The 115,343-nt window shown below is 44.8% G+C and carries 116 protein-coding genes, 1 other RNA gene, 1 pseudogene and 3 other annotated features (1 of these 121 running past the window's edge); of the genes and pseudogenes, 18 read left to right on the top strand and 100 right to left on the bottom strand.

The features are described from left to right. The 22 genes and pseudogenes from ACFQ4A_RS15165 to gpr form a co-directional block, all read right to left on the bottom strand. A protein-coding gene (locus ACFQ4A_RS15165; protein ID WP_382402135.1) for an HD family phosphohydrolase crosses the window boundary here: on the bottom strand, positions 1–2,013 show its 5' portion. The gene continues 135 nt to the left of window position 1, outside the view; the window shows 2,013 of its 2,148 coding nt (coding positions 1–2,013); it begins with the start codon at positions 2,011–2,013; its stop codon lies beyond the left edge, outside the window. Positions 2,014–2,085: 72 nt separating this feature from the next. Beyond that, positions 2,086–3,048, bottom strand: coding sequence for a PhoH family protein (locus ACFQ4A_RS15160; RefSeq protein WP_382402134.1), 963 nt, complete (start codon positions 3,046–3,048; stop codon positions 2,086–2,088). 2 nt (positions 3,049–3,050) lie between these two features. Continuing rightward, complete coding sequence (gene yqfD, locus ACFQ4A_RS15155) at positions 3,051–4,280, bottom strand: sporulation protein YqfD (protein WP_382402133.1); 1,230 nt, start codon at positions 4,278–4,280, stop codon at positions 3,051–3,053. A gap of 22 nt (positions 4,281–4,302) precedes the next feature. Continuing rightward, positions 4,303–4,584 carry a sporulation protein YqfC gene (yqfC, locus tag ACFQ4A_RS15150; protein WP_382402132.1) on the bottom strand — a complete coding sequence of 94 codons (282 nt, stop codon included), beginning with the start codon at positions 4,582–4,584 and terminating at the stop codon, positions 4,303–4,305. Positions 4,585–4,700: 116 nt separating this feature from the next. Beyond that, positions 4,701–5,180, bottom strand: a complete 480-nt coding sequence (locus tag ACFQ4A_RS15145; protein WP_382402131.1) for a hypothetical protein — start codon at positions 5,178–5,180, stop codon at positions 4,701–4,703. Between the two features lie 30 nt (positions 5,181–5,210). After that, positions 5,211–6,212, bottom strand: a complete 1,002-nt coding sequence (floA, locus tag ACFQ4A_RS15140) for a flotillin-like protein FloA (RefSeq protein WP_382402130.1) — start codon at positions 6,210–6,212, stop codon at positions 5,211–5,213. A gap of 27 nt (positions 6,213–6,239) precedes the next feature. Next, a complete protein-coding gene (locus ACFQ4A_RS15135; RefSeq protein ID WP_382402485.1) occupies positions 6,240–7,535 on the bottom strand; it encodes an NfeD family protein in 1,296 nt (431 codons plus the stop codon). A gap of 224 nt (positions 7,536–7,759) precedes the next feature. Further along, positions 7,760–8,205: pseudogene (locus ACFQ4A_RS15130) on the bottom strand (GatB/YqeY domain-containing protein). Between the two features lie 18 nt (positions 8,206–8,223). Continuing rightward, positions 8,224–8,397, bottom strand: coding sequence for a 30S ribosomal protein S21 (rpsU, locus tag ACFQ4A_RS15125; protein ID WP_382402128.1), 174 nt, complete (start codon positions 8,395–8,397; stop codon positions 8,224–8,226). A gap of 145 nt (positions 8,398–8,542) precedes the next feature. Continuing rightward, positions 8,543–9,214 (bottom strand): deoxyribose-phosphate aldolase, encoded by a 672-nt coding sequence (gene deoC / locus ACFQ4A_RS15120; RefSeq protein WP_382402126.1) that lies wholly within the window; start codon positions 9,212–9,214, stop codon positions 8,543–8,545. 108 nt (positions 9,215–9,322) lie between these two features. Next, entirely contained in the window at positions 9,323–10,675 is a 1,353-nt protein-coding gene (mtaB, locus tag ACFQ4A_RS15115) for a tRNA (N(6)-L-threonylcarbamoyladenosine(37)-C(2))-methylthiotransferase MtaB (RefSeq protein ID WP_382402124.1), read from the bottom strand. A gap of 5 nt (positions 10,676–10,680) precedes the next feature. Beyond that, a complete protein-coding gene (locus tag ACFQ4A_RS15110; protein ID WP_382402122.1) occupies positions 10,681–11,442 on the bottom strand; it encodes a 16S rRNA (uracil(1498)-N(3))-methyltransferase in 762 nt (253 codons plus the stop codon). Continuing rightward, positions 11,435–12,391, bottom strand: a complete 957-nt coding sequence (prmA, locus tag ACFQ4A_RS15105) for a 50S ribosomal protein L11 methyltransferase (protein WP_382402120.1) — start codon at positions 12,389–12,391, stop codon at positions 11,435–11,437. The genes ACFQ4A_RS15110 and prmA overlap by 8 nt, the downstream gene beginning before the upstream one ends. A 193-nt stretch (positions 12,392–12,584) precedes the next feature. Then, positions 12,585–13,703: a molecular chaperone DnaJ gene (dnaJ, locus tag ACFQ4A_RS15100; RefSeq protein ID WP_382402118.1), complete on the bottom strand. Its 1,119-nt coding sequence runs from the start codon at positions 13,701–13,703 to the stop codon at positions 12,585–12,587. Positions 13,704–13,921: 218 nt separating this feature from the next. After that, entirely contained in the window at positions 13,922–15,763 is a 1,842-nt protein-coding gene (gene dnaK, locus ACFQ4A_RS15095; RefSeq protein ID WP_382402116.1) for a molecular chaperone DnaK, read from the bottom strand. Positions 15,764–15,793: 30 nt separating this feature from the next. After that, positions 15,794–16,381, bottom strand: a complete 588-nt coding sequence (gene grpE, locus ACFQ4A_RS15090) for a nucleotide exchange factor GrpE (RefSeq protein ID WP_382402114.1) — start codon at positions 16,379–16,381, stop codon at positions 15,794–15,796. Positions 16,382–16,512: 131 nt separating this feature from the next. Then, on the bottom strand, positions 16,513–17,544 hold the full coding sequence (gene hrcA, locus ACFQ4A_RS15085; protein ID WP_382402112.1) for a heat-inducible transcriptional repressor HrcA: 1,032 nt from the start codon (positions 17,542–17,544) through the stop codon (positions 16,513–16,515). A gap of 76 nt (positions 17,545–17,620) precedes the next feature. Further along, complete coding sequence (hemW, locus tag ACFQ4A_RS15080) at positions 17,621–18,781, bottom strand: radical SAM family heme chaperone HemW (RefSeq protein ID WP_382402109.1); 1,161 nt, start codon at positions 18,779–18,781, stop codon at positions 17,621–17,623. Between the two features lie 72 nt (positions 18,782–18,853). After that, complete coding sequence (gene lepA, locus ACFQ4A_RS15075) at positions 18,854–20,662, bottom strand: translation elongation factor 4 (protein ID WP_382402107.1); 1,809 nt, start codon at positions 20,660–20,662, stop codon at positions 18,854–18,856. A 151-nt stretch (positions 20,663–20,813) separates the two neighbouring features. Next, on the bottom strand, positions 20,814–21,110 hold the full coding sequence (locus ACFQ4A_RS15070; protein WP_382402106.1) for a hypothetical protein: 297 nt from the start codon (positions 21,108–21,110) through the stop codon (positions 20,814–20,816). Between the two features lie 12 nt (positions 21,111–21,122). Beyond that, positions 21,123–22,298, bottom strand: coding sequence for a stage II sporulation protein P (gene spoIIP / locus ACFQ4A_RS15065; RefSeq protein ID WP_382402104.1), 1,176 nt, complete (start codon positions 22,296–22,298; stop codon positions 21,123–21,125). A 113-nt stretch (positions 22,299–22,411) separates the two neighbouring features. Beyond that, on the bottom strand, positions 22,412–23,509 hold the full coding sequence (gpr, locus tag ACFQ4A_RS15060) for a GPR endopeptidase (protein ID WP_382402102.1): 1,098 nt from the start codon (positions 23,507–23,509) through the stop codon (positions 22,412–22,414). Positions 23,510–23,702: 193 nt separating this feature from the next. Here gpr and rpsT point away from each other — a divergent pair, with 193 nt between their 5' ends. Continuing rightward, positions 23,703–23,969: a 30S ribosomal protein S20 gene (gene rpsT, locus ACFQ4A_RS15055; protein WP_382402100.1), complete on the top strand. Its 267-nt coding sequence runs from the start codon at positions 23,703–23,705 to the stop codon at positions 23,967–23,969. Between the two features lie 108 nt (positions 23,970–24,077). On the opposite strand, the gene holA is transcribed toward rpsT, so the two are convergent. Next, on the bottom strand, positions 24,078–25,091 hold the full coding sequence (holA, locus tag ACFQ4A_RS15050) for a DNA polymerase III subunit delta (protein WP_382402098.1): 1,014 nt from the start codon (positions 25,089–25,091) through the stop codon (positions 24,078–24,080). Between the two features lie 333 nt (positions 25,092–25,424). Here holA and ACFQ4A_RS15045 point away from each other — a divergent pair, with 333 nt between their 5' ends. Continuing rightward, positions 25,425–25,559, top strand: coding sequence for a YqzM family protein (locus tag ACFQ4A_RS15045; protein WP_382402096.1), 135 nt, complete (start codon positions 25,425–25,427; stop codon positions 25,557–25,559). Between the two features lie 76 nt (positions 25,560–25,635). On the opposite strand, the gene ACFQ4A_RS15040 is transcribed toward ACFQ4A_RS15045, so the two are convergent. The 11 genes from ACFQ4A_RS15040 to ACFQ4A_RS14990 all read right to left on the bottom strand — a co-directional run bounded on the left by ACFQ4A_RS15040 (position 25,636) and on the right by ACFQ4A_RS14990 (position 34,325). Then, a complete protein-coding gene (locus ACFQ4A_RS15040) occupies positions 25,636–27,912 on the bottom strand; it encodes a DNA internalization-related competence protein ComEC/Rec2 (protein WP_382402094.1) in 2,277 nt (758 codons plus the stop codon). Positions 27,913–27,925: 13 nt separating this feature from the next. Then, positions 27,926–28,486, bottom strand: a complete 561-nt coding sequence (locus ACFQ4A_RS15035) for a ComE operon protein 2 (RefSeq protein ID WP_382402092.1) — start codon at positions 28,484–28,486, stop codon at positions 27,926–27,928. A gap of 55 nt (positions 28,487–28,541) precedes the next feature. Continuing rightward, entirely contained in the window at positions 28,542–29,054 is a 513-nt protein-coding gene (locus ACFQ4A_RS15030) for a helix-hairpin-helix domain-containing protein (protein WP_382402090.1), read from the bottom strand. 225 nt (positions 29,055–29,279) lie between these two features. Next, positions 29,280–30,032 carry a class I SAM-dependent DNA methyltransferase gene (locus ACFQ4A_RS15025; protein ID WP_382402088.1) on the bottom strand — a complete coding sequence of 251 codons (753 nt, stop codon included), beginning with the start codon at positions 30,030–30,032 and terminating at the stop codon, positions 29,280–29,282. A 9-nt stretch (positions 30,033–30,041) separates the two neighbouring features. Beyond that, positions 30,042–30,398 (bottom strand): ribosome silencing factor, encoded by a 357-nt coding sequence (gene rsfS / locus ACFQ4A_RS15020; protein ID WP_382402086.1) that lies wholly within the window; start codon positions 30,396–30,398, stop codon positions 30,042–30,044. Then, complete coding sequence (gene yqeK / locus ACFQ4A_RS15015) at positions 30,388–30,975, bottom strand: bis(5'-nucleosyl)-tetraphosphatase (symmetrical) YqeK (RefSeq protein WP_382402085.1); 588 nt, start codon at positions 30,973–30,975, stop codon at positions 30,388–30,390. The genes rsfS and yqeK overlap by 11 nt, the downstream gene beginning before the upstream one ends. Further along, complete coding sequence (locus ACFQ4A_RS15010) at positions 30,962–31,531, bottom strand: nicotinate-nucleotide adenylyltransferase (protein WP_382402083.1); 570 nt, start codon at positions 31,529–31,531, stop codon at positions 30,962–30,964. The genes yqeK and ACFQ4A_RS15010 overlap by 14 nt, the downstream gene beginning before the upstream one ends. A 23-nt stretch (positions 31,532–31,554) precedes the next feature. After that, positions 31,555–31,845: a ribosome assembly RNA-binding protein YhbY gene (gene yhbY / locus ACFQ4A_RS15005; protein WP_382402081.1), complete on the bottom strand. Its 291-nt coding sequence runs from the start codon at positions 31,843–31,845 to the stop codon at positions 31,555–31,557. A gap of 2 nt (positions 31,846–31,847) precedes the next feature. Next, positions 31,848–32,693 (bottom strand): shikimate dehydrogenase, encoded by an 846-nt coding sequence (gene aroE / locus ACFQ4A_RS15000; RefSeq protein ID WP_382402079.1) that lies wholly within the window; start codon positions 32,691–32,693, stop codon positions 31,848–31,850. A 13-nt stretch (positions 32,694–32,706) separates the two neighbouring features. Further along, complete coding sequence (yqeH, locus tag ACFQ4A_RS14995; protein WP_382402077.1) at positions 32,707–33,807, bottom strand: ribosome biogenesis GTPase YqeH; 1,101 nt, start codon at positions 33,805–33,807, stop codon at positions 32,707–32,709. A gap of 2 nt (positions 33,808–33,809) precedes the next feature. Continuing rightward, positions 33,810–34,325 carry a YqeG family HAD IIIA-type phosphatase gene (locus ACFQ4A_RS14990; protein WP_382402075.1) on the bottom strand — a complete coding sequence of 172 codons (516 nt, stop codon included), beginning with the start codon at positions 34,323–34,325 and terminating at the stop codon, positions 33,810–33,812. A 405-nt stretch (positions 34,326–34,730) separates the two neighbouring features. On the opposite strand from ACFQ4A_RS14990, the gene ACFQ4A_RS14985 reads away from it, so the two are divergent. The 8 genes from ACFQ4A_RS14985 (at position 34,731) to sigK (ending at position 41,248) form a co-directional block, all read left to right on the top strand. After that, entirely contained in the window at positions 34,731–34,871 is a 141-nt protein-coding gene (locus tag ACFQ4A_RS14985) for a sporulation histidine kinase inhibitor Sda (RefSeq protein WP_382402073.1), read from the top strand. A 215-nt stretch (positions 34,872–35,086) separates the two neighbouring features. Further along, positions 35,087–37,420 (top strand): Na+/H+ antiporter subunit A, encoded by a 2,334-nt coding sequence (locus ACFQ4A_RS14980; RefSeq protein WP_382402071.1) that lies wholly within the window; start codon positions 35,087–35,089, stop codon positions 37,418–37,420. After that, the gene (locus tag ACFQ4A_RS14975) at positions 37,421–37,759 is read left to right on the top strand and encodes a Na(+)/H(+) antiporter subunit C (RefSeq protein WP_382402069.1); all 339 of its coding nucleotides are present in this window, start codon (positions 37,421–37,423) and stop codon (positions 37,757–37,759) included. Then, positions 37,752–39,227 carry a Na+/H+ antiporter subunit D gene (locus tag ACFQ4A_RS14970; protein WP_382402067.1) on the top strand — a complete coding sequence of 492 codons (1,476 nt, stop codon included), beginning with the start codon at positions 37,752–37,754 and terminating at the stop codon, positions 39,225–39,227. Before ACFQ4A_RS14975 ends, ACFQ4A_RS14970 begins: the two co-directional genes overlap by 8 nt. 6 nt (positions 39,228–39,233) lie before the next feature. After that, the gene (locus ACFQ4A_RS14965; RefSeq protein WP_382402065.1) at positions 39,234–39,710 is read left to right on the top strand and encodes a Na+/H+ antiporter subunit E; all 477 of its coding nucleotides are present in this window, start codon (positions 39,234–39,236) and stop codon (positions 39,708–39,710) included. Continuing rightward, the gene (locus ACFQ4A_RS14960) at positions 39,707–40,018 is read left to right on the top strand and encodes a Na(+)/H(+) antiporter subunit F1 (protein ID WP_382402063.1); all 312 of its coding nucleotides are present in this window, start codon (positions 39,707–39,709) and stop codon (positions 40,016–40,018) included. The genes ACFQ4A_RS14965 and ACFQ4A_RS14960 overlap by 4 nt, the downstream gene beginning before the upstream one ends. Next, positions 39,999–40,376, top strand: a complete 378-nt coding sequence (gene mnhG, locus ACFQ4A_RS14955; RefSeq protein WP_382402061.1) for a monovalent cation/H(+) antiporter subunit G — start codon at positions 39,999–40,001, stop codon at positions 40,374–40,376. Before ACFQ4A_RS14960 ends, mnhG begins: the two co-directional genes overlap by 20 nt. 164 nt (positions 40,377–40,540) lie before the next feature. Next, entirely contained in the window at positions 40,541–41,248 is a 708-nt protein-coding gene (gene sigK / locus ACFQ4A_RS14950; RefSeq protein ID WP_382402059.1) for an RNA polymerase sporulation sigma factor SigK, read from the top strand. A gap of 24 nt (positions 41,249–41,272) precedes the next feature. Here sigK and ACFQ4A_RS14945 read toward each other — a convergent pair whose 3' ends face one another. From ACFQ4A_RS14945 to cymR, 18 genes are all read right to left on the bottom strand, one after another. Beyond that, on the bottom strand, positions 41,273–41,500 hold the full coding sequence (locus ACFQ4A_RS14945) for a YrhC family protein (RefSeq protein WP_382402057.1): 228 nt from the start codon (positions 41,498–41,500) through the stop codon (positions 41,273–41,275). Positions 41,501–41,582: 82 nt separating this feature from the next. Then, complete coding sequence (locus tag ACFQ4A_RS14940) at positions 41,583–42,272, bottom strand: 5'-methylthioadenosine/adenosylhomocysteine nucleosidase (protein ID WP_382402055.1); 690 nt, start codon at positions 42,270–42,272, stop codon at positions 41,583–41,585. A gap of 24 nt (positions 42,273–42,296) precedes the next feature. Beyond that, the gene (locus ACFQ4A_RS14935) at positions 42,297–42,959 is read right to left on the bottom strand and encodes a YrrS family protein (protein WP_382402053.1); all 663 of its coding nucleotides are present in this window, start codon (positions 42,957–42,959) and stop codon (positions 42,297–42,299) included. A 174-nt stretch (positions 42,960–43,133) separates the two neighbouring features. Beyond that, positions 43,134–43,610 carry a transcription elongation factor GreA gene (greA, locus tag ACFQ4A_RS14930; protein WP_382402051.1) on the bottom strand — a complete coding sequence of 159 codons (477 nt, stop codon included), beginning with the start codon at positions 43,608–43,610 and terminating at the stop codon, positions 43,134–43,136. 107 nt (positions 43,611–43,717) lie between these two features. Then, positions 43,718–44,353 carry a uridine kinase gene (udk, locus tag ACFQ4A_RS14925; RefSeq protein WP_382402049.1) on the bottom strand — a complete coding sequence of 212 codons (636 nt, stop codon included), beginning with the start codon at positions 44,351–44,353 and terminating at the stop codon, positions 43,718–43,720. Between the two features lie 20 nt (positions 44,354–44,373). Next, entirely contained in the window at positions 44,374–45,006 is a 633-nt protein-coding gene (locus ACFQ4A_RS14920) for an O-methyltransferase (RefSeq protein ID WP_382402047.1), read from the bottom strand. A gap of 224 nt (positions 45,007–45,230) precedes the next feature. Continuing rightward, the gene (gene mltG, locus ACFQ4A_RS14915; protein ID WP_382402045.1) at positions 45,231–46,349 is read right to left on the bottom strand and encodes an endolytic transglycosylase MltG; all 1,119 of its coding nucleotides are present in this window, start codon (positions 46,347–46,349) and stop codon (positions 45,231–45,233) included. 211 nt (positions 46,350–46,560) lie between these two features. Next, the gene (locus ACFQ4A_RS14910; RefSeq protein WP_382402043.1) at positions 46,561–46,848 is read right to left on the bottom strand and encodes a DUF1292 domain-containing protein; all 288 of its coding nucleotides are present in this window, start codon (positions 46,846–46,848) and stop codon (positions 46,561–46,563) included. Positions 46,849–46,850: 2 nt separating this feature from the next. Continuing rightward, positions 46,851–47,279, bottom strand: coding sequence for a Holliday junction resolvase RuvX (gene ruvX, locus ACFQ4A_RS14905; RefSeq protein ID WP_382402041.1), 429 nt, complete (start codon positions 47,277–47,279; stop codon positions 46,851–46,853). Continuing rightward, complete coding sequence (locus ACFQ4A_RS14900; RefSeq protein ID WP_382402039.1) at positions 47,280–47,549, bottom strand: IreB family regulatory phosphoprotein; 270 nt, start codon at positions 47,547–47,549, stop codon at positions 47,280–47,282. It abuts the gene before it with no gap. A 97-nt stretch (positions 47,550–47,646) separates the two neighbouring features. Beyond that, the gene (gene alaS, locus ACFQ4A_RS14895) at positions 47,647–50,289 is read right to left on the bottom strand and encodes an alanine--tRNA ligase (RefSeq protein ID WP_382402037.1); all 2,643 of its coding nucleotides are present in this window, start codon (positions 50,287–50,289) and stop codon (positions 47,647–47,649) included. A gap of 396 nt (positions 50,290–50,685) precedes the next feature. Then, a complete protein-coding gene (locus tag ACFQ4A_RS14890; protein WP_382402035.1) occupies positions 50,686–51,753 on the bottom strand; it encodes an AI-2E family transporter in 1,068 nt (355 codons plus the stop codon). Between the two features lie 45 nt (positions 51,754–51,798). After that, positions 51,799–51,990 carry a hypothetical protein gene (locus ACFQ4A_RS14885; protein WP_382402033.1) on the bottom strand — a complete coding sequence of 64 codons (192 nt, stop codon included), beginning with the start codon at positions 51,988–51,990 and terminating at the stop codon, positions 51,799–51,801. A gap of 60 nt (positions 51,991–52,050) precedes the next feature. After that, positions 52,051–54,375, bottom strand: a complete 2,325-nt coding sequence (recD2, locus tag ACFQ4A_RS14880) for an SF1B family DNA helicase RecD2 (RefSeq protein ID WP_382402031.1) — start codon at positions 54,373–54,375, stop codon at positions 52,051–52,053. Between the two features lie 18 nt (positions 54,376–54,393). After that, entirely contained in the window at positions 54,394–55,062 is a 669-nt protein-coding gene (locus tag ACFQ4A_RS14875) for a tetratricopeptide repeat protein (protein WP_382402029.1), read from the bottom strand. Between the two features lie 41 nt (positions 55,063–55,103). Then, the gene (gene mnmA / locus ACFQ4A_RS14870) at positions 55,104–56,210 is read right to left on the bottom strand and encodes a tRNA 2-thiouridine(34) synthase MnmA (protein WP_382402027.1); all 1,107 of its coding nucleotides are present in this window, start codon (positions 56,208–56,210) and stop codon (positions 55,104–55,106) included. A 14-nt stretch (positions 56,211–56,224) separates the two neighbouring features. Next, positions 56,225–57,367, bottom strand: coding sequence for a cysteine desulfurase family protein (locus tag ACFQ4A_RS14865; RefSeq protein ID WP_382402025.1), 1,143 nt, complete (start codon positions 57,365–57,367; stop codon positions 56,225–56,227). Positions 57,368–57,394: 27 nt separating this feature from the next. Then, a complete protein-coding gene (gene cymR / locus ACFQ4A_RS14860) occupies positions 57,395–57,814 on the bottom strand; it encodes a cysteine metabolism transcriptional regulator CymR (RefSeq protein WP_382402023.1) in 420 nt (139 codons plus the stop codon). Between the two features lie 151 nt (positions 57,815–57,965). Between cymR and ACFQ4A_RS14855 the strand changes: the two genes are divergently transcribed. Beyond that, positions 57,966–59,240, top strand: coding sequence for a replication-associated recombination protein A (locus ACFQ4A_RS14855; protein ID WP_382402021.1), 1,275 nt, complete (start codon positions 57,966–57,968; stop codon positions 59,238–59,240). 114 nt (positions 59,241–59,354) lie between these two features. Continuing rightward, positions 59,355–60,017: an RsfA family transcriptional regulator gene (locus ACFQ4A_RS14850; protein ID WP_382402019.1), complete on the top strand. Its 663-nt coding sequence runs from the start codon at positions 59,355–59,357 to the stop codon at positions 60,015–60,017. Between the two features lie 85 nt (positions 60,018–60,102). Here the strand turns inward: ACFQ4A_RS14850 and ssrS are convergent. The 11 genes from ssrS to ACFQ4A_RS14795 form a co-directional block, all read right to left on the bottom strand. After that, a non-coding RNA gene (ssrS, locus tag ACFQ4A_RS14845) (6S RNA) lies at positions 60,103–60,286 on the bottom strand. 117 nt (positions 60,287–60,403) lie between these two features. Then, positions 60,404–62,170, bottom strand: coding sequence for an aspartate--tRNA ligase (aspS, locus tag ACFQ4A_RS14840; RefSeq protein WP_382402017.1), 1,767 nt, complete (start codon positions 62,168–62,170; stop codon positions 60,404–60,406). Beyond that, the gene (hisS, locus tag ACFQ4A_RS14835; protein ID WP_382402015.1) at positions 62,163–63,452 is read right to left on the bottom strand and encodes a histidine--tRNA ligase; all 1,290 of its coding nucleotides are present in this window, start codon (positions 63,450–63,452) and stop codon (positions 62,163–62,165) included. The genes aspS and hisS overlap by 8 nt, the downstream gene beginning before the upstream one ends. Positions 63,453–63,505: 53 nt before the next feature. Continuing rightward, positions 63,506–63,809: a binding site (T-box leader), on the bottom strand. A gap of 49 nt (positions 63,810–63,858) precedes the next feature. Next, entirely contained in the window at positions 63,859–64,032 is a 174-nt protein-coding gene (locus ACFQ4A_RS14830) for a hypothetical protein (RefSeq protein ID WP_382402013.1), read from the bottom strand. A 360-nt stretch (positions 64,033–64,392) separates the two neighbouring features. Beyond that, on the bottom strand, positions 64,393–64,839 hold the full coding sequence (gene dtd, locus ACFQ4A_RS14825) for a D-aminoacyl-tRNA deacylase (RefSeq protein WP_382402011.1): 447 nt from the start codon (positions 64,837–64,839) through the stop codon (positions 64,393–64,395). 31 nt (positions 64,840–64,870) lie between these two features. After that, on the bottom strand, positions 64,871–67,072 hold the full coding sequence (locus tag ACFQ4A_RS14820; RefSeq protein ID WP_382402009.1) for a RelA/SpoT family protein: 2,202 nt from the start codon (positions 67,070–67,072) through the stop codon (positions 64,871–64,873). A 195-nt stretch (positions 67,073–67,267) separates the two neighbouring features. Further along, complete coding sequence (locus ACFQ4A_RS14815; protein WP_382402007.1) at positions 67,268–67,780, bottom strand: adenine phosphoribosyltransferase; 513 nt, start codon at positions 67,778–67,780, stop codon at positions 67,268–67,270. After that, positions 67,770–70,097, bottom strand: a complete 2,328-nt coding sequence (recJ, locus tag ACFQ4A_RS14810) for a single-stranded-DNA-specific exonuclease RecJ (protein ID WP_382402005.1) — start codon at positions 70,095–70,097, stop codon at positions 67,770–67,772. Before recJ ends, ACFQ4A_RS14815 begins: the two co-directional genes overlap by 11 nt. Before the next feature lie 56 nt (positions 70,098–70,153). After that, entirely contained in the window at positions 70,154–70,489 is a 336-nt protein-coding gene (locus ACFQ4A_RS14805) for a LapA family protein (protein WP_382402003.1), read from the bottom strand. Positions 70,490–70,638: 149 nt separating this feature from the next. Further along, entirely contained in the window at positions 70,639–72,912 is a 2,274-nt protein-coding gene (gene secDF / locus ACFQ4A_RS14800; protein WP_382402001.1) for a protein translocase subunit SecDF, read from the bottom strand. A 49-nt stretch (positions 72,913–72,961) separates the two neighbouring features. After that, complete coding sequence (locus ACFQ4A_RS14795; protein ID WP_382401999.1) at positions 72,962–73,258, bottom strand: post-transcriptional regulator; 297 nt, start codon at positions 73,256–73,258, stop codon at positions 72,962–72,964. A 113-nt stretch (positions 73,259–73,371) separates the two neighbouring features. On the opposite strand from ACFQ4A_RS14795, the gene spoVB reads away from it, so the two are divergent. Further along, the gene (spoVB, locus tag ACFQ4A_RS14790; RefSeq protein WP_382401996.1) at positions 73,372–74,925 is read left to right on the top strand and encodes a stage V sporulation protein B; all 1,554 of its coding nucleotides are present in this window, start codon (positions 73,372–73,374) and stop codon (positions 74,923–74,925) included. Between the two features lie 184 nt (positions 74,926–75,109). Here the strand turns inward: spoVB and ACFQ4A_RS14785 are convergent, their stop codons facing one another. Further along, positions 75,110–76,402, bottom strand: a complete 1,293-nt coding sequence (locus ACFQ4A_RS14785; RefSeq protein ID WP_382401994.1) for an ArsB/NhaD family transporter — start codon at positions 76,400–76,402, stop codon at positions 75,110–75,112. Positions 76,403–76,544: 142 nt separating this feature from the next. On the opposite strand from ACFQ4A_RS14785, the gene ACFQ4A_RS14780 reads away from it, so the two are divergent. Further along, a complete protein-coding gene (locus ACFQ4A_RS14780) occupies positions 76,545–76,922 on the top strand; it encodes a TIGR04086 family membrane protein (protein WP_382401992.1) in 378 nt (125 codons plus the stop codon). 78 nt (positions 76,923–77,000) lie between these two features. Here the strand turns inward: ACFQ4A_RS14780 and yajC are convergent, their stop codons facing one another. The 27 genes from yajC to ACFQ4A_RS14645 form a co-directional block, all read right to left on the bottom strand. After that, positions 77,001–77,270: a preprotein translocase subunit YajC gene (gene yajC, locus ACFQ4A_RS14775; RefSeq protein WP_382401991.1), complete on the bottom strand. Its 270-nt coding sequence runs from the start codon at positions 77,268–77,270 to the stop codon at positions 77,001–77,003. Positions 77,271–77,292: 22 nt separating this feature from the next. Further along, entirely contained in the window at positions 77,293–78,432 is a 1,140-nt protein-coding gene (gene tgt / locus ACFQ4A_RS14770) for a tRNA guanosine(34) transglycosylase Tgt (RefSeq protein WP_382401989.1), read from the bottom strand. Between the two features lie 27 nt (positions 78,433–78,459). After that, complete coding sequence (queA, locus tag ACFQ4A_RS14765) at positions 78,460–79,488, bottom strand: tRNA preQ1(34) S-adenosylmethionine ribosyltransferase-isomerase QueA (RefSeq protein WP_382401987.1); 1,029 nt, start codon at positions 79,486–79,488, stop codon at positions 78,460–78,462. A gap of 67 nt (positions 79,489–79,555) precedes the next feature. After that, a complete protein-coding gene (locus ACFQ4A_RS14760; protein ID WP_382401985.1) occupies positions 79,556–79,753 on the bottom strand; it encodes a DUF2905 domain-containing protein in 198 nt (65 codons plus the stop codon). Next, complete coding sequence (gene ruvB / locus ACFQ4A_RS14755; RefSeq protein ID WP_382401983.1) at positions 79,750–80,754, bottom strand: Holliday junction branch migration DNA helicase RuvB; 1,005 nt, start codon at positions 80,752–80,754, stop codon at positions 79,750–79,752. Before ruvB ends, ACFQ4A_RS14760 begins: the two co-directional genes overlap by 4 nt. A 12-nt stretch (positions 80,755–80,766) precedes the next feature. Further along, positions 80,767–81,372, bottom strand: a complete 606-nt coding sequence (gene ruvA, locus ACFQ4A_RS14750) for a Holliday junction branch migration protein RuvA (protein ID WP_382401981.1) — start codon at positions 81,370–81,372, stop codon at positions 80,767–80,769. A 104-nt stretch (positions 81,373–81,476) separates the two neighbouring features. Next, a complete protein-coding gene (locus ACFQ4A_RS14745; protein ID WP_382401979.1) occupies positions 81,477–82,205 on the bottom strand; it encodes a YebC/PmpR family DNA-binding transcriptional regulator in 729 nt (242 codons plus the stop codon). 319 nt (positions 82,206–82,524) lie between these two features. Beyond that, the gene (locus ACFQ4A_RS14740) at positions 82,525–83,082 is read right to left on the bottom strand and encodes a YhcN/YlaJ family sporulation lipoprotein (RefSeq protein WP_382401977.1); all 558 of its coding nucleotides are present in this window, start codon (positions 83,080–83,082) and stop codon (positions 82,525–82,527) included. Positions 83,083–83,146: 64 nt separating this feature from the next. After that, the gene (nadE, locus tag ACFQ4A_RS14735; protein WP_382401975.1) at positions 83,147–83,893 is read right to left on the bottom strand and encodes an NAD(+) synthase; all 747 of its coding nucleotides are present in this window, start codon (positions 83,891–83,893) and stop codon (positions 83,147–83,149) included. Positions 83,894–83,927: 34 nt separating this feature from the next. Beyond that, positions 83,928–84,884 (bottom strand): phosphotransferase, encoded by a 957-nt coding sequence (locus ACFQ4A_RS14730; protein WP_382401974.1) that lies wholly within the window; start codon positions 84,882–84,884, stop codon positions 83,928–83,930. Continuing rightward, complete coding sequence (safA, locus tag ACFQ4A_RS14725) at positions 84,877–86,124, bottom strand: SafA/ExsA family spore coat assembly protein (RefSeq protein WP_382401972.1); 1,248 nt, start codon at positions 86,122–86,124, stop codon at positions 84,877–84,879. Before safA ends, ACFQ4A_RS14730 begins: the two co-directional genes overlap by 8 nt. Before the next feature lie 245 nt (positions 86,125–86,369). Next, complete coding sequence (gene pheA / locus ACFQ4A_RS14720) at positions 86,370–87,221, bottom strand: prephenate dehydratase (protein ID WP_382401970.1); 852 nt, start codon at positions 87,219–87,221, stop codon at positions 86,370–86,372. Between the two features lie 42 nt (positions 87,222–87,263). Then, entirely contained in the window at positions 87,264–88,544 is a 1,281-nt protein-coding gene (gene obgE / locus ACFQ4A_RS14715) for a GTPase ObgE (protein WP_382401968.1), read from the bottom strand. A gap of 1 nt (position 88,545) precedes the next feature. Beyond that, entirely contained in the window at positions 88,546–89,082 is a 537-nt protein-coding gene (locus ACFQ4A_RS14710) for a Spo0B domain-containing protein (protein WP_382401967.1), read from the bottom strand. Positions 89,083–89,191: 109 nt separating this feature from the next. After that, positions 89,192–89,482, bottom strand: coding sequence for a 50S ribosomal protein L27 (gene rpmA, locus ACFQ4A_RS14705; protein WP_382401965.1), 291 nt, complete (start codon positions 89,480–89,482; stop codon positions 89,192–89,194). 14 nt (positions 89,483–89,496) lie between these two features. Then, positions 89,497–89,826 carry a ribosomal-processing cysteine protease Prp gene (locus ACFQ4A_RS14700; RefSeq protein ID WP_382401964.1) on the bottom strand — a complete coding sequence of 110 codons (330 nt, stop codon included), beginning with the start codon at positions 89,824–89,826 and terminating at the stop codon, positions 89,497–89,499. A gap of 9 nt (positions 89,827–89,835) precedes the next feature. Continuing rightward, positions 89,836–90,144, bottom strand: coding sequence for a 50S ribosomal protein L21 (rplU, locus tag ACFQ4A_RS14695; protein WP_382401963.1), 309 nt, complete (start codon positions 90,142–90,144; stop codon positions 89,836–89,838). Positions 90,145–90,156: 12 nt separating this feature from the next. After that, positions 90,157–90,232 (bottom strand) — a sequence feature (ribosomal protein L21 leader region). A gap of 173 nt (positions 90,233–90,405) precedes the next feature. Continuing rightward, on the bottom strand, positions 90,406–91,269 hold the full coding sequence (locus ACFQ4A_RS14690) for a site-2 protease family protein (RefSeq protein ID WP_382401961.1): 864 nt from the start codon (positions 91,267–91,269) through the stop codon (positions 90,406–90,408). Then, complete coding sequence (locus ACFQ4A_RS14685) at positions 91,256–92,017, bottom strand: peptidoglycan DD-metalloendopeptidase family protein (protein WP_382401959.1); 762 nt, start codon at positions 92,015–92,017, stop codon at positions 91,256–91,258. Before ACFQ4A_RS14685 ends, ACFQ4A_RS14690 begins: the two co-directional genes overlap by 14 nt. Positions 92,018–92,147: 130 nt before the next feature. After that, positions 92,148–92,945, bottom strand: a complete 798-nt coding sequence (minD, locus tag ACFQ4A_RS14680; protein ID WP_382401957.1) for a septum site-determining protein MinD — start codon at positions 92,943–92,945, stop codon at positions 92,148–92,150. Next, positions 92,938–93,624, bottom strand: a complete 687-nt coding sequence (gene minC / locus ACFQ4A_RS14675; protein ID WP_382401955.1) for a septum site-determining protein MinC — start codon at positions 93,622–93,624, stop codon at positions 92,938–92,940. Before minC ends, minD begins: the two co-directional genes overlap by 8 nt. A 40-nt stretch (positions 93,625–93,664) precedes the next feature. Then, entirely contained in the window at positions 93,665–94,201 is a 537-nt protein-coding gene (gene mreD, locus ACFQ4A_RS14670) for a rod shape-determining protein MreD (protein WP_382401953.1), read from the bottom strand. Then, the gene (gene mreC / locus ACFQ4A_RS14665) at positions 94,198–95,082 is read right to left on the bottom strand and encodes a rod shape-determining protein MreC (protein ID WP_382401951.1); all 885 of its coding nucleotides are present in this window, start codon (positions 95,080–95,082) and stop codon (positions 94,198–94,200) included. Before mreC ends, mreD begins: the two co-directional genes overlap by 4 nt. 15 nt (positions 95,083–95,097) lie before the next feature. Beyond that, positions 95,098–96,135 (bottom strand): rod shape-determining protein, encoded by a 1,038-nt coding sequence (locus tag ACFQ4A_RS14660; RefSeq protein WP_382401949.1) that lies wholly within the window; start codon positions 96,133–96,135, stop codon positions 95,098–95,100. 237 nt (positions 96,136–96,372) lie between these two features. After that, complete coding sequence (radC, locus tag ACFQ4A_RS14655; RefSeq protein WP_382401947.1) at positions 96,373–97,062, bottom strand: RadC family protein; 690 nt, start codon at positions 97,060–97,062, stop codon at positions 96,373–96,375. A gap of 200 nt (positions 97,063–97,262) precedes the next feature. After that, the gene (locus ACFQ4A_RS14650) at positions 97,263–98,207 is read right to left on the bottom strand and encodes an SPOR domain-containing protein (RefSeq protein WP_382401945.1); all 945 of its coding nucleotides are present in this window, start codon (positions 98,205–98,207) and stop codon (positions 97,263–97,265) included. A 282-nt stretch (positions 98,208–98,489) separates the two neighbouring features. After that, on the bottom strand, positions 98,490–99,782 hold the full coding sequence (locus ACFQ4A_RS14645) for a bifunctional folylpolyglutamate synthase/dihydrofolate synthase (RefSeq protein WP_382401943.1): 1,293 nt from the start codon (positions 99,780–99,782) through the stop codon (positions 98,490–98,492). 101 nt (positions 99,783–99,883) lie between these two features. Here ACFQ4A_RS14645 and ACFQ4A_RS14640 point away from each other — a divergent pair, with 101 nt between their 5' ends. After that, positions 99,884–100,825 carry an ATP-grasp domain-containing protein gene (locus ACFQ4A_RS14640; RefSeq protein WP_382401941.1) on the top strand — a complete coding sequence of 314 codons (942 nt, stop codon included), beginning with the start codon at positions 99,884–99,886 and terminating at the stop codon, positions 100,823–100,825. Continuing rightward, positions 100,779–101,639 (top strand): ATP-grasp domain-containing protein, encoded by an 861-nt coding sequence (locus ACFQ4A_RS14635; protein WP_382401939.1) that lies wholly within the window; start codon positions 100,779–100,781, stop codon positions 101,637–101,639. Before ACFQ4A_RS14640 ends, ACFQ4A_RS14635 begins: the two co-directional genes overlap by 47 nt. Positions 101,640–101,662: 23 nt before the next feature. On the opposite strand, the gene ACFQ4A_RS14630 is transcribed toward ACFQ4A_RS14635, so the two are convergent. Further along, positions 101,663–104,308 carry a valine--tRNA ligase gene (locus ACFQ4A_RS14630; protein WP_382401937.1) on the bottom strand — a complete coding sequence of 882 codons (2,646 nt, stop codon included), beginning with the start codon at positions 104,306–104,308 and terminating at the stop codon, positions 101,663–101,665. Positions 104,309–104,364: 56 nt separating this feature from the next. After that, positions 104,365–104,591: a binding site (T-box leader), on the bottom strand. A gap of 118 nt (positions 104,592–104,709) precedes the next feature. Here ACFQ4A_RS14630 and ACFQ4A_RS14625 point away from each other — a divergent pair. Next, complete coding sequence (locus ACFQ4A_RS14625) at positions 104,710–104,898, top strand: hypothetical protein (protein WP_382401935.1); 189 nt, start codon at positions 104,710–104,712, stop codon at positions 104,896–104,898. Here the strand turns inward: ACFQ4A_RS14625 and ACFQ4A_RS14620 are convergent. The 8 genes from ACFQ4A_RS14620 to hemA form a co-directional block, all read right to left on the bottom strand. Continuing rightward, the gene (locus ACFQ4A_RS14620) at positions 104,895–105,908 is read right to left on the bottom strand and encodes a phosphotransferase (protein ID WP_382401933.1); all 1,014 of its coding nucleotides are present in this window, start codon (positions 105,906–105,908) and stop codon (positions 104,895–104,897) included. The genes ACFQ4A_RS14625 and ACFQ4A_RS14620 overlap by 4 nt on opposite strands. A 135-nt stretch (positions 105,909–106,043) precedes the next feature. Continuing rightward, the gene (gene spoVID / locus ACFQ4A_RS14615) at positions 106,044–107,108 is read right to left on the bottom strand and encodes a stage VI sporulation protein D (protein ID WP_382401931.1); all 1,065 of its coding nucleotides are present in this window, start codon (positions 107,106–107,108) and stop codon (positions 106,044–106,046) included. Between the two features lie 527 nt (positions 107,109–107,635). Then, on the bottom strand, positions 107,636–108,925 hold the full coding sequence (gene hemL, locus ACFQ4A_RS14610) for a glutamate-1-semialdehyde 2,1-aminomutase (RefSeq protein WP_382401929.1): 1,290 nt from the start codon (positions 108,923–108,925) through the stop codon (positions 107,636–107,638). 234 nt (positions 108,926–109,159) lie between these two features. Then, positions 109,160–110,140 carry a porphobilinogen synthase gene (gene hemB, locus ACFQ4A_RS14605; protein ID WP_382401928.1) on the bottom strand — a complete coding sequence of 327 codons (981 nt, stop codon included), beginning with the start codon at positions 110,138–110,140 and terminating at the stop codon, positions 109,160–109,162. A gap of 5 nt (positions 110,141–110,145) precedes the next feature. Then, positions 110,146–110,919 carry a uroporphyrinogen-III synthase gene (locus tag ACFQ4A_RS14600; RefSeq protein ID WP_382401927.1) on the bottom strand — a complete coding sequence of 258 codons (774 nt, stop codon included), beginning with the start codon at positions 110,917–110,919 and terminating at the stop codon, positions 110,146–110,148. Next, positions 110,919–111,848: a hydroxymethylbilane synthase gene (gene hemC, locus ACFQ4A_RS14595; protein WP_382401925.1), complete on the bottom strand. Its 930-nt coding sequence runs from the start codon at positions 111,846–111,848 to the stop codon at positions 110,919–110,921. Before hemC ends, ACFQ4A_RS14600 begins: the two co-directional genes overlap by 1 nt. 19 nt (positions 111,849–111,867) lie before the next feature. Continuing rightward, complete coding sequence (locus ACFQ4A_RS14590) at positions 111,868–112,689, bottom strand: cytochrome C assembly family protein (protein WP_382401923.1); 822 nt, start codon at positions 112,687–112,689, stop codon at positions 111,868–111,870. 18 nt (positions 112,690–112,707) lie between these two features. Next, positions 112,708–114,078: a glutamyl-tRNA reductase gene (hemA, locus tag ACFQ4A_RS14585; RefSeq protein ID WP_382401921.1), complete on the bottom strand. Its 1,371-nt coding sequence runs from the start codon at positions 114,076–114,078 to the stop codon at positions 112,708–112,710. 234 nt (positions 114,079–114,312) lie between these two features. Here hemA and ACFQ4A_RS14580 point away from each other — a divergent pair, with 234 nt between their 5' ends. Then, positions 114,313–114,804 carry a LiaI-LiaF-like domain-containing protein gene (locus tag ACFQ4A_RS14580; protein WP_382401919.1) on the top strand — a complete coding sequence of 164 codons (492 nt, stop codon included), beginning with the start codon at positions 114,313–114,315 and terminating at the stop codon, positions 114,802–114,804. The last annotated feature ends 539 nt before the right edge of the window (positions 114,805–115,343 follow it).

The following is a 115,343-nucleotide window of genomic DNA, read 5'->3' as shown; positions in this document are numbered from 1 at the left end:
ATCATTCACAATCGATGCCACAATGTCGTCGATTTTTTCCTCTGTCGGATCCTTAAGCGAGCGGACAGCAGCTTCGACCGCATCACATATACAAATAACCGCCGCTTCCTTTGATTGCGGTTTCGGACCGGGATACCTGAATTCAGCTTCCCGGGCATGCTTATTTCTTTCCCGCTCTTTATAATAGAAGTATTTCAATAATGTTGTTCCGTGATGCTGCATGGCAATATCAACAACCGGTTTAGGTAATTTGTGTTCTTTTAGAATACGGCCTCCGTCATACGGATGGCTGATGATGATGTCGGCACTTTGCTGCGGTTCGATGACATCATGCGGATTATTAATCGCCATTTGATTCTCAATAAAATAATGTGGCATGACGGTTTTGCCAATATCGTGATAATAGGCTCCGACCCTTGCCAAGAGGCCGTTCGCACCAATGGCTTCACATGCTGTTTCACTGAGGTTTGCGACCATAACCGAGTGATGGTACGTGCCTGGCGCTTCGGTCAGGATTTTCCTGAGCAGTGGCTGATTCGGCTTCGCAAGTGACAATAACTTATAATCAGATAATATCCCGAGTCCGGTTTCGAAAAGCGGGAGTAAACCGACTGTCAGTACGGCAGATAAAAATGCAGCCATGACACCGTACCCCGACTGCAGAAATATGTCGGTGGGGGAATACTTTTCAATTGAAAGGAATAAAAATAATAATACAGTCAGCACGTTAACGATCGTCATGCCAAATCCTGATTTAAGAATAGCCAACCGATCTTTGACATTTGTGAGAAACATAATAGCCGCCATTTGTGAGAAAAAGAAATAGATACCTGCTTCCACATTAAGTGATCCGGGAATCTGGCTGTTAAAAATAATGCTTCCGATAATGGCATAAAGCATTGACAAGACAATTGCCAGCCGCTCATTCAACAGTAGCTTGACCAATAAAACGCCTGTGGCCAGTGGGACAGCAAAAAACAGCTGATTGACAGATGTCGTATATAGACTGACAATTTTCATGAGTGCAACGACGATCAAACTGACAAAAAATACAGCTGCCAGTCGCCCTTTATCCGATTCATCAGTTTTCGCAAAGTTATTCAGTTCGTGCACCATGACCATCATCATGAGAACGATCAATAACCCCAGGCCGATAACAGGAAACATTTTTTGGTCGTTATCCAAAACGCCGACAAGTTTCAATTCTTCATAAATCGCATTGGTGATCGTCTGACCTTCCCTGACAATCACCTCACCTGCACGGATGATGACAGGGTCTACCTCACTGGCGGCTGTTTTACGGACCTCCGCTGTTTTTTCGGCATCAAAAAAGGCGTTTTCGGTGACGGCAAATTGACTTATGTCGATTAAGGGTGGCTTGGTTGCATCATCCAATTCAGAATGTTGGATGATCTGTTCAACGTCAGAGCGGGCACGCTGAATGTTTTCTGCCCGAATGCCTTCTTTCATGACGTCATTAACCGATTGAACAAGCAGTTCTTTGGCATCATCACGATCCCCAGGTTCAGTTCGAAGCAAGGCGTCAAAAACGTCATGATCAATAGATTCAGTAATTTCCGGTGACAGCAGCTCTTTTAATTCGTTCAGTTTCGTTTGCGTTGTTGCGGGGTCTTCTGCGTTATCAGCAGTTGATCCGGAACCGGAACGGTCATCCGCCGGTTCAGAATGGTTTAGCATCGCGATCGCATCAAATATTTCATCAATAAATGCCGTTCGTTCCTCGGTGATTTCACTGGAGATATTATACCGGTCGTCCACCGCCTGAACAGTTTCCCGGGTCTTTCGTTCGGTTTCCTGTTCATGTTCGATCGTGAGGGGGGAACGGATTGTTTCGTCAGCACTTGAAAACCGTTCAATATCATACGTTTCGGTTATCACATTCTGGAGCGTTACAAGGAAAAACGTCAGTCCCAATAGCATGACTGTTAATAACAGCAGCCATCTGGACCGGATTTTTTTGAAGAAACGGTTGATCATGTACAGCCATTTCATGCGCCCCACCTCCGCAACCTGGATGAATATAGAAATAAGACCCGCTATTTCTGGGGTCTTACACTGCCTAAATCACGACTTTGCCTTTTCATAAGCATCAATGATTTTTTGCACTAAAGGATGCCTGACAACGTCTGTTTCATTTAAATGAACAAATGAGATACCATCGACTGCGGCCAGCAACCGATTGGCTACCTGCAAACCTGATTGTACGCCCTTCGGTAAGTCAATCTGCGTAATATCGCCGTTAATTACCATTTTCGAGCCGAATCCCAAACGTGTCAGAAACATTTTCATTTGTTCCGGCGTTGTGTTCTGAGCTTCATCCAATATAACAAATGCATCATCAAGTGTCCGCCCGCGCATATAAGCAAGCGGGGCAATTTCGATCGTATCCCGCTCGATCAGACGCATGGTGTGCTCTCCTCCAAATACATCGTGCAATGCGTCATACAACGGTCTCAGGTACGGATCGACTTTTTCTTTTAAATCACCCGGAAGAAAACCCAAACTTTCGCCCGCTTCAACGGCGGGACGCGTTAAAATAATCCGTTTAACTTCCCCGTTTTTTAAAGCATGGATGGCCATCACCACAGCAAGATACGTTTTGCCGGTACCGGCCGGTCCGATACCGAAAACAAGATCATTTGCCTTGATGGAATCGGTATAGCGCTTCTGTCCCAGCGTCTGGACACGGATCGATTTTCCTTTTACATTTTTGGTTATTTCATCTTCAAATAGCGTTTCAAATTGCTGGATTTTATCCTTTTTCGCTAAGTCAACCGCATAGACAACATCCCGTTCCGTAATGGCCAGCCCTTTCCTGACAATCGATTGCAGCGTGAGCAAAATTTCCTCCACCATGGCGACAGTCTCTTGACTTCCTGAAACACTCACTTGCTCGCCCCTGGTGACGATTGATACTTGCAGCCGTTCTTCAATTTGTTTTAAATGTTTATCATTCGTACCGAACAAAGCCAGGGCCTCATTCGGGTTATTAAGCTGTAACTCGATTGTTTTCAAGTTATTCGGCATAATCAATCTCCTTGGTCTATTGCTTCGTGTTTGACAATATCTTCTTCAACAGACATGTATAAGATTAATTTAACTTTACCATTATCGACCGTTTCTTGCAAAATATTTTCAGAGATGATTTCCGCCTCAGGGCCCAATTTTAACTGCAGTTCTTTTCTGGCTTGTCTAATGCCGATGTCGGCAGCTTCTTCTTTGCTTCTTTCGGTTTCAATGTAATTTTTTTCACTCAAGGTTGTTTCCACTAAACTAAACGGCAATTTCCATTTAAACAAATAAAAGTCCTTTTCTTGTCGTTCCCGGTGAATAGCCGGATATTCAGGATCGCCGAACCCCCATACAGGCAATTCCACCCCACCGATTTTCACATGATATCTCGCCTCAGTATTCCCGGTTAATTCTTCATAATTCGTCTTTAAGGGAACGGTAACCTCTGTCTCATACCATGTTTTGGCGGTCACTTCCCCCTCGGCAGCAACCAGTTCATTCGATTCGTTTTCATCTTCTTCATCTTCCTCATCATCTTTATCTTCCTCTGAAAATTGAATATTTCCGGAAACAAGTACATCTCCTGGCTCGACATAATCATTCACCTGGACTTGGGGAAGGCCTTTTGCGACATACATGTACTCGATAACACCCTTTTTGGTTGCAACCAGATTTCTGGGTCCTTCAACCTCCTCTTCCTCGACAACGGTTTTTTCCACGCCTTCGAGCAAAAAGCTTGTCCCCTGCTGCTGGACACCAACCCATAATAATTCAGGTATGTCATTAATCAGGTTTTGCTGAATATCACTCGGGGAGTCCAGCGTAAATGTCCATGTACCCTGATGGATGCCATAGTCGGTCAACTGTTCATTGATTTTCTCTTCGATTTCCTTTGGTACACCCGTAATTCTGATTTCCCATATAATGTTTGACAAACAGAATACAAGCAGGATACTTAATAAAAGACCGATCAGAACCTCTTTTTTACGGGTAAACTTTCTTAACAGGAACGGAAAACCATGTCTATCCTTAAATGCCAATTTATAATGTGTCCGGTCTTTTATCTGTTTTAAATGGCGAATGTCCTGTAGTTTAACATTCCCCGAACACACACGCTCCGATTTTTTTTTGATATTCCAGACAGTGATATCCTGTTCGCTGCATTTTTGGAAAAATAGTTCCGGGTGGCTCCCCTTCACCTGGACTGTCACATACCCCGTAATTGACGTACCTTGTATATGTTTCATGTCCTCCTCCTTAAAAGCCACATTAGTCAGGTAAAAATTTGACTTCTTCTATATTCCCTTCCAGCAATATTTCTTCAGGCAGCATCATTTTCAATACAAATGATGAACCAGTAATTTGTATATACCCTTTGTTTGCCTTGAGTTTAAGCTCGGTGTCGGAATAAACGGTTAAACCCTGATGGTTTTCAACATAGACGTGAAGTTGACCTAACAGGGTAACCCTAGGTAACTCCATCATGACATCAGAAGGAAGTGAAAAATGTTTCACCAGCCACGGACCAATTCGCTGTTGCCATTTTTTCACGGATGCGGCCCCCCTCTCTCAACATATATTTATGACTGTAATGACAGGTTAAGAACAAAAAAAGAACCAATACCGGACAGTGCTTCTGCCTAGTATTGGTTCTTTATATATTGCCTTTATTTTTTCCGTTGGGCCACAATACTGCGGTATGGTTTAATAGCTCTTGGTTGGCCTAAAACCTCTGACATGATGACACCGTTGACTAAACCGGTGCGGGTCAAATTATGATTCATCTGCCTCTTCATTTTTTGCTGTTCGGCTGTCAGTTCATTTCCCGGTTCTCTGGTAATATGTTGCTTGATTCCGTCATGTTCAGAATCTGGTGTTTGTGTTTGTTCCGTTTTGTTCATACGTTCAGCCAATTGTTTGCGCTGCTCGTACTGCCTTTCTTCGATGGACTCTGCAACATCAGTTGGAACCGTCTCTGTTTCCCGGTGTGGACTGTCGGCCGTTTTGTCTTCACCGCCAGAGGGGAACGGTGCAGGAACCGGCTTGTTTTGACGGCGTTCTGATGTATCTCTATTATTTTGTGCATTGTCTTTAAAAAAACCTGAAAGTGCTGCCACGATGGCAAGGATGATAAAAATTATTTCCATCGTAACCCTCCTTCATCATGAGCTGACACATTATTGCTTGTTGTTGTCATCATGTTCTTCATTGTCCTGGGTCAATTTCCCGATTGTGTCGCGCATGTCGGTATCGGCATCAATGTTTTTATAATTCATGTAATCCATGACACCCATATTGCCGGAACGCAATGCTTCTGCGAGAGCACGTGGCACATCTGCTTCAGCTTCCACAACTTTTGCACGCATTTCTTCAACGCGGGCCACCATTTCCTGCTCTTGCGCAACAGCCATTGCACGTCTTTCTTCCGCTTTGGCCTGTGCGATATTTTTATCCGCTTCAGCCTGATCGGTTTGCAGAATAGCCCCGATGTTCTTGCCGATATCCACATCAGCAATATCAATCGACAGAATCTCAAATGCTGTTCCTGCGTCAAGCCCTTTGCCTAACACATTATGTGAGATAGAATCAGGATTTTCCAGAACTTTCGTATGCGCTTCGGAGCTACCAATGGTACTGACAACCCCTTCCCCTACACGGGCAATAACGGTGTCTTCTCCGGCACCACCAACCAAACGGTCTATATTAGCGCGCACCGTGATGCGGGCCTTTGCTTTCACTTCAATCCCGTCCATGGCAATACCGGCAATGAAAGGTGTCTCAATAACTTTAGGATTAACACTCATCTGGACCGCTTCAAGCACATCACGGCCGGCAAGGTCAATCGCGGCCGTCCGTTCAAATGACAGCTCGATATTCGCTCTGTGAGCAGCAATCAGCGCATTGACGACCCTGTCAACGTTACCTCCTGCAAGATAATGGCTTTCCAGTTGATTCGTCGATACGTCCAGTCCTGCTTTATGTGCTTTAATTAGCGGATTAATGACTCTTGCCGGTACAACTCGGCGTAAGCGCATACCGACAAGCGTGAAAATACCAACCTTTACGCCCGCTGCCAATGCGCTGATCCACAGCATCACTGGAATGAACGTGAATAAAACTGCCAAAGCAATGACAATGATCGCGATTATAATAATCGGCATCAGCTGTTCCAATCCCATGCAAATTCCTCCTGATTATCAATGTTATTAAATATCTCTTACAACCACGCGAACCCCTTCTACTCGCACTACTTTTACAGGTTGATCTTTGCCAATGAACCCCCCCTCCGTCACAACGTCAAGACGTTCATCACCAAATAACGCGCTTCCCGATGGCCGCAGGGGTGTCAGCGTTCTGCCCTCCATACCGATTAATTCCATTCGGTTTTCTGAAGAGACATAGCCACGTTCGGTTGACGTCTGATCGGTTAAAACCAAACGACGGAAAAACCCCTTGTTTCCACCAATCGTCTTAAACAGGATGGCAGAAACAATAATCGTAGCAAGTAAGGCAATGCTGATACTCATCGCCATATGGCCAATGTCCTGCCCTGACATGATAAGTGATCCGAAAATTGCCGCAAGGCCGAGTAAGCCGGCAATGCCTCCTGGTAAAAAAAACTCTGCAATGATCAGCCCGACTCCCAGTATCAATAAGACGACAGCTTCCATGCCAGCCAAACCTGCGACAACATGGCCGTAAAAGAATAAAATTAAAGCCAGAACACCTGTGATCCCTGGAAGGCCAAATCCCGGGGAAAACAGTTCAACAATCAAACCAATGCTGGCAACCGACAAAAGAATGGGCACCACAACCGGGTTGGTGATGAATCTTGCTATATGTTCCGAAATGGTCAGTTCTTTTTCCGTAATGGCTGCATCACTTAACTCCAACGCTTCCAGAAGAGCGGTGCGATTCTCAACTGTACCAGCGGAATAGCCGACTTCTTCCGCTGTACTCGGCTCCAATGTGAGATACTTTCCTTCACCAGCCGCATACTTCGGCATATCGATACTTGGATCGGCCATCGCTGCGGCATATTGGGGATCTCTCCCTTTCGATTCGGCAGCACTTTTCATGGCAGATAACCATGCGGACCGGGCTTTTTCATCAGCAGCCGTTCCATCCTGGTTGATGACACCGCTTGCTCCCATCGTTGCCTGGGGTTTCATATAAATATTATCTGTATTCAACGCAAGGTAAGACCCTGCAGACAACGCCCGGTTGACAATGAAGGCCGTCGTTTCAATATCCAAGTTTTGTAGCATTTCCCCAATTTGTTCAGCAGCATCCACGGCTCCACCTGGCGTATCAATTTCATAGATTATATGATCTGCCCCGTCTTCTTCAGCTTCCTGGGCCGTACGATTGAGGAAGGCTCCCAGTCCCTTTTCAACCTCATTCTCAATCGGGACGACATAGACGAGATCACCATCTTTGTTGTCTTCAGCATAGGCAGGAGACATGAGACTGGATAAAGCATATAGAATAACCAATATCATTGCCGTAACACTAACCTGCCTGCATCCGGCACCATACACACGACTCCCCCCTCTCTGATATGCCCGGCCTTATCTTTACGTTTTTTCCTGGTAAAAGGTTTCAATTAATTAAAATCGTAACATAAGCTACCGTAAAAACAACCATTCCATATACAATAATATATTCCATTATCATTCGAAATACGATAAAAAGGTCCTGCCGTTGCGACAAGACCTTTGAAAAATTACCCTAAGTGTCTTTGAACCAGTTTATTAATCCGTGCACCATCAGCCTTCCCTTTTACTTTCGGCATAATCGTGCTCATCACCTTGCCCATATCTTGTTTGGAAGTTGCATTCACTTCCTCAATGGTTGACTTCACTATCTGCTCCAGATCTTCTTCAGTAAGCTGCTGGGGCATATATGCCTTTATAACATCGATCTCCGTTTCAAGATGATTAACAAGATCATCGCGTCCAGCTGATTTAAACTCTTGGAGGGAATCTTTCCGTTGTTTCAACTCTCTTGAAAGGACCGTTAATTCTCGTCTTCTGAAAGATTTTGATTACCAAGTTTAATTGATTCATTTTGCAGCGAGGCTTTCAGCATGCGTATAACCGCAAGTCTGTCTTTTTCCTTGTTTTTCATTGCCTGCTTCATATCCTGGTTCAGCTGTTCCACTAACGCCATGGGCATGCACCTTCTTTACTATTTGCGCTTTCTGGCAGCTTCAGACTTTTTCTTGCGTCGTACACTTGGTTTTTCATAATGTTCACGCTTACGATATTCCTTCAATGTACCACTTTTGGATACGCTGCGTTTAAAGCGACGAAGAGCATCTTCAAGAGACTCGTTTTTACGAACGCGAGTTGTATTTGACATGCTAATTTCCCTCCCTCCGAAGCACAAAACAAAAAATAAAAGCAAAAACATGTATAACATTGTATGACATGTCATTGGTCATTATAATATAACAGGCTTATCAGGTCAACTTAAATATTGCTTCATGAAAAAATTTAGTCTTCCTTTAATAGTCGGATGTACCTGTTTCACCAGCTATGATGTCAACACCGGAACTGGCGCCAATCCGTGTTGCACCTGCATCAATCATCGCTTTCACTGACGCCAGATCCCGAATTCCGCCGGAAGCTTTGACACCCATATCATTCCCGACTGTTTTCCGCATTAATTTAATATCTTCTACGGATGCACCACCGCCGGAAAAGCCTGTAGACGTTTTGACAAAATCAGCACCTGCCTGTTTGGCCAGCTGACAGGCACGTACTTTTTCCGGATTATCCAAAAGCGATGTTTCAATAATCACTTTTGTCAATGCGCTTCCTTCTGCTGCCTGGACAACTGCTTCAATATCCCGTTGTACAGCGTCATCATTCGCTGACTTTAATTCTCCGACATTGATTACCATATCCACTTCTGTTGCACCATCTTTAAGAGCCTGTTTTGCTTCGGACACCTTGGATGTTGCCGACGTGGCCCCCAGCGGAAAGCCGATAACAGTACACACTTTTACTTCAGTGTCTTTCAGATTTTCATAACAATCGGACACCCAATAAGGATTGACACAAACCGAGGCGAAATTATGTTCTCGTGCCTCGTTAACAATCCGATTAATCTGATCTTTTGTTGTATCAGGCTTTAATTGTGTATGGTCAATATATTTGGCAAGTTCCTGGCTCATACTACGTTTCCTCCTAATCATTGGTTGTCCATACCTCTTTGTCTATAATAGCATGTCACATTTGGAATTGCATCCTGAATATAAAATAACCCCCGGAGGTACCGGGGATTAAGACGTCATTTCAATGCTGCCATTTGTCGCATGATCCATCACACGAACAAATATCCCTTCATTATAAGGATAGCCTGAGCGGGTGATTTTCACACGTACAATTTTTCCGATTAAATCTTTTGCTCCCTTAAACCGGACCTTTAAATAATTATCGGTATAACCTTCCAGCATATCCCCATCCGCTTCCTGCACATGCTCTTCCGGGATAACCTCCAGCACTTCGTCTTCATAGTCGGAAGCATATTCCTTGGCCAGCTGATCCGATAATTCAATCATCCGGTTAACACGCTCGTTTTTAACATCGTCACCAACCTGATCTGTCATACGGGCGGCTGGTGTACCGGTTCTTCTTGAGAATGGAAAAACGTGAAGTTCGGAATAGCTGATGTCTTTGACAAAATGATACGTTTCCATGAATTCTTCTTCCGTTTCACCCGGAAAGCCGACAATCACATCTGACGTAATCGCAAGTCCTGGTAAGGCACGGCGTATTTTAGCCACTTTTTGTTTATAATACGCTGTGGAATATTTTCGGCGCATACGGTGCAGTACAGAATCCGATCCGGCCTGCAGTGGGATATGCAAATGACGAACAATTTTTTCGGATTTATCGAGCACTTCAATGACGTCATCAGTGATCTGGCTTGCTTCAATCGACGAAATGCGAATCCGTTTCAGACCATCAACTTTTGTCTCAAGCTCTTGTAGTAGCTTGGCAAAATTGTAGTCATTCATGTCTTCTCCATAACCCGCCGTATGAATACCTGTTAGAACAATTTCCTTATAGCCCGCATCCACTAAATTTTGCGCTTGGTTGATGACATTCTCAGGATCCCGCGAACGGAGCAAACCTCTTGACCACGGGATAATGCAAAATGTGCAGAAATTGTTGCACCCTTCCTGGATCTTTAATGACGCACGTGTACGATCGGTAAATGCCGGCACGTCCATCTCCTCAAAAACACGGTTCTTCATGATATTCGTGACACCATTGATGGGTTCACGCGTTTTCTGGTGCTCTTCGATGTAGTCAATCATCTTCTTCCGGTTTTGTGTGCCAACAATGACGTCAACACCGGGAATTTCCATAATTTCACCCGGTGATGTCTGGGCATAACACCCCGTCACACAGATAACGGCATCCGGGTTTTTACGGACAGCCCGTCTAATGACCTGTCTGCTTTTTTTATCTCCTGTATTGGTTACGGTACATGTGTTAATGACATAGACATCGGACTGGCGATTAAAGTCAACACGCTCGTAACCATTATCCTTAAACATATTCCAGATTCCTTCGGTTTCATAATGATTCACTTTACACCCTAACGTATGAAAAGCTACAGTTGGCATTTCATTCACCCCAATTCTTCAAATTGATAAGAAACACTTGCCAATGCATATAATGCAGCTGTTTCCGTGCGTAAAATCCGTGGTCCCAGTCGGACGGGAACAAAATCATTTTGTTTAAGTATATCAGCTTCCTGCCCGGAAAAGCCGCCTTCCGGACCAATGACGATCAATACCCGGTCATCCGGGTTTAATCTTCTGATTACCATGCCGAATGACTGGTACACGTCCGTTTTTGCCTCTTCTTCGTAAGCCAATAACTTTAAATCAAACCCATTACTTTCTTCAGCCAATTGATTTATCTCAGTTACCGGCTGAATGGAAGGGATTTTATTGCGATGGCTTTGTTCACTTGCTTCTTTAACAATTTTCTTGAACCGTTTCATTTTCTTTTCCATTTTTTTATGGTCCCAGGTTACAATTGTCCGGTCTGATTGAACGGGGATAAATGCTGCTGCTCCGAGTTCGGTCCCCTTTTGCAAGACAAATTCAAATTTATCACTTTTAGGCAGACCCTGGGCAATCGTGATGGCTATCGGTGATTCAGCTGACCCTTCAAGCCATTCCTTAATAACGGCGTAAACATGATCACTTGTCATAGTCGTGATTTCTGTAACGGCAGCCTGTCCATCCGGATGATTGCAAATGATTTCGTCGCCGGATTTTGCCCGCATCACACGGCTGATATGGTGAGCGTCCTCATCAGTGATCACAACCTCGTTGTCATGCCAGTTTTCCGCTGGTACAAAATAACGTTGCAAATCAGGCACCACGCTTCTCTTCAGTCTTTTGAGCGACAATCGCCACCCAGTCCTCCATTTCGTTCACATCGATAATCCGGAAACCTGCTTGCTGCAAGTCAGCTATCACCATTTGTTTTTTGGCCTGAATAATTCCGGATACAATGAAAAATCCATTCGGTTTGAGGTTGTTCCATGCATCCGCTATAAATCTCACAATAATATCAGCTAAAATGTTGGCTATTATGAGATCGGCTTGCATATCGACATCGTCCAGCAAATTATTTTGCCTCGCGGTCACCCGTTCTGCCATGCCGTTTAATTCGCTGTTGATTTGTGTGCTTTTGACCGCAACATCGTCCAAATCAAATGCGTGAACTTCTTTGGCACCGAGCAACCCTGCAGCAATGCTCAAGACACCGGAACCGCAACCCACGTCGATGGCTGTGTCGTTTTTATGTATATAGTGTTCAATTGCTTGAAGACTCAATATGGTTGTCGGATGTGTCCCTGTCCCAAACGCCATACCCGGATCAAGTTCAATGATGACTTCATCCTCCGAGACGGGTTCATAGTCTTCCCAGGTCGGGACGATGGTAATCATTTCGGAAACGTTAACAGGCTTATAGTATTTTTTCCAGGCTGTTGCCCATTCTTCCTCATTTAGTTCACTTAACGTTACCTTGTTGTGTCCCAGATCGATAGCGTATGACATCAGGTTATTGATCGCCTGCCTTATGTCATCAACTGCTTCCACTACATGGTTATCTGCCGGCAAATAGGCTTTAATATAAACGCCTTCTTCCGGATAGTCATCCGGATCCAATTCATACACTTCACCAAACAGGGATTCGCGCTCCTTGACCAGATCAATCGGATCCTCAATCACAACCCCACTGGCACCTGCCTCGTGCAAAATATTGGAAATAGGTTCGACCGCTTCATTTGTCGTATGTATGCGCATTTCAGACCAGTTCACTCTATATCCTCCCGTTTCCTGGAATGTATGGCCCCCGTGAAACATTGGGGCCATTTCCAGTGTCATATGAAGAGGGACTTCTGCAAAAACACCCCTTCGTGAACAAAATCATGTGTGGATGTTATCTTCCGACGCATGTTTCTTGTTCATCGGGATACGCAGAAGTCCATATCCTTTCCTATGCCGTACATGTTCAGCTTTTGAAAGCATTTTTAAAACGCTGGAACAAAGAACTTTGCTCGTCGGTTGCTTCGTTACCGCCAATTTCATTAAATTCGCGGAGCAGTTCTTTTTGCCGATCGGAAAGTCTGCTTGGGGTAACGACCCTTATCTGGACATGCTGATCACCATGCCCATAGCCACGGACGTTAGGCGCCCCTTTCCCCTTCAAACGGAAGATTTTTCCGGTTTGGGTGCCCGCCGGAATCGTCAGCATCACTTTTCCGTGGACTGTTGGCACTTCTACTTCGTCTCCAAGACCGGCCTGGGCAAATGTTATCGGTAATTCACAATAGATGTGATCGTCTTCCCGTTCGAAAAACTCATGGGATCGTACCTGAATAACGACAAACAAGTCCCCGGGTGGGCCACCGTTCACGCCAGGCTCACCTCTTCCGGCCACTCTTATTTGCTGGCCTTCGTCAATGCCTTTAGGGATTGAAATATGAATGCTTTTGTGCTTTTTCACCTTACCGGCACCGCCGCATGTATGACACTTTTCCGGGATAATCTTACCGGTGCCGTTACAATAATGGCATACACGGCGATTGACAACACGGCCAAATGGTGTATTCTGCTCGGTGTTCAGCTGACCGGAACCGTGGCAATGGGAACAGCTATGTGTTTTTGTACCAGGTTTGGCACCGGAACCGTGACAGGTTTCACATTCCTCTTCTTTCGGTATGCTGATGTCCGCTTCTTTTCCAAAGATTGCCTCTTCAAAGTCCAGCGTCATCGTATATTGTAAATCGGCGCCCTGCTGTGGCGCATTCGGGTCACGTCTGCGGCCGCCGCCAAAGAACATGTCAAAAATATCACCAAAGCCGCCAAAGTCACCAAAATCCTGGGCACCGCCAAATCCTGCCTGACCTTGAGCACCTGCATGGCCAAACTGATCATATTGTGCCCGTTTTTGTTCATCGCTTAGTACTTCATAAGCTTCTTTTGCTTCCTTAAATTTTTCCGAAGCGTTTTCTTCCTCACTGACATCCGGGTGGTATTTTCTTGCCAGTTTACGATACGCTTTCTTTATTTCATCCTTTGAAGCGCCGTTCTCGATACCAAGCACTTCATAATAGTCGCGCTTACTCACTTGTGAATCACTCTCCCGACACTATTGCATACATTTTATCATATCATCATTGCCGTTTTCATCGCAAACGAAGACTGTGCGGATTTCTTATCCAGTGAAAAAAGTCAAAGTCAAGAAAACCTGACTTTGACTTGGGGCAACCGGATAAAGGGCAGCCCGAGATTACCGCAGGATGTGATGTGGTGCTCTAAATCGGACTTCCTTTGCTTATATGGTCGTTATTTTTTATCTTCTTCCTCATCATCCACTTCTTTGTAGTCGGCGTCAACGACTTCATCGTCCGAGTCCTGGCCTTCTCCTTGTTGAGCCTCTTCAGCCTGCTGCTGTTGCGCCATTTGCTCATACATTTTGACGGAAAGCTGCTGGACCTGTTCCTGCAAGGCGTCTTTCTTTTCCCTGATTTGCTCAAGGTCGTCTGATTCAATCGCTTTTTGCAATTCCTCTTTGGCTTCTTCAGCTTTTTGTTTCTCGTCATCTGTTACATTGTCGCCTAAGTCTTTGATCGTCTTATCTGTCGTGAACACCAACTGGTCAGCCTCATTGCGAAGGTCAGCCTCTTCACGGCGCTTTTTGTCTTCTTCCGCATTTTCTTCAGCTTCTTTTACCATTTCTTCGACCTCATCGTCCGAGAGACCAGATGACGACTTGATGGTAATGGATTGTTCTTTATTAGTGCCTTTGTCTTTTGCACTGACGTTAACAATACCGTTGGCATCAATATCAAATGTCACTTCAATTTGTGGGACGCCACGAGGTGCAGGTGGAATGTCAGTCAGCTGGAAACGACCCAGTGTTTTGTTATCAGCCGCCATTTCACGCTCACCTTGCAGCACATGAATATCAACCGCCGTCTGATTGTCAGCTGCTGTCGAGAATACTTGTGAATGACTTGTTGGGATTGTTGTATTCCGTTCAATCAGTTTGGTTGTGACACTACCCATTGTTTCAATTCCCAATGATAATGGCGTTACGTCCAGTAGCACAACATCCTTGACATCACCCTGCAGAACACCGCCCTGGATGGCAGCACCGAGTGCAACCACTTCATCAGGGTTAACCCCTTTTGATGGTTCTTTGCCTGTTTCACGTTTAATGGCTTCCTGAACAGCAGGAGTCCGCGTTGAACCGCCAACAAGGAGAACCTTGTCAATCTTGCTTGCAGAAAGGTTCGCATCCTTCAGTGCTTTACGGGTTGGCTGCATTGTACGTTCAACCAGATCCGATGAAAGTTCTTCAAATTTAGCCCGTGTCATATTCATTTCCAAGTGTAGCGGTCCGTTCTCACCCGCTGTGATAAATGGCAGTGAAATTTGCGTCTGGGTGACACCTGAAAGTTCTTTTTTGGCTTTTTCAGCTGCATCTTTCAAACGCTGTTTTGCCATTTTATCCTGGGAAAGATCGATGCCATTTTCTTTTTTGAATTCCTGAACCATATAATCCATAATCACTTCGTCAAAGTCGTCCCCGCCGAGACGGTTATCACCGGCAGTCGAGACCACTTCAAACGTGCCGTCACCGATATCTAGGATGGAAACGTCAAACGTCCCGCCACCCAAGTCATATACAAGAATGGTCTGATCCTGATCATCTTTATCAATACCATAAGCGAGGGATGCTGCAGTTGGTTCGTTGATGATACGCTCAACTTCCAGACCAGCAATCTTTCCGGCATCTTTAGTCGCCTGACGCTCGGCATCGTTGAAGTATGCCGGTACTGTGATAACCGCTTTTTCGACAGTATCGCCTAAGTAATCTTCCGCATACGATTTAAGGTACTGCAGGATAATGGCCGAGACTTCCTGAGGTGTATATTCTTTATCATCGATGGTTACTTTATAGTCGGTACCCATATGACGTTTGATTGATTGAATCGTATTTGGGTTGGTGATAGCCTGGCGTTTTGCTACTTCACCTACTTGGCGTTCACCATTTTTGAATGCAACGACAGATGGTGCTGTCCGGTTCCCCTCCGGATTGGGAATGACAACGGATTCGCCGCCTTCCATCACTGCGACACATGAATTTGTTGTACCTAAGTCAATTCCGATTATTTTACCCATAATCTGATTCCTCCTTCACTACTCATCCATTTACTTGTTAACTTTCACCATTGCCGGCCGGATTACCCGATCTTTCAGATAATAGCCTGTTTGCAGCTCTTCTGCAACGGTATCTGGTTCTGCATCTTCATTCTCAACCTGCATAACCGCATGGTGAATGGTCGGATCAAACGGTTTTCCGACGGATTCGATTTCTTCAATACCCTGGGCTTTCAGGGCATCCTTGATTTGGTTATAAACCATTTTTACACCTTCAACAAAACTTTTCGTTTCATTGGTGACTTCCACTTGCAATGCCCGCTCGAAATTATCAAGTGCAGGCAATAATTCCTTTACAAGGTCTTCTGCCTTGTATTTGCGTTCCGCTTCTTTTTCTTTCTGGGATCGTTTTTTGAAATTATCAAATTCCGCTTGTACACGCAGCAATTGCTGATACGTGTCATCTTTTTCCTGTTTAAGCTGATCCAGTTCAGCCTGAAGCGGGTTTTCTTCAGGATCCGCTGATGCCGCTTGTCCTGTAACGTCTTGATCATCTGCATCGATGACTTCTGTAACGACATCTTCCTGTTCATCTTTTACTTCATTCTGGTTTGGTTTTTCTTGATTTTCCTCGGTCATCCCTGTCACCTCCCATTATGAAAATAGCCAAGATAGAATATAACATGAAACGTACCGGACATAAACATGTAAAAGCAAAGAAGTGATGGGATCATCCCCACCTTCCTGAAATATCCTATAAGAGTGTTTCCTTAATCATCATCCGGATACCACATATGCAATACATCTGTCATTTCAGCTGATAAAGCATTCAGCAAGGCAATCACTTTCCTATATTCCATCCGGGTTGGCCCTATCAAGGCAATTGTACCCATTTGCTCCTCATTCATTTCATACGTTGCTGTTATCAGACTGCATTCTTTGATCGCATCGACTTTATTCTCATGGCCAATGGTCACTTTAATGCCATCTGCCGCATCCTTCAGCAAATTGACCAATTCGTCTTCTTCCTCGATTAAGGAATAAACTGACCGGACTTTATCAATGTCATTGAATTCAGGCTGCATCAGCAGGTTTGTTTTACCGCCGAAGTATAACTTTACCGGATTCTCGCTGAAAAAAGCAGCCTGCAGATAAGCATAGGATGATTGAAAATCGACCATGTACTGATCCATCAGGTTGACAATTTCCGTATTGAGCTTTTCAGGTAGATTTATCAGCGGTACGCCATATAATCGATCATTTAAGATGTTAACCATTTTCTCCAGATCTGATGCATTAATTGTCCCGGGAACGGAAAATGCCCGGTGTTCCACATGTCCGGTATTGGTGACTAAAATAGCCACAGCTGTATGTGGTGACAACGTAATGATTTGTAGCTGTTTTAATCGCGTTTCAAATATTTCCGGCCCCAGGATAATCGATGTATAGTTCGTTATTTCCGATAATATTTCAGCAGAACTTTGGACGATTTGCTCAAATTCAAACGGTCCATCCTGCATCATATTCCGAATAATCCGGGCATCACTGCCTATTTCCAAAGGGGAAACCAAATGATCGACGTAATGGCGATACCCTTGTTCCGACGGTATTCGGCCTGAAGATGAGTGCGTTTTTACCAAAAAACCCATATCTTCCAAATCGGCCATTTCATTGCGTATGGTAGCCGGGCTGTATTGAATGTGACCTTTCTTGGCAATCGAGCGTGAACCAATGGGTTGAGCTGAATCGATGAAATCATCAATGATGACTTGCAGAATCAGCAATTGTCTTTCAGTTAACATGAGGATCACCTCTGTTAGCACTCTGTTACTTCGAGTGCTAATGCTATTCATAAACTATCAAATCCTATTTTTTTTGTCAACGAACAAGCTTCAGGTCCTCTTCCTCCAGCAAAAATTGCGCAAATACCTCGTTACCGAATAACATACCCTGATTGGTTAACTGCAGATTTTCTCCACTTTGCCTTAACCAGCCTTTTTTACTGAGAAATGCGATGGCTTCACCATAAATGGCATCATACGAAATACCGTATTTCCTGGTGAACTGCTCCGCGTTAACACCCGCCATGGTCCGTAAACCAAGAAACATCTCTTCCTCTATCATTTCCCTAAGGCCTATCTCTTCTGTATGCAAAACCGGGGTCCCATCTTCCATGGCTTTTTTCACATAAGCCGGCAATGGTCGAATATTTCCTGTCCGTTTCCCGGGCAAATACCCGTGGGCTCCTGCGCCAAAACCGTAATAATGGTCATTTTTCCAATAAACCAAATTATGCTGGCTTTCAAAACCGGGTTTGGCAAAGTTGCTGATTTCATATTGCGCGAGACCATTTTTGTGCATTGTGTCTTTTAAAATCGTATACATTTGGACTTCTTCCTCTTCTGGCGGGCGGTGCAGTTTTCCCTTTTTATACCGCTGATGAAAGACGGTTTTCGGTTCGATCTGTAAAGCATAGGCTGAGTAATGCGGTAAACCAAAGGTAACAGCCTCGTCCAGTGTTCGCCGGAAGTGCTCAACCGTCTGGTTCGGCAATGCATAAATGAGATCAAGGCTTATATTGTCAAAGCCATGCTGTTGCAGGCGGTCAACTGTCCGGTAGACATCTGTTACTTTGTGCAGACGGCCGAGTTCTTCTAGCATGGCATCATCGAATACTTGAACACCTAAGGAAATACGGTTTACACCAAAATGTTTGAGCAATTTAATTTTTTCTTCGTCAAAGTCACCGGGATTGGCTTCGATCGTGAATTCGGAGCAACCGGCAACATCAAATTTCGTATCAATCAATTGCAGTAATGACCGTAGCTGCTCCATATTCAGGGCTGTCGGTGTCCCGCCGCCAATAAAAATCGTATGAACCTGATTATGTGTTCCTTGAACGTGTGTCTTGATCTCCTGTGAAAGTGCCTCGATATAGTCGTTTGCCTGCTTTTCGTCATAAAAAAACTTGGTAAAATCACAATAATGACAGATTTGCTGACAAAACGGAATATGGATATAAACCGATTGGGCTTTCATTTTAAATCTCCCCTACACAGAAAAGGGATAACTCCTGCCGTCCGCAGAAGTTTCCCTGTTCCGCCAAAATAATTAATCATCGTTCATTTCCAGCACAGCCATAAACGCTTCTTGGGGGACCTCCACAGATCCCACCATTTTCATGCGTTTTTTGCCTTCTTTTTGTTTTTCGAGCAGTTTTCGCTTCCGTGAAATATCCCCGCCATAACATTTGGACAGGACATTTTTTTTCATCGCTTTAATCGTTGACCGTGCAATGATTTTGTTGCCGATAGCTGCCTGAACCGGCACTTCAAATTGCTGTCTCGGGATGATGTCTTTCAATTTGTCCACGATGTGTTTTCCACGCTCATAGGCAAAATCCCGATGCACAATGAACGACAGGGCATCAATGGTGTCCCCATTCAGCAGGATATCCATTTTGACGAGATTGGATGGCTGGTAGCCGATTAAATCATAATCGAATGAAGCATAACCTTTCGTCTGTGATTTCAATTGATCAAAGAAATCATAGACAATTTCAGATAGTGGAATGTGGTAGACAATGTTGACACGTTTTTCATCAAGGTATTGCATATCAACAAACTGGCCACGCTTTTTCTGAGCAATTTCCATTACAGGGCCGACAAAATCATTCGGCACCATAACCGTTGCTTCCACAAATGGTTCCCGGACTTCCTGAACAAGCTGTGAATCAGGCATCATAGACGGATTATCTACTTCAACCGCCACACCATCTGTTTTCTCGACTTCATAAATTACTGAGGGAGCGGTTGTAATCAGATTGATATTAAATTCCCGTTCAATCCGTTCCTGAATAATTTCCATATGCAATAGTCCCAAAAAGCCGCAGCGAAAGCCAAAACCCAAAGCTTGTGAACTTTCGGCTTCATACTGCAATGAGGAATCATTAAGCTCGAGTTTCTCCAATGCTTCCCGCAAATCATTGTATTGATTGGAATCAACCGGGAACAAGCCGCAAAATACCATCGGGTTCAGCCGCTTATAACCGGGTAATGGTTCGCCTGCCGGATTTTTGGAAAGGGTAATCGTATCACCGACTCTTGTATCGCCGACATTTTTTATCGATGCCGTCAAATAGCCCACATTGCCGACCGTCAATTCATTCTTCGGTACGGGATTTGGTCTGAAAACACCAATGTCATTAACCTCAAATTCTTTGCCATTGGCCATTAATTTGATTTTATCGCCGACTTTGACCGAACCTTCTTTAATACAGATATAAGCTATGGCACCACGGTAAGGATCATATAACGAATCAAATATGAGAGCTTTCAACGGCTTTTCAGGTTCACCGGATGGGGCTGGGATATCCGAAACAATCCGTTCCAGAATGTCATCAACACCAATATCATCTTTTGCTGACGCCAATATAACCTCGTCTTTATCAACCCCAATAACATCTTCCAGTTCCTGTGCCACCCGATCGGTATCGGCATTCGGCAAATCAATTTTGTTAATAACCGGAATGATTTCAAGATCGTTGTCCAAAGCTAGATAGACGTTAGCCAGTGTCTGCGCCTCAATTCCCTGGGCAGCATCCACAACTAAAATAGCACCCTCACATGCCGCAAGACTTCTGGAAACTTCATATGTAAAATCGACATGTCCGGGTGTATCAATTAAATGAAACAAGTAATCCTCTTCGTTTTTACCTTTATAATTCAGCTGCACCGCATTTAACTTAATCGTAATGCCCCGTTCACGTTCCAAGTCCATGGCATCAAGAAACTGCTCTTTCATTTGACGCTGCGTCAACGCTTTTGTTTTTTCCAGAATGCGGTCTGCAAGCGTTGATTTGCCATGATCGATATGGGCAATAATGGAAAAGTTGCGTACATTCGCTTGTTTGATGGTCATATATGCTGTCCACTCCTACTTTTTTCCTGTCCCTTTTGGCAGATAAAAAGACAACTTTACTACATTTGATAACTAGGATTGATTATAGCAATTGTACTGTAGACATTCAAGAATGACAGCAGAAACGGCGGGACCTGAAGTGGACAGCCGTTCAGAAAAAGACCTGGACAAGCTGGTACGTAACACCCACAACGAGCTCGTAAAACCCTTTAACACCGGATTCCAAAAATGCTGCGGTCTTCTGTGTGAAATGTTCAGGTGACTCAGGCATCTCCGGCTCCTCATTCGGTGGCTGCTGCTCAATGATCACCTGCTTTTCTTCCGTTTGCTCAATTGTTTCTCCTGTATTTACATCACTGGCATTTGGCCCGTTCTCCTGATCCATTCCAATGACCATACCCGTTAAAAAAACCAGTCCTAATGACAACAATACAACAAGCGTGCGCATACCCATTCCCTCCTATTGATCGGCATCCACCTTCTCGGCATCCCAGTAATAGTCACTGAATACTTCTGCAACAGCATCAGCTGTCCGGTACAATTCATCCAAGTTATTGTCGACGCCGCCAAATTCGAGCAGCATGGCATTCGGCGACATATCCTGGTTATAGACCCCGTTTTCACCAGCACCTTTTTTCGTGATGACACCCCTGCTGAGACCTGGATACTTTGCTTCAATCATGTTATGAAGTTCATTGGCAATTTCTAGGTTTTTTTCGTAGTCTTCATATTTGGCACCAACCACAAACATGATGCGGGCATAGCTATCCCCGTCAATTTCTTTGGTTGTTTTATTTCCAGGTATCGCGTCACGGTGCAAATCAAACGAATATTGAAAATCGTCGTTACCGGCAAATGCCTCCTGTACCACTTCTCTGGAAGCGGTATAAGACTCGTGATATTTGAGATCCTGATCGTTTAAAACACTCATAATATCGGTTTGATCAACTTCAGTGCCGACCCCGTTCGCTTCAAGTGTTTCGGCAAATCGTTCACTGACTTTGCCAATATTCACTTCCCCGTGCTGGGCGTCATCAGGATCATCCGTATCAGGCAAATGAGGCAAAAACGACTCCCGGTTATGCGTATTGTAAATGAAGACAACATCCCGATCACCTGTCGTTGGTCCTTCCTCCTGCTCGTCATCCGCCTCTTCCTCTTTCTCCGCTTCTTCAACAACCGCTTCCCGTTCTTTTAGAATATCTTCCAGCGGCGGGGCTGATTCCACAGGCAAGTTGGTATAATCCGTTCCTTCACCGGCGACAATGATTTCATTCTGAAACGTTAAAAAACCCGGCAGCTCCTGCCCCAATAAACTCCTTGTATCACTTGGCCTGATATTGGTTGCCATTTCAAACAGCATATTGGATATATCGGGCCACTCCTGATCGTCCGGGTAAGCTTCTTCAAAAGCTTTGTTTTCCATACCCATTAAATATAAAAAGATAGAACTGTCCAGATCGCTTGTCCAATTCGTAATTGTATTGGAAGAAAAGCGATACGCTGGTGAGACTGTCGTCAAAAAACCGATGCCAATAAATAACACAGCTACACAGACGATATAAATGCCACTTTTTTTATAAAAATGACGGAATAACCTTTTGTTTTTCGATTCTGATTTATTGTTAAGATACATGGTTCCACTCCCCTGAAGAATCTCGGATAGTAAAATCTATGAAATAGCTTCAGAAACTAGAACCAATTCTTTTAAATGTTTAAAACATGGTAGAGGCTATAGCAGTGATGCTCTTATCGTGTATAGGATGCAACATTATCCACCGTCACCCTACTGTGCAAAGCGGCATTTAAACCGTTGGCAACCACGGTGGCCATATCGTTCATAAACCCATCCACTTCTTTTGGGGTGACCATTAAATTGTGCCCGATCGGTGTCAGAACCTCCTGAATCAGTGATTTCTTCTCTTCTTCGGACAAGGTTCCGACAATCCCCATAAATGTCTTTCGTTTCTCTTCGTCAGGCATGTCTTCATCCGTCAATTCCTTATGACCGAATGATAACCCAGCCGGTGTCAGTGATTTGGATGGCTTGTCTTTTTCCTGAAACTCCCTGCCAAAGTGTTTCAGCATAAAGTCGATTGTGTCGCTTGTTATCGTCACGGCGTCCACGACGGTCGGGCAGCCAACAGCGAATACGGGCACACCTAATGTATCCTCACTCAATTCTTTCCGTTTATTGCCGACACCTGAACCCGGGTGAATGCCTGTATCAGAGATTTGAATCGTTTCATTGACACGTTCAATCGACCTGGACGCCAGCGCATCAACAGCAATGACAAAATCCGGGTTGACCTTTTCCACAATCCCAAAAATAATATTGCTTGTTTCAATACCCGTCACGCCCATCACACCCGGTGTGACGGCTGCGACCGAACGATAGCCTTCTGAAACCGATTCGTGCTCCATTTGAAACAAATGGCTCGTCACAAGCACCTTTTCGACTGACATCGGCCCAAGGGCATCCGGTGTGACATGCCAATTGCCAAGGCCGACAATCAGACCAGTTGCACCAGCAGGGACATCATGTTTCTTTAATAATTGTTCCATTTCCGTGCCAAATACTGTCGCGGCATCTTCCTGTTTTTTAGTATCCTGTTGTTTGACCCCATCGGCGTAAATCGTAATATAGGATCCCTGTTTTTTTCCGATGCGTTGTTCACCTTCAGCATCGATATCAACATAGGTTATGGCAATATCGCCTTCCTTTTTTTCTTTTACCTTTACGCCATTGATGTCCTGTTTTGACGCGTTATCTTTTTCCACATACATATCCCTGGCTTCAACCGCCAGGTCCGTTCTGACATTAGACTGCTCTTCGTTATCCACCATCTCGAACCCTCTCTTTCACACGTTTAGTGACCTTGTTATTTATATATTTCACGGATTTCATCCAAATCATACAGAGCCTAGAGGAAAGCTGTTGAAAAGGAGCTGATCGTCTGGTAAAATGTCTTTTGCTGGACTAGAAAAAATAGTGATATTATGTTTTATCTATGACGACTATTTTCAGGAGGTGACATCATTGGCAAATATCAAGTCAGCCATTAAACGTATCGATATTAACGAAAAGAAGCGGTCGCACAATATCCAATTTAAATCAGATATGCGCACCCATATCAAACGAATGGAGAAGCTGATCGAACAGAAGGATGCAGAAGGGGCAAAAGCTGCTCTGCCAAGCACTTTTAAGAAGATCGATAAAGCTGTCCAGAAAGGCGGCGTCCATAAAAACAAGGGCAATCGCCAAAAAGCGCGTTTAACGCAGAAAATAAATGAACTGGGTGCCTAAGAACAAACTGGCAAAAGCCCCGTTGTTTCGTATGCCAAAGCGGATTGACATTTCGCTTGTCATATAAAAAACGATCCTGAATAAAGGATCGTTTTTTATATGAATCGACTATTGGGTCAGTTCATGCAATAAAAGTTCAAACGCAAGTTCTTTTTCCATTTTACCCTGCTTTATGGCTGCATCCGTCCGCGTTAATTGGTCCATGATGTTTTCCAGCCGATCAACCGAAAATTTTCGCTCCCTTTGACCGGCCATTTTAATAACATAGGGATGTGCTCCGATTTGTTTTTGCATTTGAAATTGTGTATATCCCTTTTGACTCAAAAGCTTCACCCGGAGAATCGTCCGGAACTGAAACGCCAGTAAAGCGACCAATCCAATCGGGTCTTCCTTCATTTTCTCCAAATCTTTATAAATCGAAACAGCCTTATGCAGATCCCGGTCAATGACAGCATCAACAAGTCTCAATGATGACCCGGTTTCTGTACGGGCGATCAGATTTTCTGCCATTTCCTTAGTAATCACGCCATTTTCCCCCGTGTAGGTAGCCAGTTTTGTCAATTCATTCCACACCTGGTGCAAATTGGTTGATAATTCCGATTCAAGCGTTTCCAGCGCATCATCCTCAATTCTGACCTTCATGGCACCGGCCAAATTTTTAATCCAATTTTTCAGCTCATAATCTTTAATTGGATTGCATTCGGCTGTCACACAGTGTTGCTTCAGCATTTTACTAACTTTTTTGCGTTGGTCAATTTTCTCATATGGCGCTGTAAAAACAATAACCGAATAATCAACCGGCTGTTGTAAATAGTTGATCAGCACGTCCAAGTCATGTTCAAATGGCAGCTTTTCCTGTTTTGGCTTCAAAAACGATGGGTTGTTGGCCATGATTAGTTTCGTGCCACCAAAAAAAGGATATGTTTCAGCGTCAGTGATCACATCCTGAATAGGTGTCTCCTCCAAATCATAGACCAACAAATTTTCCCCGGTTTCATCCGCCACGGCTTCGGTTATGTGGTTTGTTATATTTTGTATAAAATAAGATTCTGTTCCATATAATAAGTATACGGGTGCAATTTGCTTTTGCTTTACTTGCTGTAATACGTCCATATATGTCATGTGTGATTCACTCCAATGATCCCGATATAAACAATCGTAAAACCTTATCATTGGAATAGCAAGCACTTTTACCGAACTTTTTTGGCCTCATAAAGAACAGAGGGAAATGATTGGGTCATTTCCCCCTGGGATCTATATAAACGTTTAAAATCCAGCCCTAGGAACTGACCTTTTAAACGATGTTTGTTTGTAGTTATAGCGTTTCCTTTATGTTAAAAAGTATAGATGTCAACTCTTTCTAATCATGGTTACAATTAATGCGAACTTTTTTAGTCAAAAGTGGATTTTTTTATGACTTTATTTTATACTTGGGGTGACATAGGAGGGGTATATGTGAACGATTTTGAAAAAGATGTACAATCAAAAAATAATGATGTTGTCGATTCCATTAAAGGATTTGCATTTTCCTTTATTTTCTTTGTGTTGATTTTTGCGATCGGCGCTGTCATTAGTGTTGTTGGATCCTGACATACACGATAATCGCATCTGTACTTAAAAAGAGACTGTTACTTGCTGACAGTCTCTTTTTCGTATGCACTACAGCCTATGGAAGAAAAGTTGAAAATGTTCCTTCCGTTCCCTCAAAATAATACTGGATGGCACCATTTTGATCGGTTCGGTGGATGTTGACAGTCGCTTCTTCGAGTGTGCGGACCACGTCCTGATGCGGGTGCCCATACATGTTGTTTTCACCGGCTGAAATCAGGCCATATGCCGGCTGCAGTTGCTTGATAAACGTCGGGTCTGTCGACGTATTACTGCCGTGGTGGGCAACTTTCAGGACATCGATCGTTAAGCCAGGATATGCTGCCATCAGCTGTTTTTCTGTTTCCTGCCCAATATCACCCGTAAACAGCCATGTTTTACCGCCAATTTCCGTGTTTAAGACGAGGGAATTTTCATTGGGGTCTTCCTTATCCCGAAGCGGCGCTAATATATGAAACCTCTGGCCACCGATTCTGACAGCTTCGCCCGGCGATGCCCTGATAATGTCTGTCCCGCTGTTCATCAGGGCTTCAGAAAGTTTTTCGGAAAATGTATAATATGGACTTACAATAACGTTGTCAATGGCCAAATCCTCAGCCATAAATTCAACGCTGCCCATGTGGTCGGTATCTGCATGGGAAAGGAACATCGCATCGATCCGGCTAATGCCCCGGGAGAATAAATACGGCTGGATGATTTGCTGGTACACATTTTCAGACGGCTCGTTATCATCGAACGATACTTGCGCCCCTGCATCCACAAATATCACGCCTTTTCGGTAAGGCAGTTCAATCACCATCGCATCCCCCTGACCAATATCAAGCATGGTGACATTGCCAACCGGGGAAAAGTAAGGTTTACTCACAATCAGTATAAGCAACGCCGTTAGATAACAGCCGTATTTGAAAGCCTGCTTTAGTTGGTTTAACTCTAATGTTTTCATGAACAGTAAAAACAAAGCATAATACGCCAGAACACCAGCCCATGGAAAAGTGCCGATCACCCATGGAACGTATGCCGTCTGATCAATAAAATCAATGGCTGATAAAAAATAATCATGAATCGTGACAAACAGCTGATCGCCAAACGTGACGAACCATCCCGCCACCGGTGCCAGCAGCAGCATCAAAAACATGAGCGGAATGACGAATAATGTGAAATAGGGCACAACAAGCAAATTCAATAAAATCGACAGCGGCTGAAACGTGTCAAAGTAGGTCACCTGAAGCGGTAAAATCATCATTTGGGAGACAAAACTGATATTCAGGACCGAGAAGAAGGAAGATTTTGTTTGGGCTAGCCAACTCCTCGACAGCAGCAGGCCCAATGTCACAGAAAACGATAACTGAAAGCCGATATGATACAACAAATACGGATCCAACAAAACGAGCAGTATAAAAACAATACTAAGGACGTCCGTTACACTGAATAGCCATTTCATTTTAGCAACAAGCAAAAACAATACAACCATAGTACTGGCACGCAGGACAGAAGGTTCACCACCCGCAAGCAGTGCATAAAGTGGGAGAAAGAACATAACGGCCCATTGTGCTTTTTCTTTCGTGAGAAAATTCAATTTGACAAGTAGAAAATAAAAGAGACCGACAACCAGGCCAACATGTAACCCGGAAATAGCCAGCAAGTGTGATAAGTTCCACCGCTGGAAAAGAGCCACCGTTTCATCTTCCAGCTGCGAATCGTCCCCAAGAACAAGTGCATTTAACCAGGAAGCGGTTCCCGGGCTGATTTCCTTCTGAATAAACTGGATCAGATCAGCACGTAGCTCATAAACAGCATTCATTAAGGACGACCCGGTGCAATCAATCGTTTCCAAAGAATCGATGACAATCCGGTAACCGATTCCCTGTGTCAGCAAATAGTTTTGATAATCAAATTGACCGGGGTTTCTGCCGGTATCCGGTAGCTCGGGTTTTCCATTAATTGTGCAGGTTGCCCCATATTTTAACCGGTGCTCGTCATCCTGTTCATCTTTAAAATAAACAATAAGGAATTTCTGTGGCGAGTTATGATCCGTCAATTCAAAAGCAATCCTGGATCCCGTTTCCGTTATGGGACTTGCAATTTGACCGGTAAACACTGATTCATTCATAGGATAGGTGTTATCTTCCTGGGGTTTTTCCAGTTCGGGGATGTAAATGCAGGCAACAATGGCGAAGGTTAAGGAAACGAGAACAACTGTCTTCCCTAACCTTTGATGATAATACAGATAAAGTATCCAAAAGAAAAACACAGCTAATAGCCATATGTTATCCAATAAGACTACCAAAAAACTAGCCGCGATACCTAACGCCGGCAGATGCCAATAGCCTTTCACGGGAACCACCTGATCATTTGAACAATGATTCAGCTTCAGCTTTTAAAGCTTCGTATGTCGTATGATCATTTGTCTGGTCTTTAAGTTCATGAAGCAGCCGGCTGATATAGGCTTCTTTTTCCCGGTAGTTCATATCCAAGGCAAGGTCGGTTAATGCCACTTTTCTGGTTTCAATGCCGGTATTCGCAAACAATTCCAGCGCGTATGGGTGGTTTTTGTAGTCTTCGGCATAATAAAGGGTTTTGATGCCGGCCTGAATGATTTGCTTGCAGCATTGCAGGCAGGGAAAATGGGTGACATAAATTTCGGCACCATCCGTTGGGACGCCGAATTTAGCACATTGCAAAAGCGCATTCGCTTCAGCGTGAATGGTGCGGACACAATGCCCGTCAATCACATAGCACCCTTCATCCATACAGTGCACACCACCGGAAACACTGCCATTATAGCCACCGGCAATAATCCGTTTATCCCTGACGATCGTTGCCCCTACCATCAGTCGTGTACACGTGCTGCGAAGTGCCAGCAAGTGACTTTGGGCCATAAAATACTGATTCCATGAAATGCGTTCCATGTTTGTTTTACCACCTTTCCGTGTCTAGTCGTTATCACCTAACTGTCAACAAACACTATGGGACCTGAATACTATCTGCAAAGGATGCCAGTGTCTTCTCACCGATACCAGACACATTCAGAAGATCGTCCGGCGTTTCAAAATAACCGTTTTCGTCCCGGTATTGGATAATCGCCGCTGCTTTGGACGGACCGATGCCATTCAGCTCTTCAATTTCATCCTGTGTTGCATCATTGATTCGCACTTTGGCATCGCCGCTGTCCTCCACTGCGGATGCAGAAGACGCTTCACCGCTTTTCGGCACCATCACAACCATCTCATCACGGACTTTTTGCGCCAGATTGACCGTCGATTGGTCGGCATCCTGCGTAAATCCGCCGGCCAATTGGATGACATCATTGACACGGGATCCGGTTTCCATTTCATAAACACCGGGGTCGGCAATTTCTCCTTTGACATCAACCATCACCTTATCCGGCAATGGATCCTCCTCAGAATCAGGAGCCTCTTCTTTCTGAACGTCAGCTGGTTCGGCAACCTCCTTATCCACGCCGTTATCATGATTCAAAAGTAAAAAAGCACCTATCAGAATAGCGATTATTACCGGAAAGCCAAACTTTTTAAGGGGTTCAGGCAATTTGCGGTCACATCCTTTTGCGGGGAATCAGAGGTTAAACTTACAGAGTGGTTGAAGAAATATACCATGGGGTATACGTCATTTTAATTTCCTCTGTCTACCCTATTCGACATCCTTTGGCAAAATCCTTCTTTAAAATTGAAACGATCGGAAAAATTATTCCGATCGTTTAACGGCCGTTATGAAGATTCTTTCGGCTTCTTCCAAGTCGTAATCAGGCTGCAGTGAAAAATCGGCGGATATATGCCGGATATCAAAGCCGGTATCATTTAAAAGGTGTGTATAAAAGTCAGTGGCATATGTTTTTTGATGATGCCATTCATCAAATCGCGTATACTGATTCTGATCTCTGACAAAAAACGTTAGATCGTGATACATATCCCCTACGTCTTCTCCTTCCAAACAAAACCATATGTAGGAAACATCGTCACTGACTACGGAAAATGTCTGATTCAGCAAATGGGTCTCAACATGATAAAGTGAATGGACATCAAAGATAAACAGGCCACCCGGTTTTAAGGCTACGGCGGCATTTGCAAATACCGTGCGGATGTCATCTTCTCCAGTGATATAGTTCATCACATCACAATAACTGATGGCCATATCCTGATTTTCAACTCCGGCCAACTCACGCAAATCCTGCTGTATCCAATGCACCGGGACATGTTTTGAACTGGCATGTTGTTCGGCAACACTCAGCATCTCACTGGAATAATCCACACCGGTCATCCGATAGCCGGATTGAGCAAGCTTTGTTGTTATCTGCCCAGTGCCACAGCCCAGATCAACAACCGACTCAATCTGTTTCCCAGATTGGCTGATCACCTGTTCAGTGAAACAAATCCATTCATCATACGGTGCATCCGCCATCAACTGATCATAGTAGCGGGCCATTTGCTCATAAGTCATGGCAATCACTCACCCATTTTGCCCGGCATGGAGTTCAACTCTTGCTGCATCGCCCCATAAGCGTTCCAGATTGTAATAATGCCGTTCATCTTTATGAAAAACATGACAGACAATATCGTCCAGATCAACTAATATCCAGCGTGCCTGATCAAAGCCTTCCATGCGTCTGACCTCGACACCTGTCTCATCCATTGTGTCCTTAATACCCCTGGCAATGGCCTGTACCTGACGTTCGTTGCTGCCATGACAAATAAGAAAATAATCAGTCATTAATGAAACATCCTGCATGTCCAGAGCGACAATATCCTCCGCCCGCTTATCATCACATGCATCTGCAATCGTTTGAATAATAGCTTTATTGTCCATGAATGTCCTTCCCTCCATTTAAACGAATCGTTAAATCATTGTAGGCATAAAACGTATCAGGATAAACAGTCTTATGTTGGCCTACAAGAAACAGAATGGTGTTCCGCAATGCCATCCAGGCAGCCTGATCCAAGTCGACTTGCGCCGTGTCTCTGACTTCCTGTACACCGGGAAAAGATCGTCCCGGCTCAATATAATCTGCAACAAACAGGATGGTTTCCATCTGACTCATGTTCGCCCTGCCCGTCGTATGATAATAAATCGCCTTTTGTATCCCGAGATCCGTCACACCATAGTCTCGTTTTACGATAACTGACGCTACGGGACCGTGCCACAATTCATGATGGTAATCAAGCAAGTCTTCCGGCAGTTCATTTTCCTTAATGACCCGCTTCATGTCCGTAAGCGGAAAATACTTGGCATAATCGTGTAAAATCGCTGCCAGTTCGACTTTGTCAGCTGGTGAACCATTTTTTTCAGCCAGCTCTATGGCTGTATCGGCCACCCGAAGTGTATGATCAAACCGCGCCTGCTTCAGGTGGGGCCTGACGATATTGATGGCTTCATCTCGATTCATACAAACGTTTCTCCTTTATATAAATTTCAACTTTCTCTGGAACCATATATTTAATCGATCGTTTGTCAGCTAATCTTGTCCTGATATCCGTTGAGGAAATGTCCATAAGCGGAATATCCACTTCACGGATGGGGTATTCACTTGCCAGCTTGTACCCTTCCCGCTTAACACCGACAAACGTTACCAACTCCAGCAGTTCCTCAATATGCTTCCAGTTCGGCAAATATTCAACCATGTCCGCACCGATGATAAAATAAAATGATGCGTCAGGATGTTCTTGATTAAATAATTTCATTGTATCAAATGTATAGGACTTCCCTAAACGATTCACTTCAATTGTATTAACTTTGAAATGGGGATTCCCGGCGGTCGCTCGTTTTGCCATTTCTACACGGTCTGATGCATCAGCATTCGCCTTTTGTTTATGTGGCGGTTCATGTGACGGCATAAACCATACGTCATCGAGATTTTGGGCCACCCGGACTTCTTCAGCTATCAGCAAATGGCCAATATGCGGAGGATCGAATGTACCACCCAATATACCGATACGTTTCACGCCTGACCCCTTCTTAATTTGTTTCATGGCAGCTCAATCTGTTTATGCTCTTCCGATTCTTTATAAAGGACAATCATACGTCCAATTGTCTGAACAATCTCTGCCCCGGTTCCCGAAGCAAGTTGTTCCGCAACCGTGTCTTTATCGTCGAGGCAGTTCTGCAGCACGCTCACTTTTATCAATTCTCTTTTCTCCAGTGCTTCGCCAATTTGCTTAATCATATTAGCGTTCACGCCGGTTTTACCCACCTGGAAGACAGGCTTCAAGTGGTTTGCCCGGGAACGTAAATAACGCTTTTGTTTTCCTGTCAGCATCGTTATCTTCCTCCCAATACAGTTTTTAGATCCTGTTCCATATCATGAGCCGGTACGCGTTGCGATGTCCACAATTCAAATGCATACTGTGCCTGGTACAACAGCATCACATGACCATAAAGCACGTCGGCACCTTTTTGCTTTGCCTGGTGTAAAAACTTGGTTTCAATCGGTTGATAAACAATATCGCTGACAATCGTGTTTTTGCCCACTTGGTCCAGCGATAAAATCATATCATCGGCATTCGGCTTCATGCCAACATTGGTCGTTTGAATAATGAGATCATATTGATGAAGCTGCTTTTCAGCTTCTTCTAATGTCATAATGGCTGTATTCGTTTCCTTTTTCCCAAGTTCCGCGATGGTTTCAGCACTTGACAGTGTCCGGTTGGCAATGTCAACTCGCGTAAATCCGGCTGTGGTCAGTCCGAAAAATAAACCACGGGCCGCGCCACCGGCACCAATCAGTAAAATTCGGCATGCTTGATTTTGAAAAATGGACGGATAATGCTGCTTCAAACTAGTTATATACCCCATTCCGTCAGTGTTATAGCCTATCCACTTACCATCTTTTTGGACGACGGTGTTGACAGCCCCGATTGCTTTTGCATTATCGTCCAATTGATCAAGATACGGCATAATCTGTTTTTTATACGGGACGGTCACATTAAATCCGTCGAACTGACTGTGTTTAATCTGCTGCAGTTTTTGCTCAAAAGAATCGCCGGGAGCTATTTCTACGATGGCATAATCCCCGGCTAGGCCGGCTTTTTTAAGAAATTGCCGGTGAATCCACGGTGACAGCGAATGTTTAACCGGAAAACCAATAAGACCTAATTTATAATGCATGCGACATCCCCCTTTATATCAACGATTGTCTTAGCGACACCCGGACACTTTTGGGGCTGTGGACCGTAATGGTGATACTGCCCCCGGGCACCGTTATCCACCCAAGTCCGGGGAACACAATATCCGTTTTTTCCTGTGTCAGCCGATGTGTCTGCTCCGTCATTGCCGGCAGTATTTCCAGCGTTTTTTCATCTGGTGGTGATAAGAGCCCGCCCCTGTGTTCCTTTAACAGATTGTCTGCATTTTTCAATTTGGTACGGTGAATGGCTAATTCATTGGAAAAATAACAAACAAACGATTGTCGTTCGCCCTTAATGAAATCAAGACGCGCCAGCCCACCGAAATAGAGCGTCTGCTGATTATTCAGCTGGTAAACCCGCGGCTTGATTTCCTTTTTTGGCGTAATCACTTTCAGATCATGGTCCGACACATAGTGGGCAATCTGCTGCCTGTTCACAATACCCGGTGTATCAATCAAAGCCGTATCATCATCAAGCGGTATTTCAATAAACCCCAGCGTCGTACCGGGAAAATAGGACGTGGTGATGACATCTGCGGTACCGGTCGTTTTTTGGATCAGTTTATTGATAAACGTGGATTTGCCTACATTCGTCGTTCCCACGATATAAACATCATCGCCTTTTCGGTGTTCTTCGATGGCCTCACCCAGATCCGTCATGCCGTGCCCTTTCGCTGACGAAATCAGATAGACACCTTCTACCGATATGCCAGCTTCTTTTGCGGCTGACCGTAACCATTTCATCAATTTATTACGATTGGTTGATTTTGGCAGTAAGTCCATTTTGTTCGCTACCAATATGACCCGCTTGTTTCCGACAATACGAGGCAGACTTCCGATCATTGTGCCATCCACGTCGATTATATCAACCAAATGAACGACAAGCCCCTCTTTGTCTCGTATTTGACTGATCATGGTCAAAAAGTCGTCATCTGTTACCGAGACGTCCTGTATATCATTGTAGTGCTTCAAGCGAAAGCACCGCCTGCATAAAATCGTGTCGTTACCATCGACTGATTTGGGGGTGTAACCGGCCTTATCCGGTTCTGTTGTCTGGATAATCGCTCCACAGCCCTGGCAATGTATGTCTGTCATCGTCATTCCTCCCAGCTTATCTTGCCCTTTTTGCGCATATAACTTAAAATTTTACGTTCGATTTTCCGGTTCAACCGAGTAACTTTTCCATCCGTCTGTACAATCGGGACCACAAGTATCGTGTGAAAACCCGCCAAATTACCGCCAAGCACATCTGTTAACACCTGATCACCAATGACAACAATGTCGTCTTTACTCAGCTCCATCTCTTTGGCAGCTCGTTTAAAAGACTGGGACAACGGTTTTCTGGCGCTAAAAAGAAATGGGGCATTTAGCGGTTCGGAAAAGATTTTGACCCGCTCCCATTTATTATTTGAAATAATCGTTACCTTAATATTATGCGCCTTCATCCGTTTAAACCATTCGGCAATTTCCGGCGTTGCATCGGCAACATCCCAGGCAACAAGTGTATTATCCAGATCAGTAATGATACCTTTAATATTTCTTGTCTTCAACGATTCAGGATGAATATCAAAGATACTTTTCACATGTTCAGTTGGTAAAAAATACTTCAGCAACTACGACACCTCTTGCACCCATAATAATGTCAGCTATCCTTATGTATATTCCACTCACAGATCAACGCAACCGCTGATATACAGATAACAGATATCCATTATAACGTAACTCTCTACCAGGTTTCCATCACTAAAAGACATTCGCGGAATAATCAGTACAATGAACCGGTAATATGCCAGGAAACGTTCGACATTTTCCTTCATTTTTCGATTTGTGGATAACTTTATGCACAAAATCCACAGCGAAATACCAACATTTTTCGCCCTATTTAACGATTTATGCACAAGTTATCTACAACCTTGTGTAGATAACCGACAGCTTGTTCTGTCTGTCATTTCATGATAAATTATGAACATCAACATGAATCACAGCCAGGTGTTCAAAAAGTTAGGAGGGCTAGAGTCATGGAGTATTTATCTGATGAGCTGCTGCTGGAATCCTATTACAAGGCAAATGAATTAAACTTAAGCCCCGACTTTATATATTTAATTGAAAAAGAAATTCACAGAAGGAACTTGGCATACAAAATAAAATCGTATAGCTGAATGTTAAACATAGCCCACCCCCGCTAACCAGCCGGAGGGTTTTTTATTTTCTCCTCGCCCAGATTGTGATAAGCTATCGTTGGTAACTTTACCAGNAAGCTATCGTTGGTAACTTTACCAGGATGACATAAACGATTAAACACTATACTGTATCACCCCCCCCCCAAAATTGTTAAAAGGTGACTGTTAATAATAAGAGGAGGACGACAAATCAGATGATATTTTCAGTACTCATTCCACTTCTGCTTGCTTGCTTCATTCCATTCATCAGTAAAATAAAACGTACGATTCATACAGGTATTTTTGTCCTATTCATCCCATTGGTCATTTTCATTTACTTCGTCCAATTTATTGGGACTGATTTTCAGCCGGAAAGGTATACATATCAGTGGATTCCGTCGCTTGGGATTAATTTCGATTTTTACCTGGATGGGCTCAGCCTGCTGTTTGCATTGCTGATAAGCGGTATCGGGACACTAGTCGTGTTATATTCCATTTATTATCTTGACCGCAGTGAGCGTCTGGGGCACTTCTATGTCTATCTGCTGATGTTCATGTCAGCCATGCTTGGTGTGGTTTTATCGGATAATGTGTTTGTGCTTTATACGTTTTGGGAATTAACATCCATTTCATCATTCTTGCTGATTGGCTACTGGCATTTCAAAGAAAAGTCGCGATATGGCGCTTTAAAATCAATGATGATTACCATTTTCGGCGGTTTGAGCATGTTTGGCGGTTTTGTTCTGCTCTCGACTATAACAGGAACAACCAGCATTCGGGCTATGATTGCGAACGCCGGTATTATTTTAGATAATCCCTATATGCCGCTTGCGCTCGGATTTATTCTGCTCGGCGCTTTTACAAAGTCGGCACAATTTCCGTTCCATATCTGGCTCCCTGATGCAATGGAGGCTCCGACACCCGTAAGTGCTTACCTCCATTCAGCCACCATGGTAAAAGCGGGCCTGTATTTAGTCGCCCGGTTTTCACCTGTGTTTTCCGGTTTTGAATGGTTTTTCATCATTGTGAGCCTCACGGGAATCGTAACATTGTGCTGGGCATCGTATATGGCTGTCCATCAGACGGATCTGAAAGCCATTCTCGCGTTTTCAACCATCAGTCAGCTCGGCATGATCATGGCGATGCTTGGTTTCGGTACGGGAGCGGCTGTTTTTGCAGCTTTATTCCATATCCTGAACCATGCTACCTTTAAAGGGAGTATGTTTATGGTCGCCGGTACCGTTGACCATGAAACCGGCACACGGGATATCCGCAAATTGGGCGGATTGTACACCTTTATGCCCATGACGGCAACCCTAGCATTGTTCGGAACATTTTCCATGGCTGGTATACCATTACCGTTTCTAAACGGATTCTACAGTAAAGAATTATTCTTTGAATCCACCCTCGATTTACCGGAAGGGGCTCATGCCATTACCGGCTTTCTTGTTGAAGCCATTCCATACCTGGCCGTATTAGGCAGCATCTTTACGTTTGTTTACTCGCTTTATTTTCTGTTTGGCACGTTCGGCGGGAAACCACAGCTTGACCAACTGGCCAAAAAACCACATGAAGCGCCGTTCGGCATGCTTCTATCACCTATTATCCTCGTGCTCGGGGTTATTTTGATCGGGTTATTCCCAAATGCAGTCAATGGCACGTTCATTGCCTATGCAGCTGAAGCCGTGTACGGGGAAGAAGTTATAAAAGATGTTCACTTCTGGCATGGGTTGTCACCGGCCTTCCAAATGTCCCTGGTAGTCGTGGGACTTGGTGCACTTCTTGTCGCAACACGGACGAAGTGGAACAGAATCTATCAGGTCATCCCTGGTAAATGGAGCATTAACAAGGCATACGATGCCATCATGACTAAATTGGATGCCTGGACCAAGAATGTGACAACCTTCTATATGACCGGTTCACTCAGACTATATATGGCGCTTATTTTAAGCACCATACTGATTGTTACGGCTGGATTCATGTTCACAACCGGCGGCTTGACGATTGATACCTCGAATCTTGCGCCTGTATCAGGCGTCGAAATAACGGTTGCGCTGGTCATAACTGCCGCCGCGATCGGTACAATCTTTGCGAAGCGAAATGTGGCAGCCATTTTAATTGTTGGTGTTGCCGGATACGGTGTGGCGCTTCTGTTCGTTATCTACCGTGCACCGGATTTGGCCCTGACGCAATTAGTGGTGGAAACTGTGTCAGTGGCATTGTTCCTGCTCTGCTTCTACCACCTGCCAAATCTAAAAAAACGAACTGACCCGCTCCGCACCAAAGCCGTTAATGCCTTCGTGTCAGTCGGCTTTGGCGCGCTGGTAACGCTTGTTAGCATTTCAGCCCACAGCAGCGACTGGTTTGGGACCATTTCCGATTATTTTCTGGAAACGTCGCACTCGCTCGGCGGAGGGGACAACGTTGTCAACGTTATCCTCGTTGACATGCGTGGCCTTGATACATTATTTGAAATAGCAGTTTTGGGTATCGCAGTCCTCGCTATTTATACCCTCATCAAATTAAAGACAGACAAGGGGGAAAAATAAGTGGAATTTATTATCTCAGCTCTGGCAGGTATATTGTTTGCTACGGCCATTTATAATCTACTGCAAAAACAGCTGCTTAGGCTGGTCATCGGATCTGTTCTGCTCTCCCATGGCGCCCACCTGTTTATTCTGACGATGGGTGAATTGAAAAGAGGCAGTCCGCCAATCCTGACTGAAGGGGTCAATGACTATACTGACCCACTGCCACAGGCACTGATTTTAACTTCAATCGTGATCAGTTTTGGGATTACCAGCCTGCTTCTAGTCCTTGCATATCGTACCGCAGAGGAAAACGATACAGACAATATGGCGCAATTAAGGGGTAACGAAAATGAGTAATCTAGCAATTTTACCGATTATTATTCCGTTGTTGGCGGGCATCATCCTTGCTTTTTTTCCTAAGAAATTAGGGCTTGTCCGCCAATTAACGAAACTTTTCATACTCGTAAATCTTGCTGTTGTCAGCTATACGGCATGGCATGTATTTAACCGCGGAGCTGTTATTCTTGAGACCGGTGGCTGGACGGCACCATACGGTATTGTCCTCGTTGCTGATGAGCTGGCAATATTGCTGGTGTTGACAACGAACATAGTGGCAGCGGCCACCGCTTTTTACGCACCCTACTCTCTATCAAACAAGAAAGAACAATATTACTTTTATTCGTTCTTTTTCTTTCTGATAGCAGGCGTTTCAGGTGCTTTTCTGACAGGTGATCTGTTTAACATGTTTGTTTTCTTTGAAGTCCTGTTAATGGCATCTTACGCCTTGATCGTTTTAGGCGGGAACAAAGTACAGCTGCGTGAGTCAGTTAAATACGTATTCATTAACGTTTTCTCGTCCATGCTGTTTGTAACAGCTATCGCTTTCGTTTACGGAGCACTTGGAACGGTCAATATGGCCCAGATTGCCCAGCGTGTACACGAGGTTGACCAACAGGGCATTCTGACCACTGTCGGGATTCTCTTATTCTTTGTATTTGCCACAAAAGCGGCACTGTTCCCGCTATATTACTGGATGCCCAAATCTTACGCTGTGCCAAATCCGGTCATCTCGGCCTTATTCGGTGCGTTGCTTACTAAAGTCGGTGTCTATGCGATTATTCGGGTGTTTTCCTTAATCTTTGTACACAAACCGGAACTCACCCATGAAACATTCATCTGGATTGCCGGCTTATCCATGATTTTCGGTGTGATAGGCGCCTTATCAACCAACAACATCAAATTAATGATCGCTTACAATATTGTTCCTGCGATTGGTTTTATTCTAATGGGTGTCGGCGTGTTTAATCAGGATGCCTTGAGCGGATCTGTCTACTATTTGATTCATGACATGCTCATTAAGACAACCCTGTTCCTGCTGGTGGGAACAATCGCTTACGCCGCCGGAACATCCGATTTGCGGAAATTCAGCGGGCTGATACACTATTACCCTTTTCTCGGCTGGCTGTTATTCGTGTCAGGATTTGTCCTGGCCGGTATCCCCCCTTTCAGTGGTTTTATCGGAAAGCTACTGTTATTAAAGGGCGCATTAGCTGATGAAGAAATCGCGATTGTCATCATTGCTTTACTGTCCAGTCTACTCATTCTTTATTCCATCATGAAGATTTTCATTAAAGGATTCTGGGGCGAAAAGGATGATTCATTTAAACCTGTATCCATCAAGGGACGGACAGCTCCTGTTGTTGGACTGACAGCTTTATCCATCTTCATGGGGATCGGAGCGGAATTTATTTACCCGTCAGTCGAATCGATTTCCGCCTACTTGCTTGATCCGGAAAATTATATAAACGCTGTATTGAAGGAGTAATGCCTTATGACATTTCAAATTGTTATTAACCTGATCATTGCAGTCATGTGGATGTTTTTGAGCGAGAGTTATACGTTACCCAGTTTCATTACTGGATACATACTCGGGGTCTTCCTATTGCTTCTTCTCAATCGCTTTATTCCGGATACGTTTTATTTAAGGCGCATCTTTAAAATTATCAGTCTGATCGGGCTGTTCATCAAGGAATTGGTGACCTCCAACATCGACATTGTCAAGCTCGTTTATAAGCCAAAACCTGAATTTGAGCCGGGAATTTTTGCGTTGCCGACGGACTTGAAAAGCAACTGGGAAATCACACTCCTTGCCAATCTGATTTCCCTGACACCCGGAACATTATCAGTCGCGGTTTCACAGGATAATACCCATTTATATATCCATGCGATGAACATTGATGACATTGATGAGGCGATCGATTCCATCAAAAATACGTTTGAAAAAGCGATTATGGAGGTGACACGATGAACGCATTTTTAGCCATGACCGACAGCATGGTAACAATAGCGACCATAATCAGCCTTGTTGCCATTTCCGTTTCACTGGTACTGCTACTTTACCGGATCATTTCAGGACCGACAAATGCTGATCGTGCTGTAGCACTGGATGCAGTAGGCATGAATATGATGGGGGTTGCAGCATTGATGGCCATTATCATCCCGACAACACGATTAAACGACGTTGTATTATTGATCGGAATTCTGTTATTCATCGGGACAATCGGTATAGCGAAATATCTGGAAAAGGGTGTTATCATTGATCGAAACTTGGATTGAGGGAATTGCCAACATCATCATTGTTATCTTTTTGCTGTCGGGTTCATTTTTCCTGTTATCGAGCTCTATCGGGGCGATCCGTTTTCCGGATGTTTATACACGTCTCCATGCCACAACAAAAGCGGCAACATTGGGGATTTCCGGTTTACTCATTGGGGCCTTTTTATTCATGTACGTTCACCATAACATCGTCAGCGGAAAACTCCTGCTGGCCATAGCATTTACGCTGTTAACTTCCCCTGTTGCAGGACATATGATTTCGAGAGCTGCTCACCGGGTTGGTGTTAAACCTGTTACGAAAAACCGGACCGATCAATACGAGAAAGCCATTGAACACTATAAGCAGTATCAGAAGTGACTCCTAGCGGGTCGCTTTTTTTATGTCCTTTCTAAACAGCTCCTCCAGCAATTTCTCAGATGAAAGTTTCGTTTTAATTATCGGACAGACACAAAAACGGTACCTCCTTCATACAGTTAATATATAGGCAACAGCCCAGCAGCTATTTTTAGGAGGTGCACGTTTTGTCAGGCATTTTAAGTTTTCTTGGCCTGCTGATTAAAGAAGCAGTCTTTTTTGTCTCCTATGTCAAAAACCACGCATTTCCACAGCCATTGTCCCCGGAAGACGAAGCCGAATACATCCGGCAAATGCAGGAAGGGGATGAAGAAGCCCGAAACAAACTGATTGAGCATAATTTACGGTTGGTCGCCCATATCGTTAAAAAATTCGAGAATACCGGAGAAGATATGGAGGACCTTATTTCCATCGGTACCATCGGGTTAATTAAAGGAATTGAGAGTTACTCAGCCGATAAGGGGACGAAATTGGCGACATACGCAGCCAGGTGTATCGAAAATGAAATCCTCATGCATTTGCGCGCCTTAAAGAAAGTAAAAAAAGACGTGTCCCTTCATGATCCGATTGGTCAGGATAAAGAAGGCAATGAAATAAGCCTGATTGACATCCTGGAGGCGGAGAACCAGAATATTATCGAATACATTCAATTGAATATGGAAATCGAAAAGATGAATGATTACTTATCCATTCTTGACACGAGAGAACGAGAAGTGATTCTCTACCGTTACGGCTTAAATAATTACAAAGAAATGACACAGCGGGAGATTGCCAAAATGCTTGATATTTCACGAAGTTACGTATCACGTATTGAAAAGCGAGCCCTTATGAAAGTTTTTCATGAATATTACCGAAAAGAATATAAAGGAAAGTAGCGTGCGGGCCAGCCAGCCCTTACGCTACTTCAGCCGATTTCTTATTAATTGGTATGTCCGGCGTGCAAACCAGCCGGCCATAACCGCCGTCAGAAATGCCAGGATGATCAGTCCCTTGCCATCAGATGAGTAATGAATATACGTATTGATGATGGCACCCATGTATAAATAAGAGGCTAAGATTAATAGTGTTGCGGTAAAACGGCGATAATCCTTTAATTTTGCTTCCAGCTCGTGTCCTTGATGTTTCATGTTGTGATCTCCTCCCTGCCATCACATGATAACACAGGAATGGATGATCGCAGGAAGGTAAATCATGGGTGTGTGGCCTACGTTAAAGCGCTCTAACGATGGCCATAATCAAATTGGCCGCATTTTTAGCTGCGGTCGTCAGAAAGGCATCAAATGAAGTGGACGATTCCTTTCCGGCGATATCGGATAAGGCCCGAATAATAACAAACGGTGTTTCATACTGATAACATACCTGGGCAATTGCTGCAGCTTCCATCTCTAGTGCAATCATCGAGGGGAATTTTTTTCTGACTTCCGCCACTTTTGCCGGGTCCCCCATAAATGAGTCACCGGTTGCGATAACCCCTTCACGAAATGGAATAGCCAACTGTTTAATTGCCTGACCTGCTTTGGCCATTAATTCAGAGTCCGCCTTAAACATGGCCGGCATGTCAGGTACTTGTCCGTTTGCATGACCAAACGCTGTGACATCAACATCGTGATGAACAACCTGGGTGGAAATGACAACATCCCCGACATCCAAATCGGTCGCCATTCCGCCGGCGGAACCGGTATTGATAATGTGCTCAGGGCTGAACCGTTCATGCAAAATAGCTGTCGCCATTGCTGCATTGACTTTTCCGATTCCGGATTTAAGCAACACAACATCATGATCTGACAGTTTTCCCCGGATGAACAAACAATTAGCAACGACTGTTTCCTCTTTTTCTGTCATGTTATCCTGTAACAAATCAATTTCTTCATCCATCGCTCCGATAATTCCTATTGTCATCGTGTTTCCTCCATTACTATTCCATTACTCAAACCGCCATTTTTGATCGTTTTCTTTCAGTCTTTCCACTTTTATTGGCTGCCATCCTTCATCAGCTGCCCACGTATTGTAAACACGGTATACTTCAGATTCATCCGGGTCTGAAACGGTGTTGATCACATTTTGATCACCGTTGCGCTCAATCCACCACATGGTGAAATCATCCTCATTCAGGCCGGTTGCAGCGGCCACTGCTTTTCGCATTTCCTGTCTGTCCTGTGACCCATCAGAATAGTCAATTGTGTGAGGTTCGGACTGTTCTGTACCCACAGGATCCCAACTGGCCGTATAGGCCTCCATGACATTGTCATCCGACGGTTCGACCTGCTCTGTGTCGCGTACTTCATTGGTGTTTTCACCTTCTGTACCGGAATCGCCAGCAGAGCTTGTCTCCTCATCAGAACTGTTTTCTTCACGATCTTGACCGCTGTCGGTGGACGCACCCTGTTCGTCATCCTGTAACGTCTCATCAGTGGCTTGTTCTGCTTCGCTATCCCCCTGCTCGTCCTCTTTTGCCTCATCATCTCCGCCAAACATAAGCTGGCCCAATAGGACAACAACTAAAATACCTGCGAACACGATTAATAATGATAAACGCTTTGTGTTTTTTCTTCTTTTTTCATATTTATCAACACGTGAGCTCGGCACTGAACGATCCCTCCTGTATCCTGTCATCTATTATAGTATCATATTTTCTTATCAACGTTATATGACAAGTGACAGCTTTTCCGTGGAGAACATAAAAAGAGAAGCTACATACACCGCCATAGCTTCTCTGCTGTTTATGCTACACCGTTTCCTGCCGCAATGCAGTCAAACAGGTTATTCAACCTTCTCAATTCTTACCAGTATGTCCCCACCTGGTGTTGAAACTGTTACTTCGGAACCTGATTCCTGGCCGATTAGGCTTTTTGCCATGGGTGAATCATTGGAAATTTTTCCTTCAAATGGATCAGCTTCAGCACTGCCGACAATTGTATACGTCTCTTCATCGCCATCCGGAAGTTCTTTAAAGGTCACGGAACTCCCCAATGAAACAATGTCCGGATTTTTTGTATCGTTTTCAATAATGACCGCATTGCGGATCATTTTTTCTACCTGGGCTATCCGGGTTTCCACAAATGCCTGTTCATCTTTAGCCGCATCATACTCGGAGTTCTCGGAAAGATCACCAAAACCGCGGGCAACTTTTATACGCTCGACCACTTCCTGTCTTTTTTCGGTTTTCAGGTATTGGAGTTCCTCTTCCAGTTTTTCTTTCCCCTCTTGTGTCATATAATAACTTTTCTCTGTAGCCATGAACAAATACACTCCTTTATCTTCAAAACTGCCTAGATGTAAGATGGTAATGAATACTAAAAACTACTATGGCAGATTCGATTTAAATTTTCAATACTTTTTCACTGTCATTTTTCCTGATTTCGGGACACTATTTTTTCGATTTTGGTGGCCATAATATCAATCGCTACATGGTTTTGACCACCCTCCGGAATAATGATATCCGCATAGCGCTTTGTCGGTTCCACAAACTGAAGATGCATCGGGCGAACATTGCTTTCATACTGTTCAATGACAGAGTCCAAAGTCCGGCCCCGTTCCTTAATGTCTCTTGACAGTCTGCGAATAATACGGACATCCGCATCCGTATCAACAAAAACCTTGATATCCATTAAATCAACCAGACGCTGGTCTTCCAATATTAGAATGCCCTCCAGGATGATCACTTCTTTTGGCTCTACTTTTATCACGTCATTTGATCGGGTATGCAGCTTGTAGTCATAAACTGGCTTCTCAATCGGCCGATGGTTGAGAAGGTCCTGAACATGGTGGATCAATAAGTCATTATCAAACGCTAATGGATGGTCATAATTGGTATTAAGCCGTTCTTCAAATGGTAAATGACTTTGATCTTTATAATAGTAATCCTGTTCAATGACGAGAATTGTTTTATCCTGAAAGCGTCGGCAAATGGAGCGTGTTACAGAGGTCTTGCCACTGCCACTTCCACCGGCAACACCGATAACAACTGGTTTCTCAGGCATGAAACAATAACTCCTTTCCATCATTTTTTGGTACTGATCGCAATGCCATCCCCAATCGGTACGAACGTTGTTGTAAAATCCGGGTGATTCACAAGCCAGTCGTTATAAGTGCGGATTTTTCCTGCGATAGCCTGGTATCTGGGATGCTGTTTTTCAGGATCTGCCACATAGCCTTTAAATAAAACATTATCGGACAGGATGATTCCGCTATCTGCCAGCAGCGGAATCGATCGTTCAAAAAAGCGTTGATACTTTCCTTTGGCTGCATCAATTAATACAAGGTCAAAGAAGCTGCCTGTCAATGTCTGCAATTTTTCCGTGGCGTCTCCCTGTATGACATGAATGTGATTTTGTTTATTTCTTTTTGTGATATGCTGTTTTGCTTGCGCATAACGTTGTTCATCTTTTTCAATGGTGACGATTTCCGCTTCCGGGTTCGCTTCCAGCATTCTTAACGCGGAATACCCAATGGCTGTGCCAATCTCCAGTATGCGTGCAGGTTTTGTCAGCCGGATTAATTGCATGACAAAATTCATCCCCAGCGGATCCATAATTGGAACCTTGTCGCCCGCAGCAGCCTGCTCAAGTTCCACTACCCAATTTTCCCTGGCCGGAAGTGACTGTATTAAGTAATTTGTCAGTTTTTCATCCATTCAACCACCCCTTAGTGCCGGTGTTGTCACAGGACAAGGAACGTTTCGGCAGTGATACATCGCCCGAAGACAAAGTGCCTTTCTTTGCTGAGGACGTGACGTAATTAGGCCCTACGTACAGGGCTTGAGACTGTCCTGGTTTTTTTACCTGATTAGCTGTACAAAACGTCATTTAAAAACGAGAAATGCGGAATTGTGTTCATACCCCGCACTTCCACGATTCATTACTTGATATATTTTTCCTTTAATTGGTTATGTTCCTCATTTGTTTCTGAATAATGGATATTGCCTTCCTCGTCATGCAGAAAATATAGATAGTCCGAGTCTTCCGGCTGAACCGTTGCTGTCAAAGATGTTTCGGAAAAATTGGATATCGGTCCAACGGGAAGTGACGTGACGTGATACGTATTGTACGGTGATTCAATTTCCAAGTCTTCCATTAACACTTTGTCCTTATGTTCACCAAGTGCATATAGTACCGTTGGATCTGTCTGTAACGCGATACCCTCATCCAGCCGGTTATAAAATAAACCGGCAATCTTCCGCCGCTGCTCATCCGAACTGGCTTCTTTTTCAACAAGTGATGCCATTGTTAATGCCTCATGAACGGATAAATCCTGGGCGGCGATTTCGTCCAAATAGGGGGTCACCACATTAACCGCTTTTTCCACCATCCGGTTCACCACTGTTTCGATAGTCGGGTCTTCACTGTAATACTCATACGTGGCAGCAAACAGATACCCTTCTAGTGGCGTTCGTATTTCCGGATTTAATATATCGTCTGTCAGCACGTTCGGGTATGTACTGATCAATGTTTCTATATAGTCCCGGTCATTCACTTTTTCAAGGAATTCGTCTTCGCTGAATGGTAGTACGTTCGCATATATACCGGCGATTTCCTCAATTGTCTTTCCCTCAGGTATTGTGACGGAATAGACGGGTTCTTCCATCATTTTCCCTTTTTGCAGTGCTTCGATTAATTCACCGATACCCATTGAAGGCGAAAACGTATAGTTTCCGGCCTGAAATTCAGTAACATTTTTAAATTTAGTATAGAATGTGAATACCATGTCATCTTTAATAAGCCCATGGTTCTCAAGCTGTGATGCAATATCAGATGTAGAGGACCCGATGGGAATCTCAATGTCAACATCTTCGTTACTGTCAGGATCAACAGGCTGCAATGCAGAATTTATATACAGATAACCCGATATGCCACCTATTATCAAGATAAGCAGGAGTGAAATGATAATCACCGCGGCAATTTTCCGCACCATTTTGGCATCCTCATTTCGTTTCAGCAGGTTGTCCCTGTAACTCCCTGACATCTTCTTTTTGGACATGCATCTCCCCCCTTGCCCGGTTCATTATACTAAAAATAAAGGTCATAATCTACGGTAGAAAAACTAGGTTCCGGGCTTGTCCTTTCAGAGGTTGGAGGCGGCAATCAGGCCCGTCGAAATCACAAGACCGAAATACGTTCATTCGCCGCCCTCATTGTTAAAGGAAAAGCTGATATCCATCAAGATATCAGCCTGTTAACCGGTTCTATCTTCACGTTTGACCTTCTTCATCGATGATCGTATGGAGCATTTCCTCGACCATTTCCCATTCCTCATCCGATTCAATTGGAAAAAGGGATAAATCGTCGTCATTTTTTTCCTCTTCTTCATAGCGGAATGCATACACTTCGACTTCTTCGTCTTCTTTTTGCTCAGCCGGTACAACTGCCAAATATGAGTGACCGGTCTGATCGACATCAAATGTGAACAGTACTTCAAAAAGGTGTTCTTCACCATTTTCATCAGGTATGATGATTCGTTCATTTTCGTCCAGTGCCATGACTACACTCCTTTAATTTTTTCCTGGTCAAGATAACTTTGCAAAATCATGACCGCCGCCATTTTGTCGATGACCTTTTTCCGTTTTTTTCTGCTCATGTCCGCCTCGAGCAAAACGCGTTCTGCTGCTGCGGTGGACAAGCGTTCATCCCAGAGAATGGCCGGTATGCCATGAACATTTTCAACATGCCTGGCATATGCTTCAGATGCTTCACCGCGTTCACCGACCGTGCCATTCATATGTTTCGGCAGCCCGATAACAGCCTTCCCAATAGCGTGCTCTTCTATGATCTGTTTCAGTTGATCATCGGCAGAATAGATATCCTGTTCATCCCAATGAATGGTGGTGAGGCCCTGAGCTGTCAAACCTAATGGATCGCTTGCAGCTACGCCGATCGTTTTGGAACCGACATCCAATCCGACTGTTTTCATTTAACGTTCCTTTTGCTGTTCGTTGAGATAAAATTTTACGACTTCTTCAATGACCTCGTCCCGTTCAACTTTACGGATCAGGTTCCGTGCATCATTGTATCTTGGAATATAGGCAGGGTCACCGGACAGTAAATAGCCCACGATCTGGTTGATCGGATTGTAGCCTTTTTCTTTAAGAGCCGCGTGGACTGTCAGCAGAATCTCTTTTATATCATGGTCGAAAGGCTCTTCCGAAAAATTAAACTTCATGGTTTTATCAATAGAGCTCATCGTGACACCTCATTCCACATGTTTTGCCTTTATTTGCTATTCTAACATGTTTATCGTTCATATAATATCTTTTATAGCAAATAGAATGCAGCTTTGTCTATTCTTTTACATGATTTGTAACATATTGATGTACCATTTTCAGGGCATCGTTTATTTTATCAGGATTTTTGCCGCCGGCCTGTGCCATGTCCGGACGGCCGCCGCCACCGCCGCCGCATGCTTCGGCAACTTGTTTGATCAGGTTACCGGCATGAAACCCTTTATCAGTCAAATCGTTGGTGACACCTGCAGCTAATTGTACTTTGCCATCATTAGCTGCTGCGAGCAGGATAATCCCTGATTCGAGCTTTCGTTTCAAGTCATCCACCATATTGCGGAGCTGGTTCATGTCTTTCGCGCTGACCTGTTGTGCGAGTACGGTAATGCCATTAACCGTTTCACTGCTTTCAATAATGGATGATGCTTCCTGATTGGCGAGTTTGGCATTTAATGATTCATTGGTTTTTTGCAGCGATCTGATCTCTTCATGCAAACTTTCGACACGTTCCACGACACGATCCTCAGTTGTTTTCAACAGGCCGGCAGTTGTCTGTAACAATGCCAACTTCTCGTTTACAAACAAATAGGCTTGTTGGCTTGTGACGGCTTCCACCCTTCTAGTGCCGGCACCGATACCCGTTTCAGACACAATCTTGAATAGACCGATCGCATCTGTGCTCCCAACGTGACAGCCACCACACAGTTCAATGCTGTAATCACCGATTTGGACAACCCGGACAACATCACTGTATTTTTCGCCAAATAAGGCCATAGCGCCCATATCTTTGGCTGCTTCAAGCGGCTTATGATCGATGGCAATTGGTATGGATGCCCAGATTTTTTCATTTACTTTCTGTTCGATTTCCGCCAGCTGTTCCTGGCTGACTGAACTGAAATGGGAAAAGTCGAACCGTAGACGATCCGGTGTTACGAGCGAACCCGCCTGATTGACATGATCACCGAGGATATCTTTCAGTGCCTGGTGAAGCAGATGGGTTGCCGTATGATTCTTGACGATACCGGACCGGAAAGCATCCTTCACCGCGGCTTTCATCTGGTCACCGGCGTGTATGTTACCTTCTTTTACACGGACTTTATGAACATGTTGCCCCTTGGGTGATTGCTGAACATCTTCAACATAGGCGGAAGCGTCGTCCGTGTACAGCCAGCCATTATCAGCAATCTGACCGCCGCTTTCAGCATAAAATGGCGTCTCTTTCAGAAAGATCAGGGCTTCTTCACCCGCTGTGGCGGTTTCAGCAAATTCTTGATCCTTGACGAGAATTTCAATTGTTGTCGCCACTTCCAGCTGATCATAACCGACAAACGTACTTTCTGCAGTCACGTCACTCAGCACGCCGTCCTGAACCTGCATGGAGTCAACTTTTTGCTGGGCATTTCGGGCGCGTTCCCGCTGCTTGTCCATTTCCTGTTCAAAGCCCTGTTCATCGATCGTGAAGTTATGCTCGGCCACATATTCCTCCGTCAATTCTTTCGGAAAACCATACGTATCGTACAGTCTGAATACCTCAGCCCCCGGAAAAACATCACTTCCTTTTTGTTTTTCCTTATCAATAATCGTATTTAATATCTCCAGACCATCGTTTAGCGTTTCATGGAAGCGTTCTTCTTCCACCTTGATGACATTTTCCACATAGGTGCTCTCTTTTAGAACGTCCGGATAGAAATCTTTCATGATACTGCCAACCGTCGGGACGAGTTTATACATAAATGGTTCATCGATTCCGATTTGTTTGGCAAAACGGACAGCACGGCGCAGCAACCGGCGCAATACATAGCCTCTGCCTTCATTGGACGGGAGTGCTTTGTCACTGATGGCAAACGTGACAGTACGGATATGGTCGGCAATAACTTTAAATGCTGTATCATCCGCTTCGTTTAGCCCGTATATTTTCCCGGAAATCGTTTCTGTTTCCCGGATGAGCGGCCTGAACAGATCCGTTTCAAAATTGGTTGGCACGTCCTGAATGACAGATACCATCCGTTCCAGCCCCATGCCGGTATCGATGTTTTTCTTCGGAAGCGGGGTATACGTATCATCCGGATTATGATTATACTGGGAAAAAACAAGATTCCATATTTCCAGATACCGTTCATTCTCACCGCCCGGGTACAGTTCAGGATCGGTTGGGTTATTGCCGTATTGTTCACCACGGTCGTAAAAGATTTCCGAATTTGGTCCGCTTGGTCCCTCGCCGATATCCCAGAAATTTTCCTCAAGCCGAATGACGCGCTCTTTCGGAATTTGAATATCGTTGAGCCAAATGTCATACGCTTCATCGTCTTCCGGGTGAACCGTGACGGATAGCCGCTCCGGAGCAAACCCGATCCACTTCTCGCTTGTCAAAAACTCCCATGCGAACGCGATGGCTTCTTTTTTGAAATAATCACCGATCGAGAAATTGCCCAGCATTTCAAAAAACGTATGGTGTCTGGCGGTAAAGCCGACATTTTCGATATCGTTCGTGCGGATCGATTTCTGGGCATTGACCAGACGCGGATTGTCCGGAATCACACGTCCATCAAAATATTTCTTTAGTGTCGCAACACCACTGTTGATCCACAGCAGCGTCGGATCTTCACGCGGTACAAGTGACGCACTCGGTTCCACCTGATGCCCTTTTTCCTTAAAAAAATCCAAAAACATTTGCCGTACTTGTGCTGATGTTAATTGTTTCATACGTGACCCTCCAACGCTTATCGTTAACCTGCTATGTTTATCTGTTCGGCGCCGTCTAAAGTGAACACCGAATTTTTCTTATGCTTTAAACCTGGAAACGTCAAAACGCTCCTGGCGTATAAAAAAATCTCCTCTCTATAGTTGCTTTAGAGACGAGATAATGTCGCGGTACCACCCTAATTATGAACGATTGACCTCATTCACCACTCAGCTTGATAACGGTCTGTCACCGGCGGGGATTAGCCGCACTCAGGTTTAGCTTTCCATGGCTCGACGTTCAGGATTTCTTCCAGCCTGCGGAAATCCCTCTCTTAGAGCGGAGACACATGTACTCAGAACCTTCAAGGCATTATAACGATAAGTTTGCTGATAGTATAGACAACTTTTTTGTCTTTGTCAATTATTGTTTATACCTGTGATGAGATGGGCTGTGACGACCTTTAAAACGACCAGAAATGGTACGGCTAATATCATACCGATAACACCACCCACCTGGCCGCCCAGCAACAAAACAAAAATGATAGCAATCGGGTGGATTTGAATACTTTTGCCAACAATATACGGTGACAAAAGGTTCCCCTCAATGACCTGAATGAGAAAAATACCCGCTAATACAATCAGAACCAGTTTGCCGGAAATCGTTGCCGTAATGGCCACCGCCGGAGCGGCTCCAATAATCGGACCAAAATAAGGAATAATATTCGTCAGCCCCATAATGATGGCCAGCAGTAAGGCGTATGGGATATCCAAAAACTTAAAGACACCTAATGCCGCCAGAGCGACAAACAAGCAGACGATGAACTGCCCCCGTATGTAATTTCCCAGCCCGTCATCAATCGCCCGGCATAATGCACCGGTTCGGGCATGATATTTGTGCGGGATCCACTTTTTAACGTGTTCTTTGACCGCTTGAAAATCTTTCAGAAAGTAGAAAACGATAACAGGTATAACCGTTATCACAACAATCATATCAAAAATTTTTGTGAAACCCCTGAGCAGATTCGTGAGCAATGCTTCCATATATGCTTCTGCTTCATAGATCAGCTCATCCATTTTATCATGAACTGTCTCCGGCAAAAATGACGTATATTCATAAAGACTGTAGATAATATCACGGTACATATTAATCAGCTGCGGCAGCTGTTCCTGTAAATCGTTTAATTGATGAATGACAGCCGGATAGACACGGTACCCCAAATACCCGATCCCGCCAAAAAAAAGCACATAAATTAATAAGACAGCCAAACTCTTTGGTATCTTATGCTGGTACATTTTGTCAATAACCGGATATAGTAAATAGGCAATCAAAGCTGAAATCAAAAAAGGCAGCAGCAGATGCCAAAGGAATGAAATAATGGCACCATATACCGGAAAAAGTTTCACAAGTAAATAGACAAATAAAAATACAAAAATGCCGGTTACAATCCAAAACAGGAAATTCAATGGCCTATTGTCCTGGAACATGTCCGGCACCCCCAGGAAAAAGATAAAATCCGGTGTTAAGCAGCATTACCATTGAATTTTCCGCTCATCTTCCGTAAACAAATCATCCAGCGAACTTAACGAGCCATCTGCTTCAACCTGATGAATGGTAAGTTTATCATTAAAAACGGATAGTTCAATAAAACAGTTCCAGCAGTAGAATTGCTGTGCCCCTATTTTCCCTATGTCCTTTCCATTGCAATTCGGGCATACCAACATGGTGAAAGCTCCTTTTTATTTTTCTAGCTTTGCCCGAATGGAAAAATTTATACCTCTGTCCTACATGAAATCATATGGTGTTATCTCTGTTTCTTCAGTCGCCGAATGGTTCATATCGGGGACATTCGGCAACCGTTCGTGAAGCTGTTCAATTAAAGATGTATAACGTTGATTGGCGTCCAGTCGTTTGACACCACTCAGAAAAGCCTGCTTGTCCCCACAAATGATCAGTGACTTCTTACTTCGGGTTATCGCGGTATAGAGTAAGTTTTTCTTTAGCATACGCTGATAAACGGGAAGTACCGGCATGATGACAATCGGAAATTCACTCCCCTGTGATTTATGAATGGAAATACAGTAAGCATGCGTTACATTGATGTAATCCTTTCGTTCATAGCTTACTTCCTTTCCCTCAAAATCAATAACGAGCTGTTCAACACGGTCGGCATTCTCATTTTCCTTAAAGATGGCAACAACGTTACCGATATCCCCGTTATAAATGCCATCTTCAGGCTGATTGACAAGCTGCAGTACTTTATCGCCGACCCGGAAAACAGCATCTTTCGTTTTGATTTCCCGTTTTTTCGATGATGCCGGATTGATCAGCGCCTGCAAATGCTGATTGATCATGGTGATACCTGCTTGTGAGCGATACATGGGCGCGAGAACCTGCATATCTTTTAATTCGATCCCTTTCGCTTGTGCTCGTTTAAAAACAGCGGTCACCACGTCAATCAGCTGCTGTTCATGACAGGAGATGAAACTGAAATCTTTATCATTCATCAAGGCCGCTTTGTCACAGGTATCCTGTTTAATAAGGTGAGCCAGCTCGATTATTTTGGAACCTTCTTTCTGTCGGTACACGTCATGAAGGCTGATGTATGGAATCCGGTCACTCGCCAACAGGTCAGCCAGCACCTGACCGGGGCCGACAGATGGCAGCTGATCTTCATCCCCTACCAATAGGACCTGCATATCATCAGGTATGGCTTTAAACAAGCTGTTGGCAAGCCAAATATCAACCATGGAAAACTCATCAACAATCAAATAGCTGCCTTTAAGTTGTTCATGTTCATTTTTATCAAAGCCGCTTTGGCCGTCCCAGCCCAGTAATCGGTGGATCGTCACTGCCGGGAGACCGGTTGATTCCGTTAACCGTTTGGCCGCCCTCCCGGTTGGGGCAGTTAAAATAAACGGATAGTCGGTTTCAGAATCGTATGTTTTCGGATCAGCGGACATATCGTGAATCGTGCTATAGGCGTTCAGGATGCCTTTAATGACGGTCGTTTTTCCGGTACCAGGCCCACCCGTGACGATCATTAGCTTGGAGCTCAGTGCCTGCTGAATGGCTTCAAATTGTTCCTTGCCGTAACTGAGCACTTCCTGGTCCTCGATGTCCCCGATGATTTTCATCAATTCTGCTAAAGGGGTGTCATGTTCAATCGACTTGGTGATCAGCCGATTAACATTGGAGGCAAACCCGTCTTCGGCATAATAAAGGGACGGCAGATAGACGTTTCCGTTAAGCATAATGACCGACTTGTCCTGGTTGAGTTCTTCCAGACGGCCGTTGACCATCGCCTCTGTCAGCGGCTGTTCCGGCTGTGTCAGTAAATCCATCACCAGGCTGATGCACGTTTCAATCGGCAAAAATACGTGGCCGGCCTGGATATTTTTTTGCAGCACATAAATACACCCAGCACCAATCCGGCTTGGGTGTGTTAATGACAGACCGTTTCCACGAGCTATCTGATCGGCTGTCTGAAAGCCGAATCCCTCTATATCAAAAACATACTGGTAAGGATCTTCCTGTAACACGCTGATCGCTTCATCCTGATAATGTTTATAAATTTTTTGCGCCATTTTTAGACCAATACCATATTTGGCCAAATAAACCGCAATATACTCGAATCCCTGATTTTCTTTCAATGTTTTAACAAGAAGATCGGCTTTATCCTGTTTGAGGCCGGGTACCTTCTTCAGGGCATCCGGGTCATTTAAAATACTGGAAATAGCATTGACCCCCAAAGCATCAACAATTTTCGCAGCTGTTTTTTTACCAATTCCGTGAAACAGATCACTGGAAAGGTAGGCAATCAACCCGTCCGTTGTATCGGGGATAAATGTCTGATAGGACGTCACGTTATATTGCAGTCCGAATTTAGGGTGCCGTTCGAAAGCGCCGTAGAAATAATAAGCGGCTGTTTCCTGCAAGTCGGAAAAATACCCCTTTATCACAATATCTTTCGCTTGATAATCCTCATTTGTAGCCAGGATATTTATTTTGGCAATGGAAAAATTTTCCTGCTCATTCCGGAAAATCGTATACAGCAGCTCCCCTTTAATATAGCCATCCTCTTTTCGGACCTGTTGATCCGTTGCCATACAAATAACCTCGCTATCTTACAAATCGGTATTGTGCCATACGTCCATAATCTGTTTTTTGGCATTAGCTGCCAGAACATGTTCCGGCTGAATCGCCAGCGCCTGATCAAAATGGTCCAATGCGCTCTGTAGGTCTTCTTCAAACAGGGCAATGACGCCCAGATTATAGTGAGCATCACTGTGCGACTCATCTAGCTCAAGTACTTGATTGAACACTGGTTTGGCAGCATCGATATGGTCACTCTGGGCAAGTGACAACCCGTATTGAAACACGTACTCCGTTTCCTCAGAGTCCAGCTCGGTCGCCCGCATCAGGTAAGGCAATGCCAATTTATAGTCCTCCTGATGGAAAAAAGTCATACCGAGCAAATAATAGGCATCAGCCTCTTCCAGTCCGATTTCAATCGCCTGCAAAAAACGTTTTTGGGCTTTCGGAAAATCCTGTTTATCATAATACAGATTCCCCAGCCCATAATAGGCAGTCGCTGCATTCGCATCAAGTTCGATGGCCCGGTTGTAAAAACGCTCAGCGCGTTCAGTATCATTGATATGCAATAATAAATTGCCGAAATTTATATAGCCGATTGGGTCATCGGGATTCGCTTCAATAATAGCATTAAAAATCCCCGCTGCTTCTTCGTATTTCTGCTCTTTCATCAACTGTATCGCATGCTGATTTTTATCCATTCTGTCACCCCGTCAACATTATCAAAAGTAGCATCTGCAACTCAGCCGACATAGTTAAGGTGGTTATCATCTTTTATGACCTCATCAATCGTTCCGCCGCCTAGGCAGACGTCACCGTCATAAAAGACAACCGACTGACCGGGCGTGATGGCACGCTGTGTTTCGTGAAACGCGACATGGACATTCCCATTCATTCTAGTCACCGTAACGCCGCTGTCAGACTGACGATAACGAAACTTGGCTGTACAGGTAAAGGCTTGATCGGGCCTATCATTGATCCAGTTAACATCCGTCGCAATCAAGGCATCAGAGTACAGTTTTTCATTGTGAAAACCTTGTCCGACATACAGAATGTTGTCCTCAAGGTTTTTACCGACGACAAACCACGGGTCGCCCGAGCCACCGATGCCGAGGCCCTGGCGCTGACCGATCGTATAATACATAAGCCCGTCATGCTCACCCTTTTCAACACCATCCAGTGTTTTCATAAGGCCGGGCTGTGCTGGCAAATAGTCACTTAAAAATTGTTTGAAGTTCCGTTCGCCGATGAAGCAGATACCGGTACTGTCTTTTTTCGTCGCCGTTACCAGATCATGCTCTTTGGCAATTTCTCTCACGTCCTTTTTCGTCAGATGACCTAACGGGAACATGACGTTTTCCAGAACATCCCCGGTCAATTGATTCAGAAAGTATGTCTGGTCTTTATTATCATCCACACCCCGCAGCATTTCATAGTTACCATTATTCTCTCGCACTTGGGCATAGTGGCCTGTCGCCAGATAGTCCGCACCGAGTGACATCGCATGCTCCAGAAAAGCTTTAAACTTAATTTCCTTATTACACATCACATCCGGATTCGGTGTTCTGCCTGCCTGATATTCATCAAGAAAATAGGTGAACACTTTATCCCAGTACTGTTTTTCAAAATTGACGGCAAAATAAGGAATATCCAGCTGATTGCATACGCGAACAACGTCATCGTAATCTTCTGTAGCGGTACAGACGCCGTTTTCGTCCGTATCATCCCAATTTTTCATGAAAATGCCAACAACGTCATAACCCTGTTGTTTCAGGAGCAGAGCGGCAACAGACGAGTCAACCCCGCCGCTCATGCCAACGACCACCCGTGTATCCTCATTTCGTTTCATGATGTTCACCACCTTTAATTAGTTAATCGTTTGACGATTTTAGCAACCCGTTTGGCTGCTTCGATAACATTTTCTTCTGTGTTGAACGAACCAAAACTGAAGCGGATCGAATTGGTTGTCCGGTCATCACGTTCGTCATACATCGCTACCAATACATGGGACGGCTCCACTGATCCTGCCGTACAGGCACTTCCGCTTGAGGCAGCAATACCATCCAGATCAAAGTTCGTCAGCAGGGGCTCAACATGGGTGCCCGGGAAACTGAGATTGACAATGGAAGCGATGGTATCGTCCAGCTTACCGTTGACCTCGTAGGTTATCCCGTCTGCAGCCAGCTGTTCCATAAACTGCGCTTTAAACTGCCTGTACATCAGCCCTCTGTCGGTCTTGTTTTCCAGTGCTAATTCAACAGCTTGCTGGAACCCGACAGCAGCGGCAACATTTTCCGTACCCGGCCGGCGTTTTCGTTCCTGCTCACCGCCATATTGCCGCGCTTCCACTTTTACCGCGTCTGATACATACAAGAAGCCGATTCCTTTGGGGCCGTTGATTTTATGCGAGGAAGCCGTGAGCAGATCCACCCCCAATTGTTGGACATCGATATCCAATAAGCCAAAAGCCTGTACAGCATCTGTATGAAAAGATGCCTGATGGTCTTTTAAGATATCGCCAACCGTTTCAATCGGTTGAATAACACCTGTTTCATTGTTCACATACATAATGGAAACTAAAATGGTTTCCGTTCTCAGGGCGGCTTTCAATTCATCAGGATTCATGCGCCCTGTTTCATCAACCGACAGATAGGTAACCTCGAAACCTTGCTGTTCCAGGTACGCTGCTGTATCCAATGCCGCATGGTGCTCCTGGACTGTTGTAATGATATGGTTCCCCTTGTCTCGGTTGGCCATCGCCGTGCCAATCAGCGCTAGATTGTCTGCTTCGGTCCCGCCGCTTGTGAAGACAATCTCTTTTTCATCGGCCTGAATGCTTTTGGCCATTGTTCGCCGCGCCTCATCAAGATATTGTCGTGCCTTCCGCCCAAATGCATGAACACTTGACGGATTGCCGAAAATTGTTGTCATGACGGGATTCATCGCCTCAACCACCCGCTGATCCATCGGCGTTGTGGCTGCATGATCCAGATAAATACGTTCCATGCTGATTACCCTTTCCACTAAACTGATTTAGATATAAAACATATAAGCATCCTGGTGCTGGTCATTTTCATGCCGTTTCAGATCTTCCAATGTGGTCGTATCCAATACGTCCTTGACAGCATCTCTAATTCGTATCCATAATCCCTGTTTTGCCGGCTCCTCATCCTCTATCCCTTCAACAGGGGAAATCGGGCCTTCCAGTACGCGGATAATGTCGCCTGCCTTAATGTCACGCGGATCTTTAGCCAGTATATATCCGCCATAAGCCCCGCGTACACTTTTGATCAGGCCAGCGTTTCTTAACGGGGTAGCGAGCTGCTCCAGGTAATGTTCAGATAGGCCCTTTTCCCGTGCGATTGTTTTCAGGGACGTTGGTCCATTGCCATGTTTTCTTGCGAGTTCAAGCATAATCGTTAATCCGTAACGTCCTTTTGTGGAAATCTTCATTTTATAACACCTCATGACATCATAATGTCCATTTTTCGCTGATCACAATACAACACATTATAGCATGAATCACCTGTTTCTTGCATTTTATCACAATCGGAATTACGCTTTTACATAGACAGCTTATTATTTTATACAAAGGACGATCAGAATGAAACAAAATCCACTTGCTTTTCGTATGCGACCTGAACATATAGACGACATCATCGGACAGGAACACCTGGTCAGTAAAGGAAAAATTTTAAACCGCATGATACAGGCTGAACGTCTGGCACCGATGATCCTTTTTGGACCGCCCGGAACCGGAAAGACATCATTAGCTTACGCACTTGCCAAAAGTCTGCGTATCCCGGTGAAAATGCTGAATGCTGTCGTGGATAAGAAAAAAGATATGGAGATTGTTGTTGAGGAAGCAAAAATGAGCGGACAAGTCGCGTTGGTGCTTGATGAAGTCCACAGACTCGACAAAGCCAAACAGGACTTCCTGCTGCCGCATATCGAAAGCAATCTCCTGACATTGATTGGCTGCACGACAAGCAACCCATATCATTCTATTAACCCGGCTATACGCAGCCGTTGTCACTTATTTGAGCTGCATCCGTTAACCATGGACAATATTAAAACAGCCATCAGAAGGGCTGCCAATGATGAGACGCATGGATTGGGATCCGAGTCGGTTGAGTTGACAGACGAAGCATTGGACCATTTAGCGTTCGCTGCCAACGGTGATATGCGGTCAGCTCTAAATGGCCTTGAACTAGCCGTATCATCAACACCAAAGAACGCTGAAGGAAAAATCGTTATCACGCTGGAAGCTGCCGAAGAATGCATGCAGAAAAAAAGCTTCAGCCATGACAAAGACGGGGATGCCCATTACGATGTTTTGTCCGCGTTCCAAAAGTCAATCCGCGGCAGTGATGTCAATGCCGCCCTGCACTATCTCGGACGATTGATTGAAGCCGGCGATCTCGATAGTATTGCACGTCGCATGATTGTGTGTGCTTATGAAGATATCGGACTTGGCAACCCGCAGGCAGGACCACGGGCCGTAACGGCCGTTCAGGCGGCAGAACGCGTCGGCTTTCCTGAAGCACGGATACCATTAGCTGCAGCTGTTGTCGAACTTGCCTTGTCGCCTAAATCCAATACAGCTTACAAAGCGCTTGATGAGGCGCTAAGTGATATTCGCAGCGGGAGAAGCGGCGACATTCCGGCACACCTGAAAGATAGTCATTACCAGGGCGCCAAAACAATTGGACGTGGGATTGATTATCAATACCCGCACAACTATGAGGGCAGCTGGGTCAATCAGCAGTATTTGCCGGATACGATCAAAAATAAAGATTACTATAAGCCGAAGAACAGCGGTAAATTCGAACAGCAACTAAAGTCTGTCCACGAAAAAATCCAGTCAGAAAAAAAGTAATACTAGATTTTGGAGGTATAATTCCTTTTTCATACGGTCAAACTATACAGTAAAGATCAAAATATGCTAGAAATCAGTCATATTGACCGTTATTGAAAAAAGGAGTTGAACATAATGACGAAAGTGAGACAGGACGCATGGTCCCACGAAGATGATCTATTACTGGCGGAAACCGTACTGCGTCATATCAGAGAAGGCAGTACTCAGCTGAATGCATTTGAGGAAGTCGGTGATCACTTAAACCGGACATCAGCTGCCTGTGGTTTCCGCTGGAATGCCGAAGTGCGAAATAAATATCATGATGCGATAGAACTTGCGAAACGGCAACGAAAAGAGAAAAAACGGGCTGCAGCTGTGGAAGCCAAACAACCGGTTGTGACGGTACCGGCAGATGATGAAACCCAGCCCGTCAATACGGAAAATGAAGAGCCACAGCAGCCACAGCCGCCACTTACCATGGATAGTATTATTGAATTTTTGCAACAGTTTAAAAAAGACTATCAGGCTTCCAATCAATCAAAGCAATCACTGGAAAAAGTGGAACAGGAAAATGAATTGCTGCGGGGCCAGGTGAGTGAACTGGAAGATAAATTGACGCGCACGACAAAACAGCTTGAGACTGTCCAGGAAGATTATCAGGTATTCATGCAAATCATGGACAAAGCCCGGAAAATGACTGTTTTTAATAACCAAGATACCGTCCAGGAGGCCCCATCATTCCGAATGGATAAAAATGGAAACCTTGAACAGGTTGCGGACGGATCATCCCATCAATAGGAAAAAAGTTCATTTAAACGAAGTGCTTACAAAAAACGTTAAAAGGAATCGGCTCACTGCCGATTCCTTTGTTCATTATGTATCTATCAATCCCAATTGTGCCGTCTGTTTTCCAGTTTTGATCCCGCTCAAGGCAGGTGGGTGCCCTGTTCCATATTTGTTGTGCTTCCCTGTTAAGGGCATGCACGCAAAATGAAAACCAATGCAGGCTCCCTTTTAAATTAGTGTTCGGTCAAAACGAATGTATCAGACGCACACATCAGGATTGATACATCAATTTATTGTTTGTAAATTTATATTAACATACAGCTGACGGATTATCAATATTGAATGACATAACATATACATGACAGATATTACAATTTGCCAACAATTGACCGGTCAATTCATGTTTCTTTTCTAATTTGAATCGACAGTTCGTCCAATTGCTCATCACTGACATCACTCGGTGCGTCTGTTAATAAGTCTGACGCCGAAGCTGTCTTTGGAAACAGAATGGTGTCCCTCAGGTTCGATCGTCCTGCCAGCAACATGACAATTCTGTCCAGTCCAAGCGCAATTCCGCCATGCGGTGGCGTGCCATACTCAAGTGCCTCAAGCAGGAATCCGAACTGCTCCTCCGCCTCTTCCGGTGTAAACCCTAACACGTCAAAAAGTTTATCCTGCTGATCGCGTTTATAATTACGCAATGAGCCGCCGCCAAGTTCATATCCGTTCAAGACGAGGTCATAAGCATTTGCCCGGACACTTCCCGGATCCGTATCCAATTTGTCGATATCTTCCTCAACCGGCATAGTAAACGGATGATGAGCCGCGAAATAGCGCTGTACATCCTCATCATACTCCAGCAGCGGCCAATCCGTAACCCAGAGAAAATTGAATTGACGTTCATCGATAAGGCCCAATTCCTTGCCAAGCTTCAGTCGCAGTGCACCCAAACTGTCATACACAACCGAAGACTTGTCAGCCCCGAACAGCAACAAATCACCATCTTCTGCATAAGAGCGTTCAATTAGGCTATTTTTCACCTCATCTGTCAGGAACTTGGCAATCGGTCCGGTCACTTGACTGGCTTCAACTTTTAGCCATGGCAGTCCCTTGGCACCATACACGTTGACAAATTCAGTCAGTTTATCAATATCTTTTCGGGAGTAGTTGGCAGCTTGTCCCTTAACGTTTAACAGACAAACTTTCCCACCGGATTCAACCGCTCCCTTAAACACCTTGAACGACGAATTAGCTACAATATCCGATACATGAATTAATTCCATGCCAAATCGTGTATCCGGTTTGTCGGATCCAAATCGCTCCATAGCCTCCTTATACGGCATTCTTGGCAATGGCAGTGGGACATCCACGTCCTTGACTTCCTTGAGGACACGTTGCATCATTTGTTCGGTCATGTTCATAATTTCATCGCTCGTCATGAAAGACGTTTCAATATCGATTTGGGTGAACTCCGGCTGGCGGTCTGCACGCAAATCCTCATCACGAAAACAACGTGCGATCTGGTAATACTTTTCAAAGCCGCTCATCATAATCAACTGTTTAAACAGCTGTGGCGACTGGGGAAGGGCGTAAAAGTCACCCTGGTGCACCCGGCTGGGCACGAGATAATCCCTTGCTCCTTCAGGCGTGCTTTTCGTGAGGATCGGTGTTTCCATTTCCAAAAAGCCATCATCGTTTAAAAAGTTGCGGATCACCTGTGTTGTCCTGTGCCGCATTTTGAACGTTTCCTGCATGGCACTTCGGCGTAAATCAATATAACGGTACTTTAAACGTAAGTCCTCAGCAACATCTGTTTCTTCTTGGATGAGAAACGGTGGTGTTTTTGCCTTGTTTAACACGGTTAAGTCTGTTGCCAGCACTTCAATTCGCCCTGTCCCCATCACTGGGTTCACTGTTTCGGCATCACGCCTAACCACTTTTCCCTTCAATTCGAGCACATATTCCGTTCTGACTGCCTCAGCTGTTTCCAGAGCAGTTCGGGAATGGTCCGGGTTGAAGACGACCTGAACCAGACCTGATTTATCACGTAAATCGATAAAAATTAACCCGCCCAGATCCCGGCGTTTCTGAACCCAGCCTTTTAGTAAGACGGGCTGATCAACATCCTTTACACCCAATGTACCTGCTAATGTTCGTTCACTCATTGACATTGCCTCCTGATAGCTTTCCCTGCAAATAGTCCACTAATTTTACTAAAGGTATCTCTTCCTGGGTACCTGTTTTCATTTCTTTGACATTAATGATTTGCTGCTCGATTTCACTTTCACCTAATACGAGTACATATTTGGCCTGATACCGGTCTGCCGCCTTAAACTGTGCTTTCGTTTTGCGGCCCTGATAATCCCTGTCTACTTGAATACCGCTGTTGCGCAATTCATGGGCGAGCTGAACAGAAACCTTTTCCGCTTCATCACCGACCGTCACAAGAAAACAGTCCAAATCCTTATCGGCCGGAATGTCAATATGTTCCGCGTCCAGTGCCATTAGCAAACGTTCAAGCCCCATACCAAAGCCAATACCTGGTGTCGCCGGTCCGCCCAGCTCCTCGGCCAGACCATTGTATCTGCCGCCGCCGGCAAGCGTGGTAATCGCGCCAAACCCTTCCGCTTCACTCATGATTTCGAATGCCGTGTGGTTATAGTAATCAAGCCCCCGCACGAGATTTGGATCGACTTCATAATCAATTCCCATCAGTGTTAGGTAGTTTTTGACCTTTTCGAAATATAGCGTGGACGCCTCATTTAAGTAACCAAGAACAGATGGCGCCGTCTTCATGGCCGGATGATCGTTATCCTTTTTGCAATCCAGAATACGCAATGGATTTTGCGTCAACCGTGTCCTGCAGTCACTGCACAGTTCATCTTTATGCGGTGTGAAATGATCCACCAGAGCCTGCCGGTGGTTTTCCCGGCTTTCCTGATCACCGAGTGAGTTAATCACCAGTTTCAGGGACGTGAGCCCAAGTTCCCTGTAAACCGACATCGCCAAATCAATGACCTCCGCATCAATGGCAGGATCAGCACTTCCCATCGCCTCGACACCGAATTGGTTTAGTTGCCGCATCCTGCCTTTTTGCGGGCGTTCGTAACGGAACATCTCGGCAAAATAATACAGTTTAACCGGTTGGCTGGCATTACCGTGCATTTTATGCTCAACATAGGAACGGACAACCGGCGCTGTACCTTCCGGGCGCAGTGTTAGACTGCGGCCGCCCCGGTCTTCAAATGTATACATCTCTTTCTGGACGATATCGGTGGCGTCACCGACACCACGCTGAAATACTTCGGTATGTTCAAATAAAGGTGTCCGTATTTCATTAAAATGATATCTACGGCAAATATCTTTGATTGTATTTTCAACAAACTGCCATTTTGCAGCATCTTCCGGTAAAACATCGGCCGTTCCTCGTGGCGCTTTCATACTCATGCTCAATACCCCCATATTCATATTACATACAAAAAACTCCCGTCCCTTATTAAATAAGGGACGGGAGTTTGCCCGCGTTGCCACCCTGGTTGATGTTACATACATCCACTCATCACAGTTAACGCCTGCAAACGTCTGTACCTACCTGGCGTGTACCGCACAGCAGCATGTCACATGTTACATCCCCGGATCAGCGCTCACTGTGCTGATCTTTCTGACTGCTGATGACCGGCTCCTATTCGATACAGAACCTCAAGAATGTCGTTCATCAGGGCCTGATGCGAAAATGTTTCCAGCCGATGACATTTTCTCTCTTGGCATAAGCGGTCTGATTACTGTTTCCTTCGTTGGTTTTGTTACCTATCGTCTTGAATGATTACTATATTAAGGTGTCGAATCCTGATTGTCAAGTACGGGTTACCTTTTTCTTCAACCTTTTAACCTCACCCAGTGAAATGCCCAATTCTTCTGCGATTTCCATATGGTTAAACTGGTCTTCCATTTCCATAAACTGATGGAAGTCCACGCCGTAAATGTCTTTATCAAGATGTGATTGCCATTGTTTTTCATATAAGCGCATGCCGGATTCCTCCCTTGTTGTCTCTAGTTTTGCCTAAACAGCTGTTTTTATAAACTGAACTATAATGGCAACAGGCAGGAAGAAAATAACATGCGGTTAAACAAGTCAGCCATTTTGTTTTTGGGAGTTGCAGATACAAAAGATGAGACCACTAGCATGACCATCATTCCACAAAATAACCCCGATTACGAAAAGGGCCCTTAACAACAGATGACATCGCTGAATTTTCTATAAAAGGGGGCAGAATTTGACATTATCTTGGAAAAGGTAACCCGGTACGAACCGGTATTTCAGTTCTGACAAAGGAAATGGAGGATGATCACGACGATCGCTCCTCCATTTCCTTTGCTAGATGTCATTTTACTTTTCATGACTGTCCAGAATGATGGTTACCGGACCTGAATTTGTCAGCTGGACCTGCATCATTTCACCAAACTCACCGGTTTCCACGTCAACTTCGTGCGCGTTGATCTGCTGATTGAAGTAGTCATATAGGACATTGGCCTGTTCCGGTCCCGCTGCATGCAAATAACTTGGACGCCGCCCTTTTCGTGTATCTGCATAAAGCGTGAACTGTGATATTGACAGGACTTTTCCGGAAACGTCTTTTAACGATTGATTCATTTTACCATTTTCATCATCAAAAATCCGCAAATGAACCAATTTATTAACGAGATAATCCGCATCTGCCTCTGTGTCTTCATGGGTAACGCCAAGCAGCACAACCAGCCCATGATCGATTGCTCCGGTTGTAGACCCGTTCACTGTTACACTAGCATCGTGCGCACGCTGAATAATTGCCTTCATTGCTCAAGACCCCTTTTAAATTCTGAATAGCTTATTGAATCGTCCGTGTCACCGTATAAACGTCTTTTATCTGTTTAATCCGGTCGACAATCCGTTTTAAATGGCCTGTATTATGAATCAAGATGGTAATGTGAATAACCGCCATCCGACTCCGGTCGGAGCGGCCGTTAACATAGGTGATGTTCGTTTTTGTCTCATTGACCGCTTGCAGTACTTCATTTACCAAGCCGCGTCGATCGTAGCCGGAGATTTCCAGGTCAACGTGATACTGCTTTTTATCTGTCCGGCTGTTTTCCCATTCGACATGCAGACGCCGTTGCTTCGCTTCTTCCGTCTTTACATTGGGGCAATCCGACCGATGAACCGATACGCCCCTGCCTTTTGTTATATAACCGGTAATCGGATCCCCGGGTACCGGATTACAGCACTTGGCTAAACGAACCAGCAGGTTGTCAACACCTTCCACTTTGACACCCGAGTCCCGCTTTTGCACCGTTTTCGTTACCGCATCCTGTTTGACTTCTTCAATGGTCTCTTCCAGGTTTTGTTCTTTCTGTTTGGCCCGGCGTATTTTATCCGTCAAGCGTGTTGCGATTAAGGCAGCGGTAATCCCCTGGTATCCGACTGCTGCATACATATCATCTTCATTGGAAAAGTTGAATTTTTCAAATAGACGTTTCAAATTTTCCTGTGTAAGGACTTCCTTCGGTTCGATTCCAAGAGCCCGGATTTCTTTATCGACCGCCTCTTTTCCTTTACTGATATTTTCGTCACGTCGCTGCTTTTTGAAAAATTGCTTAATCTTGCTTTTTGCCTGTGATGTCTGCGTAATTGACAACCAATCCTGTGAAGGGCCGTACGAATGCTGGGAGGTCATAACATCCACAATATCGCCATTTTTTAATTGATAATCGAGTGGCTCCATTTTTCCGTTCACTTTGGCTCCGATCGTCTTATTACCGACTTCTGTGTGAATCCGGTAAGCAAAATCAAGTGGTACTGAACCGGATGGCAATTCAATGACATCCCCTTTGGGTGTAAAAACGTAAACCATATCCGAGAACAAATCCACTTTCAATGTTTCCATAAATTCCTCGGCATCGTGTGTTTCACTCTGCCAGTCAAGGATCTCTCTGAACCAGGTTAATTTGCCCTCGAATGACTGGTTCCCTTTTGACAGTTGCTTCCCCTCTTTATAAGCCCAATGCGCGGCAATTCCATACTCGGCAATTTCATGCATTTCTTTTGTACGGATCTGGACTTCCAGCGGATCTCCTTTTGGACCGATCACCGTGGTATGCAATGACTGATAAAGGTTTGGCTTGGGCATGGCGATATAATCCTTGAACCTGCCCGGCATCGGTTTCCAGCATGTATGAATGATACCCAGAACGGCATAACAGTCTTTAATACTATGAACAAGGATCCGGACTGCCAGAAGATCATAGATTTCATTAAATTGCTTGTTTTGCTTGGCCATTTTCCGATAGATGCTGTATAAATGCTTCGGCCTGCCGGAAATATCAGCTTCAATGTGCACATCCTGTAATTGATCCTTTACTTCGTCAATCACTTCATCGATATAGGTTTCCCGCTCGTCCCGTTTTTGTTTCATCAGCTGAACAATCCGGTAATATTGCTGGGGATTTAAATAGCGTAACGCGGTATCTTCCAATTCCCACTTGATGGTCGATATTCCCAGCCTGTGAGCTAATGGGGCAAATATCTCCAACGTTTCATTGGATATGCGCCGTTGTTTATCTGGCGGCAAATGCTTAAGTGTCCGCATGTTGTGCAGCCGATCGGCAAGTTTAATCAGGATGACACGGATATCCCTAGCCATTGCCACAAACATTTTGCGGTGATTCTCCGCCTGGATAGCCTCTTTTGATTTATACTTGATTTTTCCGAGTTTCGTCACACCATCGACGAGCATGGCCAATTCGCTGTCAAAAGCCTCTTTCAGCCCTTCCAGTGTCACCTGTGTATCCTCCACGACATCATGCAAAAAACCACCTGCAATCGTCACCGGATCCATTTCAAGCTCAACCAGTATCCCGGCAACCTGAACCGGATGAACAATATACGGTTCACCGGATTTCCGGAACTGCTCCTTATGGGCTTCCTCGGCAAACGTATAGGCACGGCGAAGGTAATCCGCGTCTTCCTGTGTGAGATACCGGCGGGCTTTATCAATCACTTCTTCACTTGTTAACGCTGCTTCTTTAGCCATAAACATCACCTGAATTCACTTTCACATTACTTCTGAACCGTCTCGGGACTTCTGTCGTTGTTTATAGTATTAAAAATATTTGCCGAAAAGTAAAGGAAAAACCGTTAGCCATGTACGAATGCCATTCAAAATGACAACTGAACAAGAATAGGCCTGATGAATGTTTCGATCAGACCTGAATTGGATAACGAAGGCCTAATACCGCATTAATGTCAGCACATCATAGCCTTCCAATTTTTCCATTCCTTTCAAATAAGACAATTCAATCAGAAAAGCACACCCGACGACAATTCCGCCCAACTGTTCCACTAGTTGGATCGTTGCCTCAATCGTACCGCCTGTTGCAAGCAAATCATCGGTGATCAGCACCCGCTCGCCGGGTTTAATGGCATCCTGATGAATCGTCAGGACATTTTGGCCATATTCCAACCCATAATCGACTTTAACGACCTCACGCGGCAACTTGCCTTCTTTCCTGACGGGCGCAAAGCCGACTTCCAGGGCATAGGAAACAGGACAGCCAATAATGAATCCTCTTGCTTCGGGCCCGACCACGAGATCAATATCTTTCTTGTGCGCATATGCCACAATTTCATCAACGGCCGTTTTAAAAGCTTTTCCATTATTCATGAGTGGTGTTATATCTTTAAATTGCACACCTTCTTTAGGCCAATCGTCCACAATTTGTACATGATCTCTATAATCCATATGCGATTTCCTCCTTAGGCGCCTGCCTATCGTTCATGCATGCCGTCAACCACGATTTCAGCTCATCATACGTTGAATAGTAAAGTGTTTTTTCAATGTCGATTCTGTTCAATCGTTCCTGATAAACAGTTGAATCCGCTAAATCTTTTTTTACCGGATTTGCATTTGGTTCGATGACACCATTCTCTATTTTAACAAAGCCGAGATCAAAAAACACGTCTGTCATAAACCTGACCCGGTCTCTTGTCCATGCTTTAGCATTCATAATCATGGGAAAATCCTTAGCGATATCAATCTGTTTTCGTTTAACCAGAAGCGCGTACAGCCATTTAAAATCCTCTCTTGCCGGAAAAGCTTTCATGAACGCGCTGTCGGTCACCTGGAAGCATACATGAATATTATCCGGATTCAGCTGCTTTATAGTAGCCTGCAGTGTGCTCAAGTCCGTTGGCAAATCAACTAAAAACAGCGTATGAACGTTTCTCAAGCTGCTTATGTCCGTATCATATGTAATACATACGACGTCATCCGGCAAATGACCGGCGTTTGCCATGGTCTGATAAACAGCAACCTGGTCAGTATTTGCATATACATAGGGTGTCATATCCCATTGATTTTTTCCTCGGTGGTCAAATAGTTGTTTGTCATCAACTTTCAGATCCTGAATGACAATCTGGACTTTGCGGAAACCATTCCATTCATTTATGCCCAGCTCGCCGACAATCGATACCGGGGTTTTCGGTGACAGATGGTCATATGAATTTCCCATCCCGAAACCAATCCCGTCAAGTGTCTTTCCCTGATCACGGAACTGCATTTTTAAATGCTTTTTATGATTCCCGACCTGTTTGATATCGGACGGTATCTCTTTCACGTGAAAGACAGGCTTCGGATTGGCCGTACCAAACGGTGCCAGCTGTGCCATTTCCTCAACCAGCTCCTGATTAATTTCCGGCAGGGCAATTGACTTGGTAATGTCAACTTCCTGCGTAAAATCCTCCGCTCGCAACTGCTGATGAATCAAATGATGAAGTTCTGTTTTTAATGTATCAAGGTTGTCCAATGGCAGTGTCATCCCCGCCGCCTGCGCATGACCACCAAAGTGGGTGAAAATATCCCTTATACGCATACAATTGGTAAATAAGTCAAAAGCGGGAATACTTCTGGCGGACCCTTTCACGATCCCTTCCTCCGGGAAAATCGACAGGACAATAGCCGGCCGGTCATATTTCCGGACCAGGTTTGATGCCACAATGCCCAGCACGCCCTGGTTCCAGCCTTCTCTGGCCACTACAATGACACCTTGATCGTCAACCGAGTCTGTTATATCTTCGGCTTCTTTGACAATATCATTGACAATTTTTTGCCGTTGTCGGTTGATCGATTGGACTGTTTCGGCCATTTCGTCTGCTTCATCCTGGTCATCGCTCAAAAGGAGCTGAACGGCTAAATCAGCATCTTGCAGGCGGCCCACCGCATTAAGCCTGGGTCCAATGGAAAAACCGATATCCTCTTCGTCGACATTTCCGTTAATACCGCAAACTTTCTTTAAAGCCATTAAGCCTGGTTTCGTTGTGGCGGATAACGCTTTTAACCCGTAATGAGCAAAGATACGATTTTCGTCCGTTAACGGGACCAAATCAGCGATTGTCCCAATCACGAGAAAATCCAAAAACTGGTTCGGGAAATAACCGAGCAACCGCTCTGCGAACCTAAAAGCAACACCAGCCCCGGCCAGTTCTTTAAATCGATAATCTGGTGAACATTTGGGGTGGATAATCGCATAGGCGTCCGGCAGCGCTTCCTGCGGCTCATGGTGATCGGTAATGATCAGGTCAATACCAATCTGTTTTGCCACAGCTGCTTCATGAACGGCGGCAATCCCGGTATCAACGGTTATAATCAGTCGGCAGCCGTTGTCATGCGCTGCTCTGAAGGCTTCCTCATTTGGCCCGTAGCCTTCCGTGAATCTGTTGGGTATATAATAATCACAATTTACCCCCAGTTCTTTCAGTGCCTGGATCATGATGGCTGTGGAACTGACACCATCGGCATCATAATCCCCGTATACAAGGACTTTTTCACCAGAATCGATACATCTATGTACACGTTCAGCTGCTTTATCGATATCCGATAATAACGTCACGCTATTTAACTGGGTAAAATCAGGAGATAAAAATCGTTCAGCTTCTTCATCAGATGCAATACCCCGCTGCATGAGCAATTCTTTGATAAGCGGTGAGAATCGACTGGAATCCCAATGTGGTATGTTGTGCTGTTTCGCTGCAAACGTCCATTTCATTTTACTCTCTAACATAAACTCACCCCTGACTTAACCAGTATACAAGAGATGGTCACGAGGAGCAATCAGGTTTATTTATGGCCCTTGGTATCCACCCGCTCGTCATCTGGTGTATTGTCAGGTTCCGCTTCCTCCAATAAATCGTGTTTGTGTAACGTATTTTGCAATCCTCGATTTTCTGAACGGAGTGCATTCCGCTCACGCTGTAACTGAATGATTTTCACCACGCCTGCAGCTGCCGTTATGACCCCTCCCATTAAAACTGAAAATAAGATCACAAGTATTAAAGGGGCCTTCCCGCTGCCGAACACGTAATTTACTTCAACCGGGTCAACGTTGATCACAGCAAAAACCGCCACAATAAAAACAAAAATAATGGCCAGAATGACATAGGTTTGTCCACGCAAATGGATCGCCTCCTCCTAGCGACTGTTCAAAAAGTCCTAAACATGATCTCCCTTTTTGAACACGCATTTGTCGTTAATTTACCCTTTATCGCCACTGAATAATCTTAAAAGACCCCTGATCCGTACGAAGGCATCAGGGGGCCTCCCAATTACACTTGTGGACCTTCCGAACGTTTCTTTTTCGCAAAGACGACCGGCTTTTCTTTAATATTTTTCCCGCGCCAGACGAGCCACAGCTGGGACGCAAGGAATAACGACGAATACGTACCCGCCAGCAGCCCGACGGCCAAGGCAATAGCAAAGCCGGCAATCGACTGTGCACCAAGGAATAAGAATGCCAGGACGGCAATCATTGTGGTAACGGTCGTGTTAATACTGCGGGTCATGGTTTGCACAAGACTTCGGTTAACAACTTTGGCAAGTTCCTTAAATGACGTGATCCGTTTCTTTTTCTTCAGGTTTTCACGTATCCGGTCGAATGTCACAATCGTATCATTAATGGAATACCCGATAATGGTTAATATCGCGGCAACAATTGTCACATCAAATTCAATCCTGGTTAGGCTGAAAATCGCCAGGATAAAAAACGCATCATGAACCAGTGCAATAATCGACGTCATGGCAAAGAACAGCTCAAATCGGAGTGTCACATAAATGACAATACCGATCGAGGCTATGGCTACCGCATAGAGCGCGTTTTTTACCAACTCTTCCCCAACAATCGGCGAGACAACACTGACACTTGTATCCGCATTAAAATGATCCTGGAAATACGTCTGTATGTCAGAAATCCGGTCTTCATCAATAACCCGGTCATAGCGAAGGACGGCCCCATCGTTATTATCACCCGTCAGGACAACTGATTTGGCTTCCATGCCAAGTTCATCCAACCCGCTTTCGATTTCATCCGCATTCAGACGATTATCGGCCGCCAGCTGAATTCTGGATCCGCTTGTGAAATCAATACCCGGGTTAAGCTGGAAAATGCCGAGTGACATCGCTCCAAGAATAACCATGATCGCTGATGCCACGAAGAATTTTTTCCGGTGACGGACAACGTTCAGTTCCCGGTTGAAGACTTTCGGTTCCCGTTCAGTTGTATCCGCAATGTCCTGAATATCTTTTTGTTTCACGCCAAACCAGCCCGGACGGTTTTTCAGGAATTTGCTTTTGACCCACAGGCCCATCAACAATCGCGTTCCATAAACGGCTGTTAAAAAGCTGACGACAATACTCAGGATCAGCATGGTGGCAAAGCCTTTAACGGAGCTTGTACCGAAAATAAATAACACAGCCGCAGCAAGTAATGTTGTGATATTGGCATCAACAATGGCACGCAGCGAGTTTTTCGATCCAGCTTTGAAGGCTGCCTGTATCGATTTACCTTCCCGGAGTTCTTCTTTGATCCGTTCAAAGGTAATGACATTCGCGTCCACTGCCATACCAACACCGAGAATCAAGGCAGCAATCCCCTGCAGTGTCAGCACACCATTCATCAGATTAAAGATCAGCAAAACCAGGTAAATATAAATGCTTAGGTTAATTGCAGCAATCACACCTGGGAAACGGTAAATCGCCATGATCACCAGAAAAACGATCCCGATACCGACAATCGCGGCAAACACCGTTTTATCCAGTGCCTGTTCACCGAATTGCGCCCCGACTGTATTCGAATACAGTTCCGTCATGTTGACCGGCAGTGAACCGGCATTGATGATGTCCGCCATGCGCTGTGCGGAATCAACGGTGAAATTGCCCTCAATCATAACGTTAGCCGTGTTGAGCGTTTCTTTCACACCGGCAGCCGAAACATATTTCGGATCGTCTTTTTGGACTTCTTCAGCGAATGAATCCCCTTCCTGATAGTCCATCCAAATGACCAGTAAATCCTCACGCTGCGGGAAAGGAACCGGCTCATATTTGGAAGACAATTCACTTGTTATGTCACGGAATTTGGAGGCATCCTGTAGCTGGAGTGTCACAATTGGTTCGTTTGTCTGCTGGGAAAAATCCTGACTGGCAGCACCTTCAACCAAGTCACTTCCGTCCATCAACTGCTCATCGTCCACATTCCTGAACGACAGACGTGCAGATGTCGATAACAGTTCCCGGGCTTCTTCCTGATTTTCAACACCGGCAAGCTGCACGCGGATTCGATCTTCACCTTCAATATCAATATTCGCCTCACTAATCCCTAATCTATCCACCCGTTCATTAAGGATCCTGACAGTGGATTCAAGCAATGCTCTGTCTGTTTCCTGGTCTTCTTCAACAGGTTCAACTTCATACAAAACCTCAAAACCGCCCTGCAGGTCAAGACCTAAATTAATATCTTTTGTAATCCCTGTTACCGTTGAGCCAATCGTTCCTGCCAATACAAGAACGATCAGAAAAAAAGCAACAATTCTGCCTCTCGTTTTCATCTGTCGTTTTGCCTCCCTCACTGTCTAACGGGTCTATGTTATGTAGCCATTATATAGTATCTGGCTGGTCGTTTTCAGTCAATGCAGCAATGGATGCAGCTAAATCGTCATCCTTGTAAGCGGTCACCGTTAAATAGCTCATATAAATATTGGACGATAGATGGAAAATGTCCTGAACAACTTCATATACACGCTTGGACGGCGTACCTTTCCACACTTTTTCGATCAGACAGTTCCATACATCGTCACTCGTGGTCTTATCATATCCCATTAATCGTAATTCAGTTGCCTTGCTTTTCAGGGCCGGTTCGATTTCCGGCTTCCATTCATGAACGGTTTTGATCATTTTCGCAAACAACCCCTCCATTATCCCATCATGCTTGTCATGCTTGGCCTACTTATTTGCATATATATCATTGTAGCTGAAAATTTAATTTTTGAGAAGGTAGGTCGGCTACATTGACCAAACAAACATTTCTGCAAGGAACATTAATCCTGATCATGGCAGGTATGATAACACGACTGCTCGGTTTTATTAACCGGCTGGTGATAGCCAGAGTTATGGGAGAGGAAGGCGTCGGTTTATATATGATGGCGCTCCCCACGTTATTTTTGGTCATCACGTTAACACAGCTTGGACTCCCAGTAGCCATATCCAAACGGGTATCGGAAGCTGAAGCCAAAAATAATCGGGCCAAAGTGAAGCAAATACTTGTCGTATCACTACTCATCACAGGTGTAACCAGTATTGTTTTCACCATTGGGATGGTCATGGCTGCCCCATTTATCGCAACAACCTTGCTGACAGATGAACGGACATTATATCCGTTGATTGCCATAAGCCCAATTGTCCCGATCACCGCTATATCTTCAGTGCTGAAAGGTTATTTCCAGGGCCGGCAGAACATGAAACCACAAAGCTATGCACTCGTCATCGAACAATTCGTCCGGATCGTGTTTGTTGCTTTTTTCGTCAAACTACTGCTCCCTTATGGTGTGGAGTTTGCGGCAGCGGGGGCCATGTTTAGTGTTATTTTGGGTGAATTGGCGTCCATGTTCTATTTGGCAGGCATGTTTAAACGGTTGAAAGTTATTCGCATCAGGCACCGGTTCTTTCATTACCTGACAGCGAGCAAAAATACATTAAAAGAACTGTTTTCCATTTCGCTGCCCAGCACTGGCAGCCGGGTGATCGGCAATATCTCCCATTTTCTTGAACCGATTCTGGTGGCCCAAAGTTTGGCGATTGCCGGTATTTCCAGTTCGCTGGCTACCAAACAATATGGTGAACTGACGGGCTACGTGTTACCGTTACTATTTTTGCCGACGTTTATTACCAATTCCCTGTCCATTGCTTTGGTACCTTCTATATCTGCAGCGGATGCACGTCAAAACAAACACATGATTGACTACCGGATTCATCAATCAATCAGGATTTCTTTTGCATCCGGAGCCATTGCAACCGTTGTGCTGACGTTATTTGCGGAACCAATCCTGACCTATATGTACGGTACTGCTAATGCCAGTCATTTTTTAGTGCTCATGGCACCTTTCTTCATTCTGCTTTATATTCAATCACCTTTACAAGCTGCTTTGCAGGCACTGGATTTGGCTAGGCCGGCCATGTGGAACAGCTTGATCGGGGCAGTTGTCAAACTGGCCGTGCTCTTTTTACTGGCATCAAACCCTGACTTTGGCATAAACGGTGTCGCAATCGCGATGTCTGTCGGTGTTGTCCTCGTGACATTCCTCCACCTGACCAGTCTTTACAAAGAAATCGGGTTTATGATAGCTGGTCGTGATCTGTTTAAAATGGGGCTGCTGGTAGCCTTAACATGGCTGTGCGGCAGGTTCCTACAGGATATGTTCACCGGCCCGGGGTCAAATCTATTCATGTTGATTCTGATACTCGCTGCCTTATTGATCATTTATATCATCCTGCTCTTTATTTTAAGGTTTCTGACAAAAGACGAATTAAAACAGATACCGGTCTTACAAAGGTGGATCTCATAAGCGCCACCTGAATCCGCTCACAAATATAACGCTGCATTCGGCAGCGTTATATTTGTTGATGAAGGCTCATTTCGTAAAATGGTTGTTATGTAACCCGCGGTTCAAATACACCGTTGCGTTCGATAGTACCGGCTCCTCGCAGTTTACAGCTTACTCGGTGGTTCTTTGTTTGGTACTCCGTCTATCAACCTGTATAAGGAAGCAAATAACGGAGGTAAACATAAATCGTAGCGACCACAAGCGATAAGATAACGAATGGGATGCCATACACCATAAAGCGAATGAACGACAGTTTCTCGTTCGCCCCCTCTGCCAACCCGGCCACTACGACATTGGCGGAGGCTCCGATAAGTGTGGCATTCCCTCCCAGACAAGCACCCAGCGCAAGGGACCACCAAATCGGATCCAGATAGGTCATGCCATACGCTTGAAGTTCTTCGACGACCGGAATCATAGCGGCCACAAACGGAATATTATCCACTATTCCGGAAAACAACCCGGAAACCCATAATATTAAAATCGCCGTTGCGGCAAAATCACCATCTGTCGACAGGACAATTGCCCTTGCCAGATGATCAATAATCCCTGCTGATTCCAGTCCACCGACCAGTGCAAATAGGCCGATAAAGAAAAATAAGGTGACCCATTCGACCCTGGAAAAAACCTGTTCTGTATCCAGCTCTTTTTCCGTCAAGAGAAGCAGTAGAATTGCACCGCTTAACGCGATAATGGTCAGATCCATATGGAGAAACGCATGTAGCAAAAACCCGACTAACGTCATCGTCAGAACAGCGATGGACTGATAGAGCATCGGTGTCCGCACAAGATAAGCAGAAGCATCCGTTTTCATTAATCCCTCTATATTGCTGCCGCTGGAACGCAACGTCCGTCTGAACAAAGGCAAAATTATCACCACCAAAAGCAGAAACATGATGACAGCTACCGGGGCAAGGTGGTTAACAAACGATAAAAATGTTAAATGATCAACAGCCTGTCCAATCATGATATTCGGCGGGTCCCCGATAAGCGTTGCCGTACCGCCAATGTTGGAACTGAAAATTATCACCAGTAAATATGGGAACGCGGGAAGCTTTAACTGCTTTGTGATCTTCAGCATAATCGGGACTAATATCAGGACTGTCGTCACATTATCCAGTAAAGCTGAACCAAGAGCGGTCAGGATGCTAACCCCGATTAGCAGCGGAATAGGCGACCCTCTTACCTTTTGGGCAAATCGGACAGCAATAAAGGAGAACAAGCCCGTCTTTTCGGTAATCGAGATGAGAACCATCATCGAAAACAATAAAGCAATCGTATTCCAGTCAATGTAATCAGTAAACATCTCATTGACACTGTAAACCCCTGTTAATAACAGTAATGCCCCACCTGCAAGTGCCACGACAGCCCGGTTAATTTTTTCCGTCATAATAAAAATATAGCTGATGACAAAGATAATTCCTGCCAAAATGACGTCCATATAACATCCTCTTTCACAATAATTGATTGTCCTCTCTTATCACTATATGACTACAGTATACAAAATATTTTCAGTCTATTTTGGTATTTATCTGAATAAGATGATAGTACATGGACAATCATTGGAAAGGGGGCAAACAGCTTTGCGCAAACAACAATTTGTTGCCTTGTTGTATGGCTGGATCATCGCGCTCGGGCTGATCTTAGTGACAAGTATCATTCTCGCATTACTACTTCAATTTACCGGGATGACCGAAACAACCTTAGCATGGATGACATTGGCAGTTGGGTTAATCAGTTTATTTGCTGGTGGTCTTGTAGCAGGGATTAAGGGTAAAGAAAAAGGTTGGGTAATCGGAGCTGTAACAGGGGCTGGTTTTACATTTTTCACCTTTTTGGTCCAATATCTTGGTTATCAGCAAGGATTCTCACTAGAACAGTCACTCCATCATGCAGGATTCATCCTGGCAGCACTGCTGGGTGGCGTTGTCGGTGTGAATATCATCAAATCGGAAACGTGATCCTGACAAAGCAGAAGAAGTCAGTTCCAAACGAACTGACTTCTTCTGCTTTCGGCTTTATGTATGCATCATAAAGTGTTATTGTGTTTTATCGTTTTTAATTTCACGAATAGCGGAACGGTCATATGTCAGCCTTGGGCCTTCACCCGATTGCAGGACAACTGTATCCTCATCAAGCGCGTGGATTTCAGCATGTAAACCACCGATTGTCACCACTTTATCACCCTTCTGCAAATCAGCCTGCATCTGTCTGACTTGCTTTTGCCGCTTTTGCTGCGGGCGGATGAGCAGGAAATAAAAAATGACAAACATTAAGATTATCGGTAACAGTGATACGATCATTTCCATTTATCCATTCCCTCCTTCTTTGTTAAAAGTTCTTCGCATTCCGTTTATTGAACCCATATTGGTCAAAGAATGCCTCCCTAAAGTCACCAAGCCGATCTTCAGCAATTGAATCACGTACTTGCTTCATTAAGTTTAACAGAAAATATAAGTTATGATAAGTCGTAAGCCTGAATCCGAATGTTTCATTACATTTTACCAGATGTCGGATATAAGCGCGGGTATAATGCCTACAGACGTGACAGTCGCAGTTCTCATCGATCGGACTGAAATCACGCTTGAATTTAGCATTGCGGACAACCAGTCTTCCGTTCGATGTCATGCATGTCCCGTTTCTGGCAATCCGGGTCGGCAGTACACAATCAAACATGTCGATGCCGCGGATTGCCCCGTCAATCAATGAGTCCGGCGATCCGACACCCATCAGGTAGCGCGGCTTATCGAAAGGAAGCAATGGGGTGGTGAACGCAAGCATCCGGTTCATCACATCTTTTGGCTCACCGACAGACAATCCGCCGACTGCATAACCGGGAAAGTCCAGTGACGCGAGATCCTGGGCACTTTGCTTTCTCAGATCCTCATACTCGCCACCCTGGATGATGCCGAACAACCCCTGGTCAGACGGCCGTTCATGAGCGTTCAAACAGCGTTCCGCCCAACGTGACGTCCGTTCCACTGAAGCTTTCATATAGTCATGCGAAGCGGGATATGGCGGACATTCATCAAATGCCATCATAATATCCGAGCCGAGCGCATTTTGAATGTTCATCGCCTTTTCGGGTGAGAGAAACAGTTTCTCCCCGCTTAAATGATTTCGGAAGTGCACACCCTCTTCCTTAATATCGCGCATATCACTTAAACTGAAAACCTGAAACCCGCCCGAGTCAGTCAAAATAGCCCCGTCCCAGTTCATAAATTGATGGAGCCCACCGGCCTCTTGAATAATATCTTCACCGGGACGAAGCCATAGATGGTATGTGTTGGACAATATGATATTGGCATTCATTTCTTTCAATTCTTCCGGGCTCATCGTTTTAACAGTGGCCGATGTCCCAACAGGCATAAACGCCGGTGTATCAATGGATCCATGTGGCGTATGGACTTTCCCGAGGCGTGCCCCTGTCTGTTTGCATGTTTTAATGTGTTCATAGGTAATGGCTGTCATAGATTATATCGTTCCTTTGTTAGATTCTTATAAGATAAACATGGCATCACCGAAACTGAAAAACCGGTATCGTTTTTCAACCGCTTCCTGATAGGCACTCATAATACTGTCCCTGTCAGCAAAGGCGCTGACCATCATAATCAGCGTTGATTTTGGCAGGTGAAAATTGGTGATCAGTCCGTCTATGGCCTGAAACGCATAGGGCGGGTAAATAAAAATATCCGTCCAGCCGCTTGATTCGGTGAATCGTCCGTCATGATCCCGGACAATCGTCTCCAGTGTCCGGGTCGATGTTGTACCGACTGAGATTACCCGGCCACCACATGCTTTAACCGCGGTCAGTTTGTCTGCCGTTTCCTGCGACATTCGGTAAAATTCGGCATGCATGTTGTGATCCTCAACGTTATCCGCATTTACCGGCCTGAATGTGCCCAGCCCGACATGAAGCGTAATAAATTCAATCGAAACACCCATCGCTCTAATCTCATCGAGCAATTCATTCGTGAAATGCAGACCGGCAGTCGGCGCTGCTGCTGACCCTTCCTCTTTTGCATAAACGGTCTGGTACCGTTCCTGCTCGGGCAATTGTTCTTTTATATAAGGAGGCAGCGGCATTTCCCCCAGTTCATTCAGCCGTTCATAAAAAATGCCTTCATACGCAAACTGTAATAGCCGTCCGCCATGATCTTGAGTTCCTGTGCAGGTTGCACGAACTTTACCCTCGCCAAAAACGATAACCGTGCCCACTTTAACTTTTTTCGCCGGTTTCACCAGTACTTCCCAGGTGTCTTCTTCCTGTTGATGGAGGAGTAACACTTCCACCTTAGCTCCGGTATCTTCCTTGCTGCCATATAACCTGGCTGGCAATACACGGGTATCGTTCAGCACAAGGCAGTCACCTTTTTGCAGATAATCTCTGATATCCGTAAACCGTTTATGCGCCACTTCCTGCGTATCGCGGTGCAAAACCAGCAAGCGGGACGCGTCACGTTTTTTCAGTGGTGTTTGGGCGATTAATTCTTCCGGTAGTTCATAATCAAAGTCTTCCAGTTTCATGATGGTCTCCTAACGTTATGAAAGGTTGTTCAAAAAAAGCCGGTCATCCTCTTTTGAACACAGCCTATCAGCGAATTTTTCCGATGATAAAAAAGATAAGTGATAAAATGATGCTCACAACAATGGACGTCATAATCGGAAAATGAAACGTAAAATTGTCGCGTTTGATGGTAATGTCACCGGGCAATTTTCCGATAAATGACCAGATAATACCGATAACCACAAAAATGATACCAAGGATGATAAACAGTCTTCCCATGTTCATCCGTTATCCTCTTTCCCTTTTCCAAAATGGTGGTATGCTTTCGGTGTGACAACGCGTCCTCTTGGGGTGCGCTGGATAAAACCGATTTGCAGTAAATACGGCTCGTACACATCTTCAATCGTCTGGGATTCCTCTCCAATTGTTGCAGCGATCGTATCGAGTCCGACCGGGCCGCCATGAAAGCCATCCATCATGCTTGTCAGCAGTTTATGGTCGATGTGGTCGAGACCTGCATTATCAACCTGCAGCATCGTCAGTGCCTGTTCTGTTGTTGGCAGACTGATTTCACTTTCCCCTTTTACCTGCGAGAGATCACGAATTCGTTTTAAGAGCCTGTTGGCAATTCGGGGTGTCCCTCTGGAGCGGCGGGCAATCTCCATGGCAGCATCATGTGTAATCGTTGTGGCGAAAATTTCCGCTGTCCGTTCCACAATATCACACAATGCCTGTGTCCCGTAAAATTCCAATCGGCTCATAACCCCAAACCGGTCACGCAACGGTGCCGACAATAGCCCAGCTCTTGTCGTGGCACCTACCAGCGTGAATGGGGGCAAATCGATTTGGACCGACCGTGCACTTGGTCCGCTGCCAATCACAATATCAAGGAAAAAATCCTCCATTGCTGGATATAGAATCTCTTCAACCGATCGCGGCAGGCGGTGCACTTCGTCAATGAATAGAACATCGCCGGGTTCCAGAGACGACAGAATGGCCGCCAAATCACCGGAACGTTCAATTGCCGGACCAGAGGTAGAGCGAAACTGCACCCCCATTTCATTGGCGATGATGGCAGCCAACGTTGTTTTGCCAAGCCCGGGCGGACCATAGAGCAGCACATGATCAAGGGCTTCTTCACGCATTTTGGCTGCTTGGATAAATATGCTTAAATTTTCTTTTACCTTTTGCTGACCGATATATTGATTCAGATTTGTGGGGCGGAGACTAAGTTCAGCAGCTGAATCTTCCTGTTGCCATTCACCTGTGACCACGCGCTCATCCATCAGTATCCCACCTTATTGATTTTTCATGAGCAATGCCAGTGCTTGACGGATCATGTTATCCGTATTTTGGTCGTGTCCCTTTTGAAGTTCTGGAACAACTGCTTTAATCTCACGTTCACTATACCCGAGTGATTTCAATGCTTCCTGAGCTTCCTGCAATTCTTTCGAAACACCTGGCGATGCCGTATTTGCCGAATTTTGCGCAGAGACCGATACCATTGCGGACAATTTTCCTTTTAAATCAAGGATTATCTGTCTGGCTGTCTTTTTGCCGATTCCCGGAAAGGTGGTCAGGAATTTGTCGTCTTCCCGTTCAATGGCCTCAATAAAACCGTCGACATCGACACTCCCCAGAATCGCCAGCGCTCCTTTTGGCCCGATACCGGAAACGGAGATAAGTTTTGTGAATAACACTTTTTCATCTTCATTCCGGAAGCCATAAAGAACCTGTGTATCTTCACGGACATAATGATATGTATGGATTGTCAAATTCTCATGCAGTGATGCCTGAAACGCAAATGGATTAGCACAGACAATCTCATAGCCAACCCCCTGTACGTCGACGATGACAGCATCTTCCTGTATCATGACAAGTGTCCCTCTAATATAAGCAATCATTCAACCTTCTCCTTTATCTCCCTGCAGCTATTTTAACATACTTTATTGATAAGGTAGGCAAAATAAAACTTCCATTCCATAAAGAATAGAAGTCTTACGTTGGATTACTCTGATATTTCCATGTTGTGATGGACATCCTGGGTATCTTCATTATCTTCCAGCATATCAATCAGATTCAACATCTTCTGCTTATCATCTTCTGAGGGCGTGCTGTAGGTTTGCGGAAAGAAAGTCACATCAGCTTCGGCAAGCTTATAGTGCTCTTGTAAATGATCGCGGACACGTTGGAAATTTTCCGGGTCCGTATAAATGTCATATACGCTTTCTTCTACAACGATATCATCTGCTCCAGCTTCAATTGCTTCCATAGTGATATCGTCTTCATCAATCGATCCATCTTCATTTTCAACGACAATATAGCCTTTTCGGTCAAACATAAAGGTAACACTGCCGTTTTCACCAAGGTTCCCGTCATTTTTCTTGAACGCATGACGGACTTCTGAAGCTGTGCGATTTTTGTTATCTGTCAGCACGTTGACAATCACAGCAACCCCACCCGGGCCATAGCCTTCATATGTGATTTCTTCATAGTGGACACCATCTAGGTCTCCTGTTGCTTTTTTGATGGCCCGATCAATATTGTCGTTGGGCATATTGTCCGCTTTCGCCTTATCAACCGCTACTCTCAGTGAGGCATTCGTTTCAAGGTCACCCCCGCCTTCCTTGGCCGCGGTATATATATTTTTTGCATGCCGCATAAATATTTTGCCTTTCTTGGCATCCTGGGCATTTTTTCTGCGTTGTATGTTATGCCATTTGGAATGACCTGCCATAGGACATTCTCCTCTCTCCTGGAAATTTCCTTTTAACTATACCAAAAAAGCCTAGATGGATAAAGTGAAACTTCATTCAGTGGAGTGTTTTTCTCCACTGAATGTTAGTTGAACAGAATCGGACATTTACGGTCAGTTAGCCGCCGTTTTTTTGGGCGGGTTACTGACCGTTACAGCAGGGTGGACTCCCCCTTATCTTTCGACACCCCGTCTTGGAACAAAAAGTGGCATTATTTTTTGAATTTAATATGCCACCTTTTGCCTTCCGATACGATTGTCGTTATGAGGGAGACCCTGGAAGTCGGGCATTAGACATACATTAAAAATGTTCTCTGTCCCGGTCGAAAAATTCCCGCAGATACTCTCGCATATCACCGTTTAACTGGTCAAGTTGTGCATCTTTGTTTCGCATCCGGTCCCAGTAAATATCATCAGTATAAACGTGGACGTCTTTGGTTGGGACCATCTCCTGCACTTCCTGTTCAACCCGTTCGCGCATATCCGGTGGCGCTTGATCAGTCAGCATGACACCGACAATAACTTTATCTTCAGACACAGCGACCTGCGCCTGCCTGACATCGCGGCGCTGTTTTAAGTGATTAGAAATGGACTGGGAAACCTCGTTTGTGAACTTATCACTCTGCGCCTGATCATCACCTTCATTCACATTCTGATAGTCATTTTCCGGATAAGTATTTTGCTCATCGTTTTGGTTATTGTCGGTTTCGCGTCGTTCGTTTTGCTCCTGCTCTGTTTCATATTTGATCGGCTGGGAATTCATGTTTTCCTGTCCAGGGTCGTCACCTGCATCATCCTGCATACAGCCGACAAGCAAAATGGTCAAAATTGGTATCATGATCCCTTTAATGGTGCGCATAAAACAACCTCCCTTACCATTAGGATGGATAAGAAAGCTTGTTTTAATCAGATAAATAAAGGGATTATTTATCCAAACGCTGGAATTGTTTTACCTGATCCCGTTTATGGGCCGTTTGCCGATGCTTCTTCTCTATCAGTTCTTTATCTTTAGCCGGGATTTCTTTTCCTTCCACATAGGCATCAATGACGTCATAAGACGTACCGATTTCGGCTTCATCTGTTTGGCCTTCCCAAAGTCCTGCACTTGGTTTTTTACCTAATATAGCGTCGGGGACGCCGAGATAGTCACCCATTTCTCTTACTTCTGCTTTTGTGAATTCTACCAGTGGCAGGATATCGACACCACCATCACCATATTTGGTGAAATAGCCGATGTACCACTCAGAAGCATTGTCTGTCCCAACGACCAAATAATTATAATGCGCGGCAAGCGTGTAAAGGGAACTCATACGTAAACGTGCCTGTAGGTTGGCACTTGCCAGCTGATCATTTTCTTCCGCAAACGTGTTTTTCTGCTTGAGCTCATCAGAGATAGCTGTGTACATTCTGTCATGTGTTTCAGTCAGATCTAACGTTAACCCATTGATTCCTGACGCTTCAATGACTTCCTTGGCGTGGGTCATTTCACTTGGATTCGTATTAATTGGCATCATCACACCAAGTGAATGATCGGGAAACGCCCGTTGTATCAGATAAGCGACAACCGCTGAATCCACTCCGCCACTGACACCAACTAGTAGCCCATTTACGCCGGCTTCCTGCACACGCTCCTGCAGCCACCGGACGATATGATTGACGTTTTTTTCCATTGTCATCACTCCATTGTATTCAAATTGCCTGTTTTTAGTTTAGCATGTCTATGGCCGTTTTTAAAAAGGATAGCCGTTGAATCCATTCTCTTTCCATTTTTTCCAAATAATCACCGACCGGCTGGATAGAACGCCTATTCATATAATACAACCAATCTCGCATGACATCACTGGGAATGAATAGCGCATACAACCAAGGCCTCAAATATTTTTCCTGGACCATATTATATGATAAAAGACGTTCCGAATCCCAGTTTAAATATGGCAAAAAACGCTGACCAAGCTGGATATAATCATGCAGCGGCGAAGCACAACCCAGCAAATCGAAATCAATCATGTACACGCGGCCTTTATAGCGGATAAAATTATGAGCTGCCACGTCACCGTGAATCCAAGTACCTGATTGTAGCGCTGAACGCTCCAACCCGGCCCAATCAAAACCTGTTATAAGTGATAAGTGTTTTTCGGTTGTCTGAACAATATCATTAAACAGCGCCCCGAAACCATATTCCTGAAATAAAGGGGCTGTATTCCTGAATTTTTGTAACCGCTTTGACCAGCGTCTATAAAATATTTCTTGACGCAAAGGTGATGACACCTTAATTCTTTTGGTATCATGGTGAAACGTCTGGAGTGCTAGTAAACCGGATTCACGATCACCGGCAAAATGATAATTTAATTTTTTGCCGGGAATATACGGTGTGATCGTCCAATAATGGCTGTCATCAGTTAAATATGGTTTCTGATTGGGAAAGCGCTGAAATGGAATAATCACGGAAGATGTCTGCTGGGCAAAAAAACGCCACTGCTGTTCAAGCCGTGCCCTGTTACGGTGGCGTTTCAAAATCAATGAATGCCCTTTAAACGGTTCAAGGTAAAAGACATGATTTTGAATAGTGGACACGAGCATCACGTTCAGCATCCCTTGTTTCTGCAAAAAAGAAGAGAGACGATCTATATTCACATCGTCTCCTTTCATCAGATTACTCACTCGCCGACTCTTCCTCATCGCTCCGGTACTGATTCTGATAACCCGGAGGCATCGGCATTGGCATATTATTGTCTGTGATGTGCGGATATGCGTTCGGTGGCATTTGCGGATAATGAAACCCTTGTTGCATCCCCATCGGTACCGAATGCGAAAATGCATTATGCGAGCCGGTATTTTTCTTAATAGGAGGGGTGATTGGCTGTTCCGGCATTTTCATGTTCGATGATGGCGTTTCAGCGGATTCCATCATATGACCGTAATGTGAATGACTATTCGGGTTCACCGGATGCTGATACATCGGCTGGTTCATGGGCATTGGCTGATATGGCATTGCGTGTTGATACATTGGCGCAGGCTGCTGATGCATTGGCATTTGCTTCGTTTCGCCACAGCCACAATCCTTTTTTTCCGTCATGTATGCATTTTGATGAGGCATTGGCTGATGCGGCATTGCGTGCTGATACATTGGCACAGGCTGCTGATGCATTGGCATTTGCTTCGTTTCGCCACAGCCACAATCCTTTTTTTCCGTCATGTATGCATTTTGATGAGGCATTGGTGGCGGAGGACATGGCATTGTCTGTTGGACCGGCATTCCGGGTATCGGGTAAGGCTGGTGGTACATCCCTTGTTGTTGATCCTGTTTCGGTTGTGCATATCCTGGCATTTGCGGAGGGTTAAAGGATGTGCAAGGCTTCATTTCCTGTTTTGCTGGCGTGTAGAGTGGCATCGGCATGTGTGGCTTCATTGGCACTTTCAGCTGTTCCGTCATCTCGGGATGCTCTGGCATGTGTGGCTTCTCTGGTATTTTGGGTTGTTTCGGCATGCTTTGATATTCCGGCATTTTTGGGTATTGCGGCATCTTGGGCTGTATAGGTGTTTTCGGCTGTTCCGGCATTTTTGGTTGAACAGGCATTTTCGGATATTCCGGCATTTTTGGTTCGATTTTTTTTGGCTGCTTGTCATCATCTTCGTAGACGACTGGCATCGGTTGTGGTGACGTATCTTTATACGGTTTTTCGGTTGCCGGTTTTGGGGTTTCCTTTTGTGTTTCCTTCTTGTTGACACCTTCTTTTTTAACTGGTTTTGAGGAAGCAGGAATTTTGATTTTCATACCTGGCATAATCATATCAGGACTGGACAATTGCGGGTTAAGCTGTTTCACCTGTTCAAAGTCCGCATTATATTGCTGCGCTATCTCCCATAATGTATCGCCTTTTTGTACAATGTGAATTTTCAACTCCAACATACTCCTTTCGTCAGCATTCAGACTAGGCTAATCTCTCATTAACAATCATATGCAGCCGAAAGAGAAATGTTGAACTAAAAAAGAAAAACGGGAGATTCATTCCCGTTTTTCCAAACAAACGATACACCGGGATTTTTGAAGAAAACTGCGAATGCCTTTGCGATGATGGGTACTCATCCAAGCTTTTTCTTGTCGCAAGACCTTCAGGTTCTGTCTTCCTTTAAATAGCCCAATCATTACACCTGCATTTGATGAACCGGATAGGTACCCAAAATCGTGACACCGCAGCCAAGTGTTTCCAATTCGGCTTTCACACCCGGGAATAGCACATCGTCATATGGCTGATTGACATCGACAATAAAAAAATAATTCCCCAGACCGGTTTTCATCGGTCGTGACTCAATTTTAGAAAGGTTCATCTTACGCCATGCGAATGCTGCAAGAACTTGATGTAACGCGCCAGCATAGTCGCTCGGCAGTGTGATTAGAAGACTTGTTTTTTCCGATTCCTTCACCTGATTGATCCGGACCGTATCCGCATCCTTGGCCAGAACGGCAAATCTAGTATGGTTGTTCGGATAATCATGAATATTTTCCTGGTAAATGGTCAGTCCGTATTCGCTTGCTGCCAGCTTGTTGCCGATGGCCGCAACCGTCTCTTCACTGCCACTGACTATTTCAGCTGCTTTTCCAGTGGACGATGTGAAGTTCAGCATCGCATCCGGCATATACTTGTGCAAAAACTGATGACACTGGGCAATCGCATGACTATGCGAATGCACATCGGTTACCTGGGACAAATCTCCTGAAAAGTGAGATGCAACTAGCAAGTGCTGTTGAATGGGTACAACGATTTCAGCGACAATCGGCAATCTGACCTGATGGACCAGATAATCGACCGTTAATTGCACGGTACCCTCGATCGCATTTTCCAGCGGGACAACCCCGATATCAATTTGATCGTTTTGGACGGCATCAATACATTCCGGAATGGTCGTAAAACTTTGCTTACCTTCCCCGTTAAACGCGGTGTCAACCGCCAATTTTGTAAACGTGCCACGTGGCCCCAAATAACCAATTTTCACCATTATAATTTCCCCCTATCGTTAACACGATTTTATAAAGATTGTTTACTCAATAAATTCGAATTCAAAATCCATTAATCGGATGGTATCACCATCTTTAGCCCCGCGCTTGCGCAATACATCATCAACACCCATGCCGCGCAGCTGCCGAGCAAATCGCTGTACGCCCTCATCTTTTGTAAAATCGGTCATTTTAAATAGTTTCTCGATTTTGGCTCCTGACAGAACAAATGTACCATCCGAATCGCGTGTAACCTTAAATGGTGTTTCTGTTTCCTCGAAACGGTAAACAACTTGCTCCTCTGTATCTTTGATGTTCTCCGTATGTTTTGGTGTTTGATCCAGCAGGTCGGCAACGGCAAATATAACGTCCTGTATACCCTCTTTCGTAACCGCTGAAATCGGATAAACCGGGGTATCATCGTTTAATGTTGCTTTGAATACCTGAAGATTCTCCTCCGCACCGGGCATGTCCATTTTATTAGCCGCAATAATGTGCGGACGTTCCATTAAGGACGGATCATATGCCTCCAATTCCTTGTTTATTTTGACAAAGTCATCATATGGGTCTCTTCCTTCGATGCCTGCCATATCAATAACATGTAGCATAGCACGGGTTCGCTCAACGTGACGTAAAAATTGATGACCCAGTCCAACACCTTCATGCGCACCCTCAATCAGACCGGGAAGATCCGCCACGACAAAACTTCGCTTATCACCCGTGTCAACTACCCCAAGGTTTGGCGCCAAGGTTGTGAAATGATAGTCAGCTGTTTTCGGCTTGGCGGCACTAATAACCGACAACAATGTGGATTTTCCGGCACTTGGAAATCCGACCAGTCCAACATCTGCGAGTAATTTTAATTCCACTTTAATATGGCGCTCAACACCCGGTTCCCCATTTTCAGAAAGTTCTGGCGCAGGGTTTCGAGGTGTTGCAAACCGGCTGTTCCCGCGTCCGCCGCGGCCTCCTTTGGCAATGAGCGCTTGCTGTCCCTCTTCGGTCAAATCAGCTAACACTTCACCGGTATCCTCATCAATAACCGTTGTACCCGGGGGGACCTCGACAATTAATGGGTCGGCATTCCGCCCATGTTTATTTTTGCTCATGCCATTTTCGCCGCGTTTCGCTTTATAATGGCGGTTATAACGGAAATCCATCAACGTGTTCAATCCCTCGTCAACCTTAAAAATAACGTCACCGCCATTACCGCCATCACCGCCGGCAGGTCCGCCTTTGGGCACATAGATCTCGCGCCGGTAGGCAACGATGCCGTCACCGCCATCACCGGCCTTGACATAGACACTAACCTGATCAACAAACATTTTATCCACCTCGTTTGCACGGAATTCTTACAATGAACGTCATGTCGTTCGCCTGCTGTTGTACCGTTATTCCCTGATCACTATCTTCCATACGGAATCCTGAGGATGGCATATCCGATAAGTCGCCGCTGACGGTAAAGACTAATTCAATGATGTCGCCGGGCCCCTCATATAATTGCACATCAAGATCATATAATACCATACAATCCGTACCGGTTTCGATTTTTTCCATCACATGCTTACAACGTTCGACAAGCAACCGATCGACCGACTGTAAATCTTTTCCATCAATATGTATATGATAAACCAATCGAAAATTCGTATGCAACGTTGCCAATTGCAGCATATATAAAGCAAATGCCGGTGCATTTAAACTGACCAGCTTGCCTTCCTCCTGCAAATGCCATAGGTAGTCCGTTAATTTCTGCTGAACTTTAGCCGTCTTTCCCATACTTGCATACCCCTGAACAACCTGTAACTGATTCACTAAATCATGCCGATAATGACGGAGCAGTTGGATGACGTCCTGTTCCTCCATTTTTCTCCCCCCAATGATAAAAAAAGTATAGCAAAAAATGACGCATTATACCAAAAAAACCCCAGCCAAAGACTGACTGGAGTTTGTTTATTCATTCAACGAGCTAAACTTATGCTTCTTTAGCTGTCGGGTAAACACTGACTTTTTTACGGTCGCGGCCAATGCGTTCATATTTGACAACACCGTCAATTTTGGAAAACAATGTATCGTCTCCACCCCGGCCTACATTCACACCCGGATAAACTTTTGTACCACGTTGACGGTAAAGGATGCATCCGCCGTTTACGAATTGACCGTCGGCACGCTTGGCACCAAGGCGTTTCGATTCGGAATCACGACCGTTTTTAGTACTACCGGCTCCTTTTTTCTGTGAGAAAAATTGTAAATCCAAACGTAGCATTCTACTACACCTCCTTATTGATCCTGAATATTAATAAATTCATTGTATTCCTGTTCAATGGTTTTCAGGGAAACAAGCATGCCTTCAAGCAGAAGTTGAATGTTTTTCATTGTTTCAACCGGTATGCCGGCAGGTACCGTCACCCGTAGAAAACCACCCTCATCTCCCTGGTCGATTTCCAAATCTTCACCGCTTAATGTCATGACCGCATTGACAGACCCAAACGAAACAGCCGAAACACCCGCACACACTAGATCATAGCCATAAGGACCGCTTGCAGCATGTCCGGATAATTCGAACTGTTTTATTTGACTGTTATGCCTTTTGACAATGACATTGATCATAATACACCTTTATGCATTGATTTTATCAATGACCAATTTAGTATATGGTTGACGATGGCCTTGTTTGCGGGAATAATTTTTTTTCGGCTTATATTTGAAAACATCAATCTTTTTCTGGCGGCCATGCTTTTCGACTTTAGCCGTAACAGTTGCACCATCAACATATGGCTCCCCTACCTTGACATCGTCGCCGCCAACGAATAGAACTTTATCAAAGGTAACCGATTCGTCAGTATCAGCCGTTACTTTTTCGACATAAACTTCCTGTCCTTCAGTAACTTTAATCTGTTTTCCACCTGTTTCAATAATTGCGTACATACTTGCACCTCCCTAATTACCAAGACTCGCCATGCAGGTCATCCTGTTAAGGATGTTTGTGACCTGTTCTGAGCGGTTGTAGCACTGGTGCTACGATGAATAACGTATAAATATTACCATGATACGAAATCGCTTGTCAAGACTTGATCTCAATAAGAGTGGGTCACGTATTTGCGGTAAGCTCTCTCAACCTTTGTTTTTTTGGCTCTTTACATATTGATTGTTGTTATGTTGTCCCTTCTCGTAAACACTTTCAATGGGTTACGATACATGACTGACAAGCTCCCCAATTGATTTCCGGTAATTCCGTTCATGGAAGTAACTGTGGAGGCATTCCATTTCATCCAATGATTGTCGGCTGTTTCCGGGGATTGTCACATATACGGTATGGGCTCTGTCCCGGTGAAAACAGTTGAAAACATCAATCAGCTTATGACGATGGGACACTTCAATTGGCTGTACCTGGTTAGCATGCACTCTTCCCTGGTATCGCTGCAGCAGAAATCGCATAAATACGTAATAGCGCTGTTTCCAATCGTTTCTGTTTTCCATCAGCAAAAACATGAACAGGAGAAAAGCACTCAGTGTAAACGGAACAAAAAACAGCAATACAAGCACTAAAGCCACATTCAGCCATAACGAAAACAAAATAATCGAATCATACGCTTTACGATATGGCAAGCGCTCTGACAAAAACAAGAACAACAGCTTACCACCGTCCAACGGCCAGATCGGCAACAAATTAAACAGCAGAATCACCGTATTATAAACGTATGCCGTCTCGATAACTGACGGCAAGACGATCTGACTACCAGACAGGACAAATAACAACAGATAAATAAACAGATGCTGCGCCGGGCCGGCAAGTGTCACAATGACTTCTTCACGAAAAGGTCTTGTCCCTTGCTCATCCGTATCCATCACACCGCCAAACACCCACAACATAACACCGCGTATACGCCATCTGAACCATCTGGCCGCTGCATAGTGTCCGAGTTCATGGACCAGCACAATCGCCAATATCGTCATCAGTTCAATAAACGTACCGGTCAAAAAAGAAATGAGAATAAAGACGATTAGAATCGGGTGAAGATGAACAGGCGGCAACCATTTATGGCGTGTCATCAACTTGGATCACCTGGACAGGGTCGATGTACGTATTGTCTTTTTCAATTGCGAAATAGACGTTTTGATTGTCGGCATCCGGCGTAAATCTGCCGAGTTTTTGTCCACTGTCGATAAACTGATATAAATGAACATCTATGGAACTCAAATTTCCATAGACCGTTTCACTATCATCGGCATGCTGGACAATCACGGTTTTGCCCACCTCCCGGTCATTTCCGGCAAAGGTGACCACCCCCCCCTGTAAAGCTGAAACGTCCGTATCGTCTTCAGGTGCCAACATAACGCCTGTTCCATTTGCCTGGAACGATTCGGAAACAGCGCCATTCACCGGAAGGGCCATTGCCTGTCCTTCGTCAGTAGATTGAGAAGATATTGCCATTGGCTCCCCAAATGTTTCCTGATACCACAGATTAATACGAGCAAACGGGAATTCCTCTGTAAATGCTGTTGCCGTCCATTTTTTAGTACCGGCAAACAACTCTGAATCTGTCTGCCATAACAATGCAACCGCAAAGAAAAGCATTACCGATAACATGCCTTTAATCACAAACCCGGACATTTGGCGACTTGTTTGTTTGGACGAAGGCGCATCATCAGTGAAAACGGGAAAATACCCGTGCTTTTCTTCTTCCTGGGGAAAGGATGAGGGCATAATACGTTTTGACGTTGTTTGCCCGGACGACAGCTCACGCATTTTTTTTCGCTGATTGATTGATTTCCTTACTTTTCTAATTCCTTTACTCATTTGGCTCACAACCCCTACGATCTTTTGTACAAGTGTATGAGTTGCGAGATGAAGTTATGTCAGAAGGGTTACAATAAGCAAAAAAACATGCTGTAGCTTTGTGAAACTTGACAGCATGTGTTTTATAGAATCATGACCGGATACCGAAAAACTGTTTCACCTTTTGAAACATCCCTTTTTCATCTTCCAGCGACTGAAGCGGAACGGTTTCCCCCAATATTCTTCGAGCAATATTCCGATAGGCTACAGAAGCTTTGGAACTTCCCTGAAGCGCAATGGGTTCACCGTTGTTTGAAGCTTTAATAACCGCATCATCATCAATGACAATACCAAGCAGGTCAATCGAAAGGACTTGGATAATCTCATCAATATCGAGCATATCACCATTCTTCATCATATGATTACGGATCCGGTTAATAACCAGTCTTGGCGGATCAATGTCTTCATTTTCCAACAAGCCAATAATGCGGTCAGCATCCCTGACACTGGATTTCTCCGGTGTGGATATGACAATGGCTTTATCCGCCCCGGCAATCGCATTTTGAAACCCTTGTTCAATACCTGCCGGGCAATCGATAATGATATAGTCATAGTCCAACTTCAGTTCGTCAATGATTTTTTTCATGCCTTCCATTGTGACGGCCGTTTTATCGCTTGTCTGGGCTGCGGGTAAAAGCATCAAGTCATCAAATCGTTTATCTTTGATCAAGGCTTGGCCAAGTTTACAGCGTTCTTCGATAACGTCCACAATATCGTATATAATGCGATTTTCCAGACCCATAATGACGTCAAGATTCCGCAAACCGATATCCGTATCAATTAGACAAACCTTTTTTTCCATTAGCGCCAAAGCGGTACCAATGTTAGCCGTTGTGGTCGTTTTACCTACGCCGCCTTTACCGGACGTCACAACTATTGCTTCACCCATTCAGCATTCTCCTTTCAAACCCGCTAATATCGTTACGTTTCTGGGAAAGGACTTGCAGCCGATCTATGACAATTTTATCCTGGTCGTCATCAATCAGGCCGCATTCCATATAGACGCCTTCCGATTCATAGTCAGGCGCGCGGCTGATATAATCTGCTATTCTGAGCTGGCTCGGTTTCATATAAGAGGCAGCAATCACGGCATGACGATCATCATTTGCCCCGGCATGCGCAATGCCCAGCAAATTTCCCATAACAAATATGTTGCCGGTTGAGATCACCTTTCCACCGGGGTTGACGTCCCCAATCAGCAATAAATCCCCAACATTTTCAAGCACCTGCCCTGATCGCACAATTTTATTAACCACTTTAACCTCACTGTCTTCTTTCCAAGTTAAAGCTTCATCCCGATGTATGACATTGGAATCAAAAAAATCAATCGTAAAACGATTATGAGTTCCGATTAACGTGTGCAGTTGCTGCTTTTGTCGATCATTGATATACCGATTTCCCAATTTCACCGTAACCGGAACAACCGGTTCATCTTTTTTGGGGTGATATTCCGACAGTTTATCTGCAAGCTCATCCAGTACATGGTCAAACGAACCACGGTCATCGATGAATAACGTCAACCCGTCTTTTGTGCCTTTAATAGTTATCGTCTGGTTCTCCTCAATCACGAAACGTTCACCTCAATATTTCACCTTGACTTACACACGATTAAAAACTGCTAATTCCCGATAATTCTTTTTTCCATCCGGCAAGTCGCCTGGCCATAATCGGGTAAAGTGCGAGCAAAAATAAAATGTTGGCCATGACCGTCGGCAGCAGCCGGTGAAGGGCATAATGTTGCCAACCCATGTCCGTTAAGCCGGTAAAGGAAAAAATGACATTGATCAGAACCTCAGTCATTATCAATCCTCCCGTACCGAGCACAACCGTCACAAAAAAATTGGCATGCAACAGTTTTATCATGCCATGCACCATGTAGGCACCTAATGCATAGCTGAACATGTAAACGCCTAATACCCCAGTATAGGCAATATCGACCAGGAGGCCGAACAACAGGCCGTAGAAAACAGAAAAGTAGGTGTCCTCCCGATCATAAAAAATAGCGAGAAGAACGATAAATACGAAAACCCAATGAGCAACGAAAATGAAATCACCTTGTACAAGAGAATCCGGCAATATGTCTAGCGCCACACCTTCCACCGTAAGCAGCAGAAACAGTATGAGCGGAATCAACAGTCGTTTCATGCCGTTTCATCCTCCCCGGTTTCGTCCGCGGTATCGACTGATTCCTCGCGATCAACCACAATAACATTATTGAGATCGTACATATCAGCGACCGGCTCAACAAATGCTGTTCGTGTCAGCCCATATTGATCAGGTTTAACCTCTTTGACTTCCCCGATCGGCAAGCCGGACGGGAAGACACCACCCATACCGGAAGATAAAACTAGTTCCCCTTCTTCCAAATCGTCGTCGGATTCCTCGATAATTCGAAACAATAGCTGATCTGATTCTTCATCATAGCCTTCAATCATACCGACAACATCATCAGTGTCGTCCCGTGTCACAGTGGCTGATATACGATTATACTGATCAAACCCAGTCAATAATTTTACCGTTGAGGTGAATTTTGAAGGATTATCCCCCACTTTGCCGACCATTCCTTCAGCCGTTATGACCGCCATATTTTCCTTTATACCATCCTGTGTTCCTTTATTAATGGTCACCTGCTCAATCCAACGTTCAGGTGACCGGGATATCACGGATGCCTGAATCGGTGCGTATTCACGGATGGATTCGCTTTTTTCTAGAGTTTCCCGAAGTTCCGCATTCTCTTCTTGCAATTCCTGCACGTCATACTGCAGGGTTTTATATTCAGCAACTTTTTCACGCAATCGTTTATTTTCTTCATACGTATTCCGGACATCATCAATGTTTTTGAAAATACCTGTAACGTAATCAACTGGTGTGTGTATCATGTTCTGCGCCCATCCAACTGTATCTTTAATGAACTGTTCCACTGTCGTCGTCTCGTCCCTGTCCTGCAATGAGTAGCCAATCAACGCGACTAGTACGATAATACCAATTAACAGGATAAACAGCCTTTTTTTTTGTAAAATCTTCATACGAACACCTGCTTACTAAACTGTTGGCCGTGTAGATACATTCGGATGGGAGCGGAAATGCTGAATATATTCCAACGATTTGCCTGTTCCGATTGCGACACTTTCCAGCGGCTCTTCGGTAATAAATACGGGCATTTGTGTCTCTTCACTGATAACGTTATCCAGGTTTTGTAAAAGGGATCCCCCGCCAGTCAGGACAATTCCCCGGTCCATAATATCAGCAGCAAGTTCCGGCGGTGTGTTCTCGAGTGTATCCTTGACAGCTTTGACAATCGCTTCAACGGTATCGTTCAGTGCCATGGCGACTTCTCTTGATGTAACGGAAATCGTCTTTGGCAATCCGGTCAGCAGATCACGGCCCCGTATAGCCAGTTCTGCATCCTCTTCCACCTCACCCGCAGTCGCGATATCCATTTTAATCGATTCAGCCGATCGTTCACCAATCAATAAACTGTATTGCTTGCGGATATAGTTTATAATAGCATCGTCAATTGTGTCTCCGGCCGTCCTGATGGAACGGCTTGTGACGATACCACCAAGTGAAATGACGGCCACTTCAGTTGTTCCGCCACCGATATCGACAATCATGCTGCCGGTCGGTTCCCACACGGGCAGTCCCGCCCCGGTAGCCGCTGCGAACGGCTCGGCAATCGGAAATGCATCTTTTGCCCCGGCCTGTTTGGTCGCATCAACGACAGCCCGTTCTTCCACCATCGTAATACCTGACGGGACACATATCATCACATTCGGTTTTTTGGCAAACAGTGAACGTCTGCTCATCGCTTTTTTAATAAAATACTTCATCATGACAGCTGTTGTTTCATAATCAGCAATCACGCCGTCTTTCATCGGCCGGACAACCGAGATATTGCCAGGCGTCCGCCCAATCATATTCCTGGCTGCTTTCCCGACGGCTTCAATTTCGCCTGTTTCAATATTTTTGGCAACCACGGTCGGTTCCCGTACAACCACACCCTTTCCCTTCACAAAAACGAGTGTGTTGGCAGTCCCCAGATCCACCCCTAAATCCTGTGATAAACTGAACCTTCCCAAGAGAATCTTCCTTTCCCAATAGCTCTTTCGTGTTGTCGCACATTCCTGGCGCACTTATATATCGTTAAGCAAGCAGTTTCCCTTAATGCATTATTGTAAATGGAATTAAAATCAATTGTAAATCATCGTGTATACGGTCAAGCACATTAAGCGCCAATCTCAATCCAAACATTAGAAACTGGCGCTATCTTAAAACGTCTATTCAATTATACGAAAAAAATAAAAAAATAGATAGTGTTATAAGTATCCTTTTTCCTTTAAAGAAATAAATTTTCGGTCACCGATGACTAAATGATCCAAAAGTTCGATGCCAATCATTTTACCTGATTCAACCAAACGCCGTGTCACATGGATGTCTTCCTGGGAAGGTGCCGGATCTCCTGAGGGGTGGTTATGTGCGCAGATAATCGAAGCAGCTGACCGTTTTACAGCCTCCCGGTAAATTTCACGCGGATGAACAATCGATGCATTTAAACTCCCGATAAAAATCGTTTGTCGATGGATAATCTGGTTTTTTGTATTCAAAAACAGCACAACAAAATGCTCCTGCCGCAAGCTTCGCATCTCGTCCATAACATAATCTGCACCATCTTCCGGCGAGCGAATAACATACTGGTCATTCGGCTTGTACTGGCTCATGCGCCTGCCCAATTCGAGTGCGGATAACAGCCACACACTCTTGGCAGTCCCAATGCCTTTGATGGCCGTCAATTCTTCAATCGTCGCATCTTTCAATAAATGTAATCCTTCAAAGTGCATCAACACCCGGTTCGCAAGGGACATGACCGATTCATGCTTTGTTCCGCTGCCAATCAGAATGGCAAGCAACTCCTGATTGGACAGATGACCTGGTCCATGCTGCAACAGACGCTCACGAGGACGGTCGTCTTTCGGTACATCCTTAATCATAATGGTTGGTGACGTCATTTTTCCAATCCTCCCTGAGATAAGATACGCTTATCGTATCTGTTTCCTGCAGATTGGACAACTTTTTAAAAAGGCGTTTTCACCGACCCAGCCCTTATCATTTTTTTAAAACCCGCCGGACAAAAATAACTTTTGCACCCGGTTGGTCTTACCAAACCACAAAATTGGATACTTTTCTTTTAATTCAACACCAAATATAATCACTGTACAGTAAGCTGATTAAACTGTTCCCAGAGACTTAGTAATACCTGCTGGTCCTGCCATTTGTCTCCTTCACCCATCTGTTGCTGCTGTTTCGTTACAAATGCAGCAAAATCCGTAATATGTTCCGTTTTTTCAGGGGTTTTATCAACAACATTAGCCCATGCCTCTTTTGAAAGCCGGTCACCATCGTTTACTGCAGCCAATGAATCGTTCCATTGCTGTTCATATGTTTGTAGCCATTCTTTTTCCGATTTCGGCAGATCCATCTTGGCTGATGCTGTTTCCCACGCTTTGACATAAACTTCCAGATCTTCATCAGCCATATCATTTGCCAATTGTTCCCCTTGCTGTTTTGTGCCAGCAATGCCCGACAAAATGTAAAAGTAACCTTCTTTTTCCCAGACCACGGCCGGATAGCCTGCATCCTGGAATGTTGCTGCCATGTCGTCTGCATTGGCTTGTTCACCAAACTTGCCGGCCTGGAGTACAAATGCACTCACGTCTCCGATCTCAGCTGTTGTTGAATCCTCACTGTCCGAACCAGTACTGCCATTGGCATCATTTTGGTTATCCGCTTCATCTTCTTCTGCCCCGGTTGCAGCTTGAGGCATATTGCCCCCCTGCTGGCTCATGTCGTCATTGATACCGACAAACATATTAAGCAGAAAAAAGCCTAGAACAGAGCCAATCACGATCGCTGATAATGAAGCAAGTAAAAAGGGTTTAAACGCTTTAAATTTTGATTTTCGAGTGAAATAGACTTCATTGTCCTGATCATCATCCTGCCTGATAAGCTCAGGTATATCAGAATCCTCAATGGCAGCAGCATGCTCATCGTTGAATTCCTTAACAGCGTGCTTTTCATCCGGGGTTTTGTCATTTTGTGTCAATTGTGTTTTTTTGCCGTTCATCCATATGACCAATTTGTTGCCTTTACTCAACGATTTCCCCTCCATATGCCAGTTTGTTCAACTCTAGCATATGGCCTGTAAAAAGTAAGGCGATATTTGTCTATCTTCCAAAAAATCTTTCAACATAATCCTACACAAATGGTGTCTATGCCTGGCATCACGACGTTTGCAATTCCTGATTATAAACGGCGACCCTGTTTTCCGCCTTTTGGTTTGACACCAATGTTCATGGCCCGTACGGCGTGCCGGATAGTCAGACGTGACGCCTGTAAAGCAGCTTATTAATAACTTTTACACAATTATAGTAGTTTGCTATAATCCCACTATTTCGTCAAAGTATTTCCTTACGATCCCAATAAAATGCAATGATCCGGTTATACAGTAACACGTATTTTCCCGTTGGAAGCTGATTTGCCTGACTGCTTCCCGCCAGTCACTTACGGATTGTACAGCCGGGTGCTGGCTGTATTGCTGCAGCTGCTGGATGCTTGCAGCGCGGGGATGATCGAATACCGTTAATGTAACCGATGCAAAATGGGGTTCCAAACCCTCCAACATGGTTTTTAAATCTTTATCACGGAAGGCAGCAAAAATCAGATGTCTTTCCATATCAGCAAAGTGGCGCTGCAATGTATCCGTAAATGTCTCCACACCGCCAGCATTATGTGCACCATCAAGGATTATCGCCGGAAGACCGTGTATCTGTTCGAACCGACCAGGGATAGAGACAAAAGCTAAAGCATTTATACATGACGGCCAATCCAGTGTGAATCCTTTATCTTCAAGCAGCTTGAGGGCCATGATGGCCAGCGAAGCATTGCTCACCTGATGCATCCCCGTAGTCTGTAAAACGATTTCCCTCCTGCTTCCGGAATCGCATATCCATTGGAATGTTTGATGAGACGCTGCGATGTCAACAACTTCATACCGGAACGATTCACCTGATAAGTACAGCGATGCATTCGCTTCAAAAGCTTCCTGAGCAATGACCGATCGTGCATCATCACCCATCTCCCCGACAATCACCGGTCTGTTTTCTTTTATAATGCCTGCCTTTTGCCAAGCAATAGCCGCCAGCGTCCCCCCCAAAAAGGCCGTATGATCTCTCGACACATTTGTTATAATGGACAAAATAGGGTTAATGCAATTGGTGGTGTCTTCACGCCCGCCCATACCGGTTTCAATTAAAGCGATATCGGCGTTATCAGCAAAATATAAAAAAGCAACCGCCGTTATGATCTCAAATTCTGTTGGATGATTGTGCTCATCATCGAGTTGTTGGATAAATGGAAGCAGTTTAGTGACATAGCCCATGAATGTCCCACATGGAATACGGGTATCATCAATCAACATATGTCCGGTATAGCCTGTTAGACTCGGCGATTGAAAGACACCGATGTGATACCCATTCGCCGTCAGAGCTTTTTGCATAAAGCGGATGGTCGATCCTTTACCGTTAGTGCCGGCCACATGGATGGCAACCATTTTTTTCTGTGGTTCACCCACGAGGGACAATAGTCGATTAATCCGTTTGAGACCGGGTTTGACGCCATGCTGCCGTCGGCTCTGGAGAAATGCTTCCACCTGCTGAAAATCATCGAACATCAAGAACACCGCATTTCTGTTTGGTTTTAGTGCAGTTTTTCTAAACAGCAACATTATAGCAATAAATGTCGCCAATTTGAACGGGAAAGGAATGACATAGAATGGATTTATACGGATGGATTATCTATAACGGCTACCTGCCGGGAAGTAAATTTCGTGATTTTGCCGAGTGGGTGCAGCGGGCTGCCGCCAAACACCATATTAGGACAACTATCTATAAAAATAGCGAGCTGCCGGGATTATTAGCGACCGGACGCGTCGACCTGGTTAGTACCGGAGCAAGCAAACCTGATTTTGTCGTGTTTGCCGACAAAGATATTTATTTGGCAAAACAGCTTGAACTGATGGGTATCCCTGTCTTTAACCGTGCGGAGACGATTGCAGCAAGTGATGACAAAATCACCTCTTACCAGCTGTTAGCCGCCCACCATTTACCCGTGCCCAAAACAGTGATCGCCCCAAAAGCGTTTTACAATACAGGGACCGATCATGTCGATGACTATCATCAGGCCATACAGCTATTGGGGTTTCCCATGATTGTTAAGGAAGCATTTGGATCGTTCGGTGAACAAGTTTATCTCGTCAACACCAGAAAAGAACTCGCCGAGAAAATACGACAGCTGCAAGGACGTTCGTTTATGCTTCAAGAATTCATTGCTGCAAGCTTCGGAAAAGACAAACGGCTGCATGTGGTGGGAGATGAAGTTGTCGCTGCGATGACTCGGCATTCGGCCAATGATTTTCGATCCAATGTCACAGCTGGTGGCACCATGCAGGCCTATCACCCAACATGGGAAGAAGCACAATTGGCTGTTGCGGCGGTAAAAGCCATTGGCGCCGATTTTGCCGGCGTTGATTTATTAGTTGGACCTGATGATACCCCGATTATTTGTGAAATTAACTCGAACGCGCATATTCGCAATCTATTTGATTGTACAGGCATCAATGCGGCAGATGCTATGATTGATTATATCAAACGTGAAATGAGGCATGACAATGGAAGGCTGGCTAATCTACAGCAAGACAGACGCAGAAACAAATAAATACTTTATCCGCTGGTTCCAGGAAGCAGCTACCAACGAACAGATAACACTCCGGCTAATACTCAGGGAAGATTTGACAGCCGGTGTCACAGCTAATAAACCAACCATACAGCTTGACGGCAGGGCTGTGACATTGCCGGATTTTGCGGTCGTGCGTACTGTTGAGCCGCTTCTGAACTTGCATCTCGAAAAACTCGGCATCAAGGTTTATAACAATGCTGAGACAGCCTATATTTGCAACCATAAAGGTTTAACCCACCATCATGTAAATAAGCTGGCAGTACCAATGGCTAACACACTTTATTGGTCCTCAAAAAATGACTTATCTGGTCCGGCGCCGATGCCATTTCCATTTGTTACTAAGACAGCAAGCGGCAGAAGCGGAAAAGATGTGCATTTAGTCACAAACATAAATGAATGGGAACAATTAAAACATACGCCGTTCACTGACGACCTGGTCATCCAGTCAGCCAGAGATATCCAGTTTGGCAAAGACGTGCGTGTATTTGTCGTGGGCACCGATATCATCGGCGCCGTTCTCCGCGACAACAAACACGATTTTCGGGCCAATTATAAACTTGGCGGTTCCGCAACCTGGTACGCACTCGCAAAGCACGAAATCACCCTGGTCAAACAAATCACTGAATACTTTCGGTTTGGAATGGTTGGAATCGATTTTCTGTTGGATCAAAATGGCCGGTTTGTGTTTAATGAAATAGAGGATGTTGTCGGGTCCCGTACGTTGAGTGCGGTCAGTGACACCAATATTTTAAGACATTATGTCCAACACATTAAAAGCGGAAATTCATCATGATAATGAATTTCCGCTTCTCTTAATTATGACTTTAATTCTTCTAGCCGCTTTTTCACTTTAGCTTGCTTTTCCAAGTAATCGTTCTCTTTCTGTCGTTCCTCATTGACTACATGTTGTGGCGCTTTAGTGACAAACCCTTCATTTGCCAGTTTCTTCTGGACACGTGCCACTTCTTTTGTCCATTTCGCCAGTTCTTTTTCCAGCCGATCGATTTCTTTATCAAAATCAATCAGCCCTTCAAGCGGCAGAAATAACTCTGCTCCGGTGACAACCGCTGACATCGCTTTTTCAGGTGCTTCCACATCGGTAGCAATCGTTAGTTCACTAGGGTTGCAGAAACGGTCCAAATAGCTGCGGTTGTTGTCTAGTTCATTCATGATGTCTTCATTTTCTGTCTTGATAGACAGCTTGATTTGTTTGGACAATGGCGTGTCCACTTCTGCCCGGATATTCCGAACTGACTTGATTATGGAAACGAGCCGCTTCATTTCATTGGCTGCTGTTTCATCATGAAATGCAGGGTTGGCTTCCGGCCATTTGGCAATCGTGATTGATTCCCCCTTGTGTGGGAGCTGTTGCCAGATTTCTTCGGTAATAAATGGCATATAGGGATGCAGCATACGCATCGTCTGATCAAGGACATGAGCGAGAACTGAACGTGTTGTCTGTTTCTGTTCCACGTCATCGCCATACAGCGGCAGTTTGGCCATTTCAATATACCAGTCACACAGTTCATCCCAGATGAAGTTGTATAAATGGCGACCTGCTTCACCAAATTCATATTTGTTCGTGTTTTTGGTAACCTGTTCGATTGTTTCATTTAATCGGGTCAAAATCCACTTATCTGCCAGTGACTTTTCCCTGTTCAAATCAATATCAGCATAGCTGAAGTTTTCCATATTCATTAAAGAAAAACGGGAAGCATTCCACACTTTGTTGGCAAAATTCCATGTGGCTTCAACCTTTTCCCAATGGAAGCGCAAATCCTGTCCCGGTGTCGAACCCGTTAATAAGAAATATCTTAATGAATCGGCACCGTACTTGTCAATCACATCCATTGGGTCAACCCCGTTGCCGAGCGACTTGCTCATCTTCCGCCCTTCTGCATCGCGAATCAGGCCGTGGATCAGCACGTCTTTAAACGGACGCTTACCCGTGAACTGTCTGGATTGGAAAATCATCCGGGCTACCCAGAAAAAGATGATATCGTATCCGGTAACAAGCACATCCGTCGGGAAATAACGTTTGAAGTCTTCTGCTTCTGTATCAGGCCAGCCCATTGTCGAGAACGGCCATAGTGCAGAAGAAAACCATGTATCGAGCACATCCTCATCCTGCTCCCAGTTTTCAATATCGGCCGGTGCTTCTTTGCCGACATACAGTTCACCTGTCTCTTTATGGTACCAGGCCGGAATCCTATGACCCCACCACAGCTGACGGGAGATGCACCAGTCACGGATATTTTCCATCCAATGCAGATACGTCTGCTCAAACCGCTCCGGTACAAAATGGACCTTACCATCATCATTTTGGAGATCAATCGCAGCATCTGCAAGTGGTTGCATGTTCACAAACCATTGCGTCGACAAATACGGCTCAACAACCGCGCCACTCCGTTCAGAATGGCCAACCTGATGCACATGGTCTTCAATGTCAAACAGAACACCTTGTTCCTGTAGATCTTTTACAATTTGTTTCCGGCATTCAAACCGATCCATCCCCTGATATCGGCCAGCGTTTTCATTCATTGATCCATCCTCATGCATGACCAGGACGCGCTGAAGATCATGACGGTTACCAATCTCAAAGTCATTCGGATCATGGGCAGGCGTTATTTTCACAGCGCCGGATCCCATTTCCATGTCGACATATGAATCCGCAACGATTTCCATCTCACGTCCGACAATTGGCAGGACAACCGTTTTGCCGATCAAATGCTGATAACGTTCATCATCGGGATGTACCGCAACCGCTGTATCCCCAAGCATCGTTTCCGGACGAGTTGTAGCGATTTCAATCGTTTCATCACTGTCTTTAATCGGATAACGCATATGGTAGAATTTGCCCTGAACTTCCGCGTATTCGACTTCGATATCAGAAAGAGCCGTCTTTGTATCCGGATCCCAGTTGATAATGTATTCGCCACGGTAGATCAGTTCTTTTTCATACAGGCTGACAAAAACTTCTCTCACAGCATCAGACAATCCGTCATCCAGCGTGAACCGTTCCCGTGAGTAATCCAGCCCAAGACCTAATTTTTCCCATTGTGACCGGATAAAATTAGCATATTCCTCTTTCCAGTCCCAGGAAACGTCCAAAAACTTCTCCCTCCCGAGATCGTGCCGGTTCTCGCCTTGTTCTTTCAGTTTGGCTTCCACTTTTGCCTGAGTCGCAATGCCCGCATGGTCCATGCCAGGCAGCCATAGCACATCATAGCCCTGCATCCGCTTCATCCGTGAAATCGTATCCTGCATTGTCGTGTCCCACGCATGACCCAAATGCAGGCGACCTGTCACGTTCGGCGGCGGAATGACAATGGTAAACGGCTCTCCCGCCCCATCCCCGGTCGCCTCAAAAAATTTGCCGTCCACCCAAAACCGGTAACGGTCTTTTTCAATGTCACGCGGATTATACTTGGATGACATGGATGTTTGATTTTCTGCACCCATCAAAAATTCCTCCCTTTTGCATTTTTTCGAGCCATTAAAAAAATCCTTCCATCCAAAAAAAGGACGAAAAGGATCTAATTCCGTGGTACCACCTTTATTCATGGGCAAACCATACCCATGCACTCTCATAACATGATAACGGACAGCAGCCGGCTCCCTCTACTGAATTCAAAGAAGCAGCATCATGGGCGACCTTCCAGAATAATACTACCCGGGAAATTCCCACCATCATTCCCTCTCTTCGTGGTCATCAATCTGTACTCTTCCCAATCATCGCTTATACATATTGATTTTATTTTACCGTTTTTTAATAACAAAATCAACTATTGGCATAAGGATGACACAAAACAGCCTGTCATATACATAGAATATGACAGTATACAGGAAGAGGTGAATGCAATATGGCCCGTTACTATCGCTACCGACTGCCACCATGGGCAAGAAACTGTATCATTGTCATTGAAAAAGTGACACTTCCAATATTAATGTTTCAATTAATCCGCACACTTCTTTTTCCGTCGTCTCTGGATGTCTTTTTGCTTGGGGCGCTCGTCGGGTTGTTTATTGCTTTTTATTTGGAATGGATTTAGGTTTCGGATTCATCAGCCGATTTAGAGCTGTCGTCAGTAAATTCCGCAAGTTCGGCCCACTCAAGGCCGAGTTTGATTCGCCGAAAAGCAGCTTCCAGCAATTGGGTCCATTTGATCATAGTTTGCTGGTTATGATTCGTAATATATTGATCAATCAGCGCTATGTAATGAGAAGGATCCAGTAAATAAATCGTCAACAGATGTCTTTCACTTGTTTTCAAGGGATTATACCGGTTATAGGCCGAAAATAAATCGCTTAATTGTGTGGGTTGCTGATCATAATGCCTTGTCAGACTGTGAAGCAGCCTGGACAGATCCACAACAGGGTGGTCATAGGCGGCCTGTTCCCAATTAAGCAAATATGTTTGCCGATGATGGCGGAAATGTGATAACGCTAAATGTCCGTGACATAAACTACCATACCACTCGTGCTCGCTTTCTAGCTCATCAATAAAACGGCCGATATGATGATCCAATTCTGCAAACACCTTCACCAGTACATGGAAATGTGTACAAACCTGTAGTTCAAACGGGGACATATAGCGATTTCGTTCAAACCGGTCCACGTACTTTAATAAGGCATGGTACGATTCGGCGTTTTTCCGCTGGTAATCTGAAAAATGACTTATAATGGAGGCTGTATCAATTGAAATAACCCGTCTTGTCCGGGCATGAACCTCCCCAATGGCTTCACAGGCATCGCGGATAACCTGCTCGTAACTTGGCTGATGGTCAGGAATCCATGGTGTCAGATAATAATAGGAATCTTCTGCTGTCACATATAAGTGGGATTGGCGGGTTAAGTACACCGGCAGAATCGTTGATAACTGCAAAGCATATGCCTGATGATAGACATGTTCCCATGCTGCCACCGTATTTTCCGTCAATCTGCTATGTTTCAGGGCATAGACATGATGGCCGTCACTCACTTTATAGAGACGTTGTGATACTTGCTCAATACGATACGGATGGACGCCATACGCTTTTAATATGTTCTTTATGGTTACCACACTGCGTTTTCACCACCTTCTCTTGAAAGGAACCCCGACATCACCTTTCCAGAATCAGATAATAGACTACCTGATTTAACCCATTGTTAAAGGAAGTAGATACCCCTTACCGGCAAAGCAAGGGGTCCTCATTGATCATGACTGTTTCTTATATGGAATATATAATAGTTGACCTTCTTCCAAATTGTCTTCAGCAAGGCGATTTTGTTTTAATAGTTGGAGTGCGGATATGTCATACCTTTCAGCAATGGACTCGACCGTATCGTTTCCCTGAACGATACACAGGCGCATTTTTGTATATGTTTCGTCGTCGCCATCACCCTTAAACATGTCTGCCAAGTAACGAACATCCTCTGGGGACGCCGAACTTTCATAACCTTCATAACTGTCATTGTCATAACCTGACTCTGTATACTCAACCACTGCTGGTGACGCCGCTGAACTCTCAGGTGATTCCGCTTCCGGTGGGTTCTTCGCCTGTTCCGGACTCTCTTTCTGATCGGTTCCGAAAAATTCAGCTAGTGTCTGAGATTTTTTATGTTTCCATCGTTCTTTTTCCGAAGAAGGTGATTCCACTTCCGGCTGCTGATCAGCCGTCTGCAGCCCTTCCTGGGACAAAACAGGAGGAGGCCCTGTATCACCGGTCTCATCCGGTTCCACTTCTTCCTTATCCAATTTTAAATCAAAGGCAAACGATTCGTCAGTCCGGACCGGAGCAGGTGACTCGGCTTGTGTGTCATTTTCAGATGCATGAGCTGGTTCATCTCGGATACCGTGTATTTCGACTGTTGAACTTAGCTTCAACTGATTTGGATTGGGGATTTCATAATCAAACGATTCGATACCGACGGTCACATCATTCGTATCGGTTACGCGATAGGCCGGAACAGAAATTTCAACAGGAAAACGATGTGTAAATTCAGCCTGGCCATCGTCAAGGTTGACGACCCTTTCAATGTATCGTTTTGAATGGCGGTCATCAAACTCAAGTCCGTCCTCTTCTTCATCCTGGGACAAATGGTCTTTTCGATAGGAACCTGTTAGTTCAATCACTCCCCTGATTGATATATAATCATGTAGTGGCTGTATGGCAATTTCCGGGTCAAGTGAAATGCCTGTCATTTCACCAACTTCCTGTCCTTTCTCAAAAAAAAGTGATTCATCAAGGTCAAAACGGAATATTTCCCGGTTGTTTTCCAAATGATTTCCTCCTTTCTCCATATATTCCATATACTTATATGTCTCAGTTCAACTATATGACGCTATACGGGATGATATGCGCTTATATGGAAAAAGGTCCGGTGCTTTTCTTCAGGATGATTTGTATGACGTTGCTTTCCCAGCAGGAGTCGCGCGACATACGCTAATTCGATAATTTTAACACCAACAACAAACGATGTGCTAACAGCTTTTCATTATGAAGGTATACTAAGAAAAACTCGGCTCCCGCCTCGTCTTTCCAGAGGTCAGAGGCCGGAAGTCAGACTTGAAGAAATCGGCGAACCAGCCGATTTCACGATTGAAGACTCCATTCGAAATGCTATACTTTCTGATCTTATAAGAAAAAACGCTGACGCGTCTTTTCAGATGCCAGAAGTCAGAAGTCGGATTGAAAGAAACCGAAGTAGCCGATTTCTTTATTGAAAACGTCGCCCAAAATTTTATAGTTTCTTATCTTTTAAAAAAGCTATTCCGGTAAGGCCGGAATAGCTTTTTTCTGTCAGTGTCTATTTCTCTATACTGGAAAACGCTTTGCGTGCTGCTTTGATTGCTTTATCAATATCTTCATCGGTATGGGCCGTGGACAGGAATAAGCCCTCAAATTGGGATGGTGGTAAAAAGATGCCCTCTTCAATCATAGCCCGGTAGTATTGGGCGAAATAGTCCACATTTGCGCTTTGCGCTGTTTCGAAATCAACGACCGGCTCATTCGTAAAGAAAAAGCCAACCATTGATCCGGCCCGATTAACCTGGAGCGGAACGTCATAATCGATAGCCGCCTGCTTATAGCCTTCAACCAGTTTATCCACTTTTTGATTGATCGCAACATAGGATGACGCATCGAGGGCTTTCAACGTTTCATAACCCGCCGTCATGGCAAGTGGATTACCGGATAATGTACCTGCCTGATAAATCGAACCGGTAGGCGCAACACTTTCAATGATGTCGCGTCTGCCGCCATACGCCCCAACAGGCAGGCCACCGCCGATCACTTTCCCTAAACATGTCATATCCGGTGTCACACCAAAATAACCCTGTGCACCATGATAGCCAACCCGGAAGCCTGTCATCACTTCATCAAGAATCAGCAGGGTGCCATTATCCGCCGTGATCTTTCGCAGTTCCTGTAGGAAGTTTTCCTGTGGTGGAACAACGCCCATATTGCCGGAAACCGGCTCAACAATGACAGCGGCCAGTTCCTCACCATATTCAGAAAAGGCATAGCGGACACTTTCCATATCGTTATATGGAACCGTTATCGTATTTTCAGCAATTGATTCCGGTACCCCGGGACTATCGGGCAGTCCGAGAGTGGCAACACCAGAACCGGCTTTTATCAGAAGCGAATCACCATGACCGTGATAGTTGCCTTGAAATTTCAGGATTTTGTTGCGGCCGGTGTACCCGCGGGCAACCCGCAATGCACTCATGGTCGCCTCTGTTCCCGAGTTGACCATTCGCACCATCTCAATTGACGGCACACGGTCGATGATAAGCTCGGCAAGCTTATTTTCCTGTACCGTTGATGCCCCAAAGCTTGTCCCTTTTTCCGCAGCATCTTTTAAGGCGGATACGACACGATCGTCGGCATGTCCTAAAATCAAGGGCCCCCAGCTCAGGACAAAATCAATGTATTCATTTCCGTCAATATCCGTTATTTTAGAACCTTTTCCCTGTTCCATAAAGATTGGCGACATTCCAACCGATTTAAACGCCCGGACAGGTGAATTGACACCACCAGGAATTAAATCAACCGCTTGTTTATACGCATCCTGTGACTTTTCAAATTGACGCATCATACTTCACCCCAATAAAAATTATTATCACACATCTAACTGGTACTAATCTCCCATAAAATGGGGGTAATTGCCAGTAAATCCGGTTCTGTTCAGGCCTGCAGGAAGCAGGTCACAAAAAAGTTGCAACAGGACAAGGAAAGCTGCGACAGCAATATATCGCGCGAAGAAAAATGCTTTCCTTTTTCGAGGACAATGTCGTATTTAGCCTTTGTTCCTTATTCTTTAGCGGCGTTACCCCTGAAGCCATTTTGCCACATCTTTGGCAAAATACGAAATGATCAGGTCTGCACCCGCTCGTTTCATAGCTGTTAATTTTTCAAGTACTAGTTCTTTTTCGTCAATCCAGCCATTTAACGCAGCCGCTTTTACCATGGCATATTCTCCACTAACATTATACGCGACAACTGGCGCATTAACATGACTGCGCACATCACGGACGATATCCAAAAATGACAGAGCGGGTTTCACAATCAAAAAGTCGGCACCCTCTGCGATATCTGACTCTGCTTCTCTTAATGCTTCCCGGCGGTTTGACGGGTCCATTTGATAGGTTTTACGGTCGCCAAACTGTGGCGTGCTATCAGCGGCATCACGAAACGGACCGTAAAATGCGGAGGCATATTTGACAGCATATGACATAATTGGAATATTGTGGAATCCTGCTTCATCCAACGCCTGACGAATAACTGTCACAAACCCGTCCATCATATTGGAAGGCGCAATAATGTCCGCCCCTGCCTCGGCTTGTGACACAGCCGTTTTAGCGTGCAGTTTCAATGATTCATCATTATCGACATCATGATTGTGGATAACGCCGCAATGGCCATGGGATGTATATTCGCATAGGCATGTATCAGCTACGACGAGCATTTCTGGAACCTCTTCCTTGATGAGACGGGTTGCCTGCTGAACAATCCCGCTCTCACTAAACGCGCCAGTTCCCTGTTCGTCTTTTTCATTCGGAACACCAAACAGCATGACCGCTTTAATGCCGAGTGATTGCAGTTCCGCCATCTCTTCTTTAACATAGTCTAGCGAAATTTGGTAAACACCTGGCATGGACGGCACTTCGTTTTTAATATTGTTCCCCTCAATGATAAAGAGTGGATAAATGAAATCATCCATTTGCAGGTGACTTTCACGGACAAGTGACCGCATGGCCGCTGATGAACGCAGGCGTCGATGCCGTTTGAATTCCCATTCATGTGTCATGATATCTACCCTTTCTGTTCGAAATAGTTTTCCAATCGGACCAGCATATCATCAATTGTAAACGTATCCGGAACAATCAGATTGCCGAGTCCCAGTTCAGCTGCTCGTTTTTCTGTTGTCGTACCGATACAGCAGACGGGCACAGCGTTATCAAGCTGGACGTCTTTCATCGTCATAAACGCGTCGACCGATGACGGACTGGTAAATGTCATCGCGTCAAGGTAATGTTTTTTCAATGTAGCATTTAATCGATCTTTCATCGCGTCATGATAGCCTGTTGCATAGACCTCCATTGTCTGATAGCGGATGCCCTGGTTATTGAACCAATTCGGAAGTATGTCTCGCGACAGGTTCCCCCTGATAAGCAGAACCGGTTCTTCCAGATGTGAATGCCTGGCGAAGAATTCGTTTGTCATGGTTTCGGCATTATAGGTTGTGGGCGTAAAATCAGCTTGATAGCCGTAAGTTTCCAGCGCTTGGGCTGTTTTACGCCCGACAGCGGCAAATTTGCTTTCTGATAAACATGTATGATCCATTCGCTCCTCATGTAAAAGATTAAAAAAACAGTGAACGCCATTCGTACTCGTGAAAAATAACCACTTGTACGAGTCACGGTTACGGAGAAGCTGTCGATTGGGCTGATTGTGCTGACACCTGATTTTCAGCAATGGTACTAGCACGGGTATACCGCCATACTGCAACACCTTGTCAGCAAAGTCATTTGCCTGTTTTTCTTCCCGGGTGATTAAAATACGCTTTCCCTGTAAAACGGAAACCATTAACTGTCAAGCTCCTGTTTGACTTGATCAACAATGGTTTTGGCACCACGAATGATCAATTTTTCTGCTGCTTCTGTTCCAACCGCTTCCGGATCAGTTCCGCGCACATCCTCCCGTAGCACAGTTTTGCCGTCGGTTGTGCCGACAAAAGCTGTCAGGGCAATTTCATCATTTTCCAGACGGGCATACCCTCCAATTGGTACCGAACAGCTCCCTTCCAGCAAACCGAGAAATGTTCTTTCCGCTGTCACCGTCTGGGCCGTATCCTGATCGTTTATCCGTGCTAAAAGCTCACGTAGCTCATGATCTTCTTCACGGCATTCAATCGCCAGTGCCCCCTGTCCGACTGAAGGGACACACACATCCGGCTCCAAATATTCCGTGATCAGTTCTTCACTTAACCCGACACGCTTCAAACCAGATACCGCTAAAATAATCGCATCATAATCTTCTTCATGCAATTTCCGGATACGTGATTCAATATTGCCCCTGATCCATTTAATCTCCAGATCAGGCCGTTCCGCCAAAATTTGCGCCTTCCGTCTTAAACTGCTTGTACCGACAATCGATCCTGCCGGCAGATCCTTTAACGGTATATTATTTTTGGCGATATAGGCATCACGGTGATCCTCCCTGACCGGAATCGTTGTGATCACAAGTCCCTCTGGCATTTCAGACGGCATATCTTTCATGCTGTGGACGGCCAGATCAATCTCTTTTTCATACATGGCTCGTTCGATTTCCTTAACAAAAAGAGCCTTACCACCAACTTTTGACAAGGTGACATCAAGAATCTGATCGCCTTTGGTGACAATTTTTTTCACTTCAAATTCGTTGGTGATCCCGGCTTTTTTCAGCTGGTCAATCACCCATTCTGTCTGGGTTAATGCCAGATTACTTTTTCTCGTCCCAACAACAATACGACGCATCCGGATTCCTCCTCAGTTTCTATTGTAAATGAAAATTCGATAGATTGCTGAACAAAAAGAAGTTAATCAATAATATGAGAAATGCTGCCACGTTATAGGTCGATATGGCTTTCCCTTGATAGCCTTTCCCCAGTCGCAGCAAGAGGTATAATGTATAAACACCAAGTACAAGCAGTGATCCGATTGTCTTCAAATCAAACCAGTAAAATTCAGCATCTGCGGCATACGCCCAGCCCACCCCGAGTATAATGGCAATGGTCAATAGCGGGACCCCGACTGTTACAGATTTGAAGGAGTACATATCGAGCTGTGTCAGATCACCAATCCGCCGAACCCAGCGGAACCCTTTTTTTTGCTTCAAAAATCGGTATTGGATGAGATACATGAGCGAAAAAATAAATGATACGGTGAAAAATCCGTATGCCATAATAGCCAGTGTGACATGGGCTATCAGCATTTCGTGAACCAGTTCTATGCCTGGTCCCTGCATATGTTCTGCAGCATTCGTGGAAATCGATAATAAAAGAATGAAAAAACCAAGCAGATTAATTAAAAACAGCATAAATGGCATGCGAGACCATTTACTGAGAATGAGCGAAAAGGCAATCAGTATCCAGGCATAAAAAGATAAACCATCATACAAGGTCAAAACCGGAAAACGTTTCGCCACAATGACTTGCTGTAATAAAAAAACGGTTTGCAGAAGCCAAACCATACTAAGCAACCAGAAGGCTATGCTGCTCGCCTTCCGGTTATTTTGGATAATATTTATAAAGTACCCTACCAGGCTCAAGCCATAAATGATCAGCATGATTTCATAAAGCCATTTTACGTCATCCATCGTGGAAGTCCTTTCATTCTACCGGGCCGATAGACTGTTCATGGTGGAAAAGGGCACGTTTTCAGCTGTTTCATTTATGGTGGAGCCATTCTTTTTTGCCTGCCGTTGCAGTTCTTCTTTCACGTCATCTTCTATCCCGAAAATCGCGACAAATTGCTGCAGGGCTTCTTCTTTCTGATTGGTTGCAGCCAATTCTTTAGCCTGTGTAACTGGCTGTTTTAACAACTGATTAACAATGCTCTTCGTATGTTTGTTCAATACTTTTCTCTCACGTGCCGTTAAATCCGGGATTTTCCGTTCAATACTTTTCATTGTTTCCGCCTGAATGGACAACGCTTTTTGCCGCAGGGCCGAAATAACCGGAACGACGCCAAGTGTCTGAACCCACTCATTAAACGCAACGATTTCGCCTTCAATCATAAGTTCGATGTTTTCCGCTGCCGCTTTCCTGGCTTCCAGATTTTCATCCACGATATGCTGAAGATCATCGATATCGTACAGGAATACATTATCCAGCTCACTGATCCCCGGATCCAAATCTCTCGGAACAGCAATATCAACCAAGAATAGCGGTCTGCCTTTGCGGCTTTTTTGAAAAGCTTCAACCGATTCCTTTGTTAATACAGTTGAATCAGAGCCAGTTGAACTAATCAGGATATCTGCATCTGCCAGCAGTTCATATAATTGTTCAGCAGGTTTCGCCTCTCCCTGAAATGTTTCCGCAAGCGCCTCGGCTTTGGCAAATGTCCGGTTGACAACCGTTATATTAGTGGCACCAGAGCCGTGAATATTTTTAGCGGCCAATTCGCCCATTTTGCCGGCACCGTTAATGATAACGTGCTTTTTCTGTAAATCACCAAAAATTTTCCTGGCCAATTCCACCGCCGCATAACTGACGGATACGGCATGTTCGCCAATCGCTGTTTCTTTGTGTGCCTTCTTGGCAAATGTGATGGCCTGCTTGAACAGTTCATTAAAAATCGTGCCGGTCGTTTGCTTATCCTGAGCCGTCAAGAATACATGTTTCAGCTGTCCCAGTATTTGAGTTTCGCCTAAGACCATCGAGTCAACACCTGAGGCAACCCGGAACAAATGGTCAACCGCTGCATCACTTTCCAATATGCGCAAATATGGGGCAATTGTTTCTTTATCGACCTGAAACCAATCTGCCAGAAATTGTTTAATATAATAACGTCCTGTATGTACCTGATCAACCACTGCATAGACTTCTGTCCGGTTACAGGTGGAAATAATCACGTTTTCCAGGATGCTTTTCCGTTCCTTCAGCTGTACCATCGCCTGATCAATCATATCTTCGGAAATAACATACCGTTCTCTGATTTCCAGCGGGGCTGATTTGTAATTAAAACCAACTTTAAGTAAATGCACGCTAATACCCCCAACAAAATCATCAGTTAATCTTCATTATAACATGGACACGTGATGATATTGTCTTAAAATGTGAACAGATTTTGAAACAAAAAACCAAGTCATTTCATGATCCATTGTATGTCAATCCGTTTGTACCTTATCACACGCTTATGTGAGACGCAAGAAATATACTAGGGCAGACAATCTGTGCGGATTAAAGCTTCAGACGCTTAAGGATGACAGGGGAGGAAGGTGGTCAGTTTGAAACGACAACATTCATTTGCGGCATACGTATTGATTGGCGTTGGCGTTTTCTTTTTGTTGCGCGAATTTGACATTCCGATTATAACCGATTTTTATTCCTGGCCAACACTGCTTATTATAATCGGAATGGCATTACTTATTCATAGCTATACTGCTAAAGATTACCAGCATTTGTTTAGCGGAACGATTGTGCTGGGGCTCGGCATCCATTTACACGGACTTAGCCACTATCCGTTCTGGATTGATCACTGGGCCGTGTATCCATTATTGGTCGGGATAGCGTTTATCGTCCGCAGCCTGAGAACAAGGCGGGGGCTCTTCGTCGGTATTGTGATCAGTTCCCTTTCTGTTTTCCTGATTCTATCTGTCCGCCTGCCTGCAGCATTTCACTGGGTTTATGACGTCATGGCATGGCTTGATCGGCTCTGGCCACTCATTCTAATTGGTATCGGCATCTTCTGGCTGAAAAAGAAAAAATAAAGTGAAAATTCATTCAGTGGAATGCTTTTCTCCACTGAATATAAGGAACAAAGGCTAAGTTCACAACATCGTGTTGTAACGCCTTTGTGACCTGCATCCTGCAGGCCCGAACAGAATCGGACATTTACAGGCAGTTAAACCCTGTTTTCTCAGGGGTTTTACTGTCTGTTATATGCGGGATAAAGTGAAACTTCATTCAGTGGAGTGCTTTTCTCCACTGAATATAAGGAACAAAGGCTAAGTTCACAACATCGTGTTGTAACGCCTTTGTGACCTGCATCCTGCAGGCCCGAACAGAATCGGCCTTTAAGGCAGTTGCGCCAACCTCTCTTTTTGTTTACATAAAATTTTGAAGCTAGAGCTTACTGCCTGTTAAGGGGAATCCTCCCCGCTTTGGGGATGGATTCGTTTAAGAGGTTGTTCAAAACCCCCATGTCTTGTCAGACACCGCAATAAATGAAAATGGGGGTTAGCGGTTTAATTGTAAAGAATCCTGTACATTATGTTAATGCAGGTCAGAGGTCGCCTCTTTTTTGGTG

It is taken from the genome of Lentibacillus salinarum, from assembly GCF_042679865.1.
GTDB classification, from domain to species: domain Bacteria; phylum Bacillota; class Bacilli; order Bacillales; family Amphibacillaceae; genus Lentibacillus; species Lentibacillus salinarum.
This window is presented reverse-complemented; position numbering and strand designations above follow the sequence as displayed.

Excerpts from the sequence above, each read along its gene's own strand:
- ACFQ4A_RS14690 (WP_382401961.1), bottom strand. The coding sequence starts at position 91,269 with ATGACACGCCATAAATGGTTGCCGCCTGTTCATCTTCACCCGATTCTA.
- ACFQ4A_RS14785 (WP_382401994.1), bottom strand. The coding sequence starts at position 76,402 with ATGGACGTCATTTTGGCAGGAATTATCTTTGTCATCAGCTATATTTTT.
- ACFQ4A_RS15035 (WP_382402092.1), bottom strand. The coding sequence starts at position 28,486 with ATGGAACGCATTTCATGGAATCAGTATTTTATGGCCCAAAGTCACTTG.
- yhbY (WP_382402081.1), bottom strand. The coding sequence starts at position 31,845 with ATGCTGACAGGAAAACAAAAGCGTTATTTACGTTCCCGGGCAAACCAC.
- queA (WP_382401987.1), bottom strand. The coding sequence starts at position 79,488 with ATGAAACTGGAAGACTTTGATTATGAACTACCGGAAGAATTAATCGCC.
- ACFQ4A_RS14885 (WP_382402033.1), bottom strand. The coding sequence starts at position 51,990 with ATGTTGGTATGCCCGAATTGCAATGGAAAGGACATAGGGAAAATAGGG.
- tgt (WP_382401989.1), bottom strand. The coding sequence starts at position 78,432 with ATGACAGCCATTACCTATGAACACATTAAAACATGCAAACAGACAGGG.
- ACFQ4A_RS14630 (WP_382401937.1), bottom strand. The coding sequence starts at position 104,308 with ATGGGTGCAGAAAATCAAACATCCATGTCATCCAAGTATAATCCGCGT.
- obgE (WP_382401968.1), bottom strand. The coding sequence starts at position 88,544 with ATGTTTGTTGATCAGGTTAGTGTCTATGTCAAGGCCGGTGATGGCGGT.
- ACFQ4A_RS14640 (WP_382401941.1), top strand. The coding sequence starts at position 99,884 with ATGGATTTATACGGATGGATTATCTATAACGGCTACCTGCCGGGAAGT.
- rpmA (WP_382401965.1), bottom strand. The coding sequence starts at position 89,482 with ATGCTACGTTTGGATTTACAATTTTTCTCACAGAAAAAAGGAGCCGGT.
- dtd (WP_382402011.1), bottom strand. The coding sequence starts at position 64,839 with ATGAAGGCAATTATTCAGCGTGCGCACGATGCTAGTGTAACAGTGAAC.
- ACFQ4A_RS14960 (WP_382402063.1), top strand. The coding sequence starts at position 39,707 with ATGAACGCATTTTTAGCCATGACCGACAGCATGGTAACAATAGCGACC.
- ACFQ4A_RS14625 (WP_382401935.1), top strand. The coding sequence starts at position 104,710 with ATGGCCCGTTACTATCGCTACCGACTGCCACCATGGGCAAGAAACTGT.
- aroE (WP_382402079.1), bottom strand. The coding sequence starts at position 32,693 with ATGCATTATAAATTAGGTCTTATTGGTTTTCCGGTTAAACATTCGCTG.
- yqfD (WP_382402133.1), bottom strand. The coding sequence starts at position 4,280 with ATGAAACATATACAAGGTACGTCAATTACGGGGTATGTGACAGTCCAG.
- rsfS (WP_382402086.1), bottom strand. The coding sequence starts at position 30,398 with ATGGACAATAAAGCTATTATTCAAACGATTGCAGATGCATGTGATGAT.
- ACFQ4A_RS14745 (WP_382401979.1), bottom strand. The coding sequence starts at position 82,205 with ATGGCAGGTCATTCCAAATGGCATAACATACAACGCAGAAAAAATGCC.
- mltG (WP_382402045.1), bottom strand. The coding sequence starts at position 46,349 with ATGTCCAAAAAGAAGATGTCAGGGAGTTACAGGGACAACCTGCTGAAA.
- yqeH (WP_382402077.1), bottom strand. The coding sequence starts at position 33,807 with ATGACAGACATACATTGCCAGGGCTGTGGAGCGATTATCCAGACAACA.
- ACFQ4A_RS14850 (WP_382402019.1), top strand. The coding sequence starts at position 59,355 with ATGACGAAAGTGAGACAGGACGCATGGTCCCACGAAGATGATCTATTA.
- secDF (WP_382402001.1), bottom strand. The coding sequence starts at position 72,912 with ATGAAAACGAGAGGCAGAATTGTTGCTTTTTTTCTGATCGTTCTTGTA.
- ACFQ4A_RS14910 (WP_382402043.1), bottom strand. The coding sequence starts at position 46,848 with ATGGCACTGGACGAAAATGAACGAATCATCATACCTGATGAAAATGGT.
- ACFQ4A_RS14760 (WP_382401985.1), bottom strand. The coding sequence starts at position 79,753 with ATGAACATGGGAAGACTGTTTATCATCCTTGGTATCATTTTTGTGGTT.
- yqeK (WP_382402085.1), bottom strand. The coding sequence starts at position 30,975 with ATGAATCGAGATGAAGCCATCAATATCGTCAGGCCCCACCTGAAGCAG.
- ACFQ4A_RS14710 (WP_382401967.1), bottom strand. The coding sequence starts at position 89,082 with ATGGAGGAACAGGACGTCATCCAACTGCTCCGTCATTATCGGCATGAT.
- minD (WP_382401957.1), bottom strand. The coding sequence starts at position 92,945 with ATGGGTGAAGCAATAGTTGTGACGTCCGGTAAAGGCGGCGTAGGTAAA.
- ACFQ4A_RS14865 (WP_382402025.1), bottom strand. The coding sequence starts at position 57,367 with ATGGAACGTATTTATCTGGATCATGCAGCCACAACGCCGATGGATCAG.
- alaS (WP_382402037.1), bottom strand. The coding sequence starts at position 50,289 with ATGAAACAATTAACATCAGCACAAGTACGGCAAATGTTTTTGGATTTT.
- rplU (WP_382401963.1), bottom strand. The coding sequence starts at position 90,144 with ATGTACGCAATTATTGAAACAGGTGGAAAACAGATTAAAGTTACTGAA.
- hemB (WP_382401928.1), bottom strand. The coding sequence starts at position 110,140 with ATGACACATGAATGGGAATTCAAACGGCATCGACGCCTGCGTTCATCA.
- ACFQ4A_RS15135 (WP_382402485.1), bottom strand. The coding sequence starts at position 7,535 with ATGATATTGGTTATTCTATATGCTTTATCCAGTCTCATGTCTCCTGCC.
- ACFQ4A_RS14685 (WP_382401959.1), bottom strand. The coding sequence starts at position 92,017 with ATGAGTAAAGGAATTAGAAAAGTAAGGAAATCAATCAATCAGCGAAAA.
- mnmA (WP_382402027.1), bottom strand. The coding sequence starts at position 56,210 with ATGAAACGAAATGAGGATACACGGGTGGTCGTTGGCATGAGCGGCGGG.
- mreC (WP_382401951.1), bottom strand. The coding sequence starts at position 95,082 with ATGAAGATTTTACAAAAAAAAAGGCTGTTTATCCTGTTAATTGGTATT.
- ACFQ4A_RS14940 (WP_382402055.1), bottom strand. The coding sequence starts at position 42,272 with ATGACAATAGGAATTATCGGAGCGATGGATGAAGAAATTGATTTGTTA.
- hrcA (WP_382402112.1), bottom strand. The coding sequence starts at position 17,544 with ATGTTAACTGAAAGACAATTGCTGATTCTGCAAGTCATCATTGATGAT.
- ACFQ4A_RS14645 (WP_382401943.1), bottom strand. The coding sequence starts at position 99,782 with ATGTTCGATGATTTTCAGCAGGTGGAAGCATTTCTCCAGAGCCGACGG.
- ACFQ4A_RS14875 (WP_382402029.1), bottom strand. The coding sequence starts at position 55,062 with ATGGATAAAAATCAGCATGCGATACAGTTGATGAAAGAGCAGAAATAC.
- holA (WP_382402098.1), bottom strand. The coding sequence starts at position 25,091 with ATGACATATATGGACGTATTACAGCAAGTAAAGCAAAAGCAAATTGCA.
- hemC (WP_382401925.1), bottom strand. The coding sequence starts at position 111,848 with ATGCGTCGTATTGTTGTTGGGACGAGAAAAAGTAATCTGGCATTAACC.
- mreD (WP_382401953.1), bottom strand. The coding sequence starts at position 94,201 with ATGAAACGACTGTTGATTCCGCTCATACTGTTTCTGCTGCTTACGGTG.
- ACFQ4A_RS14590 (WP_382401923.1), bottom strand. The coding sequence starts at position 112,689 with ATGGATGACGTAAAATGGCTTTATGAAATCATGCTGATCATTTATGGC.
- ruvX (WP_382402041.1), bottom strand. The coding sequence starts at position 47,279 with ATGAAAACAGTCGGATTGGATGTCGGTTCCAAAACGATCGGCGTAGCT.
- nadE (WP_382401975.1), bottom strand. The coding sequence starts at position 83,893 with ATGGAAAAAAACGTCAATCATATCGTCCGGTGGCTGCAGGAGCGTGTG.
- recJ (WP_382402005.1), bottom strand. The coding sequence starts at position 70,097 with ATGTTAGAGAGTAAAATGAAATGGACGTTTGCAGCGAAACAGCACAAC.
- ACFQ4A_RS14890 (WP_382402035.1), bottom strand. The coding sequence starts at position 51,753 with ATGTTCCAGGACAATAGGCCATTGAATTTCCTGTTTTGGATTGTAACC.
- ACFQ4A_RS15070 (WP_382402106.1), bottom strand. The coding sequence starts at position 21,110 with ATGCGCACGCTTGTTGTATTGTTGTCATTAGGACTGGTTTTTTTAACG.
- ACFQ4A_RS14830 (WP_382402013.1), bottom strand. The coding sequence starts at position 64,032 with ATGCGCTTATATGAAAAACAATGGCAATCACATCTTGATAAAGACATT.
- greA (WP_382402051.1), bottom strand. The coding sequence starts at position 43,610 with ATGGCTACAGAGAAAAGTTATTATATGACACAAGAGGGGAAAGAAAAA.
- spoIIP (WP_382402104.1), bottom strand. The coding sequence starts at position 22,298 with ATGTATCTTAACAATAAATCAGAATCGAAAAACAAAAGGTTATTCCGT.
- ACFQ4A_RS14820 (WP_382402009.1), bottom strand. The coding sequence starts at position 67,072 with ATGGCTAAAGAAGCAGCGTTAACAAGTGAAGAAGTGATTGATAAAGCC.
- ACFQ4A_RS14700 (WP_382401964.1), bottom strand. The coding sequence starts at position 89,826 with ATGATCAATGTCATTGTCAAAAGGCATAACAGTCAAATAAAACAGTTC.
- ACFQ4A_RS14970 (WP_382402067.1), top strand. The coding sequence starts at position 37,752 with ATGAGTAATCTAGCAATTTTACCGATTATTATTCCGTTGTTGGCGGGC.
- hemW (WP_382402109.1), bottom strand. The coding sequence starts at position 18,781 with ATGAAAGCCCAATCGGTTTATATCCATATTCCGTTTTGTCAGCAAATC.
- ruvA (WP_382401981.1), bottom strand. The coding sequence starts at position 81,372 with ATGATTGCTTATATTAGAGGGACACTTGTCATGATACAGGAAGATGCT.
- ACFQ4A_RS14965 (WP_382402065.1), top strand. The coding sequence starts at position 39,234 with ATGACATTTCAAATTGTTATTAACCTGATCATTGCAGTCATGTGGATG.
- mtaB (WP_382402124.1), bottom strand. The coding sequence starts at position 10,675 with ATGCCAACTGTAGCTTTTCATACGTTAGGGTGTAAAGTGAATCATTAT.
- dnaK (WP_382402116.1), bottom strand. The coding sequence starts at position 15,763 with ATGGGTAAAATAATCGGAATTGACTTAGGTACAACAAATTCATGTGTC.
- cymR (WP_382402023.1), bottom strand. The coding sequence starts at position 57,814 with ATGAAGATTTCCACAAAAGGACGTTACGGATTAACGATTATGCTTGAA.
- ACFQ4A_RS14815 (WP_382402007.1), bottom strand. The coding sequence starts at position 67,780 with ATGGATTATAGAGATCATGTACAAATTGTGGACGATTGGCCTAAAGAA.
- ACFQ4A_RS14980 (WP_382402071.1), top strand. The coding sequence starts at position 35,087 with ATGATATTTTCAGTACTCATTCCACTTCTGCTTGCTTGCTTCATTCCA.
- hisS (WP_382402015.1), bottom strand. The coding sequence starts at position 63,452 with ATGAGTATGAAAGCGCCACGAGGAACGGCCGATGTTTTACCGGAAGAT.
- ACFQ4A_RS15145 (WP_382402131.1), bottom strand. The coding sequence starts at position 5,180 with ATGGAAATAATTTTTATCATCCTTGCCATCGTGGCAGCACTTTCAGGT.
- aspS (WP_382402017.1), bottom strand. The coding sequence starts at position 62,170 with ATGAGTGAACGAACATTAGCAGGTACATTGGGTGTAAAGGATGTTGAT.
- pheA (WP_382401970.1), bottom strand. The coding sequence starts at position 87,221 with ATGGTGAAAATTGGTTATTTGGGGCCACGTGGCACGTTTACAAAATTG.
- lepA (WP_382402107.1), bottom strand. The coding sequence starts at position 20,662 with ATGACCATCAAACAAGCGAATGTACGCAACTTTTCCATTATTGCCCAT.
- floA (WP_382402130.1), bottom strand. The coding sequence starts at position 6,212 with ATGGGATTGGAACAGCTGATGCCGATTATTATAATCGCGATCATTGTC.
- yajC (WP_382401991.1), bottom strand. The coding sequence starts at position 77,270 with ATGGAAATGATCGTATCACTGTTACCGATAATCTTAATGTTTGTCATT.
- ACFQ4A_RS15025 (WP_382402088.1), bottom strand. The coding sequence starts at position 30,032 with ATGACTTATGAGCAAATGGCCCGCTACTATGATCAGTTGATGGCGGAT.
- ACFQ4A_RS14985 (WP_382402073.1), top strand. The coding sequence starts at position 34,731 with ATGGAGTATTTATCTGATGAGCTGCTGCTGGAATCCTATTACAAGGCA.
- radC (WP_382401947.1), bottom strand. The coding sequence starts at position 97,062 with ATGACGTCACCAACCATTATGATTAAGGATGTACCGAAAGACGACCGT.
- ACFQ4A_RS14600 (WP_382401927.1), bottom strand. The coding sequence starts at position 110,919 with ATGGTTTCCGTTTTACAGGGAAAGCGTATTTTAATCACCCGGGAAGAA.
- ACFQ4A_RS15160 (WP_382402134.1), bottom strand. The coding sequence starts at position 3,048 with ATGCCGAATAACTTGAAAACAATCGAGTTACAGCTTAATAACCCGAAT.
- grpE (WP_382402114.1), bottom strand. The coding sequence starts at position 16,381 with ATGACCGAGGAAAATCAAGAAAAACCAAACCAGAATGAAGTAAAAGAT.
- ACFQ4A_RS14795 (WP_382401999.1), bottom strand. The coding sequence starts at position 73,258 with ATGATCAAAACCGTTCATGAATGGAAGCCGGAAATCGAACCGGCCCTG.
- rpsU (WP_382402128.1), bottom strand. The coding sequence starts at position 8,397 with ATGTCAAATACAACTCGCGTTCGTAAAAACGAGTCTCTTGAAGATGCT.
- ACFQ4A_RS14900 (WP_382402039.1), bottom strand. The coding sequence starts at position 47,549 with ATGAGCTCTATTGATAAAACCATGAAGTTTAATTTTTCGGAAGAGCCT.
- hemL (WP_382401929.1), bottom strand. The coding sequence starts at position 108,925 with ATGCGTCAATTTGAAAAGTCACAGGATGCGTATAAACAAGCGGTTGAT.
- ACFQ4A_RS14855 (WP_382402021.1), top strand. The coding sequence starts at position 57,966 with ATGAAACAAAATCCACTTGCTTTTCGTATGCGACCTGAACATATAGAC.
- recD2 (WP_382402031.1), bottom strand. The coding sequence starts at position 54,375 with ATGGCAACGGATCAACAGGTCCGAAAAGAGGATGGCTATATTAAAGGG.
- udk (WP_382402049.1), bottom strand. The coding sequence starts at position 44,353 with ATGCCTGAGAAACCAGTTGTTATCGGTGTTGCCGGTGGAAGTGGCAGT.
- gpr (WP_382402102.1), bottom strand. The coding sequence starts at position 23,509 with ATGGTGGATAACGAAGAGCAGTCTAATGTCAGAACGGACCTGGCGGTT.
- ruvB (WP_382401983.1), bottom strand. The coding sequence starts at position 80,754 with ATGGATGAGCGCGTGGTCACAGGTGAATGGCAACAGGAAGATTCAGCT.
- ACFQ4A_RS14945 (WP_382402057.1), bottom strand. The coding sequence starts at position 41,500 with ATGAAACATCAAGGACACGAGCTGGAAGCAAAATTAAAGGATTATCGC.
- ACFQ4A_RS14635 (WP_382401939.1), top strand. The coding sequence starts at position 100,779 with ATGGAAGGCTGGCTAATCTACAGCAAGACAGACGCAGAAACAAATAAA.
- deoC (WP_382402126.1), bottom strand. The coding sequence starts at position 9,214 with ATGAGCCAGGAACTTGCCAAATATATTGACCATACACAATTAAAGCCT.
- ACFQ4A_RS14920 (WP_382402047.1), bottom strand. The coding sequence starts at position 45,006 with ATGGATGAAAAACTGACAAATTACTTAATACAGTCACTTCCGGCCAGG.
- ACFQ4A_RS14740 (WP_382401977.1), bottom strand. The coding sequence starts at position 83,082 with ATGCGCACCATTAAAGGGATCATGATACCAATTTTGACCATTTTGCTT.